The following is a 111,102-nucleotide window of genomic DNA, read 5'->3' on the forward strand; positions in this document are numbered from 1 at the left end:
CCGTCCGTCTCGCCAAGGAGACCTCCGCGACCAAGTTCGACAGCACCGTCGAGGTCGCCTTCCGCCTGGGTGTCGACCCGCGCAAGGCCGACCAGATGGTGCGTGGCACCGTGAACCTCCCGCACGGCACCGGCAAGACCGCCCGGGTCCTGGTCTTCGCGACCGGTGACCGTGCTGCGGCCGCGGAAGCCGCCGGCGCCGACATTGTCGGCGACGACGAGCTGATCAACGAGATCGCCAAGGGCAACCGCCTGAACGAGTTCGACGCCGTTGTGGCCACCCCGGACCTCATGGGCAAGGTCGGCCGCCTCGGCCGCGTGCTCGGTCCCCGTGGCCTCATGCCGAACCCGAAGACCGGCACCGTCACGATGGACGTCGCGAAGGCTGTCACCGAGATCAAGGGTGGCAAGATCGAGTTCCGCGTCGACAAGCACTCGAACCTGCACTTCATCATCGGCAAGGTCTCCTTCTCCGATGAGCAGCTGGTCGAGAACTACGGCGCGGCCCTCGACGAGATCCTTCGTCTGAAGCCGTCCGCCGCGAAGGGCCGCTACATCAAGAAGGCCGCCCTGAGCACCACGATGGGTCCCGGCATCCAGCTGGACTCGAACCGCACCCGGAACCTCCTCGTCGAGGAAGACCCGGCTGCTGTCTGAGCCTGACGGCTCGCTGAGTGGCTGAACGGGCCCCTCGCCCCCTTCACAGGGCGGCGAGGGGCCCGTTTCCGTGTTCCGGGCCACATCCCGCCCATACGGGCGTAATGGGGGCGAGATCCGGCCGAGGGGGCACGTAGGGTCGCGTTGAATTCGACGCACGATCATGGGGGAGAAACACATGCACAAGGCTGTCCGGACCCGAGCCGGTATCGCGATCGCGGGTACCGCACTGCTCGTGGGCGGCCTCACGGCCTGCGGCGGCGACAAGGCCGACGCGGGCAGCGGCAAGGCCGAGGGGGGCCACGGGGCGGACGCGAAGGCGCACTCGCCCCTGGAGGCGGTGAAGGCGTCCTACCTGAAGACGGTGGCCGCCAAGTTCGCCAAGGCGGAGCTGTCCATCGTCGGGGCCGACGGCAAGACCAGCACCCAGTCCGGCACGAAGGGCTGGTACCCGTCCAGCCACGACGTGCTGCTGAAGGGCGAGCGGCCCGAGACCCGATCGATCATGATCGGCGACCTCATCTACACCCAGCTGGACAAGCCCCTCAAGGGCAAGACCTGGATGCGGATGAACCTGGCCAAGGACGGCAAGCCGGGGGTCCGGCTGAACGACGACCCGGCCGAGTACCTGGCGATGGCGCTGGGCCAGGAGAAGCTGACCCACGTCGGGGCCGAGAAGACCGACGGCGTCGACGCCCAGCACTACAAGGGCACCTTCAGCAACGAGGACCTGCTCAAGGCGGACGAGTCCACCAAGGTCATGGAGGAGAAGAACCGCCAGTACCTCCACGAGTCCGTGAAGAACGTCAAGACCTTCGAGGTGGACCTGTGGATCGACAAGGACGGCTACCCCGTCCGCGTCGACAGCGTGAGCACGGACGGGACCGGCTCCACGAAGACCACGGCGAAGTTCTCGGACTTCGGCAAGGCCGCCCCGGTCCAGGCCCCGCCGGCCGACCAGGTGGTCGACCTGGACGACAGCCTGAAGGAAACCGACCAGAGCCTGAACGAGACCCGCGAGAGCCTGCATGAGACGGACCAGAAGCTGAAGGACGTCGACGCGGACCTCAAGGAGGCCGACAAGACGCTGCGGGACGCCGGACTGGGCGGTCTCGGCGGCTCCTGAGACGGGCCTCGGGCACCTCCCGAGAGGGCGGGGCCCGAGGCGATTTGCCTCGACTGGCGGCCTTCACGTACTCTTCCGGAGAAGCCAAAGACCGCTGGTCGTTGCCGTGCCTGCAAGGGTGCGGCGGCCGAAGGATCCGCTGAGTGCGGACGTCCTGCGCAGGTGTTCGTGGAAAAGCTCCCGGAGTGATTCGGTCGAGCTTCAGCCCCGTGCGCTTGCGCCGGGGCGTTTCGTTTTGTTCAGCCCCTTCTGAGCGGTCCTCATCACCCGGAAGGAGGCCGACGCTCTATGGCAAGGCCCGACAAGGCTGCCGCGGTAGCCGAGCTCACGGACCAGTTCCAGAGCTCGAACGCCGCCGTGCTGACCGAGTACCGGGGTCTCACCGTCGCGCAGCTCAAGACGCTGCGTCGTTCGCTCGGTGAGAACGCCCAGTACGCCGTGGTGAAGAACACGCTGACCAAGATTGCGGCCAACCAGGCCGGGATCACCGCGCTGGACGAGCACTTCGCTGGTCCGACCGCGGTCGCCTTCATCACCGGTGACCCGGTGGAGTCGGCGAAGAGCCTGCGTGACTTCGCCAAGGACAACCCGAATCTCATCATCAAGGCGGGTGTCCTTGATGGTAAGGCGCTCACCGCCGATGAGATCAAGAAGCTTGCGGACCTCGAGTCCCGCGAGGTTCTGCTCAGCAAGCTGGCCGGCGCGTTCAAGGGCAAGCAGTCTCAGGCTGCCTCGCTCTTCCAGGCGCTGCCGTCGAAGTTCGTCCGCACCGCGGAAGCGCTTCGCGTCAAGCTCGCCGAGCAGGGCGGTGCCGAGTAATTCGGCTCGCGCACTGATCCACGCCGCCTAGTGCGTGGGTCGTAGCGGGCCGTTACGCCCGCCTCTATATACATCCGGCACCTGCCGAATTAGTGGAAGGATCGCCCATCATGGCGAAGCTCTCTCAGGACGACCTCCTCGCCCAGTTCGAGGAGATGACCCTCATCGAGCTCTCTGAGTTCGTGAAGGCCTTCGAGGAGAAGTTCGACGTCACCGCCGCCGCGGCCGTCGCCGTTGCCGGCCCCGCCGCCGGTGGCGCTGCCCCCGAGGCCGCCGAGGAGCAGGACGAGTTCGACGTCATCCTCACCGGTGCCGGCGACAAGAAGATCCAGGTCATCAAGGTCGTGCGCGAGCTGACCTCCCTGGGCCTCAAGGAGGCCAAGGACCTCGTGGACGGCGCCCCGAAGCCGGTCCTCGAGAAGGTCGCCAAGGAGGCCGCTGACAAGGCCGCCGAGTCCCTCAAGGCTGCCGGCGCGGCTGTCGAGGTCAAGTAACACCTCTGAGGCCTCTCTGAGGCCTCAACCGAGGGCGATCACCCGTAAGGGTGGTCGCCCTTTGGCGTACCCGCAGTGCCTGACTTGCCCTGGTCTCGTTGGGGAGTAGGGTGATCATCGTTGCCCCGAAGCAGGGTCCGAAGATGATCCGCTCGGAGCAGGGGGCCTTGACGAACGGGACGCGGCGCGCAATTCTCAGACCCGTCGAGAGGTCGACCACCTCGATCCGAGATCTGAGGCATGGATCGACTACGAAGAGGGCAGTACTGATACGCGCTCTGTGTACGAGAGCCGCACGCGTTGGACGCAGGGTCGGATGAACACTGCGTTGGTGGAACGAGTTGGGGAAGGCCTGTTGCCGGTTTCCGGAAACCTGGTCTGGACATCAGTGAGCCGAGTGGCTACACTGACCCTTTGCGCTGCCTGTTAGCTGTCCCCTGCCCGTCGCCAGGGACATGCCCACGCTTGAGCACACTTGATTGATCCGCCCTGACCTGGCCTTTCAGCTGGATTTGGGGGGCTTGTCTTCTGTGTCTGCTGGGACCGGTACGCGCGTAGTGAGTCCGAGCCCTCGGAAGGACCCCCTCTTGGCCGCCTCGCGCAACGCCTCGACCAATACGAACAACGGTGCCAGCACCGCCCCGCTGCGCATCTCCTTTGCAAAGATCAAGGAGCCCCTCGAGGTTCCGAACCTCCTGGCGCTGCAGACCGAGAGCTTTGACTGGCTTCTCGGCAATGCTGCCTGGAAGTCTCGCGTCGAGTCGGCGCTTGAGAGTGGACAGGACGTCCCCACCAAGTCCGGTCTGGAAGAGATCTTCGAGGAGATCTCGCCGATCGAGGACTTCTCCGGGTCGATGTCGCTGACCTTCCGCGACCACCGTTTCGAGCCGGCGAAGAACTCTGTCGACGAGTGCAAGGAGCGCGACTTCACGTACGCGGCTCCGCTGTTCGTCACGGCCGAGTTCACGAACAACGAGACCGGAGAGATCAAGTCTCAGACGGTCTTCATGGGCGATTTCCCGCTCATGACCAACAAGGGCACCTTCGTCATCAACGGCACCGAGCGTGTCGTCGTGTCGCAGCTTGTCCGCTCCCCTGGTGTCTACTTCGACTCCTCCATCGACAAGACGTCCGACAAGGACATCTTCTCCGCCAAGATCATCCCGTCCCGGGGTGCCTGGCTGGAGATGGAGATCGACAAGCGCGACATGGTCGGTGTACGCATCGACCGCAAGCGCAAGCAGTCCGTCACCGTCCTCCTGAAGGCTCTCGGCTGGACCACCGAGCAGATCCTCGAGGAGTTCGGCGAGTACGAGTCCATGCGCGCCACCCTGGAGAAGGACCACACCCAGGGTCAGGACGACGCGCTGCTCGACATCTACCGCAAGCTGCGCCCGGGCGAGCCGCCGACCCGCGAGGCCGCTCAGACGCTGCTCGAGAACCTCTACTTCAACCCGAAGCGCTACGACCTCGCCAAGGTCGGCCGCTACAAGGTGAACAAGAAGCTCGGCGCCGACGAGCCGCTCGACGCCGGTGTGCTCACCACCGACGACGTCATCGCGACGATCAAGTACCTGGTCAAGCTGCACGCCGGCGAGACCGAGACGACCGGCGAGTCCGGCCGTTCGATCGTGGTCGAGACCGATGACATCGACCACTTCGGCAACCGTCGTCTGCGCAACGTCGGCGAGCTCATCCAGAACCAGGTCCGCACGGGTCTGGCTCGTATGGAGCGCGTCGTCCGCGAGCGCATGACCACGCAGGACGTCGAGGCCATCACGCCGCAGACCCTGATCAACATCCGGCCGGTCGTCGCCTCCATCAAGGAGTTCTTCGGCACCAGCCAGCTGTCGCAGTTCATGGACCAGAACAACCCGCTCTCGGGCCTGACCCACAAGCGCCGCCTGTCGGCGCTGGGCCCCGGCGGTCTGTCCCGTGAGCGGGCCGGCTTCGAGGTCCGTGACGTTCACCCGTCGCACTACGGCCGCATGTGCCCGATCGAGACCCCTGAAGGCCCGAACATCGGTCTGATCGGCTCGCTCGCCTCCTACGGCCGCGTCAACGCGTTCGGCTTCGTGGAGACCCCGTACCGCAAGGTCATCGACGGCGTCGTCACCGACGAGGTCGACTACCTGACGGCCGACGAGGAAGACCGCTTCGTCATCGCCCAGGCCAACGCCGGCCTGTCCGAGGACATGCGCTTCACCGAGAACCGCGTGCTGGTGCGCCGTCGTGGCGGCGAGATCGACTACATCGCCGGCGACGACGTCGACTACATGGACGTCTCCCCGCGCCAGATGGTGTCCGTCGCGACCGCGATGATCCCCTTCCTGGAGCACGACGACGCCAACCGTGCCCTCATGGGCGCGAACATGATGCGCCAGGCCGTTCCGCTCATCAAGGCGGAGGCCCCGCTCGTCGGCACCGGCATGGAGTACCGCTGTGCGGTCGACGCCGGTGACTCGATCCGTGCGGAGAAGGACGGTGTCGTCCAGGAGGTCTCGGCCGACTACATCACCGTCGCCAACGACGACGGCACGTACACCACGTACCGCGTCGCCAAGTTCTCCCGCTCGAACCAGGGCACCTCGGTCAACCAGAAGGTCATCGTCAACGAGGGTGACCGGATCATCGAGTCCCAGGTCCTCGCCGACGGACCGGCGACCGAAGAGGGCGAGATGGCCCTCGGCAAGAACCTGCTCGTCGCGTTCATGCCGTGGGAAGGTCACAACTACGAGGACGCGATCATCCTGTCGCAGCGCCTCGTGCAGGACGACGTCCTCTCCTCGATCCACATCGAGGAGCACGAGGTCGACGCCCGTGACACCAAGCTCGGCCCCGAGGAGATCACCCGGGACATCCCGAACGTCTCCGAGGAGGTCCTCGCGGACCTCGACGAGCGCGGCATCATCCGCATCGGTGCGGACGTCGTCGCCGGCGACATCCTGGTCGGCAAGGTCACGCCCAAGGGTGAGACCGAGCTGACCCCGGAGGAGCGCCTGCTCCGCGCGATCTTCGGTGAGAAGGCCCGCGAGGTGCGTGACACCTCGCTCAAGGTCCCTCACGGTGAGATCGGCAAGGTCATCGGTGTCCGCGTCTTCGACCGCGAGGAGGGCGACGAGCTTCCTCCGGGCGTGAACCAGCTGGTCCGCGTCTACGTCGCCCAGAAGCGCAAGATCACCGACGGTGACAAGCTCGCCGGCCGCCACGGCAACAAGGGTGTCATCTCCAAGATCCTTCCGATCGAGGACATGCCCTTCCTTGAGGACGGCACGCCGGTCGACATCATCCTGAACCCGCTGGGTGTCCCGTCCCGAATGAACCCGGGACAGGTCCTGGAGATCCACCTCGGCTGGCTCGCCAGCCGCGGCTGGGACGTCTCCGGGCTCGGCGAGGAATGGGCCGAGCGGCTGAAGGTCATCGGCGCCGACAAGGTCGCGCCGGGTACCAACGTCGCCACCCCGGTGTTCGACGGTGCGCGTGAGGACGAGCTCGCGGGCCTGTTCGAGCACACCATCCCGAACCGCGACGGCGACCGCCTGGTCCTCCCGTCCGGCAAGGCGCGTCTGTTCGACGGCCGCTCCGGCGAGCCGTTCCCGGACCCGATCTCGATCGGGTACATGTACATCCTCAAGCTCCACCACCTGGTCGACGACAAGCTCCACGCTCGGTCGACCGGTCCGTACTCCATGATCACGCAGCAGCCGCTGGGTGGTAAGGCTCAGTTCGGTGGCCAGCGCTTCGGTGAGATGGAGGTGTGGGCGCTCGAGGCTTATGGCGCCGCTTACGCCCTCCAGGAGCTGCTGACCATCAAGTCCGACGACGTCACCGGCCGCGTGAAGGTCTACGAGGCCATCGTCAAGGGCGAGAACATCCCCGAGCCGGGCATTCCCGAGTCCTTCAAGGTGCTCATCAAGGAAATGCAGTCGCTCTGCCTCAACGTGGAGGTGCTGTCCTCGGACGGCATGTCCATCGAGATGCGCGACACCGACGAGGACGTCTTCCGCGCGGCGGAGGAGCTCGGTATCGACCTGTCCCGGCGCGAGCCGAGCAGCGTCGAAGAGGTCTGACGGGCCTGACGGGGGGCTCGCTCAAGAGCCCCCCGTCATCCCCGGGACCGTTCAGACCATGATTGAGACTCGACCCCGAAAGAGGGATTGACGCACAGTGCTCGACGTCAACTTCTTCGACGAGCTGCGGATCGGCCTTGCCACCGCGGACGACATCCGAACCTGGTCGCACGGCGAGGTCAAGAAGCCGGAGACCATCAACTACCGCACCCTCAAGCCCGAGAAGGACGGACTCTTCTGCGAGAAGATCTTCGGTCCTACCCGGGACTGGGAGTGCTACTGCGGCAAGTACAAGCGTGTCCGCTTCAAGGGCATCATCTGTGAGCGTTGTGGCGTCGAGGTCACGCGCGCCAAGGTGCGCCGTGAGCGGATGGGCCACATCGAGCTTGCCGCTCCCGTCACCCACATCTGGTACTTCAAGGGCGTCCCGTCGCGCCTCGGATACCTGCTGGACCTCGCGCCGAAGGACCTCGAGAAGGTCATCTACTTCGCCGCGTACATGATCACGTTCGTCGACGACGAGCGTCGCACCCGCGACCTCCCGTCGCTGGAGGCGCACGTCTCCGTCGAGCGCCAGCAGATCGAGAACCGCCGTGACGCGGACCTCGAAGGCCGTGCCAAGAAGCTCGAGACCGACCTGGGCGAGCTCGAGGCCGAGGGCGCGAAGGCCGACGTACGCCGCAAGGTGCGCGAAGGTGCCGAGCGCGAGATGAAGCAGCTCCGTGACCGCGCCCAGCGCGAGATCGACCGCCTCGACGAGGTGTGGGCCCGCTTCAAGAACCTCAAGGTCCAGGACCTCGAGGGCGACGAGCTGCTCTACCGCGAGCTGCGTGACCGCTTCGGCACGTACTTCGACGGTTGCATGGGCGCCGCCGCGCTGCAGAAGCGCCTGGAGTCCTTCGACCTCGAGGAGGAGGCCGAGCGCCTCCGCGAGATCATCCGTACCGGCAAGGGCCAGAAGAAGACCCGTGCGCTCAAGCGCCTCAAGGTCGTCTCCGCGTTCCTGCAGACCAGCAACAAGCCCAAGGGCATGGTTCTGGACTGCGTGCCGGTGATCCCGCCGGACCTGCGTCCGATGGTGCAGCTGGACGGTGGCCGCTTCGCGACCTCCGACCTGAACGACCTGTACCGCCGCGTGATCAACCGCAACAACCGCCTGAAGCGCCTTCTCGACCTCGGTGCCCCCGAGATCATCGTGAACAACGAGAAGCGCATGCTCCAGGAGGCCGTCGACGCCCTCTTCGACAACGGTCGTCGTGGTCGTCCGGTGACCGGCCCCGGCAACCGTCCCCTGAAGTCCCTCAGCGACATGCTGAAGGGCAAGCAGGGTCGATTCCGTCAGAACCTCCTCGGCAAGCGCGTGGACTACTCCGCGCGTTCCGTGATCGTCGTCGGTCCCCAGCTGAAGCTGCACCAGTGTGGTCTGCCCAAGGCCATGGCGCTGGAGCTCTTCAAGCCGTTCGTGATGAAGCGCCTGGTCGACCTGAACCACGCGCAGAACATCAAGTCGGCGAAGCGCATGGTCGAGCGCGGCCGCACGGTCGTGTACGACGTGCTCGAAGAGGTCATCGCCGAGCACCCGGTCCTCCTGAACCGTGCGCCCACGCTGCACCGCCTCGGCATCCAGGCCTTCGAGCCCCAGCTGGTCGAAGGCAAGGCCATCCAGATCCACCCGCTCGTCTGCACCGCGTTCAACGCGGACTTCGACGGTGACCAGATGGCCGTGCACCTGCCGCTCTCCGCGGAGGCGCAGGCCGAGGCCCGCATCCTGATGCTGTCCTCGAACAACATCCTCAAGCCGGCCGACGGCCGTCCGGTCACGATGCCGACCCAGGACATGGTCCTCGGTCTGTTCTTCCTGACCACCGACGGTGAGCTCCGTGACACCAAGGGCGAGGGCCGTGCGTTCGGCTCCACGGCCGAGGCGACCATGGCGTTCGACAACGGCGAGCTGGCGCTCCAGTCGTCCGTCGACATCCGCTTCCCGGTGGGCACCATCCCGCCGCGTGGCTGGGTGGCGCCGGTCGCCGAGGAGGGCGAGCAGGAGTTCCAGCCGGGCGACAGCTTCCGTCTGCGCACCACCCTGGGCCGCGCGCTCTTCAACGAGCTGCTGCCCGAGGACTACCCGTTCGTCGACTACTCGGTGGGCAAGAAGCAGCTCTCCGAGATCGTCAACGACCTGGCGGAGCGCTACCCCAAGGTCATCGTGGCGGCGACGCTCGACAACCTGAAGGCGGCCGGCTTCCACTGGGCGACCCGTTCGGGCGTCACCGTGGCCATCTCCGACGTCGTCGTGCCCGAGGCCAAGAAGGCCATCGTCGCGGGCTACGAGGCGCAGGACGAGAAGGTCCAGAAGCAGTACGAGCGCGGTCTGATCACCAAGGACGAGCGCACGCAGGAGCTCATCGCGATCTGGACCAAGGCGACCAACGAGGTTGCCGAGGCGATGAACGCGAACTTCCCCAAGACGAACCCCATCTTCATGATGGTTGACTCGGGTGCCCGAGGAAACATGATGCAGATGCGACAGATCGCCGGTATGCGTGGTCTGGTGTCGAACGCGAAGAACGAGACCATCCCGCGTCCGATCAAGGCGTCCTTCCGTGAGGGCCTCACCGTTCTGGAGTACTTCATCTCCACGCACGGTGCCCGTAAGGGTCTGGCGGACACCGCCCTGCGTACCGCCGACTCGGGTTACCTGACCCGTCGTCTGGTGGACGTCTCGCAGGACGTCATCATCCGCGAGGAGGACTGTGGCACCGAGCGCGGTCTGAAGCTGAAGATCGCCGTTCGCGGCGAGGACGGCGTGCTGCGCAAGGCCGACGACGTCGAGACCTCGATCTACGCCCGCATGCTGGCCGAGGACGTCGTCATCGACGGCAAGGTCATCGCGCCGGCCAACGTCGACCTCGGTGACGTGCTCATCGACGCCCTGGTCGCCAACGGCGTCGAGGAGGTCAAGACCCGCTCGGTCCTGACCTGTGAGTCCGCGGTCGGCACCTGTGCCTTCTGCTACGGACGCTCGCTCGCCACCGGCAAGCTGGTCGACATCGGTGAGGCGGTCGGCATCATCGCCGCCCAGTCCATCGGTGAGCCCGGTACCCAGCTGACGATGCGTACCTTCCACACCGGTGGTGTGGCCGGTGACGACATCACGCAGGGTCTGCCGCGTGTCGTCGAGCTCTTCGAGGCCCGTACCCCGAAGGGTGTCGCCCCGATCTCCGAGGCCGCCGGCCGCGTGCGGATCGAGGAGACCGAGAAGACGAAGAAGATCGTCATCACGCCCGACGACGGCAGCGACGAGACGGCGTTCCCGATCTCGAAGCGCGCCAAGGTCATCGTGCACGAGGGCGACCACGTCGAGGTGGGCCAGAAGCTCACCATGGGTGCCACCAACCCGCACGACGTGCTGCGCATCCTCGGCCAGCGTGCCGTCCAGGTCCACCTGGTCGGCGAAGTCCAGAAGGTCTACAACTCGCAGGGCGTGTCGATCCACGACAAGCACATCGAGATCATCATCCGGCAGATGCTGCGCCGCGTGACGATCATCGAGTCCGGCGACGCGGAGCTCCTGCCGGGCGAGCTGGTCGAGCGGTCGAAGTTCGAGACCGAGAACCGTCGCGTGGTCACCGAGGGCGGTCACCCCGCCTCCGGCCGTCCGCAGCTGATGGGTATCACCAAGGCCTCGCTGGCGACGGAATCCTGGCTGTCGGCCGCCTCCTTCCAGGAGACGACCCGAGTCCTGACGGATGCGGCGATCAACGCCAAGTCCGACAGCCTCATCGGCCTCAAGGAGAACGTCATCATCGGTAAGCTCATCCCGGCCGGTACGGGCCTCGCCCGCTACCGCAACATCCGGGTCGAGCCCACCGAGGAAGCCAAGGCCGCGATGTACTCGGCCGTCGGTTACGACGACATCGACTACTCGCCCTTCGGCACCGGCTCCGGCCAGGCTGTCCCGCTGGAGGACTACGACTACGGCCCGTACAACGGCTGACAGCTCGTATGAAGAAACCCCCCGTCGCTCCGAGAGGAGCGGCGGGGGGTTTCCTCGTTCCCGGGTCCCGTCCCCCGGGGTCCCGTCCCCGCAGGAACGGGACCCCGGGGGACGGGCTCAGGTGCGGCGGCGGCGGAGGGGGGTGGTGGTGACGGCGAGGAGGATCATCAGGCCGAGGGTGCCGGCTGCGAGGCCTGGGGTGAGGCCCCTGGGGGTGAAGGTGCAGGAGAGCTTGTGGGTGCCCGGGGGGAGGTCCACGGAGAGCAGGCCGTGGAAGCTCTTGGCCGGGGCGGAGCACTCCCAGCCGGGGACGTCGGTCAGGGCCAGGACCGCCGTGCCGGTGGTGCCCTGGGGGAGGGTGGCCTCGATGGAGTGGCCGCCCGCGGTGACCTTGGTGGCGCCGGTGTCGGTGAGGTGGCGGACCGCGGTGTCGAGGTCCGCGCGGTTCAGGCAGCCCAGCGGGTGGTCGCCGGCGGTGGCGTCCTTGGTCTGGGTCCGTACCGTCGCGTCGATCCGGCCGGAGGCGGGGACCGGACCGAGCGGGACGACACCGGTCATCTCGTCCTCCAGCCGGTGCCGGCCGCCGCCGGTTTCGAGGGTTCCGTAGAGGGCGGGGGAGAACCAGTAGGCCTCGGAGCCGGGGGTGCACTGGGCGGCGTACGTCTGCTCGGTGGCGGTCCCCGCGCGGGTGACCTGCGGGACCTGGTAGACGGTCGCGCCCAGGACGTTTTCCTGGCGGGCGTAGACGCTGTCGGCCGGGTTGGGGGAGGCGTAGGGGCCGGTGCGGACGGTGACGAGCGGGGGTGCGGGGAACTTCGAGGCCGTCCAGGTGCCCGGTTCGGAGCCCGGGCGGACCCGCGCGCCGATCGAGAAGATCGCGTCGAGCACCGGGTTGTCGGCCCCGAAGAAGGTCCGGCCGTCGTTCTTGAAGCCGTAGCCGAGGGGTTCGAGGGCCTGGTACGTGGCCTCCGGGAGGTAGCTGCTGTAGTACTGCGGGCCCTCCGCCCGCAGGGCGAGGGCGTCGTTGTACGAGGTCTGCGGTGCGCCCGAGTCGGTGCGGTACGCGGGCCAGCCGGCCACGCCGCGGACCGCGTCGAAGTGGCCGGTGATCGAGCGGTTCGAGGTGGCGATCGGCTTGGCCCAGCGCTCGCGGGCCCGGCGGGAGTCGGCGTTCGCCGCGGCGACGGTGGACTCCGCGAAGACCACGCCGATCATCAGGGCCGCCGCCACGGGGATGAGGTAGCGGCGCTTCTCGCCGAGGGAGAGCAGGAGGAGCGCGAGCAGCGAGACCCCGCCGCCGCCGAGCACGGCGGGCCAGGTCCAGCCGCCGAAGTCGTCGGTGTGGCGCAGGACGAAGGTGGCCGCGACGAGCAGGGCGGCGGCCAGGGCCAGGTGGAGGGGGCGCGGCCGGTTCGCCAGCGCCAGCCAGGCGACGATCACCACCATGCCGCTGAACACGAAGGTCTCGCGGTACGGGTTGCCGTTCGGCACCGCCAGCCCGTGCCAGACGAACTGCGTCGGCGGGAACTGGAAGGAGGCGAGCACCAGCAGGGTCGCCGCCGCCCACACCAGGCGGGTCCGCTTCGCGACCCGGGTGTTGAGGAGGAAGCTGCCTGCCAGGATCAGGCCCAGCGAGGCCACGTACAGCCGCGGCCGGCCGCCCCACAGGTGGGTGGCGGGGAGCATGCCCGCGAAGAAGACCTCGATGCGTACGGGGTCGAAGGCGGCGGCCTTGGTGGGCTGCGCGGCTCCGCTGGACAGGAACGAGGGCAGCAGGAGCGGGAGCGTGAGCAGGATCCCGGTCCCGGCGGCCGTCGCGGCCCGCCACACGGCGCGCAGCCGCTGCCGGCCCGTCATGTCACGGGTGATCAGGCGGATGGCCAGCAGGATGCAGGCGGCCATCGTGGCCATCATCGCGGTGTAGAAGTTCCCGAACCAGGCGAGCGCGACCAGCAGGGCCACGCCCGGCCAGCGGCGCTCCTCCAGGCACCACTCGACGGCGATGCCGAGCATCGGGAGCGCGACCAGACCCCACAGCCACATCGGGATGTACGAGGCGTCGCTGAGCGCCCAGCCGCACAGGCCGTACGTGGCTCCGAGCACGCCCCGCTGCCACCACGGGCCGGGGCGCAGCTTGCCGAGGTACACCGTCATGACGGCCGCGGCGGCGCCCATCGTGAGCGGGGTGATCGCGAAGACGGCCAGGTCGACGTGGGCGCGCGGGACGAGGACGGCCAGCCAGGAGAAGGGGTTGCCGAGGTAGGTGTAGTAGTCGGACAGGAACTGCTGTCCGAAGCCGCCGCGCCAGGTGAAGAGCAGGTCGCCGGCGGCCTGCCCGTGGACCAGGTCCCACAGCGCCCGGTGGAAGGGCACGTACTGGTTGGCCTGGTCGTTGAGGGCGCGGCCGGTGTCGCCGAGGGGGAAGGTGCCGCGTGCCACCCAGGCCGCGCAGAAGGCGGCCGAGGTGACGAGGAAGGCGAGCAGGGGCCCGTAGAGCCGGGCGGCCCGGCGGCGCGGCCGCCGGGCGGGACCGGGATCGGGGTCGGGGGGAGGAGCGCCGACTGCGGTCTGCTCCGGTGCCACGGTCCCCAATGTCCTGCTCCCTGCTGCTCGACGGCAAGCCGCCAGTTTAGGTCGCCGGGGTGGGGCGGCCCGCAGGACGGGCCGCCCCGTGCCCCGGAGGGAGCGCCTACTGGCCGGTGATCTGCCAGGCCGTGACGGCGACGGCGGAGACGGCCGCGAGCGCGGTCACGCTGGCCAGGGGCCAGCGGGCGCGCTCCAGGGAGTCCAGCCGGGCCTCGTGGTCGGCGAGGCGCGCGTCCGTCTGGTCACTGCGCTGCACCAGCAGTGCGAGTGAACCGTCGACGCGGGCGAAGCCGGCCTCCATGGTGCCGCGCAGGCGTTCCAGTTCCACGGCGACGGAGAGCGGGTCGGGGTCGGTCATGCGCGGTCGCCCTCCTCGCGGTCGCCGGTGCCGGTGCCGGCGCTGGTGTCGTTGCGGGCGGCGAGGGCGAGGAGCTCCCGGTCGGCGTCGTACGGCCACTCCGTGCGCAGCCAGCCGGGCAGCACCGCCTGGACGCCGGGTACCGCCATCACCCGGGCGAGGGCGCCGGCAGCGGCGAGGGCGCCGGCCACCCAGGGGAGGGCGGCGGGGATCCCGGACGCGTCGACGAGGGCGGGCAGCAGGACGGCTACGGCCAGGGCCGTCTGGACGATGGTGCGCGCGGTGCGCTTCGCGGCATCGGACATGGGGGGCCTTCTTTCGTGGTGCGTGTGCGAGTGCGTGGGGCGGGTGCGGTCAGCCGGAGTACGGGACCTTGAGGGCGTCCCAGGAGGTGCGGCCCGGCCAGCCGTCGGCGTCGGCGCCGCGGAAGCCGAGCTTCTGCTGCCAGCGGGCGTACGAGCGGCGGTCGGCCTCCGACCACTGCGGGCCGGGGCCCACGGAGTAGGCCGAGCAGCCCTCGTCGACCAGGCGGCGGCCCATGGCGGTGATGACCGGCGAGTCCGGGGCGGAGGTGAAGAAGCCTGCGCCGGGGAACGGCTGGTAGCCCGGGCCGCCGGTCGCCGGGGCGGGGACCGGCTGGGCGGACCCGCCCCGGCCCGCGGTGCCCGCGAGGCGGTAGGCGATCCGGGCGCGCATCGACTCCATGGTGAAACCGCGGGGGTCGACCTTGGTGTTGGTCCACTCCTTGTGACCGATGACGGAGGGGGCCTGCCAGCCGTGGGCGCGGCAGATGGCGGCGGAGGCGCGCTCGATGGCGTCGAGCTGGGCCTCGGGCCAGGGGTCGCGGCCGTCGCCGAGGTTGACGCACTCGAAGCCGTAGAAGTGGGCGTTGCCGTCGGTGTCGTTGCGGCGGGGGGCGGGGAGCGTGGTCTCGGCGGTGACGGCGTCGAGGACGTCGCCGTCACCGAGGCCGGCGTGGTTGGTGCGGCCGTGGCCGATGAGGTGGACGACGCCGGCCTTGTCGATCACCGCGTGGCAGAGGGGGCCGGGGAGTTCGTCGTAGCCGTCGTGGCAGAGGGCGACGCTTTCGGCGCTGCCGCTGCTGACGGTGTGGTGCACGATCACGCCGTTGACCGGGCCCCAGGCGCCCTTGTGGTTGCGGTTGTGGGTGCGCCAGCCGGGGTACTCGACGACGTTCACGCCTTCGGCTTTGAGGGCGGTGAGGAGGGTGTCGGCGGTGAGGGGGGTGGCCATGGGGGCTCCTTCGGGCATGGGAAAGCCCCGGCCGCGGGATCTTTTGCGGGCGGGGCGGGGCGGGGGGTGTGGCGGTGCGGTGTGGTGCGCGGTGCGGGCCGTTGCTGGGGCTCCGCCCCGGACCCCGCGCCTCAAACGCCGGCGGGGCTGGAGGGGGTGCCGGCGGGGCTGGAATTGGTGGGGCTGAACTTGTTGCAGAGGGTGGTGTAGGCGGTGACTCGGGAGTTGAAGTCCGTGAGGGCGGCGGATACGGCTGTGGGGATGGCGGTGGGGTCGGGGAGGACCGGGCCGGTGGGCGGGGGGTCCAGGACCACCTGGCCGAAGCCGCGGAGCTGGGCGCCGAGGTCGCCGTTCTCGGTGAACTGGGCGGTCACGTACACGGCCGGGTAGCCCGAGACCGGGTCCGGTTCCAGGCTGCCGCCGAGACCGGCGTCGTAGACGCGGACCAGGACGGTGTGGCCGCCCTCGGTGACGGTGGCCCGGCCCGCGTAGTCGATGGCGATGCCCCAGGGCTGGGTCGGGTCGGTGTTCATGGGAGTCTCCTCAGCTTTGGGTGCCGTACATCATCAGAGGCTGGGCGTAGACGAGCCCGGTGCCGCCGGTGACCATGGCCTGGATCTCGACCTTGAGCAGGCTGCCGAAGCGGGCCCCGAAGTCCTCGGTGACCAGCGCCGTGCGGTCGAAGGCGGCCGGTGTGGTGACGGGGTCGCCCCACTGGGTGCCGTCGACGAGGACCCGGACCTGACCGGTGACGCCCGAGGCGGCCGCGGTGAGGAAGTGCAGCCGCATCCGGGGCTGCCAGACCGGGTTGAACGAGCGGGCGACGGTGGTCCAGCCGGTCGCGTTGGTCTGCGGCCAGCGGGTGGTGCTGGTGTCCTGCGGGGGCAGCATGGCCAGCCAGGGGCGGGCGAGGCCGCCGGTGACCACGTCGTCCGAGACGATCTCGTGGTTGTGGGCGTCGAACACGCGCAGTGCCTGGTCGTAGTTGCCGCCGACGACGTTGCGGACGCTCAGGACGGTCTTGCCGCTCTGCCGCTTGATCTCCATGCCGTACTCGGTCGGGGACCAGGCGCCGACACCGAGGATCTTGGTGCCGGCGGGCTCCACCACGGACAGGGAGCCGCCGTCGGCGATTCGGACCTCGCCGCCGGAGACGGTGTTCAGCGCCGGGCGCGTGTTGACGGCGGTGGACAGCTGCTGGATCCGGCGCTCCATCGCGGTCAGCCGGTCGATGATGTCCTCGGGCAGCTGGGGCATCAGACCTCCTCAAGGTAGAGCTCGGCGGTGTCCGGACGGCCCCGCTCGGGCGGGCTGACCTTGGCGCCGATGATCCGGTAGCGGGCGTCGAGGCCCTGCGGGAACCACTCGTCGGTGATGCGGATGCGGGCGGTGCGGCCCAGCAGGGTCGGGGGCACGACCCCGCCCAGCCGGATCGTGATCGCGGGGATGACCACGGCTCCGCGGGCCTGGGCCAGCTCGGCGACGGCGAGCGAGTCCAGGGCGGCCTTGTCGGAGACCTCGTTGTGGTCCGAGGACAGGTCGATGCGCGGCCAGCCGCCGTCGATCAGGTCCTGGGCGACCCGCTCGTCCGAGGCCAGCGGCCGCGACTCCTCCGCCTGGTTGGTGTTGACGGAGGCGCCGCGGGCCCGGGCGGTGGTGCCGCCGCGCGTGGCGTCGCGGGGGAAGGAGTACGCGAGGATCGTGCCGGGCCGGTCCAGTACGAGATCGGTGACGCCCGTGTGGATGCGCGGGCTGCCGAGCCGCAGCTGGCGGGTCCGGGAGCCGGTGACCGGGTCGCGGAAGACGGAGATGTAGTGCTCGAAGCCGTTCTCCGCCGCGGCCAGCGACTCGATGGCCTCGGAGTAGAGGGTCTCGTCGCCGTCCCGCCAGGACGCCGTGCGCAGCCGGGCGGGGGTGGACGTCTCCGTGCCGTAGGTGATGCCGATGCGGCCGCCCGGCGCGGACTGGAGCTTCTCCCACAGGTCGCGTACGAGCTGCAGCTGCTCGGTGCCGGGCGCCGGGCGGGAGATGGTCTCGCGGATCCGGCGCCTGGCCGCGTACGAGTCGAAGGTCGCGGCCTGGATGGAGAGGGTGACCACGCCCCGCTCGGTGCTCTGCAGGGTGCTGGTCCAGATGATCCCGCCCCACCACAGGTCGCCGCCGCGCTCCAGGTAGACCGCGGTACGGCCTTCCTCGATCCGTGCGACGCGGGCGGCGATGGCGGAGTCCGGCACGGGGATGGTGCCGGACAGGGCGCCCGGCTTGCCGATGAAGTCGTCGATGGAGACGTCCCGCAGGGGCAGGATGTCGATGGTCCGGTCGGTGCGCAGGTCGCAGAAGATCGCGCGGTAGGGGGTGTCGGTGGTCACTGGGCCGCCTCGTACGTGGCCGTGCCGAAGATGGTGTGGCCCGCGACCCAGGTCCAGGGGGTGAGGGCGTCGACGAGGCCGGCGTAGAGGATCGAGTCGCCGCTGGGCTGGCCCGAGCTGATCTCCAGTTCGAAGAAGTCGGGCGAGGTGAGGCGTACGCGGGCCACGGCGCGCTCGCGGGTCGTCGCGGTGAGATCGGCGAATCCGACGCACTTGAAGGCCGAGGCCGCCTTGACCGGGAGGCTGAAGCGCCAGTTGTCGGTGGTGGCCGGGTTCGTGCCGCCGTTGCTGGTGGTGCCGAAGGTGATGGCGAAGTTGAGGTGCACGGTCGGGCCGTTGCGGATGTAGCGGCATTCGACGACGGCGTTGCCGAAGGACGGTGTGGCCAGGCCGGTGGCGGTGGTCCACGCGGGGGTCCAGTTCTGCCAGACCGGCTGCGGCGGGTACGCCTGCCACGCGGTGCCGTCCCAGCGCTGGAGCCCGTTGCCGAAGTCGCGGTACTGGCCCGGGTAGGCGCCGATCGCGGTGTCGGTGGTGACGGGAACGATGCCGCCGATGGCGACGGTGGCCGTGCGCAGGCCGGTCAGGGCGGTGTTCCAGTTGATGCCGCCGGTGCCCGCGCTGGTGCCGGCCGGGACCGCGACCGTGTAGAGGGGGAGGGACAGCTGCGGCGTCGCCGGGGGGACCGGGGCCGCCGAGGGGGCGCCCTGGACGACCTCGACGGAGGCGTCGGTGCGGCCGGTGGCGTCGTACTCGTCGTCGCGGACGCGTATGACGATCAGGTCGATCCGACCGTACTGGGCGTGCCCGTCGGCGAACGTCAGGGCGGCGGTCTGGGTGAGCGCGACCGGGTAGGCGCCCTGGGCGTCGGTGCCCTGGATCACGGCCCGTCCCGGGTAGACGGTCGCGCCCATCGCGGTGGAGCCGGTCACGGTGAACCCGGAGATCCGCCACTTGCCGTCGGCGGAGCCGGGCAGGACACCCGAGCGGGTGGCGACCGGGGAGGTGGGGGTGAGGGCGCCGAGGGAGGCGACGCGGGTGTCGGAGCGGGTCTGGCCGGTGACCGGGAGCCAGGCGGATCGGATGTTCATGGGGGTGCTCCTTACAGTGCGTCGACGCGCAGGAAGATGTTGTCGAACCAGCTCTTGATCCCGGCGACGCTCACGCGGTGCATGAGGGTCGCGGTGTACGTCTGGTCGCCGGAGAGGTTCGCGAGGCGGGTGGTGGTGGACACCGAGGTGGCCGGGTCGCCGGGACTGGAGACGGCGCGTTCGTCGTCGGGCGCCCAGATCACGGTGGCGCCCTGGGTCACGCGCACGGCGGTGAAACCGGTGGCCGTGGCGTGGCCGACCACCGAGGTGCGCGCCCCGTAGGTGAGCAGCACGGCGCCCGAGGTCGGCGCGTTGAACGTGATCTGCACCGAGGCGACGCTCGTGTCGAGCAGGGTCTCGGAGTAGGTGGCGGAGGTGGTGTACCCGGCGTCGAGGTTCTCGGCGAACAGCGGTGCCGGGAAGGCCGGCAGCCAGCTGGTGCCGTTCCAGCGCTGGAGCACCCGCTGCGGGGTGTCGCGGTACTGGCCCACGTAACTGGCCGTCGTCAGCGTGCCCTTGGGGGCGATGCCGCCCAGTGCGGAGGGGTACGAGACCCAGGCGCTGCCGTCCCAGCGCTGGAGCGCGCCGCCCGAGTCCTGGTACTGGCCGGGGTAGGCGCCGGGGGCGACCTCGCCCATGACCGGCAGGATCCCGCCCAGGGCCACGGTGGCGACGCGGAGGTCGGTGAGGGCGTTGCTCCAGTTGATGCCGCCCTTGCCCGCGCTGGTGCCGGCCGGGACGGCGACCTGGTACAGCGGGAGGGAGAGCAGCGGGGGCGCCGGGGCGACCGGGGTGGCGGCCGGGGTGCCCTGGATGACCTCGGCCGTGGCCTGCCACTTGTTGGACGAGTCGTAGGAGCCGTCGTAGATGCGCAGGCAGACCAGGTCGATGCGGCCGGCCTGGGCGTCGCCGTCGGCGAAGGTGAGGACGGTGTCCTCGATCATGGCCACCGGGTAGACGCCCTGCGGGTGCAGGCCCTGGATGGCGGCCCGGCCGTTGTAGAGGGTGGCGGCCATGGCGGACTTGCCCTCCAGCCAGAAGCCGGAGACCCGGTGCTGGCCGCTGTACGAGCCGGGCAGGATGCCCGAGCGGGCCCGGATCGGGTCGATCGGGGTGGTGGCCCCGATCTGGGTGAGGCGGGTGTCCTCGCGGGTCTGGCCGGTCTGGGCCACCCAGCTGGCGCGCAGGTTCATCGATTGACTCCGTTTCCGGTAGGGGTGAAGGTCAGGACCTGATCCACTCGGCGGCGAGCGAGCAGGCGTAGCCCGAGCCGCCGAGGGTGCGGACGGCGGCGCCGCTGTTCTGGTGGGCGTGCAGCTGGAGCGTCTGGCCGGCGGTCAGCTTGACCAGGGCCTGGCCGCCGACGGAGGTGGCGCCGGGGCCGGCGCCGACGAGCCAGGTGGCGCGCGGGAGTCCGGAGCCGCCCACCATCAGGCGGGCGCCGCGGGAGCCGGTGGTCGAGTCGGCGCTGAAGACGACCTGCCCGGACACCCGCCACCAGCCGGTGCGCGGCACGGTGTAGGTGTCGCTGCCGTTCCAGCCGGTCAGGTCGTCCACGTCGACGGTCTGCAGGGTGACCGCGTACCAGCCGCTCGACGAGGAGGACGGGATGGACTGCATCGCGGTCTGCGAGGCGCTGAAGAGGACCGCGGTGCGGCCCTCCGCGTACTGCCAGGCGGTGCCGTCCCAGCGCTGGAGCACGCCGCCGGCGCCGTCCCGGTACTGGCCGGTGTACGTGCCCGCGGTCAGCTTGCCCGCCGGGGCGATGCCGCCGACGTCCGGCGGGTACGACACCCAGGTGGTGCCGTCCCAGCGCTGGAACTTGCCGCCCGCGTCGCGGTACTGGCCGACGTACGCGCCTTTGTACCCGTCGCTCGGGACGATTCCGCCGAGGGCGACCGTCGCGTACCGCAGGTTCGTGACGGCCTCGGCCCAGTTGATGCCGCCGTTGCCGGCCGAGGCACCGGCCTTGACCTTGACCGAGTACAGCGGGATGGCCGAGCCGGAGGGGGTGGCGGGGGCCACGGGGACCGCCGCCGGGGTGCCCTTGACCAGCCGGACCAGGGCCTCCGTCTTGCCGCTGCCGTCGTACGCGTCGTCCAGTACGACCAGTTCGATCAGGTCGATCCGGTCCAGCTGGGGGTCGCCGTCCGCCAGGGTCAGGTTCTCGGACACGGTGACGGCCACCAGGTAGGCGCCCGGGCTGCTGTTGCCCTGGACGACGGCGCGTCCGGTGCCGATGGAGCACTGCATGGCGGCGACGGGGGTGAGGAGGAGGCCGCCGGGGATGATGCCGCCCCGGGACTTGAGGGGGATGTTGGCGTCGGTCTGCCCGTTGGGGGTGAGCAGGGCGGACAGCGTGATGCGGGTGTCCTCGCGGGTCTGGCCGGTGGGAGTGAGCCAGGCTGCCCGGACGGTCATGATCGGTTCCTTTCGGGAAGGCGGACGAAGGAGGCGGGCCCGGGCCCGGCTACCACTCCGCGCTGCGCCAGCGGACGGACATCTCCGCGCCCGCCTCGGCGCTGTCCGGGCGGAACGAGAGCTCGGCGACGCCCGGCTCGAAGGCGAACAGCTCCTCGGGGCTGCTGTCCGCGGTGGCCGTGTGGCGGCGGGACGCGGTGCCGTTGAGGGTGACCGTGCCGGCCGCGGTGTCGACCACCAGCTCGTCGCCGGCCGTCAGGTCGATGGCGTAGCGCAGGCGGCGGCGGGTGGTCCGCTCGGTCACCGACGGGGTGCCGCACGGGCCGCGGAAGGTGATCACCGGGTGGGTGGGGGCGGAGCCGGTGTTCTCGGCCCCGGCGTCGCCGGTCCTGGCGGCCTGGCCCCAGTCGAGCGGCCAGACCAGCGGCCAGGTCAGGCCGCTCTCCGGCTCCGGGGCCGCGACGATGGCGCTCTGCTCGCCGGTCAGGTACCGGCGCGGATCCGTGGCGGTCCACTGGACGGAGGCCTTGGCCGCGCCCTGGGTGGCGTACACCCGGTCCGCGGGCAGCACCCGCTGGGTGATCCGGGCGCGTACGGCGAGGACCTCGCCGTGCAGCCGTACGGCCAGCCAGCGCTCCTCGTCGCCCAGGGCCATCGCCTGGCGCAGGAGGCGGACGGTGGCCAGCGAGGCGCCGCGCTCGGGCAGCATCCACACGGTGCCGCCGACCTTGCGGGGCTTGGCGTAGCGGGCGCCGGGCCATGAGCCGTGCCCGGTGGGGCGTTCGGCGTCGGAGCTGTCGAACTCGGGCAGGTCCTCCCAGCCGGTCAGTCCCGCCTTGTCGACGGTGAAGGGGGTGCCGGGTCCCATGAGCAGTCCGGCCCACTGCATCTGCCCGTCCTGGGTGATGAGTGAGCCGGGTGCGTGGTCGGCGGTGTAGGTGGTCGTGGTGGTCTCGGCCATGGCGGGCCGTCACCTCGCTCTCAGGGATGGGGGGTGCTGGACACCCCTGTTTCATGCGTGGGCGGCGGCGAGGAAGAGCAGGTCCTCGGCGGTCGATCGGGGGCCCGCGCCGGCCGGCTCCCGGTACTCCCGTATGCGGTGGGGGCCCTTGTCCGGGGACTGCGGAGCGGCGGGGGCGACGCGGCGGTGGTCGAGGTCGGAGACCGGGTTGATCCGCGGGGCCGAGCCCATGGACATGGGCCAGACGACGCCGCCCTCCGCGAGCATCGGGATCTTGTCGAGGTCGACGCCGAACTTCTTGCCGAGGATCTCGAAGCTGAGGTCCTCCAGGCCGTCGATGATCCAGTTGGCGAAGGCGATCATGCCGTTGAACGGGCCGGTGACCACGGCGAGCACGGCTTGCAGGCCCGTGGTGACGAAGCGGCCGATGCCGCCCAGGGAACCGGCGAGGGAGGAGCTCACCCGGGCGAACGCGCCGGGGAGGGTGCCGGTCAGGAAGGTGATCACCGGGCGGATCGGGGCCATGATCGCGTTGAAGGCGCCGGAGGCGACCCCGCGCAGCGCACTGGTGGCCGAGCGGGCGGAACCGCCGGTCTGGGAGAAGCCGTTGACGGCTCCGCGCAGACCGCCGACCACCGACGAGACGACCGTGAAGTACCCCTTGAAGTACGTGGTCACGATCGTGGCGACGGTCGCCAGCACCGGGATGAGGAACTTCAGGTAGCCCTCGAACACCTGGAGGACGACGGTGAAGGTCTGCTCGATGAGGCGCTGTCCGGTCTCGGAGTTCACGGCGAGCTCGATGAGCCAGGCGCCGAGCGGGATCAGGATGCCGAGCACGAAGCCGAGCGGGTTGGCCCGCATGGCGACGTTCACGGCGGTCATGACGACCGAGCCCACGGTCATGGCGATGCCGAAGGTGCTCATGAGCGTGGAGACGATCCCGATGGCCGGCAGCAGGCCGCCGATGACGGCCAGGACCCCGCCGGTCTTCCCGCCCAGCTTCCGCAGCGAGGCCACGACCCCGCGGGCCCCGGAGTCCACCCGCTTGGTGCCGGTGGACGCCCGGGTCGCGGACCGGGTGAGCTTGGCCGCCGACGTGGCGGCCGTACCGGCCTGGGTCTTCAGCCCGGCCAGCACCTTGCCGGCCTGGGCGGCCGCCGGCGCGAGCGATGCCGTGTCGGTGGCGGCCTTCCGGGCCGCCGAGCCGACCTGCTTCAGCGACGAGGTGACCTCGCGGGCGTTGCGGGCGGCCGCGCCGGCCTGGGTACGGACGTTGCCCATCGACCGCGCGAGGCGGGCGAAGGGGTTCACCACGACGACGGCCGCACTCATCCGCGTGCCTTCGCCAGGTACATCAGCGCGTCGGCGGTGCGCTGCGGGTCGGTGTTCTGGGCGGCGTAGTAGTGCTCGATGTGCAGGGCGGAGCCCTCGCCGGAGCCCGGGGCGGCGGAGGTCATCCGGGCGCGGGCGGCCGTACGGGCGAGCAGCCGGTCGAGCTTGGACAGCGGCAGGACGGCCTCGGCCTCACCGGCCTCGGCGAGGATCGCCGGGACACCGCCGCTGCGCGGCATGACCACGCCGCCGGTGGCGAGCATGGGGATGGTGGGCAGGCTGACGCCGAAGCTCTTGCCGCCGACGAAGGGGACCCAGCCGGGGACGCTGACGCGGATCCGGTTGATCCGGCTGATCATGGAGTTGATCAGGCCGATGACGGAGTTGATGGGGGACCGGACCGCTCCGAGGATGGCCCCGAACGCGCCGGATGCGATGCCCTTGAGTCCGTTCCAGGCGCTGGACATCGCGTTCTTGACGGAGTTGAAGGCGCTCGGGATCGCCGACTTGATCCAGTTGACCACCGGCATGATGACGGCCTTGATGCCGTTCCACACGCTGCTGATGACGGAGCGGACGGCGTTCATCACGGTGCTGATGACGGAGCGGATGCCGTTGAAGGCGGACTGCACGGCGCTGCCGATGGCACGCACGATCGGCATGACGGCGCTCTTGACGCTGTTCCACACCGACTTGATGAGGTTGCCGGCGCTGCGGATGATCGGGCCGATGGCCTTGATGACCGTGGAGATCACGGTCCGGATGGCGTTGAACGCGGTCCGGATCACGGTCTGCATGGTCTTCGAGCGCATCGCCATTTCGACGATCTTCTCGATGAGCGGCATGAACAGTTCGAGCAGGCGGGCGAGGAAGTTGCCCCGCATGGACTTGTTGAGCTTGTCCTGGCCCGAGGCGGCGCGGTCGGCGCCGGTCTTGAACCTGCCCAGCTGGGTGCCGGCGCGCTGACCGGTCTGCCCGGCCTTGGACATGGACCGTTCGGCCTGGTCGGCGGCGGTCTTGAGGCTCTTGAGCTGGCCGGTGGAGCCCTGGGCGGACGTACGGAGCGTTCTGAGCTGGCCGGAAGCGCTCTTTCCGGCGTCGCCGACCCGCTTGACGGGGGCCGCGACGCCGGAAGCCTGCGTCTTGAGATTGCGCAGGGCGTCCGAGGCCTTCTTCGTGGAACTGGCGAGGGTCATGGCTCACCTCCTTTCGTGGGACGGGGATCAGCCGAGGGCGCTGGCGGTGGTCTGGGCCGACGAGATGACACCCCGCAGCGCGGGGCCCAGGGGGGTGAGGGCGCCGGTGAGGCTGCGGGTGGCGCTGGTGAGGGTGCGGGCGGCCCGGGCGCTCGACCTCATGTCGGCCGACTTGGGGATGTCGGAGGGCTTGAGGTCCCTGAGGATGATCTTGAGGCGCAGGAAGGCCGACGTCGCGTCCCTGACCATCTGGACGTTCAGCGCGCGGATGGCCGTGTCGAGCTTCCCGATCGCGGTGGCGGTCCTCGTCAGCGCCGCGTGGTCCCTGGGGAGCTTCTTGGGGTCGAAGTTCCTGAGGGCGGACTTGAGGCTCTTGATGGCGTCGGCGGCCGCGGTGACCGCGGTGTTGTTCTGGGCCGCCACGGCGTCGTTGAGCTTGCCCACGGCCGTCGCCCGGGCGGTCAGTTCCTTGGCCCGGGGGAGCCGCCTGACCTGGTCGGCGTAGTTGCGCAGGAGCGGATTCGTCGCTTCGAGCTTCGCGCGCAGCTCCTCCACCTGGGCCGCGGTCAGCCCTCCGCCGGCGCCGGCCCCGCCGGTGAAGAAGGTCGGGAGCTTGGTGGTGATCCAGGCGCCGAGGCGCAGCAGGAGGGCGCCGGCGGCCAGGGTGACGAAGATTCCGGCGGCCGCCGTGAGGGCGTACGCCCACCAGGCCTCGTTGTTCTCGAAGAAGGGGCTCTTCTTGAGCGCGGCGGCGAGGGTGTCGAGGCGCAGCTGCTGGAGCAGCTCGACCGCGAGGGGGTTCACGACCTCCTGATGGATGTCCTTGATGTCCTTGATGATGGGCGCCAGCTGATCCGTCAGGAACTTCTCCGTGACCAGCTTGGAGGTGGCCGGGTTCTGCTCGACGAAGTTCGAGACGGGTCCGCCCATCACGTACTTCTTGAGTTCGGCGAGGAGGGCCGGCACCTCTGCCTGGGTGGGTTCTGCCATGGGGTACTCCGCTTCTGACCGGTAACGGCCGACACCGAAAAAGCCCCTGCCGGAAGGAGCGCGGCAGGGGCTGAGGCGTATGAAGGGCTAGTGCGGGGGGCGCCGCGACTCGGCGAGGGCGTCGTTCCAGCCGGCCGCGTACGCGCGGGTCTCGCGGCTGGTGATCTCGGCGTAGAGGGATCCGAGCAAGGCCCTCTTGTCGAGGGGGGCGGGTGCGTCCAGGAGCTGGCTGAGGCGGTCGTGGAGCGTGATCTGCGGTGAGCCCTCGGCCTGCTGGGTCATGAACGCCTGCCTTCCAGTTGCTTGCCCTTGCTGTGTGGTGGCGCCGCGGATCAGGAGCGGGGGCACCGATGGTTGTCGAACGAGTGTGCGAACAGAGTCTGGAACATCTGTTCGGCGTTTGTCGAGCTGGAAAGCCGCCTCGGCGAGTCCCGAAACCGGCCGACCGTCCGTCACCTGGGACGGTCGGCGCCGGAACAGGGGGTTTCCGGACCACCGGGTACGCTGGATCACTGTTCCCCCGCCCGGGAAAACGCGGATCGCGCGGGGCGTGAGGGGAGCCCGGGGGCGGGAAGGCAGTGCTGACGCATGGACAGGGAAGCGGGCGCCGGGAGGCGTGACCATGCCATCGACTGGCTTGAAATGGCGCCTGACCTGCCCCATCTGTTCGCCAGACTGTCCGAACTCGTTCACGCGGCGGGCTACGCACCCGAGGATCTCGTGCTGATTCCGAGGTCCGAGATCGACCGCCGCGAGACGGCCGCCTTCACCGCCGGATGGGCCGAGGCGATGTCCGAGGAACTGCCCCGGATCCGGCGCGAGTACGAGAAGCGGGTCGCCGACGCCTATGCCGCGGGCGGCGCCGGCCGCGGCGGCGATGCGGCCGTCCGGCGCACGTCCGGCGAGGGTCGTGGCGCCACGGTGATCCGGCTGCCGTTCGCCACGCTGCTCGAACCCTCGCCCCTGGTCGTGGAGACCGAGGACCGGATGCGCCGGGCCCAGGAGATCCTGGACCGGCGGACCGAGCCCGTCCACGGGCAGGCCGCGGACGCGGACCCGGAGACGGACCCGGCGGCCGGGCAGCCGCGCCCGCACGAGGACGGGCCCGAGGACCCGCGGCAAGCGCAAGAACCGGAGGAGCCGCGGGAACCGCGGGAACCGCCGGGCCCCGGAATGTCCGTGGAACCCGTCCCGCCGCCCGCCCGGCCCCTCGCGCGCGAGAGGCGCGCGGCCCCGGCCAGCCGGAAGGTCGTACGCCGCAACGGCCGGCCCATCGTGCCGCCGCTGGGCTCCATCCCCGTACAGCCCCGCCCGCAGGGGACCCCCACCGGGCTCCCGGCGGACGGGCCGGGAGCGGCGGGTGAGCCGGGTGAACAAGGTGAACAGGGCGCACCGGGCGTGCCGAGCCTGGCCGACCGGGCCCGCGCCCTGACACAGGACCTGGAGACCCGGGTCGGCGCGGGCCGCCCCGAGGGCCCCGAGAACGGCCGCTGACCGGGCCGCCGGCCCGTTCCTTCAGCCGAAGAAGCGGACCAGCGTCTCGGGGGAGACGGCCTCGGCCGGGCCCTGGCCGGAGCCCGGACCCGACTCCGGGTCGGACTCCCCGCCCGAGCTGCCGTACGGCTTGCCGTCCGGCCGGGGCACCGGCTCCGGAGCCTCCGGCGGATCGTCGTCCTCCGCCGCGTTGACGCAGGCGAACATCCAGTTGGCGGCCGCCAGGTGATCCACGGTCGCCGCCAGCAGATGGTCGGTCACCGACCAGTCGGCGGCCTCGCCGAACAGCTCCCTGTTGACGGAACTGTCCCGCGGCAGGTGCTTGAGCAGGACCTGGAGGCGCCGTGAGGAGAGCTCCCCGCGGTGCCAGTCCAGGAGGTCCTTGCCGTAGTAGCGGAGCAGATCCGCTTCGAGGGCCTCGGCGTGTTCGTCGACGAACTCGACGAGGCTCAGCCTTCCCCCAGGCCGAGCCCTGTCTCCTTGCCGTACGCCTCGAGGATCGCGGCGATGTCCTGCATCGTGATGTCGTGCTGCTCGAAGCGCTCGAACTGCTGCTCGCCCAGGAGGAGCCGCAGCAGACCGTCCACGTCGTTGTCGTCGAGCTTGCGCAGCCCCTTGGCCGCGGCCCGGCTGAGCTCGGTGGGAAGGGTGTACGTCTCCTCGTCCAGCTGGAAGGACCAGGAGCGGCCGAGGGCCTCCTGGCGCTGGGCGCGGGCCGCGTTGACGTCGAAGCCGGCCATGGTGATGGGTCTCCTCTGGGTGAAGGGAAGTCGTGCGGGAAGGGGTGGGGGCGGGGCGGCGCGGGGGCCGTCCCGCCCCCGTCAGGGGCTGGATCAGCCGGCGGCGTACGCGCCGTCCTTCATGACGAAGCTCGCCAGCGGCTTGTCGTCGCCCGCCGCGAGGGCGGTGAAGGTGATGCCCAGGGTGGAGGCCGACTTGCGGGCCAGCTTGATGTCGTCGGAGGCGGTGACCTGGCCGCGCGGGATGTAGAAGCGGTAGGTCACGACCGAGCCGTCACTGGCCTTGGTGTCGGTGAACTCCAGGCCGAGGGCGCGGGTGTCCGACTTCGGCGAGTCCGCGATGTCGTAGCGGTAGATGCCGTTGGAGGGGGTGGCCTCGTCGGCCACCGCGCCGCCGCCCATGAAGAACGGCAGCGTCAGCTCGTTGAACTGGAGCAGCGCGAACTTCAGGCTCAGGTCCCGGTCGGAGTACGTGAAGTGGACCGGGCTGACGGCCTGCCACGAGTCGACCGGCTCCAGCTTGTCCTTCTTGGAGAAGGTGACGCCGTCGGACGTGGTGAAGCCGAGGTCCTTCCAGTTGGCGCCCCAGTCGGTGTCCGGCTTGCCGGTGAAGGCGGTCGGCAGCGCCGTACCGGCGGCGGCGACGAAGAGGCGGCCGCTGCCGGCGACGCGGATCTCGGACGAGTTTCCTGCCATGGTGATGCTTCTCCTTATATAGGGGTCCGCCGCACCAGACCGCGGGCGTGTCCGGGTCCGGGTACGGCAAAGGCCCCGCCGGACGGCAGGGCCTTGGTCTGTGGGGGCGTCAGAAGACGCTGAGGGACACCTTGATCACGCAGACGTAGCGGTTCGCGCCGCGGTACAGGTAGTCCGGGAGCCAGCGCGGGCCGTCCTGCTCCTCCACGTCCGTGAAGGTGTTCGAGCCGATGGTCTTGCCGAGGGTGGCGAGCAGGGCGCGCCGGGCGGCGTTGGCCAGGGTGTGGGCGGCGGCCTTGTTCGGGCCGTACACCTCCAGCTCGATCAGCGGCTGGTCGACGTGCAGGTCGCCGGTCCAGGCACCGCCCCGGCGGTTGACCAGGACGGCCCGCTGCGTGCCGTCGAACCCGGCGGGCGGGTCGACGGCGACGGTGGCCGTGGACAGGGCGGAGTCGGCCTTGAGGACGTCGACGACCAGGGCCTCGACGTCGGGGAAGGCACTCGGGGGAGTGGTCACGACGGTTCACCTCAGCTGGTGGGTGGCGGGATGCCGGGCGGTGCCCGAAGGGGGGCGGGGGCGGGCACCGCCCGGCGGGGGGAGCGGCCGGCCGCCGCCCGTCCTGCGGGCGCAGCTCTGCCGCTGCACCAACTGTGACACGTTGCGTGCGCGCGCGCAACAAGTTCGAGCGGTGCCTTTCCCCGGGTCCCCGTCCGCCTTCCCGTACGGGCGCCGCGCGCGGCCTGCGGGCGTGCCGCACCCGACCTCGCGGGCCCGGAACGCCGGATGCCCGGCCTCCGTGGGGAGACCGGGCATCCGGGGCGGGGCGGGGCGGGGCGGGAAGGAGAGGAGGTGGACCGGGCCCCTCGGGGGTCAGGCGGCCGGACCCGCGGGCCGCGGGACCGGCGGGCGCCGGCTGGCCGTGCGCTCGGCCGCGAACACGTCCTCCAGCCGGAACAGCTGGGCGCGTCCCGCCTTGCCGGCCGCCGTGAGCCGGCCGAGCTGGACCCACTTGCGGATGGTGGCGGGGGCGACCCCGGCCTCCTGGGCGGCCACCGGGCCCGGAACGAGGGCGGGGAGCGGAGCGATCACAGGTGCGGGCCTTCCATCGCGGCGTCGAGTTCCTCCGTACGGCAGCCCGAATCGGCGGCCAGCGCGGCCCACGCGGTCTCGGGCCACAGGTGGCGGTGGGCGGGATCGTCGTGGCAGCCGCAGTCGGGCACCGTGCACCGGCAGGCCGGGTTCACGCACAGCACCGCCCGACGGTCGGGGAAGGCGCGCAGCGAGACCGAGTCGCACCAGGGGCAGCGGCCGGAGACCCGCACCACCTGCTCGCTGTCCCCGAGCGCGCGGGCGCAGCGCCGGGCCATGCGGCGCGTCTCGTCGCGTACGTGCCGTGCCAGTACGGGCTGGGCCTCGATCGCGTCCAGCAGCCCGGCGAGGCGGCGCAGCCGCTCCGGCACCGGGGCCCGGCGGGGCCGCGGGATGCCGAGCCGGGCGCACACGGCCTCCTCCAGCTCGACCACGCCGTCGGTGATGTCCCGGATGGTGTCGGAGACGTGCAGACGGACCGGGGCGGAGCCGTGGCCGGGCACGGCCAGCCCGTGTTCCTGCTGGAGGAGCAGGGCCTCGCGCCGCTCCACGCGGACGAGCTCGTCGTCGCGCGCGGTCCGGGGCGCGGGGACGTGGGAGGCGAAGGGGGTGGCGCGTCCGGGCGCCAGCTCTTCGCAGAGGTCGGGGAAGTGGCGGATCAGCGAGGCGATCCACAGTGCGGTGTCACTGGTGCTGAGGTCAGGCACGGGGGCTCCCGGAGGGCGAGGTGAGGGCGGCGGGCCGGCCGTTGCGCCACAGCCGGCCGCCGCAGACCCCGTCGAACCAGCTCTCGGCCGGGGCGACGGCCTCCTCGCACTCGCGCCGGACCGGGCAGCCGGCGCAGGCGCGCAGGGCCGGGGCCGCGACCTTGGCCCGCTTGGAGAAGACGACGGCGGGCGGGAGGTCCCCGCACGCGGCGGCGGCCTGCCACGGCCAGGGCACGGCGGGTGCGGCGGGCACACCGAGCACGCCGAGCGCGCCGGACGCCGTTCCGGGCCGCGCGGCGGGCGGCTCCGCGGGGCGTGCGGCGGCGGGCCCCGCGGCGGTGCGGGGGCGGGGTGGGGTGAGGGGCGGGGCGAGGAACGGGGCAAGGGACATGGCGACTCCGCGAGGTGTGACGGCCGTGGCTCACGGCGGTCACACTGTGACACGTTGCGTGCGAGCGCGCAATCAAAGGGCTTCTGTTCTCAGTTGTGGTTGATTTGTGGAGGACGTAATTCCGTGCGCGCAAGCACGCTAAAGTGTGTTGTCATGGTGCGGACTGCGAACGGCGGACTGAGGAGCGGCACATGAGCACTCTCGAACTGGACGCGTTCGCGGCCTGGGTGGAAACCCTGATGCGGCAGCGCGGGTACGACATCGACAGCCCCCGGGGCGGCGGCAAGTCGCGGATCGCGGACGAGGCCGGGGTGCACCGCGCCGCCGTCACCCGGCTGCTCCAGCGGCAGAGCATGCCCGACCTGGAGACCATGCGCCGGATCGCCCCGCTGCTCGGCGTCTCGGTGCGCGACATGCTGATCCGCTCCGGCCGGGTCGCCCCGGAAGAGCTCCCGCTCGCCTCCCCGGAGTCGGTCCCGGGCGGCCGGCAGCCCACCATCGAGGACTTCGCCCAGTGGCTGGGCGTCCCCGAGGCCCGCCGCGCGGTCTTCGTCAAGGTGGTCAGCCAGTTCCTGGAGCCGGACGGGGCCGACGGCGAGGCGCCCGCCGAGGCGCCGGCCGCCGCCGAGGCCCGCCGCCGCGCGCGGGACTGACCCCGGACCCGGTGGGACCGGGCACGACCGTTGTGCGGCCCGGGCTCCGACAGAAGGCCGATGCGTCCCGCTTGCGCGCAGTCGGTTTTCGTGCTGGGCATTTGTTTTGACCTACCTCTGTGAGGTAGGTACGCTCTGACCTTGTGCCTGGGGTGTGCCCTGGCTCCCGCGTGTGCATAAGACCCCGCGAAGAGTCGAGAAGAACACACCGTGATCTGCGCCTGCCTCACTTCGGTGAGAGCGTGCAGCATCCGACACACCCGACCGCGTGGGTCGGGGGAGTTCCAGGTTAGTTTCACTACACGGCACACAGAAACCGGAGAAGTAGTGCCTACGATCCAGCAGCTGGTCCGTAAGGGCCGGCAGGACAAGGTCGAGAAGACAAAGACCCCCGCGCTTGAGGCTTCGCCCCAGCGTCGCGGCGTCTGCACGCGTGTGTTCACGACCACCCCGAAGAAGCCGAACTCGGCGCTCCGTAAGGTCGCGCGTGTGCGTCTGACCTCCGGCATCGAGGTCACCGCTTACATTCCGGGTGAGGGACACAACCTGCAGGAGCACTCGATCGTGCTCGTGCGTGGTGGCCGTGTGAAGGACCTGCCGGGTGTTCGTTACAAGATCATCCGCGGTGCGCTTGACACCCAGGCTGTCAAGAACCGCAAGCAGGCCCGCAGCCGCTACGGCGCCAAGAAGGAGAAGTAAGAATGCCTCGTAAGGGCCCCGCCCCGAAGCGCCCGGTCATCATCGACCCGGTCTACGCATCTCCTCTGGTGACGTCGCTCATCAACAAGATCCTCCTGAACGGCAAGCGCTCCACCGCCGAGCGCATCGTTTACGGCGCCATGGAAGGCCTCCGCGAGAAGACCGGCAACGACCCGGTCATCACGCTGAAGCGCGCGCTGGAGAACGTCAAGCCGTCCCTCGAGGTCAAGTCCCGCCGTGTCGGTGGCGCGACCTACCAGGTCCCCGTCGAGGTCAAGCCGGGTCGCCAGTCGACCCTGGCCCTCCGCTGGCTCGTGGGTTACTCCCGCGCCCGTCGTGAGAAGACCATGACCGAGCGCCTCATGAACGAGCTGCTCGACGCCTCCAACGGTCTTGGCGCTGCCGTCAAGAAGCGCGAGGACACGCACAAGATGGCCGAGTCCAACAAGGCCTTCGCGCACTACCGCTGGTAGTCCCAACCCACATCGAGACCGAGAGAAGACTGAGCCGATATGGCTACCACTTCGCTTGACCTGGCCAAGGTGCGCAACATCGGCATCATGGCTCACATCGACGCGGGCAAGACGACCACCACCGAGCGCATCCTGTTCTACACCGGTGTGTCTTACAAGATCGGTGAAGTCCACGACGGCGCTGCCACGATGGACTGGATGGAGCAGGAGCAGGAGCGCGGCATCACGATCACGTCCGCCGCGACGACCTGCCACTGGCCGCTCGAGGACGTCGACCACACCATCAACATCATCGACACCCCGGGTCACGTGGACTTCACGGTCGAGGTGGAGCGTTCGCTCCGCGTCCTCGACGGTGCCGTCACCGTGTTCGACGGTGTCGCCGGTGTGGAGCCGCAGTCCGAGACCGTTTGGCGTCAGGCGGACCGCTACGGCGTGCCGCGCATCTGCTTCGTCAACAAGCTCGACCGCACGGGCGCCGAGTTCCACCGCTGCGTCGACATGATCGAGAGCCGCCTCGGCGCGATCCCGATCGTCATGCAGCTCCCGATCGGTGCCGAGGCCGACTTCCAGGGTGTCGTCGACCTCGTCACGATGAAGGCGTTCGTCTGGTCCGCCGAGGCGACCAAGGGCGAGATGTACGACATCGTCGACATCCCCGACACGCACACCGAGGCCGCTGAAGAGTGGCGCGGGAAGCTCGTCGAGACGGTCGCCGAGAACGACGACGAGATCATGGAGCTCTTCCTGAACGGCGACGAGCCGTCCGTGGAGCAGCTGCACGCCGCCGTCCGTCGCATCATCCTCGGCTCCGGCAAGGGCAAGGGCGAGCCCACGATCACCGCGGTGTTCTGTGGCACGGCGTTCAAGAACAAGGGCGTTCAGCCCCTGCTCGACGCTGTCGTCCGCTACCTGCCGTCCCCCCTGGACATCGAGGCCATCGAGGGCCACGACGTCAAGGACCCCGAGATCGTCGTGAAGCGCAAGCCTTCCGACGAGGAGCCGCTCGCGGCGCTGGCGTTCAAGATCATGAGCGACCCGCACCTCGGCAAGCTCACCTTCGTCCGGGTTTACTCGGGCCGCCTGGAGGCCGGCACTGCGGTGCTGAACTCCGTCAAGGGCAAGAAGGAGCGCATCGGCAAGATCTACCGCATGCACGCGAACAAGCGTGAGGAGATCGACTCGGTGGGCGCCGGCGACATCGTCGCGGTCATGGGCCTGAAGCAGACCACCACCGGTGAGACGCTGTGTGACGACAAGAACCAGGTGATCCTGGAGTCCATGGACTTCCCGGCCCCGGTCATCCAGGTCGCCATCGAGCCCAAGTCCAAGGGTGACCAGGAGAAGCTGGGTGTTGCCATCCAGCGTCTCGCGGAGGAGGACCCCTCCTTCCACGTTCACTCGGACGAGGAGACGGGCCAGACCATCCTCGGCGGTATGGGCGAGCTGCACCTCGAGGTGCTGGTCGACCGTATGAAGCGCGAGTTCAAGGTCGAGGCCAACGTCGGCAAGCCGCAGGTCGCGTACCGCGAGACGATCCGCAAGGCCGTCGAGCGTCACGACTACACGCACAAGAAGCAGACCGGTGGCACCGGTCAGTTCGCCAAGGTGCAGATCGCGATCGAGCCCATCACCGAGACCGACGGTCCGGCGTACGAGTTCGTGAACAAGGTCACCGGTGGACGCGTCCCGAAGGAGTACATCCCTTCGGTCGACGCCGGTGCGCAGGAGGCCATGCAGTTCGGCATCCTGGCCGGGTACGAGATGACGGGCGTTCGCGTCACGCTTCTCGACGGTGGCTACCACGAGGTCGACTCCTCCGAGCTCGCGTTCAAGATCGCCGGCTCGCAGGCCTTCAAGGAGGCCGCGCGCAAGGCTTCTCCCGTGCTCCTCGAGCCGATGATGGCCGTAGAGGTCACCACGCCCGAGGACTACATGGGTGACGTCATCGGTGACATCAACTCCCGCCGTGGCCAGATCCAGGCCATGGAGGAGCGTCACGGTGCTCGCGTCGTGAAGGGCCTCGTGCCCCTTTCGGAGATGTTCGGCTACGTCGGAGACCTCCGCAGCAAGACCTCGGGTCGCGCCAGCTACTCGATGCAGTTCGACTCCTACGCCGAGGTTCCCCGGAACGTCGCTGAGGAGATCATCGCGAAGGCCAAGGGCGAGTAACTCTTCCGAGTACACGCTTTAGGCTTGTCACCGGAGCCTCTGGGGCAACAGGAGTAACTTCCTTTGCCCCGGAGGGACCGGCATTCCAGCAAAGATCACCTGGCGCCGATGAGTAAGGCGTACAGAACCACTCTCCAGGAGGACCCCGTGGCGAAGGCGAAGTTCGAGCGGACTAAGCCGCACGTCAACATCGGCACCATCGGTCACATTGACCACGGTAAGACGACCCTCACGGCCGCCATTACCAAGGTGCTGCACGACGCGTACCCGGACCTGAACGAGGCCTCGGCCTTCGACCAGATCGACAAGGCTCCTGAGGAGCGCCAGCGCGGTATCACCATCTCCATCGCGCACGTCGAGTACCAGACCGAGGCGCGTCACTACGCCCACGTCGACTGCCCGGGTCACGCGGACTACATCAAGAACATGATCACCGGTGCCGCGCAGATGGACGGCGCGATCCTCGTGGTCGCCGCCACCGACGGCCCGATGCCGCAGACCAAGGAGCACGTGCTCCTGGCCCGCCAGGTCGGCGTCCCCTACATCGTTGTCGCCCTGAACAAGGCCGACATGGTGGACGACGAGGAGATCCTGGAGCTCGTCGAGCTCGAGGTCCGTGAGCTGCTCTCCGAGTACGAGTTCCCGGGCGACGACCTGCCGGTCGTCCGCGTCTCCGCGCTGAAGGCCCTCGAGGGCGACAAGGAGTGGGGCGAGAAGCTTCTCGGCCTCATGGCTGCCGTCGACGAGGCCATCCCGACCCCGCCGCGTGACACCGAGAAGCCGTTCCTCATGCCCGTCGAGGACGTCTTCACGATCACCGGTCGCGGTACGGTCGTCACCGGCCGTATCGAGCGTGGTGTCCTGAAGGTCAACGAGACCGTCGACATCATCGGTATCAAGGAAGAGAAGACCACCACCACGGTCACCGGTATCGAGATGTTCCGCAAGCTCCTCGACGAGGGCCAGGCGGGCGAGAACGTCGGTCTGCTCCTCCGTGGCATCAAGCGCGAGGACGTCGAGCGCGGCCAGGTCATCATCAAGCCCGGTTCGGTCACCCCGCACACCGAGTTCGAGGCCCAGGCCTACATCCTGTCGAAGGACGAGGGTGGCCGTCACACCCCGTTCTTCAACAACTACCGTCCGCAGTTCTACTTCCGTACCACGGACGTCACGGGTGTCGTCACCCTGCCGGCCGGCACGGAGATGGTCATGCCGGGCGACAACACCGAGATGTCGGTCGCGCTGATCCAGCCGGTCGCCATGGAGGAGGGCCTGAAGTTCGCCATCCGTGAGGGTGGTCGTACCGTGGGCGCCGGCCAGGTCACCAAGATCACGAAGTAATTCGTGCTCTGACCTGGTAGCTCGCTGAAGCGGGCACCAAGTTGCACTGAAGGGCCCCGGCCCATCGCCTCGGCGGTGGGACGGGGCCCTTCGGCGTTACGGGTCCGCGCGCCGGCCCGGATACGGAAGAGGGCCGCACCCCCGGACGGGGTGCGGCCCTCTCTCGTACGTGCGGCGGGTCAGTTCACGCGCAGGGACTCGGTGAACTCCAGGCAGGCGGCGTGGTCGGGCAGCAGCCCGGTCTCGATCGCCTCGGCCAGCGACGGGGCGGCCTCGTCACGGGCGGACAGCTGCGGGACGTCCGCCGGCCACTCGATGCCCAGGTCGGGGTCGAGGGGGTGGACCGAGTGCTCGCCGGTCGGGTTGTACGTCTCCGAGCAGAGGTACGAAAGCGTGGCGTCGTCGCTCAGCGCGCAGAAGCCGTGGCCCAGGCCCTCGGGGATGTAGACCGCGCGGCGGTCCACGTCGTCCAGGCGGACGCCTTCCCACTTGCCGAAGGTGGGGGAGCCGACCCGCAGGTCGACGATGACGTCGAGCACGGCGCCGCGTACGCAGGTCACGTACTTGGCCTGGCCGCGCGGCACGTCGGCGAAGTGGATGCCGCGGACCACGCCCGCGGCGGAGACCGAGAGGTTCGCCTGCGCCAGGTTCAGCGGGTGCCCGACGACCTCGGCCAGCCGATCGAAGCGGTACCACTCGGTGAACAGGCCGCGCGGGTCGCCGTGCAGCTGCGGGGTGACCTCGAAGGCACCCGCTATGGAGAGTTCGCGGAACTTCATCGGGCGTCCTCCTCGTCGAGCAGCGTCAACAGGTAGTTGCCGTAGCCGCTCTTGGTGAGGGGCTCGGCGAGCGCGCGCAGCTGCGCCGAGTCGATCAGGCCGGCCCGCCAGGCCGCCTCCTCGATGCAGCCGATCTTGAAGCCCTGGCGCTCCTCGATCACGCGGACGAACTCGGAGGCCTGGACCATCGACACGAAGGTGCCGGTGTCGAGCCAGGCGGTACCGCGGTCGAGGATGGTGACGTTCAGCTCGCCGGCCTGGAGGTACGCGTCGTTGACGGCGGTGATCTCCAGCTCGCCGCGGGCGCTGGGCTTCAGGCCGCGGGCGATCTCGACGACCTGGTTGTCGTAGAAGTACAGACCCGGCACCGCGTAGCGGGACTTGGGCTTCTCCGGCTTCTCCTCGATGGAGATGGCCTGGCCGTTCTCGTCGAACTCGACCACGCCGTACGCGGTGGGGTCCGCCACCGGGTACGCGAACACGCGGCCGCCCTTGGCGCCGGTGTGCTGGGCGAGGCGGGTGCCGAGGCCACTGCCGTGGAAGATGTTGTCGCCGAGGATCAGCGCGACGGACTCGTCACCGATGAAGTCGGCGCCGAGGACGAAGGCCTGGGCGATGCCCTCCGGGCGCTCCTGGACGGCGTACTCCAGCCGCAGGCCGAACTGCGAACCGTCGCCGAGCAGCCGCTCGAACTGGTCGCGGTCTTCGGGGGTGGTGATGATCAGGATTTCGCTGATGCCCGCCATCACCAGGGTGGAGAGGGGGTAATAGATCATCGGCTTGTCGAAGACGGGCAGCAACTGCTTCGAGACGGCCCGGGTCAACGGCCAGAGTCGCGATCCGGTGCCACCGGCCAAAAGGATTCCACGCATGGGTGAACCCTATGCGAGAGCGCACGGGGGAGCCGAGCCAAGGGAATGTGACGTTCGGCAGGCCGCTAGACTCTTCGTATTATGCGCATCCTCGTGACCGGCGGCGCCGGCTTCATCGGTTCAGAATTCGTCCGCCAGCAGCTCGGTGCAGATGCCACGGCGCAGATCACTGTCTTCGACAAGCTGACCTACTCGGGCGTCGAGGCCAACCTCGCTCCGGTCGCGGACCACCCCGGATACACCTTCGTCAAGGGCGACATCTGCGACGCCGAGGCCGTCGACCAGGTGATGCCCGGCCACGACGTCGTCGTGCACTTCGCCGCCGAGTCCCACGTGGACCGCTCCATCGCCGGTGCGGGCCCCTTCGTGATGACCAACGTCGTCGGCACGCAGGTCCTCCTCGACTCCGCCCGCAAGCACGGCGTCGGCCGCTTCGTCCACATCTCCACCGACGAGGTCTACGGCTCGATCAACGAGGGCTCCTGGACGGAGGAGTGGCCGCTGGTGCCCAACTCCCCCTACTCCGCCTCCAAGGCGTCGTCCGACCTGCTGGCGCTGGCCTACCACCGCACCCACGGCATGGACGTGGTGGTCACCCGCTGCTCCAACAACTACGGGCACTACCAGTTCCCGGAGAAGGTCATCCCGCTGTTCGTCTCGAACCTGATGGACGGCAAGAAGGTCCCGCTGTACGGCAACGGCGGCAACGTCCGCGACTGGCTGCACGTCTCCGACCACTGCCGCGGCATCGACCTGGCCATGCGCAAGGGCCGCGCCGGCGAGGTCTACAACATCGGCGGCGGCACCGAGCTCACCAACAAGGAGCTCACCGGCGTCCTGCTGGAGGCCGCCGGCCTCGGCTGGGAGATGGTCGAGCAGGTCGAGGACCGCAAGGGCCACGACCTCCGCTACTCCATCGACATCAGCAAGATCGGCGCCGAGCTGGGCTACGCCCCGCAGGTCACCTTCGAGGACGGCATCAAGGCCACCATCGACTGGTACCGCGAGAACCGTGCCTGGTGGGAGCCGCTGAAGGCGAAGGCGGCCCTGCAGAAGTGAAGACCAACCCGCGAGCCGGGCGCTGGCTCGTCACCGGCGCCGCCGGGATGCTCGGCCAGGACGTCCTGGCCGTACTGAAGGCCTCCGGGATCGAGGCCGTGGGCCTGCGCCGCGCCGACCTCGACATCACCGACCCGGCCGCCGTCCGGGCCGCGGTCGAGGACGTCGCCGTGGTCGTGAACTGCGCCGCCTGGACCGACGTGGACGGCGCCGAGACCGCCGAGGAAGCCGCCACCGCCGTGAACGGCACCGGCGTACGCGTCCTCGCCGAGGCCTGCGCCGACGCCCACGTGCGCCTGCTGCACGTCTCCACCGACTACGTGCTGCCCGGCGACGCCTCGCAGCCGTACCGCGAGGACACCGCCACCGGGCCCGTGAACGCGTACGGCCGCTCCAAGCTGGTCGGCGAGCAGGCCGTGACCGAACTGCTGCCGCAGGACGGCTACGTGGTCCGCACCGCCTGGCTGTACGGCGAGCACGGCCCCAACTTCGTCGCCACCATGCTGAAGCTGGCCGCCCAGCGGGACACCCTCGACGTCGTCGACGACCAGCACGGCCAGCCCACCTGGTCCTACGCGCTGGCCCGCCGGCTCGTCGAGCTCGGCCAGGCCGCGCTGAAGGGCCGGGCCATGGGCGGGATCTACCACGGCACCGCGAGCGGCCGGACCACCTGGATGGGGCTCGCCCGCGAGACCTACCGGCTGAGCGGACTCGACCCCGAGCGGATCCGGCCGACCACCTCCGAGGCCTTCGTCCGCCCCGCCGTCCGCCCCGCCTTCAGCGTGCTCGCCCACGACCGCTGGGACGAGGCCGCAATGGCCCCGCTCGCCGACTGGCGCGAACAGCTTGCCGAGGCCCTGGCCACCCCCGGCTTCGCCGCGCTGGCCGCACAGGCCCGGGACGGCGCCACGGGATGAAAGCCCTGCTGAACAAGTTGAGCGCGGCGCTGCCGCCGGGCACCGTCGCGGTGGCCGGCGGCACCGTCGTGCTCGGCGCGGCCTCCTACGCCCACCTGGGCGTGGCCGGCCACAGCCTGTCCGACACGGGCTACGCGAACGTCTCGGTGCTGTGGACGATCGTGATGTCCATCGGCATCGGCATCTTCTTCCCGATGGAGCAGGAACTCACCCGGATCGTCTCCGCCCGTGTGGTCCTCGGCCAGGGCGCGGCCCCGGTGCTGCGCCGGGCCGGCCTGCTCACCGCGGGCATCCTCGGCGCGACCCTGCTCGTCCTCCTCCTCGGCGCGGGATCCATCGCCGACCTGCTGTTCCACGGGGACCGCGCCCTGGTGGCCGCGCTCGGCAGCGCCTTCGCCGGCATGGCCCTGTGCTACCTCACCCGCGGCGTGCTGGCCGGCCTCGGCCTGTTCGGCGCGTACGGCACCCAGCTCGCCGTCGACGGCGGCCTGCGCATCGTGCTCGCCTTCGGCTGCGCGCTGCTCGGCCTGCACTCGGCGCTGGCGTTCAGCCTCATCCTGGCCCTCGCGCCGGTCATCGCGACGCTGGTCACCCTGCCGGCGCTGCTGCGCGCCGTCGGCCCCGGCGAGCCGATCGCCTGGCGCGACCTGTGCAGCGGCCTCGGCCTGCTCGTCTGCGCGACCCTGCTGTCCCAGGTGGTCGTCAACGCGGCCGTCATGAGCACCAAGTTGCTGGCCCCCTCCGACAGCGCGCTGATCGCGGCGCTGATGAGCGCGACCGTGCTCGCGCGGGTGCCGCTCTTCGTCTTCGGCTCGCTCCAGGCCTCGCTGCTCAGCGGTCTCACCGCCGCGTTCACGGCCGGCGACCGGGTCGCGTTCTGGGCGATGCTGCGCCGGATCGCCATGGTCGTCGCCGCGCTCGGACTGCTCGGCGGCGTACCGGCCACGGTCCTCGGCCCCTGGCTCATCGAGGTGCTCTTCGGCACCGAGGACCCGGTGCTGGGCAGCTTCGACTTCTTCCTGCTGTCCGCCGGTACCGCGGCGTACATGTTCGCGATGGTCCTCGGACAGGCGCTCATGGTATTCAAGCGGCACAACCTGCAGCTGCTCTCCTGGGCCCTCGGCACGGCGGTCCTGGTGGGCATCACCCTGATACCGGGCGACGTGGCCGTGCGCGTGATCGTGGCCTACGCCCTCGGTTCGACCGCCACCGTCCTCGCTATGCTGGCAGCCCTCAGGCTGAGCTTCCCCGGAGCCGCCGCCGCAGCCGGTGAAGGCCCCCGGCAGCTGGCCGACACCGGCACCCCGGGCGTGGGAGCGGTCGGGAAATGACCATGCCGCACCACGACGTCACACCGATCACCGAGCACTCGTTTGTGCCACATCCCGCTGGAGCTACCGTGTCCCAATACGACGATGTCTGGCTGGTCATACCGGCCTATAACGAGGGCCAGGTGATCGCCGACGTGGTCGAGGGGGCCCGCAAGACGTTCCCCAACATCGTCGTCGTCGACGACGGCAGCACCGACGACTCGGCCAAGCACATAGCCACCACCGGCGCCCACCTGGTGCGCCACCCGGTCAACCTCGGCCAGGGCGCGGCCCTGCAGACCGGCCTCACCTACGCGCTCGCCCAGCCCGGCGCCCGCTACTTCGCCACCTTCGACGCCGACGGTCAGCACCAGACCAAGGACGTCGAGACGATGGTCGGCGTGCTCCGCCGCGACGAGGCCGACGTCGTGCTCGGCTCCCGCTTCATCGAGCAGAACGGCCAGGTGCCGTGGATCAAGCAGGTCGTGCTGCGCACGGCCGCCGCCGTCAGCCCGACCGCGCGCAAGCTCAAGCTCACCGACGCGCACAACGGTCTGCGCGTGCTGGGCCGGGAGGCCGCCGAGCAGCTGAACATCACCATGAACGGCATGGCCCACGCGTCCGAGCTCGTCGGCTTCCTCGCCGGCTCCACGCTGCGCGTCACCGAGGTACCGGTGGACATCCTCTACACCGACTACTCACGCGCCAAGGGTCAGTCCCTGATCAACGGCGTCAACATCCTTTTTGACATTTCGCTGCGGGAGCGTGGGCGTCGATGAAGTACTTCTGGATCCAGCTGCTGCTGATCGTCGGCTCGGTGTCGATGGCCCTGATGTTCATCCGGACCTGGGGCCAGGCGAAGAACCGGGCGTGGAAGCGCATCGCGTTCTCGGCCTTCGTCATCGTCAACGTCTACGCGGTGCTCCGCCCGACCGACGTCACCTGGCTCGCCCAGCAGCTCGGCGTCGGCCGCGGCACCGACCTGGTGCTGTACGTGATGGTGCTCGCGATGGGCTTCCTCACGCTCAACACCTTCCTGCGCTTCCGCTCCCTGGAGAAGAAGATCACCGACCTCGCCCGGACGGTGGCCATCAACGAGGGCGTCCGGCACAACGACGAGCGTCTGGGCCCGGACGCCGTCGTCGCGCAGGCGACCCCGGAATCCGCTGCCGGCGCCAAGGCCGAGGCCGGTGCCGACTCCGACTCCGTGAAGGCCTGACGCCGCATGGTGACCTTCGACTTCATGCTCCCCTACTACGGGGACGTGCAGCTGATGCAGGACGCCGTCCGCAGCGTCCTGGCGCAGACGGACCGGGACTTCCGCCTCGTCGTGATCGACGACGGCAAGGAGCCCGACGTACCCGGCTGGTTCGCACAGCTCGGTGACGACCGGGTCCACTACACGCGCAACGAGCAGAACCTCGGCATCACCAAGAACTTCCAGAAGTGCGTGCGGCTGTCCGAGGCCGACTACGTCGTCATCATGGGCTGCGACGACCTGCTGCACCCGCACTACCTGGAGACCGTGCGCGGGATCGTCGGCGCCCGGCCGGGCATCGGCATGGTCCAGCCCGGCGTCGAGGTCATCGACGGCGACGGCAAGGTGACGGCGGGCCTGGCGGACAACACCAAGAAGCGGCTGTACGCACCGCAGGTCAAGGGCCGCCGGCTGATGGCCGGCGAGGAGCTGGCCGCCAGCGTGCTGCGCGGCAACTGGCTCTACTTCCCGTCGATCGCCTGGCGCGGCGAGGCCCTGCGCAAGGTGAACTTCCGCGACGACTACTCGGTGATCCAGGACCTCGCGCTCGTCGTCGACCTGCTCGAAGACGGCGAGGAGATGGTCATCGACAACTCCGCCACCGTGTTCCAGTACCGCCGCCACGCGGTCAGCGAGTCCTCGGTGCAGGCCTTCTCCGGAACCCGCTTCGCCGAGGCCGAGCGGTACTTCTCCGCGGTCGCCGCGCGCATGGACGCCCGCGGCTGGCCGAAGGCGGCCCGCGCGGCGCGCTTCCACAGCGCCTCCCGCCTGCACGCGCTGACGATGCTCCCCGGAGCCCTGCGCCGCGGCCACAAGGAGGGCGCTCGTACGCTGGCGAAGCACGCCTTCACCTCCGGCCAGAACTGAGCCGACTCCGCCCACCATGAAACGGACTGAGATGACACACCTGGCCCCCGAGGAGGTCGGTGAGGCCGGCGCTCCGGCGCAGCGGCCTGCCGAACCGGCGCAAGGCACCGGCCGCCCGTCCCCCTCACGGAGCGAGGCGTGGCTGTCCCGGCGGTGGGTGCAGGCCCTGGCCGAGGTCGTCGTCAGTCTGGTGGCAGCCCTCGGGTTCACGCTGCTGAGCACCCACATCAGCGTGAACCCGCTCGTCCGCATCGGTCAGGTCAGCGGCCTCGCCAAGCTCCAGATGTACGCGGCCCTTCTCGGCCTGCCGCTGCTCGCGGTCCTGCTCTACACCGCCTACCGGGGCAACCTCGGCCGCCACCAGCTGGCCAAGCGCCTGGTGTGCGCCGCCCTGGCCGGCCTCGCCACCGGCGTGCTGGCGGGCGGCGTGGTCGTCGCCCTGCGCGGTACGCCCTGGGGCCTCGGCGGCCAGGAGGGCGACCCGAGCGCCCTGATCGCCATGGCCAACTCCTTCCTGCACGGCGAGGGCCCCTCGGGCATCTACCCGCCGCTCTTCCCCGGCCTGATGGCCGTCTGGGCGAAGATCCGCTACGACGGCGCCGGCGGCACCGGGTTCGCCCTCAAGGACTTCCAGATCTTCTTCACCGCGATCGCGGGCCCGATGACGTACCTGGCCTGGCGGCTGCTGCTCCGGCCGTTCTGGGCGCTGCTGATCGCCGTGCCCTCGGCCATCCTCTTCATGGACCCGATCCGCCCGTACAGCCACGCCAGCATGCTCGTCCTGCTGCCGCTGCTCGGCTACACGCTGCGCGAGATGCGCCGCGCCGGCGAGCGGCCGCTGCGCCGGGTGCTGCTCCAGGGCGCGGTCCTCGGCCTCGTCTTCGGCGTGGTCTTCCTCTGGTACTCCGGCTGGTACGTCTGGGCCGCGCCCGGCGTGTTCCTGCTGGCGCTGTGCATCTTCCCGTGGCGGGCCGGCAAGGCGGTGGTCAAGCGGACCGCCGCGTTCGTCGGTGCCACCCTGCTGACGGCCGGCATCGTGGGCGCCCCGCTGATCTACCAGATGGCCCGGCTCGGCTCCCAGACCCCCGACCGCTACGCCTTCCTGGCCGTGTACGTCGACCCGGCGTACGTCCTCGGCTGGGTGTCCGACCGCTCCGGCAAGCTGGAGTACCAGACCTGGCCGGTGGCCGGCGAGATGGCGGGCCAGAGCGGCTTCGCCCTGCTGCTGCTGTTCGCCGTGGGCCTGGGCGTCGGCCTGGCGCTGCGCAACATCATGGTCCTGACCGCCGCCGCCACGCTGGCCGGCGCCTGGCTGGCCCGCTTCTGGTTCGCCTCGCACATGGCGCACGACAAGGCCGTACAGCTCTTCCCGCGCACCACCTGGATCATCATGTACTGCCTGATGATCCTGGCCGTCCTCGGCATGATGGCCGTGGTGAACCGGAGCTCCGGCTGGGCCGAGCGCACCCTGCGGCCGAGCGGCGCGGCCCCGGCCGCCCGCGTCGTGCCCCGGCGGGTCGTCGCGCAGCTCGCGGCCGGCATGGTGTGCGCGATCGCGCTGTTCGCCACGATGGGCGCGTCCTGGTCGGTCAACCGGTACATGCCGCAGTCCGACAACATGACGATGGGCATCGACGCCTGGCGGGCCCACACCATCAAGAAGGCGGACGGCACCTGCCCGCGCTTCGCGCCGGACAAGAAGAAGTGCGCGGACATCGTCACGAACGAGTGGAAGCAGAACGCCGACGACGGTGAGATCTGGTGCGGTGGCATCGGTCCGCTGAACTGGCAGGCCGTCTGCGGGCGCAAGGCGCCGGCGTCGGAGCTGAAGAAGGAAGAAGAGGCGCAGAAGGAGCGGGAGAAGGCGAAGAAGTAGCCTTCGTCCCAACCGAGGACCCCCGTCCCGCAGTTCGCCGCGGACCGGGGGTCCTCGCGTATCCGCACCCCTGTTCGCCCGAGACCGACCCCCGTGATCGGGCCGGCGCCGGCGGCCAGTAGCATCCGGCCGGTCAGCGATTACTTCTGGCATCACCACAGGGGCGGGGACGGAAAACTTGAAACTAGGTCGTGTGCGCGGGACGGCTCTGGCCGCCGCGCTCGGGGTCGTGGCGGTTCTCGGCATCCAGGGCGTCGCCAGCGGAACGGGCGCCTCGGACGGGGGAGAGGTATCGCCCTACAGCACCCGCGCCCGCGAGAAGGGGCCGGTCGAAGGCGAGCTGCACCGGCTCGCACTGAAGCCCAAGGGCAGGGGCGAGGCCGTCCTCTCCCAGCAGGGGACCGAGCCCTTCGGGCTCCTCGGCGTCTCCTGGAGCGACCCCGAGGCCGAGGTCAAGGGGAAGATAGAAGCCCGCACCCGCGACGCCGACACCGGCAAGTGGTCGAAGTGGGTCGCGCTGGAGCAGGCCGAGTCCGGCCTCGACGGCAAGCGCCCCGGGCTGCGCGGAGCCACCGAGCCGGTCTGGGTCGGTCCGTCCGACGGAGCCGAGGTACGGGTGTCCGGCGGCGCCGAGCTGCCCGCCGGCATGGAACTGAACCTGGTGGACCCGGGCGCCGGCGGCGCGAAGGCGAAGAAGAAGGGCAACCTGGGCCTCGGTCCGGCCGCCTTCGCCCTCCCCGCGGACGACCCCGCGCCGATCCCGCAGACCCCGCCGACCACGCCGGGACCGGAGTCGACCGCCCCGCGGCCGGACGTGGTCTCGCGCCTGCAGTGGGGAGCGGACGAGTCCCTGAACAACGAGGGCCCGATCTACCTCCCCGGAGCGAAGATCAAAGCGGTCTTCGTCCACCACACCGCCGCCACCACGCCGTACGAGTGCTCCGAGTCCGCTGCCATCGTCCGGAGCATCCACAAGTACCACGTGGAGATCGAGAAGTGGCGCGACCTCGGCTACAACTTCCTCGTCGACAAGTGCGGCACGGTCTTCGAAGGCCGTCAGGGCGGTGTGGACCAGCCCGTCCAGGGCGCGCACACCTACGGCTGGAACTCCGAGTCGACGAGCGTCTCGATCCTCGGTGACTACACGAACGCGGGGGCCTCGCCCGCCGCGCTCGAAGCCGTCTCCAAGGTCGCCGCGTACAAGCTCGGCCAGTACGACGGAGACATGAACGGCACGGCGACGCTGACCGCCGGCGCCACCCAGAAGAACTTCTTCGGCAAGAGCTACACCGAGAAGCAGAGTTACGAGTTCAAGGCGCTCTCGGGTCACCGGGACGGCTTCAACACCCAGTGCCCGGGCAACTCCCTCTACCCGCAGCTGGAGGCGCTCCGTCAGACGGGCCCCGCGGCCCAGCTGAAGCTCGCCGCGGTGAACGGGGCGCCGGCCGTGCCGGGCTCCACCTACCCGGGCGGCGCGGCCCTGACGGTCGACTGGACCACCAGCACGGCCAGTGGCGCGCTGAACAAGTTCGAGCTGCTGGTGGACGGGGAGGCCACCGCCGTCACCGACGGCGCCGCCCGCAAGGCGACCGCGGTCGTGACCAACGGCAAGCACGAGGTCCGGGTCCGCGCGACCGCCGCGAACGGCAAGGTCTCCACGAGCCTCGCGGTCACCGTCGAAGCGGACGTCAAGGGCGCCAAGTTCGTCCCCCTCGCGCCGAAGCGGCTGATGGACACCCGTACCGGCCTGGGCGTCCGCTCCGGCCCCGTGGGCACCGCCGGCGTGGTCACCCTGCCGGTGGCCGCCGCCACCGGTGGCACGCCCACCGCGGTGGTGCTGAACGTGACGGCGACCAACCCGACGCAGCCGAGCTTCGTGTCGGTGTACCCGAACGGGACGACCCGCTCCAGCGCCTCGAACCTGAACTTCACCCCGGGCCAGACGATCCCCAACCTGGTGGTCGTCCCGGTCATCAACGGGAGCGTCAGCTTCTACAACAACCAGGGCAACGTCGACCTGATCGCGGACATCACCGGCTACTTCACCTCCGAGGGTGAGGGCGCCACGCAGACCAACTTCGGTCCGAAGCGGCTGATGGACACCCGCACGGGCCTCGGCGTTCCGGCCGGCCCGGTCGGTACCGCCGGCGTGGTCACCCTGCCCGTGGCGGGCGTCGACGGCATCCCGGCCACCGGCGTCAAGGCCGTGGTGCTGAACGTGACGGCGACCAACCCGACGCAGCCGAGCTTCGTGTCGGTCTTCCCGAGCGGGACGACCCGCTCCAGCGCCTCGAACCTGAACTTCACCCCCGGCCAGACGATCCCCAACCTGGTGGTCGTCCCGGTGGTGGACGGGAAGGTCAGCTTCTACAACAACCAGGGCAACGTCGACCTGATCGCGGACATCACCGGCTACTTCTCGGACAGTGCCGAGGGCGCCGTGCACGCGAACTTCGGTCCGAAGCGGCTGATGGACACCCGCACGGGCCTCGGCGTCCGGCAGGGCCCGGTCGCCACGGGCGGCGTGGTCACGCTGCCCGTGGCGGGCGTCGGCGGCATCCCGGCCACCGGGATCAAGGCCGTGGTGCTGAACGTGACGGCGACCAACCCGACCGAGGCGAGCTTCGTGTCGGTCTTCCCGAGCGGGACGACCCGCTCCAGCGCCTCGAACCTGAACTTCACGGCCGGTCTGACGATCCCCAACCTGGTGGTCGTCCCGGTGGTGGACGGCAAGGTCAGCTTCTACAACAACAGCGGTTCCGTGGATCTCATCGCGGACATCACGGGGTACTTCAGCTGATGGCGTGAACGCGTCTTTCAGCAGGTGAGGGGCTCCACACCGGAAGGTGCGGGGCCCCTCGCGCACGTCGGGGCAGGGAACGGGAACAGGGGACACAGGGGACATGGGGAAGAACGAGGACGACAGGGCCGGCATCTCCGACGAGGAGCTGGCCCGGTTCATGGAGCAGGCCGCCGGGGGCGCGGGGAACGCACCGGCGGAGCCCTCCGCACGGGCGCGCATGGTGACCGAGCGGCTGCGCGCCACGCAGGGGCAGGAGCCGCCCGGCTGGCGGACCGGGCCCGTACGGCGCGAGCGCCGGCGCCCCGGGCGGCTGGGGGCCGCTCTGGCCGTCCTCGGCGTCGCGGGGCTCGCGCTGATCGCCGTACGGCCCGAGCTGGTGATCGACCGGCTCACGGGCACGACCGAGGCCCGCCAGGAGGCCCGGAACGCCGCTCCGCTGCCCGGGGAGTCCGCACGTCCGACCGCGCCGCCGCCGTCGCCGGCGCCGGACCAGCCGACGCTGCAGGAACCTTTCCGCGGCTCCCCGGCCCTCCAGTGGGCCGACGGGGCCGCCGGCATCGAGGTCCCCGCGGCCACGGCCGTCGGCGGGATGTCCCAGCAGCAGGTCGCGGACGCGCTGGAGCAGACCAGGAAGTTCCTGGTCGCGGCCAATCTCGACCCGGCGACCCTGCGCGGGGAGCGGCCGGCCGCCGCCCTGGCCCTCCTGGACCCCAAGCAGCCGGAGGTCCCGCAGCGGCTGGAGCAGTCCCTGGCCGAGCCCACCGCGGAGAACACCCCGGTGCTGCTCTTCACCCGCTTCGACCAGGCGAAGGTCAAGCCGGTCGGCGACGTCGTCAAGGTGCGCGGGAGCATGCGCGCGGAGGCGGGGGATCCCGGGGAACTGCGCGTGGTGACGGACTACACCTTCGTCCACCCCATGACGAACGACGGCACGAGCGTGCAGCGCACCATCGTGCGCCGGCAGATCACCCTGAGCCTGCTCGACCCGGCGCGCTGGGAGGCCACCAGGGGCAAGCTCCAGCTGAGCAAGTACGCCTCGGAGTGGTCGAACGTCGCATGCGACACCGCCGACGGTTTCCTGCACCCGGACTTCCCGCGGGAGGCCCCGGCCGGGCCGGCGCCCAGCGGTCCCGCCGTGGACCCGTACGACCGCAGCAGGGACATCCAGGGCGAAGGGTGCGGGACGGTCACACGCTCCTGACCGGGGGAGAAGCCCCGCCGGGCGATGCGCGTGGTGCAGTTTGACCACTCAGCGTGGCGGGGTATTCTCTTCGGCCCGATTGGCCAGGTACGTGCCTCGTATGGCAGACTACTCAAGTTGCTCGGCTGAGTGCCGATGCTGCGCGCCTCCCGCCGGGAGGACCGGAAGCGAGTCCCACAGTACTCGTCGTCCTTAATCTGCCTCTCGGGGCAGCAATGGGGACGGACGTACGGGAATCTTCTGGGAAGCGTCAGCACGGTGCCCACCAGGCGCTCGGTGGGTGTTTCTCCCCCGAAACGCGGTCACAGGGACCGCACCCCCTTGGACGAGGGAATTTCCGTATGGGAATTTTCTGTAGAGGGAGTGCGACACGCCCGACCGCGTGGGTCGGAGAGAGACCGTGGGATCCGTCCCGCAGCCGACCGAGAGCCAGAGCGTTTCCACATACAGACAGGACTACGGAGTAGCCATGGCGGGACAGAAGATCCGCATCCGGCTCAAGGCCTACGACCACGAGGTCATCGATTCCTCGGCGAAGAAGATCGTCGAGACGGTGACGCGCACTGGTGCGTCGGTCGCGGGCCCGGTGCCGCTGCCCACTGAGAAGAACGTGTACTGCGTCATCAAGTCGCCGCACAAGTACAAGGACTCGCGCGAGCACTTCGAGATGCGCACGCACAAGCGCCTGATCGACATCCTCGACCCGACCCCCAAGACCGTTGACTCGCTGATGCGCCTGGACCTTCCGGCCGGCGTTGACATCGAGATCAAGCTCTGAGAGGCGTCGAGAAGATGGCAAAGCAGATCAAGGGCGTCCTGGGCGAGAAGCTCGGCATGACCCAGGTCTGGGACGAGAACAACCGTGTCGTCCCGGTGACCGTGGTCAAGGCCGGACCCTGCGTCGTTACCCAGGTCCGTACGAACGACATCGACGGCTACGAGTCGGTCCAGATCGCCTTCGGCGAGATCGACCCGCGCAAGGTGAACAAGCCCCTCAAGGGCCACTTCGCCAAGGCCGACGTGACCCCCCGCCGCCACCTGGTGGAGCTCCGCACCTCCGACGCCAGCGAGTACACGCTCGGCCAGGAGATCACTGCTGAGGTGTTCGAGTCCGGCGTCAAGGTTGACGTCACGGGCAACAGCAAGGGCAAGGGCTTCGCCGGTGTCATGAAGCGGCACAACTTCCGGGGCCTCGGCGCCGGTCACGGTGTGCAGCGCAAGCACCGCTCCCCCGGCTCGATCGGTGGCTGTGCCACCCCTGGGCGTGTCTTCAAGGGCATGCGCATGGCCGGTCGCATGGGTAACGAGCGTGTCACCACCCAGAACCTGACCATCCACGCGGTTGACGCGGAGAAGGGTCTGCTCCTCATCAAGGGTGCGGTCCCCGGTCCGAACGGCGGCCTCGTCCTGGTCCGTACCGCGGCCAAGGGGGCTTGAGGTAATGAGCACCATTGACATCCTTTCGCCGGCAGGCGACAAGGCCGGTACCGTCGAGCTCCCCGCGGAGATCTTCGACGCGAAGACCAGCGTTCCGCTGATCCACCAGGTCGTTGTCGCTCAGCTGGCTGCTGCCCGTCAGGGCACGCACAAGACCAAGCGTCGTGGCGAAGTCCGTGGTGGTGGCCGCAAGCCGTACCGCCAGAAGGGCACCGGCCGCGCGCGCCAGGGTTCGACCCGTGCGCCGCAGTTCGTCGGCGGTGGCGTTGTCCACGGCCCGCAGCCGCGTGACTACTCCCAGCGGACCCCGAAGAAGATGAAGGCCGCCGCCCTCCGCGGTGCCCTCTCGGACCGCGCGCGTCACTCCCGCATCCACGTCGTCACCGGCGTGGTCGAGGGTGCCGCCTCCACGAAGGCCGCCAAGACGCTGTTCGGCAAGATCTCGGAGCGCAAGAACCTGCTCCTGGTCGTCGACCGCGCCGAAGAGGCCGCGTGGCTGTCCGCCCGCAACCTGCCCCAGGTTCACATCCTGGAGCCGGGCCAGCTGAACACGTACGACGTGATCGTCTCTGACGACGTGGTCTTCACTCAGGCCGCTTTCGAGTCCTTCGTGTCTGGCCCCAAGGCCGATGAGACCGAAGGGAGCGACGCCTGATGTCTGAGGCGACCGTTACCAGCAAGACCTTCACTGACCCGCGCGACCTGCTGATCAAGCCGGTTGTCTCGGAGAAGAGCTACGCGCTGCTGGACGAGAACAAGTACACGTTCATCGTCGCGCCCGGCGCCAACAAGACCCAGATCAAGCAGGCCGTGGAAGCGGTCTTCTCGGTCAAGGTCACCGGGGTCAACACGATCAACCGTCAGGGTAAGCGCAAGCGCACCAAGACCGGTTTCGGCAAGCGTGCGAACACCAAGCGCGCCATCGTGACCCTTGCCGAGGGCAACCGTATCGACATCTTCGGCGGCCAGGCCTCCTAACGGAGGTCTAGTCGTCCGGAATCGGACGAGGACTGAGAAATGGGTATCCGCAAGTACAAGCCGACGACCCCGGGCCGTCGTGGCTCCAGCGTCGCCGACTTTGTCGAGATCACGCGGTCCACGCCGGAGAAGTCGCTGGTTCGCCCCCTGCACAGCAAGGGCGGCCGTAACAACACCGGTCGGATCACCGTTCGCCACCAGGGTGGTGGACACAAGCGCGCCTACCGCGTGATCGACTTCCGTCGTCACGACAAGGACGGCGTGCCGGCCAAGGTCGCGCACATCGAGTACGACCCCAACCGCACCGCGCGCATCGCGCTCCTGCACTACGCGGACGGCGAGAAGCGCTACATCATCGCGCCGAAGGCTCTGAAGCAGGGCGACCGGATTGAGAACGGCCCCACGGCCGACATCAAGCCCGGCAACAACCTGGCCCTCCGCAACATCCCGGTCGGTACCACGATCCACGCGATCGAGCTCCGTCCCGGTGGTGGCGCCAAGTTCGCCCGTTCCGCGGGTGCCTCCGTGCAGCTGCTGGCGAAGGAGGGCACGATGGCCCACCTTCGTATGCCTTCCGGTGAGATCCGCCTGGTCGACGCGCGCTGCCGCGCGACCGTCGGTGAGGTCGGCAACGCCGAGCAGTCGAACATCAACTGGGGCAAGGCCGGCCGCATGCGCTGGAAGGGCGTTCGCCCGTCCGTCCGCGGTGTCGCGATGAACCCGGTTGACCACCCGCACGGTGGTGGTGAGGGCAAGACCAGTGGTGGTCGCCACCCGGTCTCCCCGTGGGGTCAGAAGGAGGGTCGTACTCGCTCGCCGAAGAAGGCTTCGAGCAAGTACATCGTCCGCCGCCGCAAGACGAACAAGAAGCGCTAGGAGCGGGTTTAGATGCCGCGCAGTCTCAAGAAGGGGCCCTTCGTCGACGACCACCTCGTAAAGAAGGTGGACGTCCAGAACGAAGCCGGCACCAAGAACGTCATCAAGACCTGGTCCCGTCGCTCGATGATCATCCCCAGCATGCTGGGTCACACCATCGCGGTGCACAACGGCAAGACCCACGTCCCGGTGTTCGTCACCGAGTCGATGGTCGGCCACAAGCTCGGCGAGTTCTCGCCGACTCGCACCTTCCGCGGCCACGTCAAGGACGACCGGAAGTCGAAGCGCCGCTAAAGGCGGGGTGGTTACGACTATGACTTACACCGAAGGGACAACCATGGAAGCCAGGGCCCAGGCGCGGTACATCCGCGTCACGCCCATGAAGGCCCGCCGAGTGGTGGACCTTATCCGTGGCATGGATGCCACGGAGGCTCAGGCGGTCCTGCGTTTCGCCCCGCAGGCCGCGAGCGTGCCGGTTGGCAAGGTGCTGGACAGCGCCATTGCCAATGCCGCACACAACTACAATCACCCGGACGCCTCCACGCTGGTCATCAGCGAGGCGTTCGTGGACGAGGGCCCGACCCTGAAGCGGTTCCGTCCGCGTGCGCAGGGCCGTGCCTACCGGATCCGCAAGCGGACCAGCCACATCACCGTGGTCGTCAGCAGCAAGGAAGGTTCCCGGTAATGGGCCAGAAGGTAAACCCGCACGGGTTCCGGCTCGGCATCACCACCGACTTCAAGTCGCGTTGGTACGCCGACAAGCTGTACAAGGACTACGTCAAGGAAGACGTCGCCATCCGTCGGATGATGACGTCCGGCATGGAGCGCGCCGGCATCTCGAAGGTTGAGATCGAGCGCACCCGTGACCGCGTGCGTGTGGACATCCACACCGCTCGTCCGGGCATCGTCATCGGCCGCCGTGGCGCCGAGGCCGACCGCATCCGCGGTGACCTCGAGAAGCTCACGGGCAAGCAGGTCCAGCTGAACATCCTCGAGGTCAAGAACCCCGAGCTCGACGCTCAGCTGGTTGCCCAGGCCGTTGCCGAGCAGCTTTCCTCCCGCGTCTCCTTCCGTCGCGCCATGCGTAAGAGCATGCAGGGCACGATGAAGGCCGGCGCCAAGGGCATCAAGATCCAGTGTGGCGGCCGTCTCGGCGGCGCCGAGATGTCCCGCTCCGAGTTCTACCGCGAAGGCCGTGTGCCGCTGCACACCCTCCGCGCGAACGTGGACTACGGCTTCTTCGAGGCCAAGACCACCTTCGGCCGTATCGGTGTGAAGGTCTGGATCTACAAGGGCGACGTCAAGAACATCGCCGAGGTTCGCGCCGAGAACGCTGCGGCCCGTGCGGGTAACCGCCCGGCCCGTGGCGCGCAGGGCGCTGGCGACCGTCCCGCCGGCCGTGGTGGCCGTGGTGGCGAGCGCGGCGGCCGTGGTGGCCGCAAGCCGCAGCAGGCTGCTGGTGTCGAGGCCCCCAAGGCCGACGCTCCCGCCGCCGCTCCGGCCGAGAGCACCGGAACGGAGGCCTGACCGACATGCTGATCCCTCGTAGGGTCAAGCACCGCAAGCAGCACCACCCGAAGCGCAGCGGTATGGCCAAGGGCGGTACTGAGGTCACGTTCGGCGAGTACGGCATCCAGGCGCTGACCCCGGCGTACGTGACGAACCGCCAGATCGAGGCGGCTCGTATTGCGATGACCCGCCACATCAAGCGTGGCGGCAAGGTCTGGATCAACATCTACCCGGACCGCCCGCTGACGAAGAAGCCGGCCGAAACCCGCATGGGTTCCGGTAAGGGTTCTCCCGAGTGGTGGATCGCCAACGTGCACCCGGGCCGGGTCATGTTCGAGCTGTCCTACCCGAACGAGAAGATTGCTCGTGAGGCGCTCACCCGCGCTGCTCACAAGCTTCCGATGAAGTGCCGGATTGTTCGGCGCGAGGCAGGTGAGTCGTGATGGCGACGGGAACCAAGGCGTCCGAGCTGCGTGAGCTCGGCAACGAGGAGCTCGTTGGCAAGCTGCGCGAGGCCAAGGAGGAGCTGTTCAAGCTCCGCTTCCAGGCGGCCACGGGTCAGCTGGAGAACAACGGCCGGCTCAAGTCCGTCCGTAAGGACATCGCTCGCATCTACACCCTGATGCACGAGCGTGAGCTCGGTATCGAGACGGTGGAGAGCGCCTGATGAGCGAGAACAACGTGACTGAGAAGACCGAGCGCGGTTTCCGCAAGACCCGTGAGGGTCTGGTCGTCAGCGACAAGATGGACAAGACCGTCGTCGTCGCCGTCGAGGACCGCGTCAAGCACGCCCTGTACGGCAAGGTCATCCGCCGTACGAACAAGCTCAAGGCGCACGACGAGCAGAACGCTGCCGGCGTCGGCGACCGCGTCCTCATCATGGAGACGCGTCCGCTGTCGGCGAGCAAGCGCTGGCGCATCGTCGAGATCCTCGAGAAGGCCAAGTAATTATCTGAGGGGTTTCCCTCAGATTCGTTCCGCCAGGCTCGGTGGGGGCGACGCTCTCCGGAGTGAAGCCCCCGCCGGGAACCGGCAGACAAACAGGAGATACACGTGATCCAGCAGGAGTCGCGACTGCGTATCGCCGACAACACTGGTGCCAAGGAAATCCTTTGCATCCGTGTTCTCGGTGGTTCCGGTCGCCGCTACGCGGGCATCGGTGACGTCATCGTCGCCACCGTCAAGGACGCGATCCCCGGTGGCAACGTGAAGAAGGGTGACGTCGTCAAGGCGGTCATCGTTCGCACCGTCAAGGAGCGTCGCCGCCAGGACGGCTCGTACATCCGCTTTGACGAGAACGCCGCCGTCATTCTGAAGAACGACGGCGACCCTCGCGGCACCCGTATCTTCGGCCCGGTGGGCCGTGAGCTGCGCGAGAAGAAGTTCATGAAGATCATCTCGCTCGCGCCGGAGGTGCTGTAAGCATGAAGATCAAGAAGGGCGACCTGGTTCAGGTCATCACCGGTAAGGACAAGGGCAAGCAGGGCAAGGTCATCGTCGCCTTCCCCGCCGACAACCGCGTCCTCGTCGAGGGTGTCAACCGGGTCAAGAAGCACACCAAGGCTGCGCAGAACCAGGCCGGTGGCATTGTGATCACCGAGGCCCCGGTCCACGTCAGCAACGTTCAGCTGGTTGTGGAGAAGGACGGCAAGAAGGTCGTCACCCGCGTCGGCTACCGCTTCGACGACGAGGGCAACAAGATCCGCGTTGCCAAGCGGACGGGTGAGGACATCTGATGGCTACCACTCCGCGTCTCAAGACGAAGTACCGCGAGGACATCGCGGGCAAGCTGCGTGAGGAGTTCTCGTACGAGAACGTCATGCAGATCCCCGGCCTCGTGAAGATCGTGGTCAACATGGGTGTGGGCGACGCCGCCCGCGACTCCAAGCTGATCGACGGCGCCATCAAGGACCTGACGACGATCACCGGTCAGAAGCCGGCCGTCACGAAGGCCCGGAAGTCCATCGCGCAGTTCAAGCTGCGCGAGGGTCAGCCGATCGGCTGCCACGTCACCCTCCGTGGTGACCGCATGTGGGAGTTCCTGGACCGTACGCTGTCGCTCGCGCTGCCGCGTATCCGTGACTTCCGTGGTCTGTCGCCGAAGCAGTTCGACGGCCGTGGCAACTACACCTTCGGTCTCACGGAGCAGGTCATGTTCCACGAGATCGACCAGGACAAGATCGACCGTACCCGGGGTATGGACATCACCGTGGTCACCACGGCGACCAACGACGACGAGGGCCGTGCCCTCCTTCGTCACCTCGGCTTCCCCTTCAAGGAGGCGTAAGCGAGATGGCGAAGAAGGCTCTCATCGCGAAGGCTGCCCGCAAGCCCAAGTTCGGTGTGCGTGCGTACACCCGCTGCCAGCGCTGCGGTCGCCCCCACTCCGTGTACCGCAAGTTCGGCCTGTGCCGCGTCTGCCTTCGTGAGATGGCTCACCGTGGCGAGCTGCCGGGCGTGACCAAGAGCTCCTGGTAAATCACCCTCGTCCGCAAGGACTTGGGCTGTACCAGGCACTCTCGGTAAGCATCTGGACGGTGGGTGCCCGGCCGCGCATGCCTTAGGCTTGTGTGGTTGGGCGTCCGCCGCCCATAACGACTTACTACGCCGTAGGTCCCCGCACCGCACCCGTCCCGCCACTGAGTGGGGAGAGGGATGGCGCATACAGGAAACCCCGGCGAGAGAGGCCGAAGGCCACTTCATGACCATGACTGACCCGATCGCAGACATGCTGACCCGTCTGCGTAACGCTAACTCGGCGTACCACGACACCGTCGTGATGCCGCACAGCAAGATCAAGTCGCACATCGCGGAGATCCTCAAGCAGGAGGGTTTCATCACCGGCTGGAAGGTCGAGGACGCCGAGGTCGGCAAGAACCTCGTCCTCGAGCTGAAGTTCGGGCCGAACCGTGAGCGCTCCATCGCGGGCATCAAGCGGATCTCGAAGCCCGGTCTGCGCGTGTACGCAAAGTCCACCAACCTGCCGAAGGTGCTCGGCGGCCTGGGCGTGGCGATCATCTCCACGTCCCACGGTCTCCTCACCGGCCAGCAGGCAGGCAAGAAGGGCGTAGGTGGGGAAGTCCTCGCCTACGTCTGGTAGTCGGGAACGGAGGAAAAGCAATGTCGCGAATCGGCAAGCTCCCCATCCAGGTTCCCGCCGGTGTGGACGTCACCATCGATGGCAGCACGGTCGCGGTGAAGGGCCCCAAGGGTTCCCTCTCCCACACCGTCAAGGCTCCCATCGCCGTTGTTAAGGGCGAGGACGGCGTTCTGAACGTCACCCGTCCGAACGACGAGCGTCAGAACAAGGCCCTGCACGGCCTGTCCCGCACGCTGGTGGCGAACATGATCACCGGTGTGACCACGGGATACGTCAAGGCTCTCGAGATCAGCGGTGTCGGTTACCGTGTCCTGGCGAAGGGCTCCGACCTGGAGTTCCAGCTGGGCTACAGCCACCCGATCCTGGTGGAGGCGCCCGAGGGCATCTCCTTCAAGGTCGAGTCGCCGACCAAGTTCACGGTCGAGGGCATCGACAAGCAGAAGGTCGGCGAGGTCGCCGCCAACATCCGCAAGCTGCGGAAGCCCGACCCGTACAAGGCCAAGGGTGTCAAGTACGCCGGCGAAGTCATCCGCCGCAAGGTCGGAAAGGCTGGTAAGTAGCCATGGCATACGGTGTGAAGATCGCCAAGGGCGACGCGTACAAGCGCGCTGCCAAGGCTCGCCGCCACATCCGCATCCGCAAGAACGTCTCGGGTACGGCGGAGCGTCCGCGCCTCGTCGTGACGCGTTCCAACCGCAACATCGTTGCTCAGGTCATCGACGACCTCCAGGGTCACACCCTGGCGTCCGCGTCGACCCTGGACGCTTCGATCCGCGGTGGCGAAGGCGACAAGAGCTCGCAGGCCCAGGCTGTCGGCGCGCTCGTCGCCGAGCGTGCCAAGGCTGCGGGTGTCGAGACCGTCGTGTTCGACCGCGGTGGCAACCGATACGCCGGGCGCATTGCCGCTCTGGCTGACGCCGCCCGCGAAGCCGGGCTGAAGTTCTAAGCCCCGGTTCCGGGACTCACGGACGTAACAGAGAGAGGTAATCCAATGGCTGGACCCCAGCGCCGCGGAAGCGGTGCCGGTGGCGGCGAGCGGCGGGACCGGAAGGGTCGCGACGGTGGCCCTGCCGCCGAGAAGACCGCTTACGTTGAGCGCGTTGTCGCGATCAACCGCGTCGCCAAGGTTGTCAAGGGTGGTCGCCGCTTCAGCTTCACCGCGCTGGTCGTGGTGGGCGACGGTGACGGCACTGTAGGTGTCGGTTACGGCAAGGCCAAGGAAGTTCCCGCGGCCATCGCCAAGGGTGTCGAGGAAGCGAAGAAGAACTTCTTCAAGGTTCCGCGCATCCAGGGCACCATCCCTCACCCGATCCAGGGCGAGAAGGCTGCGGGCGTCGTCCTGCTGAAGCCTGCTTCCCCCGGTACCGGTGTTATCGCCGGTGGCCCGGTGCGCGCCGTTCTGGAGTGCGCCGGCGTTCACGACATCCTGTCGAAGTCCCTGGGCTCCGACAACGCGATCAACATCGTGCACGCGACCGTGGCGGCCCTCCAGGGCCTGCAGCGTCCCGAGGAGATCGCGGCTCGCCGTGGTCTGCCCCTCGAGGACGTCGCCCCCGCGGCTCTGCTTCGTGCGCGTGCTGGGGCGGGTGCGTAATGGCTCGCCTCAAGATCACGCAGACGAAGTCGTACATCGGCAGCAAGCAGAACCACCGCGACACTCTGCGTTCGCTCGGGCTCAAGCGCCTGAACGACGTGGTCGTCAAGGAGGACCGCCCCGAGTTCCGCGGAATGGTGCACACCGTCCGCCACCTCGTGACGGTTGAGGAGGTTGACTAACATGGCTGAGAACAGCCCGCTGAAGGCCCACAACCTCCGTCCCGCCCCCGGCGCCAAGACCGCGAAGACCCGTGTCGGTCGTGGTGAGGCGTCGAAGGGTAAGACGGCCGGTCGTGGTACGAAGGGCCAGAAGGCCCGCTACCAGATCCCGCAGCGCTTCGAGGGTGGGCAGATGCCCCTCCACATGCGCCTGCCGAAGCTCAAGGGCTTCAAGAACCCGTTCCGCACCGAGTTCCAGGTGGTCAACCTGGACAAGCTCGGCGCTCTCTACCCCGAGGGTGGAGAAGTCACGGTGGCCGACCTGGTCGCCAAGGGCGCGGTTCGCAAGAACAGCCTCGTCAAGGTCCTGGGCCAGGGCGAGCTCTCCGTGGCGCTGCAGGTTTCGGTTGACGCCGTCTCCGCCTCCGCCAAGGAGAAGATCGCCGCTGCCGGTGGCACCGTCACCGAGCTCGTCTAAGACGATTCAAGTGGCTGAATAGCTCGAAACCCGACCGGGGATGCCTCACATATGGGGCATCCCCGGTTGGTCGTTCCACGGAAGGCACACTCGCCGGTAAGGTGGCGTGCACCTTTGCTTTGTCGTATACGTCGATCCCTCAGACCGTCACCTCTGACGCAGTAGCGCGGGGGTCGCAGGAGGCACCGTGCTCACCGCGTTCGCCCGGGCGTTCAAGACGCCCGACCTGCGCAAGAAGCTGCTCTTCACGCTCGGCATCATCGTGCTGTTCCGGCTCGGGTCCCACATCCCGGTACCCGGCGTGAGCTACAAGAACGTTCAGATCTGTGTTGAGCAGGCAGGCAGCAGCAATGGGCTGTTCGGCCTCGTCAACATGTTCAGCGGCGGTGCGCTGCTGCAGATCACGATCTTCGCGCTCGGCATCATGCCGTACATCACGGCGAGCATCATCCTGCAGCTGCTGACCGTGGTCATCCCGAAGCTGGAGACCCTCAAAAAAGAGGGCCAGTCCGGCACGGCGAAGATCACTCAGTACACGCGCTATCTGACGGTCGCGCTCGCGATCCTGCAGGGCACCGGCCTCGTCGCCACCGCCCGCACGGGGGCCCTGTTCCAGGGCTGCCAGGTCGCCAGCCAGATCGTCCCCGACCGGTCGATCTTCACCACGGTCGTCATGGTGGTCACCATGACCGCCGGTACCTGCGTCGTCATGTGGCTCGGTGAGCTCATCACCGACCGCGGCATCGGCAACGGCATGTCGATCCTCATGTTCATCTCGATCGCCGCCGGCTTCATCGGCGCCATGTGGCAGATCAAGCTCCAGGGCAAGATCGCGGATGGCTGGGTCGAGTTCGGCGTGGTCATCCTGGTCGGCCTCGCGATGGTGTGTCTGGTGGTCTTCGTCGAGCAGGCGCAGCGCCGGATCCCGGTCCAGTACGCGAAGCGCATGATCGGCCGCCGCGCCTACGGCGGTACCTCGACCTACATCCCGCTCAAGGTGAACCAGGCGGGCATCATCCCCGTCATCTTCGCCTCGTCGCTGCTCTACATCCCGGCACTGATCGTCCAGTTCAGCGGCTCGACCGCGGGCTGGGCCACCTGGATCCAGAAGCACTTCGTCAAGGGCGACCACCCGTACTACATCGCGACCTACTTCCTCCTGATCGTCTTCTTCGCGTTCTTCTACGTGGCGATCTCGTTCAACCCCGAGGAAGTTGCAGACAACATGAAGAAGTATGGTGGGTTCATCCCGGGTATTCGTGCCGGTCGACCCACCGCCGAGTACCTGAGCTACGTGCTCAACCGGATCACCTGGCCGGGGTCGCTGTACCTGGGTCTCATCGCTCTTGTGCCGACGATGGCGTTGGCCGGCTTCGGAGCGAACCAGAACTTCCCGTTCGGCGGGACGAGCATCCTGATCATCGTGGGTGTGGGTCTGGAAACCGTGAAGCAGATCGAGAGCCAGCTCCAGCAGCGTAATTACGAAGGGTTCCTCCGCTGATGCGAATCGTCCTCGTCGGACCGCCCGGTGCGGGCAAGGGAACGCAGGCCGCGTTCCTTGCCAAGAACCTGTCGATCCCGCACATCTCCACGGGCGACCTGTTCCGGGCCAACATCAGCCAGGGCACCGAGCTGGGCAAGCAGGCGAAGGCGTACATGGACGCCGGCGACCTGGTCCCCGACGAGGTGACCATCGGCATGGCGAAGGACCGGATGGAGCAGCCGGACGCCGTGAACGGCTTCCTGCTCGACGGCTTCCCGCGCAACGTCTCGCAGGCCGCGGCCCTCGACGAGATGCTCCGAGCCGCGGGCATGAAGCTCGACGCCGTCCTCGACCTGGAGGTCGAGGAGGACGAGGTCGTCAAGCGGATCGCCGGTCGCCGGATCTGCCGCAACGACTCCGCGCACGTCTTCCACGTCACGTACGCCCCGCCGAAGGCCGAGGGTGTCTGCGACACCTGCGGTGGCGAGCTGTACCAGCGCGGTGACGACTCCGAGGCCACGGTGCGCAACCGGCTGGAGGTCTACCACACGCAGACCGAGCCGATCATCGACTACTACAAGGGTCAGGGCCTGCTGGTGACCATCCCGGCCCTCGGTGAGGTCGCTGACGTCACCAAGCGCGCGATGGACGCCCTCCCGAAGTAGTACCCCCGTAGGGCAAGAACGGCCGCGGTGTCCCCAGGGCATCGCGGCCGTACTGTTGAGAAGACTCGTACCGAGGCTGGAAGGCGTTTTTCATGGTCCAGATCAAGACCCCCGAGCAGATCGCGAAGATGCGCGAGGCGGGGCTGGTCGTCGCCGCGATCCACGCGGCGACCCGTGAGGCGGCCGTTCCGGGCGCCACGACGCGTGATCTGGACATGGTGGCCCGCAAGGTGATCGCGGACGCCGGCGCCAAGTCGAACTTCCTCGGCTACGGCGGCTTCCCCGCGACGATCTGCACCTCCGTGAACGAGGTCGTCGTCCACGGCATCCCGGACGACAAGACCGTCCTCAAGGACGGCGACATCATCTCGATCGACGCCGGCGCCATCATCGACGGCTGGCACGGCGACGCCGCGTACACCGCCTTCGTGGGCACCGGGCACGCCCCTGAGCTCCTGGAGCTCTCCCGGGTGACCGAGGAGTCCATGTGGGCCGGGATCGCCGCCATGAAGCTCGGCAACCGCCTCGTGGACATCTCCAAGGCGATCGAGACGTACATCAAGCGCCAGCCGCGTCCCGCCACCGGTGACCACAGCCTCGGCAAGTTCGGGATCATCGAGGACTACGGCGGCCACGGCATCGGGTCCGAGATGCACATGGACCCCCACCTGCTGAACTACGTCTCGCGCAAGCGGGGCAAGGGCATCAAGCTGGTCCCGGGCGTCTGCCTGGCGATCGAGCCGATGGTGTCCCTGGGCACCGCCCAGACGGAGGTACTGGCGGACGACTGGACGGTCATCACGACGGACGGCACCTGGTCCTCGCACTGGGAGCACTCCATCGCCCTGACGGAGGCCGGTCCGATCGTTCTGACCAGCCCGGACTGCGGCAAGGCGAAGCTGGCGGAGTACGGGGTCACCACGGCTCCGGACCCTCTGGCGTAATGATCTACACTCTGGGGCAAACTTTCCGGATTCGTCTTTCTGGGTGCCCTGACGTAGACTGACTCGTCGGCTCTCGTGCACATCCATGCCTGCAAGCGTGGTGCACCGAGCCGATCAAGGTAGCCGATTCGAAGGGCGAAGCGTGGCCAAGAAGCAAGGTGCCATCGAAATCGAGGGCACCGTGATCGAGTCCCTCCCGAACGCGATGTTCAAGGTGGAACTGCAGAACGGTCACAAGGTCCTCGCGCACATCAGCGGCAAGATGCGCATGCACTACATCCGCATCCTCCCGGATGACCGGGTCGTCGTGGAGCTGTCTCCGTACGACCTGACGCGTGGCCGGATCGTCTACCGATACAAGTAGATCTTGTCCTCACTCCTGCCTGGGCGTCTTGTCCCGGTGCGGGTGGTGGCACTGACCCGGAGAACCTCACCAACATGAAGGTCAAGCCGAGCGTCAAGAAGATCTGCGACAAGTGCAAGGTGATCCGCCGTCACGGCCGGGTCATGGTCATCTGCGACAACCTGCGCCACAAGCAGCGCCAGGGCTGACGCACGCCGACCGACCTGCCTTAACGCAGTTCTTCGCGCGACGTAAGAAAACGTACATACGCAGAATCCGCCCAGCCCTGCAAGGGGCCGGCGGCACCTCCGGCGGGGGCCGGGGACCCGGACGTACCACCACCCATTCAGGAGTGGTCGGCGGTCGGGGCTGATTCTGCGGAAGACCCCCGAACACACAGGAGCCATTGAATGGCACGCGTTTCCGGTGTTGACATCCCGCGCGAAAAGCGTGTGGAGATCGCACTCACCTACGTCTTCGGTATCGGGCGCACCCGGTCCAAGGAGATCCTCGCCTCCACCGGCGTGAACCCGAACACCCGCGTTCGTGACCTGGCCGAAGAGGACCTGGTCAAGATCCGCGAGTACGTGGACGCCAACCTCCGCACCGAGGGTGACCTCCGCCGCGAGATCCAGGCCGACATCCGTCGCAAGGTCGAGATCCAGTGCTACCAGGGTATCCGCCACCGTCGCGGCCTCCCGGTGCACGGTCAGCGCACCAGCACGAACGCGCGTACCCGCAAGGGCCCGCGTCGCGCGATCGCCGGTAAGAAGAAGCCGGGCAAGAAGTAGTCCTGTTCAGCGGTCTTGCGCTGTAGGACCGACCACCTCCCGTAGGAGATTTAGATGCCCCCCAAGGGTCGTCAGGGCGCTGCCAAGAAGGTGCGCCGCAAGGAAAAGAAGAACGTCGCTCACGGGCACGCCCACATCAAGAGCACGTTCAACAACACCATCGTTTCGATCACCGACCCCTCGGGCAACGTGATCTCCTGGGCCTCCGCCGGCCACGTCGGCTTCAAGGGCTCGCGCAAGTCCACCCCCTTCGCCGCGCAGATGGCCGCCGAGTCGGCCGCCCGCCGCGCGCAGGAGCACGGCATGCGCAAGGTCGACGTCTTCGTGAAGGGTCCGGGCTCCGGCCGCGAGACCGCGATCCGCTCCCTCCAGGCCACGGGCCTCGAGGTCGGCTCGATCCAGGACGTCACCCCCACCCCGCACAACGGCTGCCGCCCGCCGAAGCGCCGCCGCGTCTGACGCAGCGGACGCACTTGTGCGTTCTTGAGTGTCCGGGCGGTACGACCCCTTCGGGGGCCGTACCGCCCGTACCCTTGCAGTAGCCGTACCTCGGTACGGCATCCCGTCGGGCGTCAAATAGTGGGCGTCCACGAATGAAGGAACACAGACATGCTTATCGCTCAGCGTCCTTCGCTGACCGAAGAGGTCGTCGACGAGTACCGCTCGCGGTTCGTGATCGAGCCGCTGGAGCCGGGCTTCGGCTACACCCTCGGCAACTCCCTGCGCCGTACGCTCCTGTCCTCGATCCCGGGTGCCGCTGTCACCAGCATCCGCGTGGACGGCGTCCTGCACGAGTTCACCACCGTGCCGGGTGTGAAGGAAGACGTCACCGACATCATCCTGAACATCAAGCAGCTGGTCGTCTCCTCGGAGCACGACGAGCCGGTCGTGATGTACCTGCGCAAGCAGGGTCCCGGCCTGGTCACCGCCGCTGACATCGCGCCCCCGGCCGGTGTCGAGGTGCACAACCCGGACCTCGTCCTCGCCACGCTCAACGGCAAGGGCAAGCTGGAGATGGAGCTGACCGTCGAGCGCGGTCGCGGCTACGTCTCCGCCGTCCAGAACAAGCAGCTGGGCCAGGAGATCGGCCGCATCCCGGTCGACTCCATCTACAGCCCGGTCCTCAAGGTCACCTACAAGGTCGAGGCGACCCGAGTCGAGCAGCGCACCGACTTCGACAAGCTGATCGTCGACGTCGAGACCAAGCAGGCCATGCGCCCGCGTGACGCCATGGCGTCCGCCGGCAAGACCCTGGTCGAGCTGTTCGGTCTGGCGCGCGAGCTCAACATCGACGCCGAGGGCATCGACATGGGCCCGTCCCCGACGGACGCCGCCCTGGCCGCCGACCTGGCGCTGCCGATCGAGGAGCTCGAGCTCACCGTTCGGTCGTACAACTGCCTCAAGCGCGAGGGCATCCACTCCGTGGGTGAGCTCGTCGCCCGCTCCGAGGCCGACCTGCTCGACATCCGCAACTTCGGTGCGAAGTCGATCGACGAGGTCAAGGCGAAGCTGGCCGGCATGGGCCTGGCCCTCAAGGACAGCCCGCCCGGATTCGACCCGACCGCCGCCGCCGACGCCTTCGGCGCCGACGACGACGCGGACGCCGGTTTCGTCGAGACCGAGCAGTACTAGAAAGCTTGTGGGGGGCTCACGCCCCCCACACCCCCTCTCGCGACCGCTTGAGGGAACTGACTCCGGTACCTGACACGGCCGGTGCAGATTTGAAGGAGTAACAATGCCGCGTCCCGCAAAGGGTGCCCGCCTGGGCGGCTCCGCCGCGCACGAGAAGCACCTCCTCGCGAACCTCGCGAAGGCGCTCTTCGAGCACGGCCGCATCACCACCACCGAGGCCAAGGCCCGTCGCCTGCGTCCCTACGCCGAGCGTCTGGTCACCAAGGCGAAGAAGGGCGACATCCACAACCGTCGCCTGGTGCTGCAGACGATCACGGACAAGAGCATCGTGCACACGCTGTTCACCGAGATCGCCCCGCGCTACGAGAACCGCCCCGGTGGTTACACGCGCATCACCAAGATCGGCAACCGTCGTGGCGACAACGCCCCGATGGCCGTGATCGAGCTGGTCGAGGCCCTCACGGTCGCCCAGCAGGCCACTGGTGAGGCCGAGGCCGCCACCAAGCGCGCGGTCAAGGAGGCGGAGGCTGTCGAGACCCCCGCCGAGGAGACCAAGGAGGCCTGATCCCCCGGGATCACGCTTGCTTGATCGGCTCTGAACGGGCCCGCCCCTTCCGGGGGCGGGCCCGTTCTGCATTGCGCTGACTCTGAGAGGATCTGTCACGTGAGTGACGAGGTGGAGCCCGGGCACGTCCGGGTGCGGCTGGACCTGAGCTACGACGGCAAGGACTTCTCCGGCTGGGCGAAGCAGCGCGTGCTGCGCACCGTCCAGGGCGAGCTGGAGTCGGCCCTGCAGACCGTGATGCGGCTGTCCGAGCCGATCGAGCTGACCGTGGCCGGGCGTACGGACGCGGGTGTGCACGCCCGCGGGCAGGTCGCCCAGTTCGACCTCGCCGAGGAGGTGTGGGCCGAGCACCACGACAAGCTGCTGCGCCGCCTCGCGGGACGGCTGCCGCACGACGTACGGGTGTGGAAGGTCGCCGAGGCCCCCGAGGGCTTCAACGCGCGCTTCTCGGCCATCTGGCGCCGCTACGCCTACCGCGTCGGCGACCACCAGGGCGGCGTCGACCCGCTGCGCCGCGGCCACGTGCTGTGGCACCAGTGGCCCCTCGACGTGGACGCCATGAACGAGGCCGCCGCCGCGCTGCTCGGCGAGCACGACTTCGCCGCGTACTGCAAGAAGCGCGAGGGCGCCACGACCATCCGTACGCTCCAGCAGCTCAGCTGGGAGCGCGCCGAGGACGGGATCGTCACCGCGACCGTCCGCGCCGACGCCTTCTGCCACAACATGGTCCGCTCGCTCGTCGGCGCCCTGCTGCACGTCGGCGACGGGCACCGGCCCACCGACTGGCCGGGCAAGGTGCTGCGGGCCGCCGTACGGGACTCCTCGGTGCACGTGGTCAAGCCGCACGGGCTGACCCTGGAGGAGGTCGGCTACCCGGCGGACGAGCTGCTGGCCGCCCGCAGCAAGGAAGCCCGCAACCTGCGCACCCTCCCCGGAGCCGGCTGCTGCTGAGCGCCGGCTAATCCGGTTGGGTGGATCGGCGCCGGACCGGGAGAATGCCGGGCATGGGACATCTCGAAGCCAGCCACCTGGAGTACTACCTTCCCGACGGGCGGGTCCTGCTCCCCGACGTCTCCTTCCGGGTGGGGGAGGGGTCGGTGGTCGCCCTGGTCGGGGCGAACGGGGCCGGCAAGACCACCCTGCTGAAGATGATCTCCGGGGAGCTCCAGCCGCACGGCGGCGGCGTGACCGTCTCCGGCGGTCTCGGCGTGATGTCGCAGTTCGTGGGCTCGGTGCGGGACGAGACGACCGTGCGGGACCTCCTGGTGTCGGTGGCCCAGCCGCGGATCCGGGAGGCCGCCAAGGCCGTGGACCGGGCCGAGCAGCTGATCCTGACCGTGGACGACGAGGCCGCGCAGATGGCGTACGCGCAGGCGCTGAGCGACTGGGCGGACGTCCAGGGCTACGAGGCGGAGACCCTGTGGGACGTCTGCACGATGGCCGCGCTGGCGATCCCCTACGACACCGCGCAGTTCCGCGAGGTGCGCACGCTGTCGGGCGGTGAGCAGAAGCGGCTCGTGCTGGAGGCGCTGCTGCGCGGGCCGGACGAGGTGCTGCTGCTCGACGAGCCGGACAACTACCTCGACGTCCCCGGCAAGCGGTGGCTGGAGGACCAGCTCAAGGCGACCCGCAAGACGGTGCTGTTCGTCTCGCACGACCGGGAGCTGCTGACCCGGGCCGCCGAGAAGATCATCAGCCTGGAGGCGAGCCCGATGGGCTCCGACGTCTGGGTGCACGGCGCGGGCTTCGACACCTACCACGACGCCCGCAAGGAGCGCTTCGCGCGCTTCGAGGAGCTCAAGCGGCGCTGGGACGAGGAGCACGCCCGGCTCAAGGCCCTGGTGCTGCGGCTGCGCAACCAGGCCGCGAGCAGCCCCGACATGGCCTCGCGGTACCGGGCGATGCAGACCCGCTTCCAGAAGTTCGAGGAGGCGGGCCCCCCGCCGGAGCCGCCGCGGGAGCAGGACATCCGGATGCGGCTCAAGGGCGGGCGTACCGGCGTACGCGCGCTGACCGTGGAGAACCTGGAGCTCACGGGGCTGATGAAGCCCTTCTCGCTGGAGGTCTTCTACGGGGAGCGGGTCGCGGTGCTGGGCTCGAACGGCTCCGGCAAATCGCACTTCCTGCGGCTGATGGCGGGCGAGGACGTCAAGCACACGGGCACGTGGAAGCTGGGCGCGCGGGTGGTTCCCGGCCACTTCGCGCAGACGCACGCCCACCCCGAGCTGTTCGGCCGCACCCTCGTCGACATCCTGTGGACGGAGGCGGCGAAGCCGCTCGGCGCGGCGATGGGCGCGCTGCGCCGGTACGAGCTGGAGCGCCAGGGCGACCAGCCGTTCGAGAAGCTCTCGGGCGGCCAGCAGGCACGTTTCCAGATCCTGCTGCTGGAGCTGGCGGGGACCACGGCGCTGCTGCTGGACGAGCCGACGGACAACCTCGACCTGGAGTCCGCGGAGGCGCTCCAGGACGGCCTTGAGGCGTACGAGGGGACTGTGCTGTGCGTCACGCACGATCGCTGGTTCGCGCGCACATTTGACCGTTACCTGGTCTTCGGTTCGGACGGTGTTGTGCGGGAGACTCAGGAACCCGTCTGGGACGAACGTAGAGTCGAACGCAAGCGCTAGGGGGCTACCGTCACCCCCTCGGATGAGTGAGGGGCAGGCGTCGTGGGGCTGCGGCCTAGCATCTGGCTGATGAAGTGGGAGAACCAGACCTCCGGACCGCCGGCCTCGGGGAGCCGGCTGGTCGACTGGCTGCTGCGGCCGGCCTCCCGGCCCTGGCAGGTGCTCTCCCTCGCGGTGCTCCTCGGGGTCGCCGTCTCCACGAGCCTGCGCGCGAACTGGGGCTCGGACAACGCCTTCGTGGTCAAGGCGGCGCAGACGCTGCTCGCGGGCGGGTCCCCGTACGAGGACAAGCGCTTCCTCTACCTGCCCAGCGCCGTGATCATGGCGGTTCCGGAGGCCCTGCTGCCGCGGTCGGTGCTGCAGTGGGTCCTGCCGGTCGGGATGTCGGGGCTGCTGGGCGCGGGCTGGCTGGCCGCACTGCGGATGTTCTCGGTGCCGCTGCGCTCGCGCTTCGCTGTCGGTGGTTTCGCGGTGTTCGCCCTCGCCTACAAGCCGTACGTGAACCTCGTGCTGATCGGCAACTGGACCGCCATCTCGGCGGCCGCGCTGCCGGTGGCGCTGCTCCTCGCGCACCGGCGGTCGTGGGCGGCGGCCGGGCTGGTGGTCGGGCTGGCGATCGCGTGCAAGCCGATGCTGGTGCCGATCGGGCTGCTGTTCCTGCTCGCCCGGCAGTGGCGGGGGCTGGCCGCGGCCGTGCTGGTGCCGGTGGGGCTCTCGCTGGCCGGCGCGCTGCTGATGCCGAGCCCGTCGCTGTTCTTCACCAAGACCCTGCCCTTCCTGCTCCAGGGACAGGACGCGTACGCGCTGCCCTGGGACGCCTCGCCGATCGCGGTGCTGCCGCGGCTGGGTGTGCCGGAGCCGATCGCGGTGCTGTTCGCCTTCGCGGGGGCCGGGGCCGGCCTGTGGGCGGTCTGGGTGCGGTGGCGCAGGCAGGACGAGGCCGACGGGGGTGAGCTGCGGCTGGTGGAGACCGCCTGCCTGGTGATGCTCGCCGCATTCCTGGTGTCGCGGCCGTCCTTCGACCACTACCTGCTGGTGGTGCTCCCGCTGCTGCTGGCCTCCGCGGTGCGGCCGGGCTCGATGCCCCGCTCGCCCTGGTTCTGGCTGGCGTTGACGCCCCAGGTGGCCCTGATCCCGTGGCCCTCGGAGCTGGCCCACAAACGGCGCGCCTTCAAGGACTGCGCCACCCTGTGCGGGCTCGCGATTCTGCTGGCGCGTCGTGCGCTGCGCTCCGGGCGGGTTACTCTGGTGCCCGTAACAACTGCGGGGTCCCCACCCAGGACCGAACCGGAGTGCGCCGCGACGCCAGCAGAATCGGCATCGCGGACCGCGTTTTGACCCGTATGGGTCTGCTTGGGTATCCTGCTGGTTTGTTATGCGTATTGGCTTTCTCATTCTCACGTGAAAGGGCCTTGCGCCGGTCCACCGGACCGATGACCAGCGGTTCACACGGGTTGCGTCCCCGATGTGAACGAGGGCTGTCGTGATCGTCCGTGGTGACCCTGTCAGGACCTTCCCGTGGGGCTTGCGCCCTTGGGATACCACCACTGAAGAAGCGAAGGCATACGCGTGCGTACGTTCAGCCCCAAGCCCGGCGACATCTCGCGCCAGTGGCTCGTCATCGACGCCCAGGACGTTGTCCTCGGCCGTCTGGCGACCCAGGCCGCTGCCCTCCTGCGGGGTAAGCACAAGCCGACTTACGCCCCCCACATGGACATGGGCGACTTCGTCATCATCGTCAACGCCGACAAGGTTCACCTGTCCGGCAACAAGGCGTCGCAGAAGATGGCGTACCGCCACTCCGGCTACCCGGGCGGTCTCCGCTCCGTGCGCTACGACGACCTCCTGGCGAACAACCCGGAGAAGGCCGTCGAGAAGGCCATCAAGGGCATGCTCCCCAAGAACACCCTGGGCCGTCAGATGCTCTCGAAGCTGAAGGTCTACTCGGGCGACCAGCACCCCCACGCTGCCCAGCAGCCGGTGCCGTTCGAGATCACCCAGGTCGCGCAGTAGTTCCGGCCACCCCCTAAGACGTAGAAAATTCTGAGGAGCATCGTGGCCGAGACCACCGCCGAGACGACCGTCGAAGAGTTCGAGGGCAACGTCGAGGAGTACACCAGCGAGTCCGAGGTTGTCGTCGAGGGCGACTACACCTCCGAGTCCCTTGCCGGCCGCTTCGGCGACCCCCAGCCGGCCGCCGGCCTGGGCCGTCGCAAGAACGCCATCGCCCGCGTCCGGATCGTTCCGGGCACCGGCAAGTGGAAGATCAACGGTCGCACCCTTGAGGACTACTTCCCCAACAAGGTGCACCAGCAGGAAGTCAACGAGCCGTTCAAGCTGCTCGAGCTCGACAACCGCTACGACGTCATCGCCCGCATCTCGGGTGGCGGCGTGTCCGGCCAGGCCGGCGCCCTGCGCCTCGGCGTGGCCCGTGCGCTGAACGAGGCGGACGTGGACAACAACCGCCCGGCGCTGAAGAAGGCCGGCTTCCTCTCCCGCGACGACCGTGCGGTCGAGCGCAAGAAGGCCGGTCTCAAGAAGGCCCGTAAGGCTCCGCAGTACAGCAAGCGTTAATCTGCGCCTGCTGTTCTGCAACGAAACCGCCCCGGCAGCACTCTCTGTGCTGCCGGGGCGGTTCGTTTACCGCCACAAGCGGCAAATACCTGTCACAAGCGGTCACAATGCGATGCGGAAACTCGGGAGGACAACAGTGGGACGACTCTTCGGGACGGACGGTGTACGCGGCGTTGCCAACGCGGATCTGACGGCGGAGCTCGCGCTCGGCCTCTCCGTGGCGGCTGCCCACGTACTGGCCGAGGCGGGCACCTTCGCGGGCCACCGGGCGACGGCCGTGGTCGGCCGGGACCCCCGGGCCTCCGGCGAATTCCTCGAGGCCGCGGTCGTGGCCGGCCTCGCGAGCGCGGGCGTGGACGTCCTGCGCGTCGGTGTGCTGCCCACCCCGGCGGTGGCGTATCTCACCGGTGCGCTGGGTGCCGACCTCGGCGTGATGCTCTCCGCCAGCCACAACGCCATGCCGGACAACGGCATCAAGTTCTTCGCCCGGGGCGGCCACAAGCTCGCCGACGAGCTGGAGGACCGCATCGAGTCGACCTACGAGGAGCACCGCACCGGCGCCCCGTGGGACCGGCCCACCGGCTCCGGCGTCGGCCGGGTCTCCGACTACACCGAGGGCTTCGAGAAGTACGTCGCCCACCTCATCGGGGTCCTCCCCAACCGCCTCGACGGGCTGAAGATCGTCCTGGACGAGGCGCACGGCGCGGCCGCCTACGTCTCGCCCGAGGCCTTCGCCCGGGCCGGCGCGGAGATCGTCACGATCGGCGCCGAGCCGGACGGCCTGAACATCAACGACGGCTGCGGCTCCACCCACCTCGGCCTGCTCAAGGCGGCCGTCGTCGAGCACGGCGCCGACTTCGGCATCGCGCACGACGGTGACGCCGACCGCTGCCTCGCCGTGGACGGCTCCGGCGCGGAGGTCGACGGCGACCAGATCCTCGCGGTGCTGGCGCTTGCCATGCGCGAGGCCGGCCAGCTGCGCGAGAACACCGTGGTCGGCACCGTGATGTCCAACCTGGGCTTCAAGCTGGCCATGGAGGGCGAGGGCATCCAGGTCGTGCAGACCGGGGTCGGCGACCGGTACGTGCTGGAGTCGATGAAGGAGCACGGCTACGCGCTCGGCGGCGAGCAGTCCGGCCACGTGATCATCCTCGACCACGCGACGACCGGTGACGGCACGCTGACCGGCCTGCTGCTGGCGGCGCGGGTCGCGGCCACCGGCAAGTCCCTCGCCGAGCTGGCGGGCGTCATGCAGCGGCTGCCGCAGGTGCTGGTCAACGTCCCCGACGTGGACAAGTCCCGGGTCACCACCTCCGCGGAGCTGGCGGCGGCCGTGGCCGACGCCGAGCGCGAGCTGGGCACCACCGGACGCGTACTGCTCCGTCCGTCCGGTACGGAGCCGCTCGTACGGGTGATGGTCGAGGCCGCCGACATCGAGCAGGCCCGCGCGGTCGCCGGCCGGCTCGCGGACGTCGTGAAGTCGGCGCTGGGCTAGACCTCAGGCCCTAAAAGCCGCTGCCAGGCCTCCGTGGCGCACCCGGTTTCCGGATCATCCGGCTCTCCTGGGTGCGCCACAGCAGTTTCCAGCACAGGAGGGTGAGCGTTCCGGCGAAGATGATGCCGCCCAGGTTCAGGGCCAGCTGAATGCCCGATCCCCACATCTGCGCGAAGTCGCCGTAGCTGAGGGCCACGGCGGCGTTGGCACCCGCCGGGACGGTGGTGACGGAGATCGCCACGCCCACCAGGGCGCCGGCCTTCGCCGAGGTCAGCGACAGCATGCCGGCGACCCCGGCGAGCAGTGCGACGACGAAGGAGAACGGGTCCGGCTGCCAGATGAAGCTGGTGTTCGGCCGGGGGTTCTCGAGCATCCCCTCCTGGAACAGGCCGAACGCGGTCATCAGCAGGCTGAAGACCGTCGTCGCCGCGATCGCCACGGTGAAGCCGATCACCAGGGCGGCGAGCGAGCGCCGGGCGAGCCTCGGCCGGCGCTGCACCAGGCCGGTGCAGATGCCGGCGAGCGGCCCGAACTCCGGGCCCACCGCCATGGCGCCCACGATCAGGATCGCGTTGTCCAGGACCACACCGCAGGCCGCGATCATCGTCGCGATGATCATGAATGCGGCGTAGGTGATCGTGAGGGTGGACTCCTCGTGCGTCGATTCGGCGAGCTGCTCCCAGACCACCGCGTCGGCGGCCTCGCCGGGCGCCTCCTCCTCGGCCTCGTCGGCGCGCCTGGAGATCGACAGGTCGATGTTCTCGACGGAGATCGAACCGCTTTCGCCGATGCCGAGCGCGCGCATCTCCTGGAGCAGTTCGTCCGCTGCCTCGCGGGCGACGTCGCACAGGACGAGATCGCCCTCGGGGTCGCGGGCGGCGCCCGGCAGCACGACCAGGTGGGTGGTTCCGACCGTTCCGTCGATCAGCGCCACCACCCGCTCGGTGAGGTGGTGCGGGGTGATCATCCGCAGATGCAGCATCCCCGCACCCTAGCCACTGGCGGCCGGGCCGTCTCTTTCGGACCGTGCCGGGCGGGCCGGGCCGACAGGATCCGGAAGCGACGGCCTAGAGCTTGCGGAGGCTCAGCTTCTGCACCTTGTGGTCCGGACCCTTGCGGACGACGAGGGTGGCCCGGCCGCGGGTGGGCGCGACGTTCTCCAGCAGGTTGGGCTTGTTGATCGTCCGCCACATCGTCTGCGCGTACTCCATGGCCTCCTCCTCGGAGACCTGGGTGTACTTGCGGAAGTAGGAGAAAGGATTCTGGAAGGCGGTCTCGCGCAGCTTCCGGAAGCGGTTGAGGTACCAGCGCTCGATGTCCTCGGGGCGCGCGTCCACGTACACGCTGAAGTCGAAGTAGTCGGCGAGGGCGACGCGGGTGCGGCCGTCCGTGCCGGGGAGGGCCGGCTGGAGCACGTTGAGGCCCTCGACGATGAGGATGTCCGGGCGGCGGACCACGAGCTCCTCGCCGGGGACGATGTCGTAGATCAGGTGCGAGTAGACCGGGGCCCTGACCTCGTCCTTCCCGGCCTTGATGTCGGCGACGAAACGGGTGAGCGCGCGGCGGTCGTAGGACTCAGGGAAGCCCTTGCGGGAGGTGAGGCCGCGCCGCTGGAGCTCCTTCATCGGGTACAGGAACCCGTCGGTGGTGACCAGCTCCACGCGCGGGTGCTCGGGCCAGCGGGCGAGCAGGGCCTGCAGGAGGCGGGCGACGGTGGACTTGCCGACGGCGACCGAACCGGCGACCCCTATGACGAAGGGCGTGCCCTGCTGGGCGCCGTGCCCGTTGCCCGCGTCCCCGAGGAAGGTGTTCAGGGTGCCGCGGAGGTTGCTGGTGGCGCCGACGTAGAGGTTCAGGAGGCGGGAGAGCGGCAGGTACACGTCGCGGACCTCGTCGAGGTCGATGACGTCGCCGAGGCCGCGCAGCCGCTCCACCTCGTCGGCGGTCAGCGGCAGCGGGGTCCGCTCGCGCAGGGCGCTCCACTCGGCCCGGGTGAGGTCGACGTACGGCGAGGCCTCGGGGCCCCGGCGGTGGGCGGGGCGCGTGGGGTGCCCCTCCCGGCCGCGTCGCTCCGTTGCGTCGTCCGGCGTGCTGCTTCGTGGCGGCGAAGTGATCACACCGCCATTGTCGGGGCTCGGGGGCGCTTGTGGGTGGTGTGGTCGGTCACGTGCGCGGGGGCCGGGGGAGGGCCGGGGCGGCGGTTGCGGCGGACCGGTCTCGATTCGGGGCAAAGGGAGTCTCGCCCCGATCACGATCCGCACGCCACGCGGAAATCCCCGGTCGCTCGATCGAACGCCCCGTACATTGTTGATCACCGCAGCGCTGTCGACCTTTCGCGCTGCCCTGATGTCTTTTGCTCCATGGGGGAGATCTTTCGTGCGTACCGCTCTTGTCCGTCGTACCGTCCTGACCGCGTCCGCGGTGTCCCTGGCCCTGCTGGCCACCGCCTGCGGCTCCGACAAGGCCGGCACCAAGGCCGACGCCAAGCCGTCGGCACCCGCCTCCTCGTCGGCCCCGGCCGCCAAGGCGAAGACGGACGCCGAGCTGTCCGCCCTGATCCTGACCCAGGCCGATCTGGCGGACCACCTGGTCGTCGCCGTCCCGAAGGACGAGGTGGCGATCGGTGAGGCCGCGAAGGGCGACAAGGCCGAGTGCCAGCCGGTCGTCAAGACGCAGGGCACGGCCGTCGTCGGCACGGCCGCCGGTACGGCGCGGATGAAGGCCGTCGCCAAGCCCAAGGGTGGCTCCAGCCCGGAGGACGCGGCCGCCGCCGGGCTGAAGGCCCTCGCCGGCACCCGGACCTCGGTCACCCTCGCCTCGTACGAGGGCAAGGGCGCGGAGGAGGCCTTCGCGGCCGTCAAGGCCGCGGCCACCGCGTGCGCCGGCGGCTTCGGGCTGACGATGGAGGGCGAGGTCACCAAGATCAGCAAGGTGGTGTCCTCCACCGCCACCGGGGGCGACGAGGCGATCGCCCTGACGCTGGAGGCCGACGTCGAGGGCACGAAGGTCACGACCGAGACCGTCGTCGTCCGCAAGGGCAACGTGCTGGCCACCCACACCGCGTCGGCCCTTGGCGTCGCGGAGAAGCCGACTGCCATCGTCGCCGCGCAGGTGAAGAAGCTCGGCTGAAGCCCGCCCGACCGAACGTCAACCCCGCTCCGGCTCATTCGCCGGGGCGGGGTTTTCGTCTCGTTCAGGTACGGGGCAGAGGGCCAACTACGGCGTACGCTGCGGCCTATGTGCGGAATTGTGGGTTACGTGGGAGCGCAGTCTGCGCTCGATGTGGTCATCGCCGGACTCAAGCGGCTGGAGTACCGCGGTTACGACTCGGCAGGGGTCGCCGTGCTCTCGGACGGCAGCCTGGCCGCCGCCAAGAAGGCCGGCAAGCTCGTCAACCTGGAGAAGGAACTGGTCGGGCACCCGCTGCCGGCCGGCTCCACGGGACTCGGACACACCCGGTGGGCCACCCACGGCGGGCCCACCGACGTCAACGCCCACCCGCACCTCGACAACTCGGGGCGGGTCGCCGTCGTGCACAACGGCATCATCGAGAACTTCGCCGAGCTGCGGACCGAACTCGCCGAACGCGGACACCGGCTGGAGTCCGAGACGGACACCGAGGTAGTGGCGCACCTGCTCGCCGAGCACTTCTCGGCGACGGGCGACCTCGCGGAAGCCATGCGGCAGGTGTGCCGGCGTCTGCAGGGCGCCTTCACGCTGGTCGCCGTGCACGCCGACGAGCCGGACGTGGTGGTCGGCGCGCGCCGGAACTCGCCCCTGGTGGTGGGCGTCGGAGAGGGCGAGAACTTCCTCGCCTCGGACGTGGCCGCGTTCATCGCCCACACCCGGTCCGCGATCGAGCTGGGCCAGGACCAGGTCGTGGAGCTGCGCCGCGAAGGGGTCACGGTGACCACCTTCGACGGTGCGCCCGCGGCCGTGCGGGCGTACCACGTGGACTGGGACGCCTCGGCGGCCGAGAAGGGCGGCTACGACTACTTCATGCTCAAGGAGATCGCCGAGCAGCCGAAGGCCGTCGCCGACACCCTCCTGGGCCGGATCGACGCGAGCGGCTCGCTGACCCTGGACGAGGTGCGCATCCCCGTCTCGGTGCTCCGGGAGGTCGACAAGGTCGTGATCGTGGCGTGCGGTACGGCCTACCACGCGGGCATGATCGCGAAGCTGGCCATCGAGCACTGGACCCGCATCCCGTGCGAGACGGAGCTGGCGAGCGAGTTCCGCTACCGCGACCCGATCCTGGACCAGCGGACGCTGGTCGTCGCCATCTCGCAGTCGGGCGAGACCATGGACACGCTGATGGCGCTCCGGCACGCGCGCGAGCAGGGGGCCAAGGTGCTGGCCGTCTGCAACACGAACGGGTCGACGATCCCGCGCGAATCGGATGCCGTGCTCTACACGCACGCCGGTCCCGAGGTGGCCGTCGCCTCGACCAAGGCGTTCCTGACGCAGCTCGTCGCCTGCTACCTCGTGGCGCTGTACCTCGGCCAGGTGCGGGGGACGAAGTGGGGCGACGAGATCCAGGCCGTGGTCCGGGAACTGTCGGACATCGCCGCGGCGGTGGACACCGTCCTGGAGACCATGGAGCCGGTACGGCAGCTCGCGCGGTCCCTCGCCGACAAGAACACCGTGCTGTTCCTGGGCCGGCACGTCGGGTACCCGGTGGCGCTGGAGGGCGCGCTCAAGCTCAAGGAGCTCGCGTACATGCACGCCGAGGGCTTCGCGGCGGGCGAGCTCAAGCACGGGCCGATCGCGCTGATCGAGAAGGACCTGCCGGTGGTGGTCGTCGTACCGTCGCCGCGCGGACGGTCCGTGCTCCACGACAAGATCGTGTCGAACATCCAGGAGATCCGGGCGCGCGGGGCGCGGACCATCGTGATCGCGGAGGAGGGCGACGAGGCGGTCGTCCCGTACGCCGACCACCTGATCCGGATCCCGGCGACGCCGACGCTGCTCCAGCCGCTGGTGGCGACGGTGCCCTTGCAGGTCTTCGCGTGCGAACTGGCGACGGCGAGGGGGAACGAGGTCGACCAGCCGCGTAACCTCGCAAAGTCCGTGACCGTGGAGTAGTGGCGTAGCTGGAGCTGTTGTTGTGATTATCGGTGTCGGGATCGACGTGGCGGAGATCGAGCGGTTCGGCGCGGCGCTGGAGCGCACGCCGGGCCTCGCGCAGCGGCTGTTCGTCGACGCCGAGTTGACGCTGCCGAGCGGTGGGCGGCGCGGGACCGCCTCGCTCGCCGCGCGGTTCGCCGCCAAGGAGGCGCTGGCCAAGGCGCTCGGCGCGCCCGCCGGGATGCTGTGGACCGACGCCGAGGTGTACGTGGAGGACAGCGGGCAGCCGCGGCTGCGGGTGTCGGGGACGGTGGAGGCGCGGGCGCTCGCGCTGGGAGTGAAGTCGTGGCACATCTCGCTGAGCCACGACGCCGGCGTCGCCTCCGCCGTGGTGATCGCCGAGGGCTGACGCCTGCCGTGGGGCAGGCTGGTGCCATGCGTACTGCTTACAGCGTGGAGACCGTACGGGCCGCCGAGCGGGAGCTGATGGCCAGGCTGCCCGAAGGCGCCCTGATGCAGCGGGCGGCGGCCGGACTGGCCGCCGTCTGCGCGGGGCTGCTCGGCCGGGTGTACGGGTCCCGGGTCGTGCTGCTGGTCGGGTCCGGCGACAACGGGGGCGACGCGCTCCACGCCGGGGCGCGGCTCGCCCGGCGCGGGGCCGCGGTGACGGCGGTGCCGATGGACCCCGAACGGATGCACGCGGGCGGGCTGGCCGCGCTGCGGGCCGCCGGGGGCCGGGTCGAGGAGGCCGTCCCGCACCGCGCGGACCTCGTACTCGACGGGCTGCTCGGGATCGGCGGGCGGGGCGGGCTGCGGCCGGCGGCGGCCGCGCTCGTGGAACGGATCCCGCAGGGGGTCCCGGTGGTGGCCGTGGACCTGCCGAGCGGGGTGGACGCGGACACCGGCGAGGTGGCGGGGCCGGCCGTCACGGCCGATGTGACGGTGACCTTCGGGGCGTACAAGCCCGGTCTGCTGATCGACCCCGGGGCCTCGCGGGCGGGGGTGGTGCGGCTGGTGGACATCGGGCTGGAGCTGCCGTCGCCGCAGGTGGAGGCCTTGCAGCACGCCGACGTAGCGGGGCTGCTGCCGGTGCCGACGGCGTCGAGCGACAAGTACCGGCGGGGCGTGGTCGGGATCGTCGCCGGCTCCGCGCAGTACCCGGGGGCGGCCGTACTGGCCGTGGCGGGAGCGCTGCGGGGCGGTGCGGGCGCGGTGCGGTACGTGGGGCCGGCGGCGGAGGCCGTGCTCGCGCGGTACCCGGAGACGCTGATCGGGCCCGGCCGGGTGCAGGCCTGGGTGGTCGGGCCGGGACTGGGCGAGGGGCGCGCGGGCGAGGTCGCGGACCTGCTCGCGGACGACGTACCGGTGCTGGTCGACGCGGACGGGCTGCGCGGGCTGGACGCGGACGTGCTGCGGGCCCGGACGGCCCCGACCCTGCTGACCCCGCACGCGGGGGAGGCGGCGGCGCTGCTCGGGGTGTCGCGGGAGTCGGTGGAGGCGGGGCGGCTGGGGGCGGCGCGGAAGCTGGCGGCCGGGTACGGGGCGACGGTCCTGCTGAAGGGCTCGACGACGCTGGTCGCCTCCGGCGGTTGCGCGGTCCGGGTGAATCCGACGGGGAGTGCGTGGCTGGCCACCGCGGGCAGCGGGGACGTGCTGTCGGGGTTGGCGGGGTCGTTGCTGGCGGCGGGCCTGTCGGGGGCGGACGCGGGCGCGGTGGCGGCGTACCTCCACGGCCTGGCCGCCAGGCTCACGGGCGGCCCGCTGCTGGCCCAGGACGTGGCCGCGGCCCTCCCCACTGCGTGGCGCAACGCCGGCCGCCCGTGACCCTGCCTGGATCTTTCAGCCCGTCCGGCGTTTGAGGACCGGGTCCGGGCAGAGCCCGGGAACGGTGAAAGGGCGGGGCGGGGAGAACGCTCCGCGCAGCGGCGCCGTTGCCGGGGGCCAGCCCCCGGACCCCCGCGCCTCAAACGCCGGCGGGGCTGGATTGGCGCGGCGGAGCCGGAATGGCGCGGCGGGGCTGGATTGGCCCGGCGGAGCCGGAATGGTGCGGCGAGGCTGACCGGCGGGGCACGGTGGGGGTTCTGAGAGACTGTGGGCGATGAACGAGACACCGACGCGCGTGTACGCCGAGATCGATCTTGACGCCGTACGGGAGAACGTGCGCGCACTGCGCGAGCGGGCGCCCCGGGCCGAGCTGATGGCCGTGGTCAAGGCGAACGCCTACGGGCACGGCGCCCCGGCCTGCGCCAAGGCCGCCCAGGAGGCCGGCGCCTCCTGGCTCGGGACCGCCACCCCCGACGAGGCGCTCGCGCTGCGCGCCGCCGGCATCGAGGGCCGGCTGCTGTGCTGGCTCTGGACCCCCGGCGGGCCCTGGCGGGAGGCCGTCGAGGCCGACATCGACGTGTCCGTCAGCGGTATGTGGGCCCTGGACGAGGTACGGGCGGCCGCCCGCGCCGCCGGCCGGACCGCGCGCATCCAGCTCAAGGCCGACACCGGCCTCGGCCGCAACGGCTGCCAGCCCGCCGAATGGGAGGCCCTGGTCGGGGCGGCCGTCGCCGCCCAGGCCGAGGGGACCGTCCGGGTCACCGGCGTCTGGTCGCACTTCGCCTGCGCCGACGAGCCCGGCCACCCCTCCATCCAGCTCCAGCTCGCCGCCTTCCGCGACATGCTCGCGTACGCCGAGAAGGAGGGCGTCGAGCCCGAGGTCCGGCACATCGCCAACTCGCCGGCCACCCTCACCCTGCCCGAGTCCCACTTCGACCTGGTGCGCTGCGGGCTGGCCGTCTACGGGGTCTCGCCCGCGCCCGAGCTCGGCACCCCGGCCCAGCTGGGCCTGCGGCCGGCGATGACCCTCAAGGCCTCCCTCGCCCTGGTCAAGACCGTCCCCGCCGGGCACGGGGTCAGCTACGGCCACCACTACGTCACCGGGACCGAGACGAACCTCGCGCTGGTCCCGGCCGGCTACGCCGACGGCATCCCGCGGAACGCCTCCGGGCGCGGGCCGGTGCTCGTCGCCGGCCGGATCCGCCAGGTCGCCGGGCGCATCGCCATGGACCAGTTCGTGGTCGACTTGGGAGGAGACCACGCCCTCGTCGGCGACGAAGCCGTCATCTTCGGGGACGCGGAACGCGGTGAACCCACCGCCGAGGACTGGGCACAAGCGGCGCACACGATCGCGTATGAGATCGTCACCCGTATCGGTGGCCGTGTGCCCCGGGTGTACCTGGGCGGCTGAGCGAGCGGAGTGAGGGCGGCGGCGTGAGCGAGAACTGGCGCAAGGCCGGCTGGGCCGGCGCCGCCATCGGCGTGATAGCCGCAGGCGCGGCGGCCGGTGTCGCGGTCGAACGGATCACCGTGGGGCGCGGCATGCGCATGAAGGCGCGCCTGGCCCTGGACGCCGCCGGGGACTACGGCTCCCTGCGCGGCACCGAGGGCACCTGCCGTGCCGAGGACGCCACGGAGCTGTACTACGAGGTCGAAGAGGTGCCCGACGAGGGCAAGCGGCGCCGGCTGCGCCGCAAGGCCGCACCCCCGGCCACCGTCGTCTTCTGCCACGGCTACTGCCTCAGCCAGGACTCCTGGCACTTCCAGCGCGCCGCCCTGCGCGGAACGGTCCGCGCGGTCTACTGGGACCAGCGCAGCCACGGCCGCAGCGCCCGCGGCCTCGCCCAGGCGGACGGTGAGCCGCTGACCATGGAGCAGCTCGGCCGCGACCTGAAGACCGTCATCGACGCCGCCGCCCCCGAGGGCCCGCTGATCCTCGTGGGTCACTCGATGGGCGGAATGACCATCATGGGATTCGCCGAGCAGTTCCCCGACCTCGTGCGCGAGCGCGTGGTCGGCGTGGCCCTGGTCGGTACCTCCAGCGGCCGCCTCGACGAGGTGACGTACGGGCTGCCGTCGGTCGGGGTCGGCGCCGTGCGCCGGATCCTGCCGGGCGTGCTCAAGGCGCTCGGCTCGCAGGTGGAGCTGGTGGAGAAGGGCCGCAGGGCCACCGCCGACCTCTTCGCCGGCATGATCAAGATGTACTCGTTCGGCTCCCGGGACGTGGACCCGGGCGTCACGCGCTTCGCGGAGCGGCTCATCGAGGCAACGCCGATCGACGTGGTCGCCGAGTTCTACCCGGCCTTCCAGACCCACGACAAGACGGCCGCGCTCCGGCTGTTCGCGGACATCCCGGTCACCGTCATCGCGGGCGACAAGGACATGATCACCCCGCCGGCGCACAGCGTGGCCATCAAGGAGGCGCTGCCCGGCGCCGACCTCGTGGTCCTGGAGTCCACCGGGCACCTGATGATGCTGGAGCGCCCGGAGACCGTGACGCGGCTGCTCACCGGACTGCTGGCGCAGACCGGCGCGGTCCCGGTCCCCACACCGACTAACGTTGGCGGGCATGGAAGAAGTACCGCTGGAAGCCCAGCGCAGCCAGGCACCGGAACCTGAGGCCGAGGACGGCACGGAGACCCGGATCACCGTCGGCTCCCCGGACGCGATGCAGGAGTTGGGCCGCAGGATCGCCGCCCTGCTGCGCCCCGGTGACCTCGTCCTGCTGACCGGTGAGCTGGGGGCGGGCAAGACCACGCTGACCCGCGGCCTGGGCGAGGGCCTGGGCGTGCGCGGGGCCGTCACCTCCCCGACCTTCGTGATCGCCCGCGTGCACCCCTCGCTGACCGGCGGGCCGGCGCTGGTGCACGTGGACGCGTACCGCCTGGGCGGCGGGCTGGACGAGATGGAGGACCTGGACCTCGACGTCTCGCTGCCCGAGTCCGTGGTCGTCGTGGAGTGGGGCGACGGCAAGGTGGAGGAGCTCTCCGACGACCGGCTGCACGTGGTGATCGCGCGCGCGGTCGGCCACGAGGAGGTGCTGGACGACGTGCGCGAGGTCGCCGTGCGCGGGGTCGGGGCGCGCTGGAGCGCCGGGGCCGGGCTGGACTCCCTGGCCGTCGCCTTCACGGAGTAAACGTCCCGACAACTCGTCGGCAAGATATTGCGCTGGTGGCGGCCCTCGTGGTGACATGGTACCGAGAGTTTCTTAGGTATGCCTAAGTTCGGTGTCCCGGGGTCCAGGAGGCAGCCATGTCGGCACCAGCAGGAGCACAGCGCGATCCCCGCCCGTCCGTCGTCTCCATGCGGACGCTGCTCGCCGCCGGAGTGGCCGCCACCGCCGTCTCGACACCGCCCGCACCTGAACACGCGGCGGGCGGGCCGCAGGACGCCGTAGCGCGCGAAGAGGCCGCTCCGGAATCCGAAGCGGCCTGAGTCGCACGTACGGGTGAAGGTCGATCCCTGCCGTCAGGGAACGACGACGACCTTCGAGTTGATCGTCGCGAAGGCCCACATCGCGTCGCCGTCGGCGCGCGTCATGCGGATCCCGCCGGTCTTCTTCGCCGCGTCCGGCGCCGGCGTCGCGCCGTCCACACGGGCGCTGAAGCCGACCGCCACGCCCTCGGCGGTGGCGAACCGCACGACGTGCTCGATCGGCACGCCGTCCGAACCGGTCACCGAACCGGAGCGCGAACCGACGAGGTAGCTGCCCGCCTTCGGGTGCACCGTGCTCGGCATCACCGTGAACGACTTCGGCTCCTGCCCGGCGTCGCCCACCAGCCACACCCGCTTCTGGCCCACCGAGTACACGACGCGCGTCCCGGTGCCGGAGCCCTCCGGCACGGGCACCGGCTTCGCCGCGTCCTGCTTGGCGGCGGGCTGGCTCGGGGCGGGGGCGGCGTTCTGCGCGGCCGCCTTCGGGGGGCGCGGCGGCGCCGTGGCGGAAGCCTGGTAGCCGAGGAAACCGACCGCTGCCACCGCCGCGATGGTGAGCCCGGCCACGATTCCCGAGCTGCTGCGTGCCACCTTGCTCCACCTCTCCGCGCTGACCGACACCTCGACCGGTGCTTCGACCGACAGTTCGGCCGACGGCTCGACCGATACCTCAGTGATCCCTCGGTCGAAAGGTAGCAGCCGCCCTCCTTTTCGACCGGCCGCAAGGGGCGCGGCCGCCGGAGTCGTAGGCTGTTCGCGTGCTCCTGCTCGCTGTAGATACCGCCACGCCCGCCGTCACCGTCGCCCTGCACGACGGCGAGACCGTCCTCGCCGAGTCGAACCAGGTCGACGCCCGCCGCCACGGGGAGCTGCTGCTGCCCTCCGTGGACCGGGTCCTCGCCGAGGCCGGGGTGAAGCTCGACGCCGTCACCGGCATCGTCGTCGGGGTCGGCCCCGGCCCCTACACCGGACTGCGCGTCGGCCTCGTCACCGCCACCACCTTCGCCGCCGTGCTGGGCGTGCCCGTGCACGGGCTGTGCACGCTCGACGGCCTCGCGTACGCCGCCGGCGCCGCCGGGATCGAGGGCCCCTTCACCGTCGCCACCGACGCGCGGCGCAAGGAGGTCTACTGGGCCCGGTACGAGGACCCGCGCACGCGCGTCGGAGAGCCCGCCGTGGACCGCCCGGCCGAGATCGCCGAGCAGGTCGCGGGGGTGCCCGCGGTGGGCCAGGGCGCGCTCCTGTACCCCGAGGTGTTCCCGGACGCGCGCGGCCCCGAGCACCAGTCCGCCGCCGCGCTGGCCTCACTGGCCGCGGAACGACTGGCGGCGGGGGCGGAGTTCCTGCCTCCGACCCCGCTCTACCTGCGCCGGCCCGACGCGCAGGTGCCCAAGAACTACAAGGTGGTCACCCCGCAGTGATCCCGGCGACCCCGCACACCCCCCACACCCTGCGCGAGATGCGCTGGTGGGACATCGGGCCCGTGCTGGAACTGGAGCACGAGCTGTTCCCCGAGGACGCCTGGTCCGCCGGGATGTTCTGGTCCGAGCTCGCCCACGCCCGCGGCCCGCAGGCCACCCGCCGCTACGTCGTGGCCGAGGACGCGTCGGGCCGGCTCGTGGGATACGCCGGGCTGGCCGCCGCCGGCGACCTGGCCGACGTACAGACCATCGCGGCCGCCCGCGACCAGTGGGGGACCGGGCTCGGCGCCCGGCTCCTGACCGACCTGCTGCGGGCCGCCACCGCGTTCGAGTGCGCCGAGGTGCTGCTGGAGGTACGGGTGGACAACGCCCGCGCCCAGAAGCTCTACGAGCGCTTCGGCTTCGAGCCCATCGGCTTCCGGCGCGGCTACTACCAGCCCGGCAACGTCGACGCGCTCGTCATGCGACTGACCGACCCCGCACAAGCACGAACTGAGAGCAGTGAGAGCAATGGCTGACGAACCGCTCGTCCTCGGAATCGAGACGTCCTGCGACGAGACCGGCGTCGGCGTCGTCCGCGGCACCACCCTGCTCGCCGACGCCATCGCGTCGAGCGTCGACGAGCACGCCCGCTTCGGCGGCGTCGTACCCGAGGTGGCCTCGCGGGCCCACCTGGAGGCGATGGTCCCCACCATCGAGCGCGCCCTGAAGGAGGCCGGGGTCAGCGCCCGCGACCTCGACGGCATCGCGGTCACGGCCGGGCCCGGCCTCGCGGGTGCCCTGCTGGTGGGCACCTCGGCGGCCAAGGCGTACGCGTACGCGCTGGGCAAGCCGCTCTACGGGGTGAACCACCTGGCCTCGCACATCTGCGTGGACCAGCTGGAGCACGGCCCGCTGCCGGAGCCCACGATGGCGCTGCTCGTCTCCGGCGGGCACTCCTCGCTGCTCCTGGCCCCCGACATCACCTCCGACGTACGGCCGCTGGGCGCGACCATCGACGACGCGGCGGGCGAGGCCTTCGACAAGATCGCTCGCGTGCTCCAGCTGGGCTTCCCCGGCGGCCCGGTCATCGACCGGCTCGCGCGCGAGGGCGACCCGAAGGCGATCCACTTCCCGCGCGGGCTCACGGGGCCGCGCGACGCGGCGTACGACTTCTCCTTCTCCGGGCTGAAGACGGCCGTCGCGCGCTGGATCGAGGCGAAGCGGAACGCGGGCGAGGAGGTGCCGGTGCGCGACGTGGCGGCGTCCTTCCAGGAGGCCGTGGTGGACGTGCTGACGCGCAAGGCGATCCGGGCGTGCAAGGACGAGGGCGTCGACCACCTGATGATCGGCGGCGGTGTGGCCGCCAACTCCCGGCTGCGGTCGCTCGCGCAGGAGCGGTGCGACGACGCGGGGATCGTCCTGCGGGTGCCGCGGCCGAAGCTGTGCACGGACAACGGCGCGATGGTGGCGGCACTGGGCGCGGAGATGGTCAAGCGCAACCGGGCCCCCTCCGACTGGGACCTGTCGGCGGACTCCTCGCTGCCGGTGACGGACCCGCACGTGCCGGGGACGTCCCACGGGGGCGGCGACGGTCACGGGCACGGCCACGGCCACGGCCATGCGCACGGCCACGGTCACGACCACGACCACGTGCACGAGCTGAGCAAGGACAACCTCTACTCATGAGCACCGTCGCGCTGATGTGGGAGGCCCGGGCCGCCGACGGCCGGGGCAACGAACTCCTGGAGTGGGCCCGGGCCCAGGTCCTGGCCCGGGAGCCGGTGCGCCGCGAGGTGTTCCGGGCCCCGCAGGACCGGGTGCTCGTGATCACCTGGTGGGAGGCGGCCGAAGGGGTGTCGGCGGACCTCCCCGAACTGCCGGAGCCCGCGGCCGACTTGATCACCCGGGCGGTGCACCGCTGGCGGTTCGAGTCGGTGGGCGTCGACGGGGCCTGACGGCTCCGGCCCGGTCCGGGCGTGGACCCGGGCTGCGGCTATGGTCATGTGCATGCCTCGCCGTGACCTGCCGCCTCCGCCGCCGCCCGCGCACCTGCGCGCCTGGACGGACGAGGGCCACGTACGGGCCGACCGTGCGCGCTTCCTGCGCGACCTGGGTCAACGCAGCCTGGGCATCGGGCAGTTGCTGCTGCTCTGGGCCGTCTCCGCCGTCTTCGCCCTCGGCTGGTCCTTCGTCGGCATGGCCCTGGTGGCCTTCGAGCAGGGCGACCCGGTCTCGTTCGTCCTCGCGCTCGTCTTCCTCGTACTGGGCGCCGGCGTGCTCGTCCCGGCCGGGTTCTGGTTCGCGTGGGGCGCCCGGCGCGACCGCGAGGTGCGGCGGCTGCTGTGCGCGTGGGCCGAGGCGGGCCGGGACCCGGAGGCCGACGCCCGGATGCGCGCGCCCGGCCGGAGCCTGACCTGGCTGCTGAGCTCCCTCGCACTGGGCGCGGCCGGCCTGTGGGTGACCTTCGGCGTCGCCGTCTCGGCCCGCCCGGGCGAGGAGACGTACGGCGAGGTCGCGTACTACATGGGCCTCGGCATGATCCTGTGGATCACCGCCCTCCTGGGCATCGCCAAGGCAACCGCCCACTACCGCTGGGCCCTCCGCACGACCCGCACGACGCCCACGGCATAGCCGGAGGACCAACGGCTGCGGCTCGCGGTCGGGCGCCGGCCACGGCCCGCGCCGGCTGCGCCGGTTGCCGGCCGGCTCCAGCCCGGCGCAGCCGGTCGCCCGGCCGTCGCCGCGGGGGAGGTCACTGCCCGGGCGTCGCCGCAGGCGGCCCGGCGGGGTGGCCGATCAGCATCGACGGAGCGCCCGCCACCCGGGTCAGGAAGACCGTCGCGGAGTTCGGGCCCTGCGGTTTGACCTTCTTGCGCAGCTCCTCCGGCTCGACCGCCGAGCCGCGCTTCTTCACGGTCAGGATGCCGACCCCGCGCTCGCGCAGCAGGGCCTTCAGCTTCTTCAGGCCGAACGGCAGCACGTCCGTGATCTCGTACGCCGTCGCGTACGGCGTAGCACGCAGCTCGTCGGCGGTGATGTACGCGATGGTCGGGTCGATGAGCCGGCCGTCCAGCTGTTCGGCGACCTCGGCGACCAGGTGGGCGCGGATGACGGCACCGTCGGGCTCGTACAGCCAGCGGCCGACCGGCCCGGCCGGTGGATCGGGCAGCGGATCGGCGGTCCGGAGCTCGCGCGGCCCGGGCAGCAGGGTGGCGCGCACGGTCCCCGGCGCGGTCCCGAACCAGAGCACCGCCTCCTTGACGTCCCCCTGGTCGGAGATCCACTCGGCCTCGGCCTCCTCCGGCACGGCCTCGTGCGGGATCCCGGGGGCGATCTTGATGGCCGCGTACTTCGCCGTACGGGCGGTGGCGACGGCCCAGGACAGCGGCGGCGAGTACGACTCCGGGTCGAAGACCCGCCCCCGCCCGCCGCGCCGGGCCGGGTCGATGAAGACGGCGTCGTAGCCGGCGGTGTCCACCTCCGTCACGTCCGCCTCCCGGACCTCGATCAGGTCCGCCAGACCCAGCGCCTCGGCGTTGGCCCGCGCGACGGCGACCGTCAGCGGGTCGCGGTCCACCGCGAGCACCCGGATGCCGAGCCGGGCCAGGGCGAGGGCGTCCCCGCCGATGCCGCAGCACAGGTCGGCGAGGCTGCGTACGCCGAGGGCCGCGAGCCGCTGCGCCCGGTACGAGGCCACGGACGCGCGGGTGGCCATCTCGCCGCCGCCGGGCGTGAAGTACATCCGGAAGGCGTCCTCGGCGCCGAACTTCGCCACCGCGCGCTGCCGCAGCCTGGCCTGCCCGAGCACGGCGGAGACCAGCCCGGCGGGGTGCTCGCGGCGCAGCCGGGTGGCGACGGCCAGCTCCTGGGCGGGGTCGTACGCGCGCAGCGAGTCGAGGAGGGCGCGGCCCTCGGGGGTGAGGAGGGCGGCGAAGTCTTCGGGGGTCACGGGTCCATTGTCGGCGACGGGGCGGACCCGGACGGTGTGGGCCAGTCGAAGGAAGGTTGGGACCGCGTTCGCGGTGTCTTCCCGGAAGCCTGTGTGTCGGGTGCCAGGATGCGCTGCTATGCAGCTAGTACGACAAAAGGAACATAACTCGCAACAGGGTCACCGGTACGCGGCGGGTCCGCGCAGCCGGTTCGGGGTGGCCGTGGCAGCCCTGCTCGTCGCCGCCCTCGGAACGGCATGCGGCGCCGGCGGATCCGACGGGCCGGACAAGGCCGCGAAGGAAAAGGCCGCCAAGGCCGCCGAGGCGGGCGCCGCGGGCGCCCTCAGCGCCGCCGAGAAGGCCAAGGCGGCCCAGCAGGCACGCGTCGCCGCGGCGAAGCGGTGGGGGCTGCGCAAGACGCCGCTCGCCGCCCCGGCCGCGCCGAAGGAGAAGCCCGAGATCACCACGCGCGACGGCTTCGAGGTCGAGGACCAGGAGGAGTACCCGCCGGTCTTCACCACCGTCCCGACCGAGGACAAGGTCGTCTTCCTGACGATCGACGACGGGTCGGAGAAGGATCCCGAGTTCCTGAAGATGATGAAGGAGCTGAAGATCCCGTACACGGCCTTCCTCAGCGACTACGTCGTGCGGGACAACTACCCGTACTTCAAGGAGATGCAGGCCGCGGGCGTCACCCTGAACAACCACACGATCAACCACCGCTACATGCCCGGCCTGTCGTACGAGCAGCAGCGCGAGGAGATCTGCGGTCAGCAGGACACCATCCAGAAGCAGTTCGGCAAGCGGCCGACCCTCTTCCGGCCGCCGTACGGCAACTACAACCAGGACACGCTGCGCGCGGCGAAGTCCTGCGGCATCAAGGCCGTCCCGCTGTGGAACGCCGAGGCGTTCACGAACCGCATGGACTACCGCGAGTGGGACCGGGACCTGCACCCCGGTGACATCATCCTCACGCACTTCCGGGGGAAGGAGGACTGGAAGGGCACGATGCCTGACATGATCCGTCATGTCATGAAGACCGTCACGGACAAGGGGTATGCCGTGGCTCGCCTGGAGGATTATCTGTGAAGCACGCGCGCCGGTTCGTAGCCGGAACGCTGGCGGCCGGCGCGCTCGCGCTGTCCCTGACGGGGTGCGGGGACGGCGCGGACACCAGTGGACGACTGGGCCGCACGACGCAGGGGACGGAGTCCGCGTCCAAGGACCCGAAGGGCGCCGACGCCACCGGGCCGTCGGCGCCCGCGACGCCGGCGCCGGGGGGCGCGGGCGACGAGGCGTACAGGAAATGGGGCCTGACGGCCCCGCTCGCCTACGCGCCGAAGCCCGCCCAGAAGCCGCAGATCCCGAAGGCGGCCCCCGGCAAGGTCCCGGTGATAGACCGAATACCCGTGCCGGCCGGGGAGAAGGTCGTCTTCCTGACCTTCGACGACGGCGCGGAGAAGGACCCAGAGTTCCTCAAGATGGCGGCCGACCTCAAGCTGCCGATCAGCATGTTCCTGACGCACGGTGTCGCGTCTTCGGACTACGGGCACTTCGAGAAGCTGCGCGACAACGGCTCCGGCAGCACGATAAACAACCACACGCTGACCCACCCGAACCTCCGGACGCTCTCCTTCGCGGCGCAGAAGAACGAGATATGCGGCCAGCAGGACCACCTGCAACAGCGCTTCGGCGCGCGCCCGCCGCTCTTCCGCCCGCCCTTCGGCAACTACAACGACGACACCCTCCGGGCAGCCTCGGAGTGCGGTGTCTCGTCCCTGGTCCTGTGGCGGGTGTCGATGCAGATCAACAACTTCCAGTACGCCGAGGGCTCCGCCCTCCACCCGGGCGACATCATCCTGGCCCACTTCCGCGGCCCGGCCGAACTCAAGGGCACGACGGAAACCCAGATGACGACGCGCATGCTCCAACGCATCCAGGAACAGGGCTACCGCATAGGCCGCCTGGAGGACTACTTGTAGGCGGCGGGGGCTTGGCTTCGGGGGCCTGGTCTCGGCGGGGCGGAATCAGAGAGGGCGTGGGGGTTTCCCGTCAGTCTCATCGTCTTCCGTGGCGGGACGGTCCCTCAAGGGCGCTCCCTTCGGTCGCGTCGCTGCGCGATGGCCTACGGCCACCCTTGACCGACCGCCCCGCCGCGGAAAATCGAAGACAGCCGAGAAACCCCCAAAAGAACGGGCCGGGTCCTGCTTTCAGGGACGGCCCCATCACAGCTATGCGGGCGGGGCTCCCGGTGTGCACCAAATCGCTACGCGCTCCCCACCCCTCAGCGTCTACCGGCCGTCCTGGGCTGGACATAAGCCGCCATCGATCGCTACGCGCTCCGCAGTCACGGCGACTGCGATCCGTCTGTGGCGGACACAGGAGCTCCGGGCATCAGCGGACGACGGGGCCGCGCCCGGCTCGCCAATCGCTAATGCGTTTGCGGATGCTGGGCACCATCGGAAGGTCGTCAGTGGCCTCGGGAGTAAACCACGCGACTTCGGATGCGCGAGAAGGCAGATCGAGAATTCCTGCCGGACTTCGCCGTCGTCGTGGGCAAAGACGTGTCCAGGGTCCAGTTCCATCTTGCCGCTGAAGCCGCCGGCAGTCACGCCTGGGCGCTTCGCCTCGTCTTCTGAACGTCGCCATCCGCCTGCCTGCGTCGTAGGCGCATCAGTCTGCGGCCTCGATGTTGCCGACCGCAGTGGTGAATTCACGGCCGGAGGCGCCGCGGATGTAGGCCAGCTCCATCCAGTGCTCGACGCCGGTGGCCGAGACGTTCTCGTTGATCACGGCCATCAACTCCCCCTCGACGCCGGAGGCGATGTCGCGGACGCGGCGGCGCAGGAACCGGTGCGGTACGTACTCGTGCTGCTCACTCATCGGACGCCCCCTGCAAGGTGTCGAGGAATCGCTCCCAGCCGACCAGGGCCCGGTCCAGCAGATCCGCACTGGGCTCGCCTATGGCCGCCGCCCTCATCCAGGGGATGTCTTCTGTGTCGACGCTGGACACATCACGGCGCTGCGGCATGCAGATCACTCCTCACCCGCGAGACCACCACACAGGCAGCCTCTCTAGAGATGTATCCACTACAGCCGAAGGTCACGCCATCCGTCAATAGATCTCTAGAGATCTCCGATCCCAAGGTTCCGTCGCTGGTGCGTGCGGTGGCCTACCTCGGGCTCTAGGGTGTCTAGAGAGGAAAAGGAGTGATCGGTTTCATGACCAGCCAGGGCACTACCCGCCGGCCGAAGTACCAGCGGATCGCCGATGCGCTGAGGACGGCTATCCAGTCGGGCGAGTACGGCCCGGGCGATCGTCTGCCGGGTGAGAACGACCTCATGGCCACGTATGAGGTCGCCCGGATGACCGCGCGCCAGGCCCTCGGCGTACTGCAGAACGAAGGTCTCGCGGAGGCGCGCAAAGGCGCTGGCGTCTTCGTCCGGGAGTTCAGGCCCCTGCGGCGTCGCGGTATCCAGCGACTGGCACACGAGCAGTGGGGCGCGGGCCGCTCCATCTGGTCCACCGATACCGAGGATCGGGAACTGGTCGTCGATCAGATCGAAGTGCGGGAAGAAGAGGCGAACAACCGCATCTCCGACGCCCTTGGCATTCCGTCAGGAACTCAGGTGTGGACACGCAGTCGCCGCTTCGTGCTCGATGGCAAACCCGTGCTCTTCGCGATGTCGTACCTGCCGTCGGACGTCGTTGCGGACTCCGCCATCACTCAGGTCGAAACCGGTCCCGGAGGGACGTACGCGCGGCTGGCCGAGCTGGGGCACGGCCCCGTTCACTTCCGAGAGGAAATCCGCTCCCGGATGCCGTCAGCCGACGAGGCCGAGCGGCTGGCGCTCTCCATGGGCACGCCTGTCATCCAGATCGTCCGTACCGCGTTTGCCGAGGGCGGGCGGGTCGTTGAGGTCAACGAGATGACGCTGGACTCCGCCTCCTACGTCCTGGAATACGACTTCGACGCCTAACTCGATACCGACCTACCGACCTACCGGCCCGGTATCGGCCCAAGGCGGCCGGTAGCCGCCGAGAACAGCGGAGCGCGTAGCGATCGATTGCGGCCTATGTCCAGCCCAGGACGGTCGGTAGGCGCTGAGACTACGGGGAGCGCGTAGCGATTTGGTGCGCACCGGGAGCCCCGCCCGGAAGGCGCCGACGTGGCCGTCCCTCTCCGTTCGCCCGGCCCGTTCTTTTGGGGGTTTCCCGGCTGTCTTCGATTTTCCGTGGCGGGGCGGTCGGTCAAGGGTGGCCGTAGGCCATCGCGCAGCGACGCGACCGAAGGGAGCGCCCTTGAGGGACCGTCCCGCCACGGAAGACGATGAGACTGACGGGAAACCCCACCCGCGCTTCTCTGATTTCGCCCAGCCGAGATCCGCCCCCCGAAGTCACCGCCTACGCCCGCACCACCGGCGTGATCGTGGTTTCCGCTGGGTCGCGGGCGTCTGCCTCGCGTTGGCGTTCTGCGCTGTCGCTGATGCGGAGGAGGAGGGCGATCATGATCCAGTTGGCCAGGAGGGACGAGCCGCCCTTGGCCAGGAAGGGGAGGGCCTTGCCGGTCAGGGGGATCAGGCCCGTCACGCCGCCCGCGACCACGAAGACCTGCAGGGCCAGCGCCGAGGCCAGGCCGACCGCCAGCAGTTTGCCGAAGGGGTCGCGGGCGCCGAGCGCCATGCGCAGCCCCCGCTGCACGAGGAGTGCGTAGAGGATCAGGACGGCCATCACCCCGGCCAGGCCGAGCTCCTCGCCCACCGTGGTCAGGATGAAGTCGCTGCGCCCGGCGAACGCGATCAGCTCGGGGTGGCCCAGGCCGAGGCCCGTGCCCGAGATGCCGCCCGTGCCGAAGCTGAACAGCGCCTGCGCCGACTGGTCCGAGGTGACCCCCGGGGGCCGGTTCTCCCAGTAGTACGACAGTGGGTTGAGCCACGCCGCCACGCGCGCCTTGACGTGGGGCTCCGTCGAGCCGACGACGAACGCGCCGGCCGAGGCCATGACCAGGCCGCAGACGATCCAGCCGGTGCGCTCGGTGGCGACGTACAGCATGACCACGAACACGCCGAAGAAGATCAGCGAGGTGCCGAGGTCGCGCTCGAAGACCAGCACCAGCATCGAGACGATCCACACCGTGACGATCGGCCCGAGCTGCCGCATCGGCGGCAGTCGCATGCCCAGGAACCTGCGGCCCGTCAGCGCCAGCGAGTCCCGGTGGATGACCAGGTACCCGGCGAAGAAGACCGCGATCATGATCTTCACGAACTCGCCGGGCTGCAGCGAGAAGCCGAAGAGTTTGATCCACCGCTTCGCGCCGTAGGTGTCCGCGCCGAAGAAGGCCGGCGCGATCAGCAGCACCAGCGCGACGGCCATCGTGATGTAGATGAACCGTTGCAGCAGCCGGTGGTCGCGCAGCAGCGCCAGCACCAGGAGGCAGGCGGCGACCCCGACCACCGTCCACATCAGCTGCCCGGGGGCGTTCGCGTCCGAGTTGTAGCGCTCGATGTAGCCCTGGTCGAGGCGGTGCAGCAGCACCAGCCCGAGCCCCGTCAGCAGCATCGCGAGCGGGAAGACCAGCGGGTCCGCGTAGGCGGCGAAGCGGCGCACGCCCAGGTGCCCCACCAGTGACAGCAGGGTCATGCTGATGGTGAAGCCGGCGAGGTTGGGCGGCAGCTCGTCGTTCATGGCGAGGCCGGCGGCGGCGTGGCCGAAGACGGCGATGGCGATGACGAAGACCAGGAGCAGCGCCTCCGTACGGCGGCGGGCGCCCGCCGACGTCAGGGGTTTCAGTCCACGCACGGGATGCCGCCACCGTCCTTGGGGGAAGGCGGGGAAGGCGGGGAAGGTGATGACGACGTCGGGGGTGCGGCCTCCGGCGAGGACGGCGGTGAGGACGAGGCGCCGGAGCCGGCGGAAGCCTTCGGTCCGATCTGCTCGGCAATGAGGCGCTTTATCTTCATATCATCTACGACGTTGATGTCCTCCCCATGGTTCCTTCCGAAGCCTTCGATGGGAAGTGTCATGAATTGCACCTTCCCCCCGGACAGGTTCTTCGCCTGTTCCACGAACGCCGGCAGGTCCCATCCCGCGTCCGTGACCACGTCCTGCTTCGCGGCGTCGATCAGCTTGAGCAGCTTCACGGGGTCGGTGAAGGTCCCGGCCGAGTTCAGCTTCTTCGTCGCGCCCGCCAGGAAGGCCTGCTGCCGCTTCGTCCGGTCCAGGTCGCCCATGTCCAGGCCGTGCCGCTGGCGCACGAAGGCGAGCGACTGCCGGCCGTCGAGCGTCTGCGGGCCCGCGGGGAAGTCGGCGCCGGAGTACTTGTCCTTCACCGCCTTGTTCAGGCACACCGGTACGCCGCCCAGCGCGTCGGCGAGGTGGTGGAAACCGGCCAGGTTCAGCTCGGCGAAGTGATCGACCGGGACGCCCAGGAAGTTCCGCACCGTTTCGATCTGCGCCCTGCGCCCCGCCTCCCGGCCCTCCCGTTCCAGCTGCCGGCCGTCCTTGACCCCCTGCGCGGCCAGCTGTTCCTGCTTCCGCTCCTTCGCCAGCCCGTACGCCTTCTTGATCTTGTCCTTGCCGTGGCCCGGGATGTCGACGAAGTCGTCGCGCGGCACCGAGAAGGCCTTCGCCCGGCTGCCGTCCCCGGGCACGTGCAGCAGGATCAGGGTGTTCGCGTTGTAGCCGCCGATGTCCGAGCTGCCGGCGTGCAGTTGGTCGAGGACCTCCTCCGGCAGCTTCTCGCCGTTCTGGTCGCGGCGGCTGTCCAGGCCCATGAGCAGGATGTTGGTGTCGCCGAACTTCGACTTCTCGGCGCCTTCGAGGGCCTTGGAGCTGGCGATGCCGGCGGCGAGGTCCCGGTACAGGTACCAGGCGCCGCCGCCCGCCATGACCGCCAGCGCGCAGCCGGTGACCAGCAGCGTGCGTCCGATCCGCCGGCGGCGGGACGGGCGGTGGCGGGGTCGGATCGTCGTGGTCTGCCTCGGCTTCCTCCGGTGCGCGCTCATGCCTGCCCATGCTGGGGGAGGCCCGCTGAAGGAATCCTGAGGGCTCCGGGAGCTCCGGGGGAGTGCTACCGGATCCGCAGCACCAGCCGCGCGCCCCCGGCGGGCGCCGGCAGCGCGCGTACGTCGCCCCCGTGCGCCCGCGCGATCTCCCGGGCGATGGCCAGGCCCAGCCCGGTGCCGCCGCTGGCCCGGCCCCGGTCCGCGGCCAGCCGTACGAACCGCTCGAACACCCGGTCCCGGTCCGCCTGCGGTATGCCCGGCCCGTCGTCCGTGACCTCCAGCACCGCCCAGCCGTCCTGCGCCGCCGCCCGTACGACGACCTCCGCGCGGGCGTACCGCAGGGCGTTGTCCACCAGGTTGGCCAGCGCCCGCTCCAGCCGCGCCGGATCCCCGGACGCCGGTACGGGAGCCCGCGCGTCCAGCCGTACCGCGACCCGGGCGCCGCCCCGGCGCGCCACGTCCTCCGCGGCCAGCAGGGCCAGGTCCACGGGCTCGGGCCGGGGCGCCGGCCCGCCGTCGAGGCGGGCCAGCAGCAGCAGGTCCGCCGCGATCCGCTGGAGCCGCTCGGTATCGGCCAGCGCGGCCGCGACCGACTCCCGGTCTGGGCGGTCCATGGCCAGCGCCACCTCCAGCCGGGACCGCACGGCGGCCAGCGGGTTGCGCAGCTCGTGGGAGGCGTCCGCGGTGAACTGCCGCTGCCGGGCGTCGGAGCGCTCCAGCCGGTCGAGGGTGTCGTTGACGGTCCGGGCCAGCCGGGCGATCTCGTCGGCCCCGCCCGGGTCCGGAACCCGCCGGTCCAGCTCGCTCCCGGTGACCGCCGCCAGCTCGGTCCGGATCGCGCTCACCGGGCGCAGGGCGTGGCCGGTGACCCACCAGGCCAGGGCCGCCGCGAAGCCGATCAGCGGGGGCGCGCCGGCCAGCAGCCCGATCGCGACGGCCCGGGTGGCGTCGTCGACGTCGCCGAGCACGGTCATCGCGTACACGGTGTGCGCGCCCGGCGCATCGAGGACGACGACCGCGCGCCGTTCCGCACCGGGGTGCGCGGGCGGCAGGACGGTCGAGCGGGAGTCCTCCCCGGGGCCGGGGCGCGGCGCGCCGTCGAGCTCGTGGGGGTCCGGGCCGTGCCTCGGGTCGCCGGTGGTGGCGACGGTCCGGCCGGCCGCGTCCCGTACGAGGACCAGGTCCACCCCGCTCTCGGGCGCGGGCAGCCGTCCGCCGGGCGGCAGGGTCCGGCTGTCGAGCTGGGCGGCGACCTTGCGGGCGGCGAGCTCGGTACGGCCGGTGGTGTTCTCGAGGAGGTTGGCGCGCAGCAGGGCGTGCAGCCACAGCCCGCCGGCGGCGAGGACGGCGGCCATCGCGAGGGCGGCGGCAGCGGCGGTGCGGGCGCGGACGGTGGTCCTAGCCACCGTCGGGGGCCATCCGGTAGCCGGTCCCGTGGACGGTGCGGATCGAGCGGCGGCCGAAGGGCGCGTCGATCTTCTTGCGCAGCGAGGAGACGTACACCTCCACGATGTTCGGGTCGATGCCGTGCGGGGTGTCCCAGACCTCGTCGAGGATGTCCTGCTTGGCGACGGCCCGGCCGGGCTGCTCCATCAGGCAGGCGAGCACGCCGAGTTCACGGGCGGTGAGCTCGATGTCCCGGCCGCCGCGGCGGCAGCGGCGGCCCAGCGGGTCCAGCACGAGGTCGCCGGCCTGGAGGAGGCGGCTGCGGTCGGGGCCGCCGGCGCGGCGGGCCAGCGCCCGGATCCGGGCGGCCAGGACCACGAAGGAGAACGGCTTGGTGAGGTAGTCGTCCGCGCCGCAGTCCAGGCCCTCGGCCTCGTCGTACTCGCCGTCCCGGGCGGTGAGCATCAGGACCGGGGTGGTGTCGCCGTGGGCGCGCATGCGGGCGCAGATCTCGTAGCCGCTGAGGCCGGGGAGCATCAGGTCGAGCAGGACGACGTCGTACGGGCCGCCGGCGAGGGCGAGGTCCAGACCGCGGTGGCCGTCGTGCGCGACCTCGACCAGGTGCCCGTCCGCGGAGAGGCCGCGCCGCAGGGACTCGGCGAGGCCTTCTTCGTCTTCGACCACGAGGATGCGCACGGACCAAGCGTCACATATCCCCCTTTCCCTCCCGGGCGGGGGTACGGGTTGCCCTGCGGGCGGCTCGGGGGTGTGGGGCGGTGCCCCGCCGGAATGTCTCCTCGTCGTCGCGCCTGCGGGTGCCGCTGCGACAGGGGAGGGTGGTTGCACGCTCCTCCTGCGGGGACACTCCGCCGTGTCCCCGCCCCACGGCCCGGCCCCTGCGGGCGGCTCGGGGGTGTGGGGCGGTGCCCCGCCGGAATGTCTCCTCGTCGTCGCGCCTGCGGGCACCGCTGCGACAGGGGAGGGTGGTTGCACGCTCCTCCTGCGGGGACACTCCGCCGTGTCCCCGCCCCACGGCCGGCGCGGGGGCGTGCAGGGGCGTCCCCGCAGGAGGAGCGCGCAACCGCCCTCAGCGGCCGTGACAGGCCCGCAGGCGCGACGACGAGGAGACGCCCCGGAGGGGCCCCGCGTACGGCCGGGCCTACGGAGATCCTGCCGAGCTGCCCGCAGGGCAACCCGTCGGGCCCGGGAGAAACGACACCCCCGGCGGCCAGAATTGGCACTCCGCTTGACCGAGTGCTAATCGCCGGAATAGTCTCGCACCTGGCACTCGCCCCTGGTGAGTGCCAACACAGCGACAGGCAGATCCGGCACCCGCGACGACGGATCGACCTGGTCGCCACCTCAGACAGTTAACCCCGGATCTCCGAAGGGGGAGGTCGGATCGTGACGACCGCCAGCTCCAAGGTTGCCATCAAGCCGCTTGAGGACCGCATTGTGGTCCAGCCGCTCGACGCCGAGCAGACCACGGCCTCCGGCCTGGTCATCCCGGACACCGCGAAGGAGAAGCCCCAGGAGGGCGTCGTCCTCGCGGTGGGCCCGGGTCGCTTCGAGGACGGCCAGCGTCTCCCGCTGGACGTCACCGTCGGCGACATCGTGCTCTACAGCAAGTACGGCGGCACCGAAGTGAAGTACAGCGGCGAGGAGTACCTCGTCCTCTCGGCTCGCGACGTGCTCGCGATCGTCGAGAAGTAATTCTCTTCATCAGTACTGCTTTGAGCTGCGCCCCTGGTCACCCCGCTGATTGCCGGGCGGCGAGGGGCGCAGTTCGTTAAACCCGAGTTTTCGAGAGGGCTGAACCGCTCCCATGGCGAAGATCCTGAAGTTCGACGAGGACGCCCGTCGCGCCCTCGAGCGCGGCGTCAACAAGCTTGCCGACACGGTCAAGGTGACGATCGGCCCCAAGGGCCGCAACGTCGTCATCGACAAGAAGTTCGGCGCCCCCACCATCACCAATGACGGTGTCACCATCGCCCGCGAGGTCGAGCTGGACGACCCGTACGAGAACCTGGGCGCGCAGCTCGTGAAGGAGGTGGCGACCAAGACCAACGACATCGCGGGTGACGGCACCACCACCGCCACCGTGCTGGCCCAGGCGCTGGTCCGCGAGGGTCTGCGCAACGTCGCCGCGGGCGCGTCCCCGGCCGCCCTGAAGAAGGGCATCGACGCCGCGGTCAAGGCCGTCTCCGAGGAGCTCCTCGCGACCGCCCGCCCGATCGAGGACAAGTCCGACATCGCCGCCGTGGCCGCGCTCTCCGCGCAGGACACCCAGGTCGGCGAGCTCATCGCCGAGGCGATGGACAAGGTCGGCAAGGACGGTGTCATCACCGTCGAGGAGTCCAACACCTTCGGCCTGGAGCTGGAGTTCACCGAGGGCATGGCCTTCGACAAGGGCTACCTCTCCCCGTACATGGTCTCCGACCAGGAGCGTATGGAGGCCGTCCTCGACGACCCGTACATCCTGATCAACCAGGGCAAGATCTCCTCGATCCAGGACCTCCTGCCCCTGCTGGAGAAGGTCATCCAGGCCGGCGGCTCCCGCCCGCTGCTGATCATCGCCGAGGACGTCGAGGGCGAGGCGCTCTCCACCCTCGTCGTCAACAAGATCCGCGGCACCTTCAACGCGGTCGCCGTCAAGGCCCCCGGCTTCGGTGACCGCCGCAAGGCGATGCTCCAGGACATGGCCACCCTCACCGGTGCCACCGTCATCGCCGAGGAGGTCGGCCTCAAGCTCGACCAGGCCGGTCTGGACGTACTCGGTTCCGCGCGCCGCGTGACCATCTCCAAGGACGACACCACCATCGTCGACGGTGGCGGCAGCCACGACGAGGTCGTCGGCCGCGTCAACCAGATCAAGGCCGAGATCGAGTCCACCGACTCGGACTGGGACCGCGAGAAGCTGCAGGAGCGCCTGGCGAAGCTCGCCGGTGGCGTCTGCGTCATCAAGGTCGGCGCCGCCACCGAGGTGGAGCTCAAGGAGAAGAAGCACCGCCTCGAGGACGCCATCTCGGCGACCCGCGCCGCGGTCGAGGAGGGCATCGTCTCCGGCGGTGGCTCCGCGCTCGTCCACGCCGTCAAGGTCCTCGAGGGCAACCTCGGCCTGTCGGGCGACGAGGCCACCGGTGTCGCGGTCGTGCGCCGCGCCGCCGTCGAGCCGCTGCGCTGGATCGCCGAGAACGCCGGTCTCGAGGGTTACGTCATCACCTCGAAGGTCGCCGAGCTCGACAAGGGCCAGGGCTTCAACGCCGCCACCGGCGAGTACGGCGACCTGGTCAAGGCCGGCGTCATCGACCCGGTGAAGGTCACCCGTTCCGCGCTGGAGAACGCCGCCTCCATCGCCTCCCTGCTGCTCACGACCGAGACCCTGGTCGTCGAGAAGCCGGCGGAGGACGAGGGCGACGCCGGTCACGGCCACGGTCACGGCCACAGCCACTGATCGCGCACCACGTAGGGAAGGCCCCGTTCCGCAGCCGCGGAACGGGGCCTTCCCCGTGTTTCGGCCCCGGGCCTCAGGACCCGTAGGGCGATCCGGAGCCGCCCATCTGGCGCTGCAGCCCTCCGGGGTTGTAATGCCACCAGCCCTCGACGATCTCTCCGTCCAGGCACCGGAAGGTGGTGCTCCCGGACATCTCGTACGTCTTCCCGGTCGGTGCGACCCCCATGAACATCCCCTTGTGGGTGCCGCGCCAGTTCCACACCGTCGTGACCATGTCGCCCTCGGCCAGCTGGGCCGTCGGTTCGAAGGTCATGTCGAAGGCGGCGCGCCAGGTCTCCATGTCCGACCGCATGGCGTCGCGTCCGATGACGGTGGATTCCTCCCTGCTGGCGTCGTGGTTGATGTAGTTCGTTGCGAAGCAGTCGTCGAAGACGCTCATGTTCCCGGCCATGGCGGCCTCCTGGAACACCCGGTCGGCGAGCTGCTTGTTGAGGTGCTCGTCGCGGACCACATCCAGGTTCATGAACTTCGGCATGCCTTCGCAGAGGGCCACCATCTCCTTGAACATCCGGTCCGTCTCCGGGAGCTGAGAGTTCTTCATGGCCTCCTCGTACGAGGCGAATTCCACCATGTCCACGTAGTGGCTCGGGGCCTCGCGGTCCTGGCCGATCATCGTGTGCGTGGCGGTGCGCCTGCCGCTGCTCTGCTCCGCCCAGCGGTCGATGAGCGCGTTCATCTCATCGAACCGCGTCGTCTCGTAATCGATCACTTGTACGAATGTCATCGCGTCGCCTCCCGCTGGAGATGGGACATGTCCAGTTTAGGGAGGGTTCACCCGTTTGGCGGTCCGGTAGCGACTTACCAACAGGTCGCGCTTACCGACGGGTCACGAACGCTACTGGGGCCCGTACTTGCGGCCCGTACGCGAGGACACCCCGCCCAGCAGCCCGCGCGGCGCCAGCTTCACCACGCCCATCAGCGCCTTGTACCGCGGGTCCGGGACCGACACCGTCTTCCCGCGGGCCAGGTCGGCCAGGGCCGCGGCCACCAGCTTGTCGGCGTCCAGCCACATCCAGCCGGGGATGTTGTCCGTGCCCATGCCGGCGCGCTGGTGGAACTCCGTCCGGACGAAGCCGGGGCACAGCGCCATCAGCCGCACCCCGGAACCCGTCAGGTCCCGCGCCGCGCCCTGGGTGAAGTGCACGACCCAGGCCTTGCTCGCCCCGTACGTGCCGCGCGGCACGAAGGCGGCGACCGAGGCCACGTTGATCACGCCGCCGCGGCCGCGCGAGCGCATCGACTCGGTGGCCGCCGAAGTCAGCCGCAGGACCGCCTCGATGTGCACCTTCAGCATGGTCAGCTCGTCGGCCATGGAGACCTCGAGGTAGCGGCCCTTGTTGCCGAATCCGGCGTTGTTGACCAGCAGGTCCACCGGGTGCGTCCGGTCGCCGAGGCGCTGCTCCACCGCCGCGATGCCCTCCTCGGTGGAGAGGTCGGCGGCCAGCACCTCGGCCTCGATGCCGTGCCGGTCGTGCAGCTCGGTGGCCTGCTCGCCGAGCCGTTTGGTGTCGCGCGCCACCAGCACCAGGTTGTGCCCCTGGGCGGCGAGCCGCCGGGCGAAGGCGGCGCCGATGCCCGCCGTGGATCCCGTAATCAACGCTGTCGTCATAGGCGCAACCTAGCCGCCCCGGGTGACGGTGCTACCGCGCCCCGGCGCCGGCCCCGTGCTTCTCCATGTACCGGCGCACCCGCTCGTGGGCCTCCGGCTCCATCGCAGCCCCCGCCGCCAGGGTGCGCGGCAGCAGCGCGCGTTCGGTGGTGAAGGCGCGGAACCACAGCTCCACCGTCACGTCGTGGTCCGGCCGGTGGACGATCTCGACGCGGTCGCCCGGGGAGACCGCGCCCTCCCGGATCACCCGCAGGTACGCGCCCGGCCGGGCGGCCTGGGTGAACCGCCTGACCCAGCCGGTCTCGCCCAGGACCCCCTGGAAGGTGCGGCACGGGATGCGCGCCGAGGCCACTTCGAGGACGAGGTCCGCGCCGACCCGCCAGTGGTCGCCGAGCCGCGCGGTGTTCAGGTCGATGCCGGAGGTGGTCAGGTTCTCGCCGAAGATCCCGCCGGGCAGTTCGCGGCCCAGCTCGCCCGCCCACCAGTCCAGGTCCTCGCGCGCGTACGCGTAGACGGCCTGGTGGTCGCCGCCGTGGTGGCGCCGGTCGCAGATGGCGTCGCCCTCCAGGCCGCTGCCGCGCCCGGTGGCCTTCGGGCCGGGGGCGCTGACGCGGACCGGCCCGGGGACGGGGCGCTTGCCGATGCCCGTCACCCCGCCCTCGGCGTCGGTGTAGTCGACGGCCGTGGCGCGGCCGAGGTTCACGGAGATCAGTTGCATGGTGCCCATGGGGACACGCTAGCGGCGAGTGAGACCCAAAGTGTCACAGAGAGATTCGCTTGGCAGTCAAAGCAGGGCTTATGCTCAAAGGGTGATCGAGGCACGTCATCTCCGGGTTCTGCGCGCTGTCGCCGGGACCGGATCCTTCTCCGCCGCAGCCCGCGAGCTCGGCTGCACCCAGCCCGCCGTCTCCCAGCAGATGAAGGCGCTGGAGCAGTCGGCCGGCACGCCGCTGCTCATCCGCACCGGCCGCGAGATGCGGCTGACCCAGGCCGGTGAGGCCCTGGTGCGGCACGCCGCCGGGATCCTGGCCGGGCTGACCGCCGCCGAGGAGGAGGTCGCAGCCATCGCCGGGCTGCGCGCCGGCCGGGTCCGGCTCGTGTCCTTCCCCAGCGGCAGCTCCACGCTGGTGCCGACCGCGCTCGCGGCGATGCGCGCCGAGCACCCGGGCACCCGGATCTCGCTGGTCGAGGCGGAGCCGCCGCGTTCGGTGGAGATGCTGCGCGAGGGCGACTGCGACCTGGCCCTCGCCTTCCGCTACGGCGGGGCCGCCGGCTCCGCCGCGGAGTGGGAGGACCTCGTCGTGCGGCCGCTGCTGACGGACCGGCTCGTCGGGCTGGTCCCGGACGGGCACCGGCTGGCCGGGGCGGAGCGCGTGGGCATGGCCGAGCTGGCCGACGAGCCCTGGATCGCGGGCTGTCCGCGCTGCCGCCGCCATCTGGTGGAGGTGTGCGAGGGCGTGGGCTTCACCCCGCGCATCGACTTCGCCACCGACGACTACCCGGCCGTGGTCGGCCTGGTCGGCGCGGGGCTGGGCGTCGCGGTGCTGCCGGAGCTCGCGGTGGAGTCCGTACGGGCCAAGGGCGTGAGCACGGTCGTCGTGGAGCCGGCCGTCGAGCGGGAGGTCGTGGCGCTGACCCTGCCCGACCTGGCCCGCGTACCGGCCGTGGCCGCGACCCTGGCCGAGCTGGAGCGGGCCGCGACGCGCTGACGAGCGCCGATGGACCGCGCGGCGCTGACGAGCGCGCCGGCGGACCACGCCGGACGGACCGCGCGCACCCGCCGACGGACCGCGCGCAACCGGCCGTACGCACGCACTCAGCTGGGTGCGTACGGCCGAACGCGTGAAATCCGGGCCCGGAGGCGACACGCCCGGGCGTGCAGGTGATTCGCAGAAACGTTCCTTCGGACGTTCCGTCGAGCGCTCAGTCCGGAGCGATCGGCCCGATCGCACTCGACGCGGGGATCAGACGGTGCCGGGCGCGGCCCATGAGTTCTTCGCGTTCGTCCTCGGTCAGACCTCCCCACACTCCGTAGGGCTCGCGGACGGCGAGTGCGTGCGCGGCACATTCCGCGCGGACCGGGCATCGCATGCAGACCTCTTTAGCCGAGGCCTCGCGCGCGCTCCTGGCCGCGCCCCGCTCGCCTTCCGGGTGGAAGAAGAGGGAGCTGTCGACCCCGCGGCAGGCAGCCAGCAGCTGCCAGTCCCAGAGGTCGGCGTTCGGGCCGGGGAGGCGGGAGAAATCTGCCATTGGTAGTCCTCGTTGGTGCCGGTACTGAGGCGGATACGGTCGATGTCTCCAAGGGTCTCCACACCTACTGTCGGAGTAGATGTAAATATGACTCATTGGGAATCTAGCCTCAGACACGTGCCAAACGGAAGGAAAGCCGCCAAATAGGGCATAGCTCCAGATGGAGGACAGGTGGCTTGTGGCGTCGACGCCGTGATCGCTTCCTCACGTAGAGTGCCGAAGGTGTCCGTCCGACCCGTAACTCTTTCGAGTGACCATCGTTGAGAGTGCGAAGGCGGTTGAACCAATAAGTTCTCGGACAGGTGTCCGGGGGCATCGACCGCACAGGTGACGATACGTACCAGCCTGGAGGCTCAAGGTGACGCGCATCAGCAGCTGCGGAGGGCGGTCATGACATCCGTCCTCGTCTGCGACGACTCCCCGCTTGCCCGAGAGGCGCTCCGTCGCGCGGTTGCCACCGTGCCCGGCGTCGAGCGTGTGACGACGGCTGCCAACGGCGAGGAAGTCCTCCGCCGCTGGGGTGCCGACCGCTCCGACCTGATTCTGATGGATGTACGGATGCCCGGGCTCGGCGGTGTGGAGACGGTCCGTCGGCTGCTCTCGGCCGACCCCGGAGCCCGCATCATCATGCTGACGGTCGCCGAGGACCTGGACGGCGTGGCCCTCGCGGTCGCCGCCGGCGCCCGCGGCTACCTGCACAAGGACGCCTCGCGCGCCGAACTGCGGGCCACGGTCACCCAGGCCCTGGCCGACCCGACCTGGCGACTGGCCCCGCGCCGGCTCCGCTCGGCCGAGATGGGCGCCGCGCCCACGCTCACCGCGCGCGAGATCCAGGTGCTGGAGGGCATGAGCCACGGCCGGTCCAACGCGGAGATCGGGCGCGAGCTCTTCCTCTCCGAGGACACGGTCAAGACGCACGCCCGCAGGTTGTTCAAGAAGCTCGGCGCCTCGGACCGGGCGCACGCCGTGGCACTCGGATTCCGCTGGGGTCTGGTCCGCTGACCCGCAGGTCGCGGCCGGGCCCGGCCCGGTCCGCCGTAGACCGCGGATCGTCGAGAGCGGTCCCGTCCGCCACGGGCGGACGGGGCGGCGCGCCGCCCTCGATTCCGGTGTAGCCCTGTCCCGCCGTACCCGGTGCGCACCCGGGGGTTGGCGGGGCACAATCCGGGGGACGTCTCGCTTCGTGCGCGATGCCGCATCCTTGAGGGTGTGGAGTCTCTCGGAGACTATTCGGCCGAGCGGGAGGGGAGGGCGCAGATGACGAGCTCAGGCGCACCCGCTCATAACGCTTCGATGCACAACAAGGGCCACGGTGCCGCGGATGCTCCGGCGCCAAGGCACCATGGATTGATGCGCGACGACGAGGCCCTGGGGTCACCCGCGGCCACAGGCCCCACCGGCGCCGCCAAAGGCGGTAGTGCCGGGGGTGTCAGCGCGCTCGTACGCAGGGCGGTCGAGGGCGACGAGCAGGCCACGCACGACCTGCTCGCCTTCGTGCACCCCCTCGCGATCCGCTACTGCCGCACGCGACTGTCGCGGCTCCCGGGTGATGCTCGTCACTTCGTGGAGGACCTGGCGCAGGAGGTCTGCGTCGCGGTCCTGATGGCCCTGCCGCGCTACCGGGACACCGGGCGGCCCTTCGAGGCCTTCGTCTTCGCCATCGCCGCGCACAAGGTCGCCGATCTGCAGCGGGCCGCCATGCGGCACCCCGGCAGCACGGCCGTGCCCTCCGACGAGATGCCGGAGCGCCCCGACGACTCGCTGGGCCCGGAAGAGCGGGCGCTGCTCAGCAGCGACGCCGCCTGGGCCAAGAAGCTGCTGGCCAACCTGCCGGAGAACCAGCGCGAGCTCCTCGTACTGCGGGTGGCCGTCGGGCTGACCGCGGAGGAGACCGGGCAGATGCTCGGAATGTCGCCCGGAGCCGTGCGCGTGGCACAGCACCGGGCGCTCAGCAGGCTGCGGGCACTCGCCGAGCAGTAGGAGGAGTCGTAGGAAGCGACGAATCTTCTGCTTGACCTTGGTCGTGGAATGAGACGCGTCGGGATCCCGTTAGCATGGACATCCGCGCTGAGCAAGACCATTTGGGAAGGTGTCATGACCGCCGACGGAGTGCCCGACAAATTCGCCACGCTCGGACTGACCTACGACGACGTGCTGCTGCTGCCGGGCGCGTCGGACATGTCGCCTGATGCGATCGACACCTCTTCCCTGATCTCCAAGAACGTCCGGGTGAACGTCCCGCTGCTGTCCGCGGCCATGGACAAGGTCACCGAGGCCCGCATGGCCATCGCGATGGCCCGCCAGGGCGGCGTGGGCGTGCTGCACCGCAACCTCTCCATCGTCGACCAGGCCAACCAGGTCGACCTGGTCAAGCGCTCCGAGTCCGGCATGGTCACCGACCCGATCACGGTGCACCCGGACGCGACGCTGGGCGAGGCCGACCAGCTGTGCGCGAAGTTCCGCATCTCCGGCGTCCCCGTCACCGACGCCGCCGGCAAGCTCCTCGGCATCGTCACCAACCGCGACATGGCCTTCGAGTCGGACCGCAGCCGCCAGGTGCGCGAGGTCATGACCCCGATGCCGCTGGTCACGGGCAAGGTCGGGATCTCCGGCGTGGACGCCATGGAGCTGCTGCGCCGCCACAAGATCGAGAAGCTGCCGCTGGTCGACGACGCGGGCATCCTCAAGGGCCTCATCACGGTCAAGGACTTCGTCAAGGCCGAGAAGTACCCGAACGCCGCCAAGGACAAGGACGGCCGGCTGCTCGTCGGTGCGGCCGTCGGTGTCGCCGGCGACGCCTACGAGCGCGCCCAGGCGCTGATCGAGGCGGGCGCCGACTTCATCGTCGTCGACACCGCCCACGGCCACTCCCGCCTGGTCGGCGACATGGTCGCCAAGATCAAGTCGAACTCCACCGTCGACGTCATCGGCGGCAACGTCGCCACCCGCGACGGCGCCCAGGCGCTGATCGACGCCGGCTGCGACGGCATCAAGGTCGGCGTGGGCCCCGGCTCCATCTGCACCACCCGCGTCGTCGCCGGCATCGGCGTCCCGCAGGTCACCGCGATCTACGAGGCCTCGCTCGCCGCCAAGGCGGCCGGCGTCCCGGTCATCGGCGACGGCGGCCTCCAGTACTCCGGCGACATCGCCAAGGCCCTGGTCGCGGGCGCCGACACGGTGATGCTCGGCTCGCTGCTCGCGGGCTGCGAGGAGTCCCCGGGCGAGCTGCTCTTCATCAACGGCAAGCAGTTCAAGTCCTACCGCGGCATGGGTTCGCTCGGCGCGATGCAGTCCCGCGGCGACCAGCGCTCCTTCTCCAAGGACCGCTACTTCCAGGAGGGCGTGGGCGGCGACGACAAGCTCATCCCCGAGGGCATCGAGGGCCAGGTCCCGTACCGCGGCCCGCTCTCCGCGGTCGTGCACCAGCTCGTCGGCGGCCTGCGCCAGTCGATGTTCTACGTCGGCGGCCGCACGGTCCCCGAGCTGCAGGACCGGGGCCGCTTCGTCCGGATCACCTCGGCGGGACTCAAGGAGAGCCACCCGCACGACATCCAGATGACGGTGGAAGCACCGAACTACTCCCGCAAGGGGTAGCAGCCGACTCAGAGGGGCGGGCCCGGGTGACCGGGGCCCGCCCCTTCGGCGTGGGGGCCGCTCGTCCGTACAGCGGTCACCGGAACGCGGGCCCCCGGGGTTCGGGGATACTGGACGGGCAGACCCAGAGGAAAGGCCACCACACGTGACTGAGATCGAGATCGGGCGCGGCAAGCGCGGCCGCAGGGCGTACGCGTTCGACGACATCGCCATCGTCCCGAGCCGGCGTACCCGGGACCCGAAGGAGGTCTCGATCGCCTGGCAGATCGACGCGTACCGCTTCGAGCTCCCCTTCCTGGCCGCCCCCATGGACTCGGTCGTCTCCCCGCAGACCGCGATCCGCATCGGCGAGCTCGGCGGCCTCGGCGTGCTGAACCTCGAAGGCCTGTGGACCCGGTACGAGGACCCGCAGCCGCTGCTCGACGAGATCGCGGAGCTGGACGAGGAGTCCGCCACCCGCCGTCTCCAGGAGATCTACTCCGCGCCGATCCAGGCGGACCTGATCCGGCAGCGGATCAAGGAGGTGCGCGACTCGGGCGTCGTCACCGCCGCCGCGCTCTCCCCGCAGCGCACCGCGGAGTTCTCCAAGGCCGTCGTCGACGCGGGCGTGGACATCTTCGTGATCCGCGGCACCACCGTGTCGGCCGAGCACGTCTCGGGCGCCGCCGAACCGCTGAACCTCAAGCAGTTCATCTACGAGCTCGACGTCCCGGTCATCGTGGGCGGCTGCGCCACCTACACGGCGGCCCTGCACCTGATGCGCACCGGCGCCGCGGGCGTCCTGGTGGGCTTCGGCGGCGGCGCCGCGCACACCACGCGCAACGTGCTCGGCATCCAGGTCCCGATGGCGACCGCCGTCGCGGACGTGGCCGCGGCCCGCCGCGACTACATGGACGAGTCCGGCGGCCGCTACGTGCACGTCATCGCCGACGGCGGCGTGGGCTGGTCGGGCGACATCCCGAAGGCCGTCGCCTGCGGCGCGGACGCCGTGATGATGGGCTCCCCGCTGGCCCGTGCCACCGACGCGCCCGGCAAGGGCAACCACTGGGGCATGGAGGCCGTCCACGAGGACGTGCCGCGCGGCAAGAAGGTCAACCTCGGCACGGTCGGCACCACCGAGGAGATCCTCACCGGTCCCTCGCACAGCCCGGACGGATCGATGAACATCTTCGGCGCCCTGCGCCGCTCGATGGCCACCACCGGCTACAGCGAGCTCAAGGAGTTCCAGCGGGTCGAGGTCACCATCGCGGACTCGCAGCACAGCCGCTGACCGCTGCGCCCGTACGCCGGAGGGCCGGCACCCCGTGTGGGGTGCCGGCCCTCCGGCGTACGAGGTGTGGCCCGGTCAGTCGCCGACCTTCTTGGCCGCGCCGAAGGCGGCGAAGCCGCCGATGCCGAGGAAGACGAAGGACATGAAGTCCACGCTCTCCTTCCAGAGGTCGTTCAGGCCGCCGACGCCGACCTCGCTGATGACCTCGCCCACGCCGACGTGGCCGTAGTCGGCGATCGCCAGCGCGATGAAGAAGACCTGGCCGAGGTAGACGGCGCCGATGGAGAGCAGGACGGCGATCACGGGCAGGATCGGGTTGCGACCGCCCACCTTGCCGGCGGCGAGGCCGACGAGGAGGCCGACGCCGATCGCGGCGTAGCCGATCTCGCGGTCGATGGCGTTCATGATGCCGCCGTACGCGCCGGCCGCGACGAGGGCGGCGACGACGGCCGCGACGATGCCGAGACCGAAGTTGCCGGTGCGGGCCGGGGCGGGGGCGGGCGCCGGGCTGAAGGAGTCGGGCGCGGGCGGCGTGAAGTTCTGGCTCATGCGGGAAATCCCCCCCAGGGATTCGTGGGGCACACGTGTCCTGGGGACGTATGTGCGAGATAAGTGACGCCGCAGGCTAGCAGTCCCGTCGGACATTCACAGGGAGGATTTCCCGGCCGTCACAGGCGGTGGGCCGCGCCCGCCGGGCTGGCGCCGCGCGTGTCCAGCAGCAACTGGGCCTTCACGGCGAGACCTTGCAGGTCATAGGTGCGGTGGTGCTGGAGCAGGATGGTCAGGTCGGCGTTGGCCGCCGCCTCGTACAGCGATTCGGCGCGGGGGACCGGCTGGTCCCTGACCCGCCAGCCCGTGATGTACGGGTCGTGGTAGCTGATCAGCGCCCCCAGGTCGAGCAGGCGGCTGGCGATCTCGCGTGCCGGGGAGCCCTCCTGGTCGGCGAGGTCGGGCTTGTAGGTGACGCCCAGGAGCAGGACGCGGGCGCCGCGGGCCGACTTGCCGTGCTCGTTCAGCAGGGTGGCGCAACGCTGGATGACGTACTGCGGCATCCGGTTGTTGATCTCCTGGGCCAGGCCGACCATGCGCAGGGGGTGGCCGGGGGTGCGGGTGGTGTGGGGGAGGTAGTTCGGGTCGAGGGGGACGCCGTGGCCGCCGACCCCGGGGCCGGGGCGGAAGGCCTGGAACCCGTACGGCTTGGTCTCGGCGCAGCGGATGACGTCCCACAGGTCGACGCCCAGGTCGTGGCAGAGGACCGCCATCTCGTTCATGAGGGCGATGTTGACGTGCCGGTAGTTCGTTTCGAGGAGCTGGACGGTCTCGGCCTCGCGCAGCCCGCGGGCGCGGACCACCTTCTCGGTGAGGCGGGCGTAGAAGGCGTGCGCGGACTCGGTGCAGGCGGGGGTGAGGCCGCCGATCACCTTGGGGGTGTTGGCGATGCCGTGGGTCCGGTTGCCGGGGTCGTGGCGGCTGGGGGAGTAGGCCAGGTGGAAGTCCCGGCCGGCCCGCAGGCCCGAGCCCGCTTCGAGGATGGGGCGCAGGTAGTCCTCGGTGACGCCCGGGTGGACGGCGGATTCGAGGATCACGGTGGTGTGCGGGCGCAGCCGCGCGGCGAGCGCGTGGCCGGCCTCGCCGATGGCGGAGAGGTCCAGTGCGCGGTCGGCGCCGAGCTGGGTGGGGGCGCAGATGACTGCCGTGCGGACCCGGCCGAGCTCGGCGGGGTTGGTGGTCACCCGGAAGCCGGCCGCCGACATGCGGCGGATCTCGGCGGCGGTGAGGGTGGAGTCCGTGACCGGACCGCTGTCGTAGCCGACCGTCTCGATCCCGGCGGCTACGGCCGCCTGGGCGAGTGGGAGGCCGAGATGGCCGAGTCCGATGACGGCGAGATCTGCGGGCATGGGGGTGCCGTCCCTTCCCTGACATGAGGGGGCTGCCGCGCAAGTTCTCCAGGGGGCAGGGGAGCTGGCGCAATGTCAGACTAGGCGTATATATGACAGATATGTCGCATTCCGGGGTGAAGGTCATCGTTGTGTTGTCCACAGGCGGTGGCTGATGTGGGTGCGGGCGGTCAGAATCATGAAACGGGGGCATGTGAGCGGGATCTCACCCGCACCAACGGGAGGCAGCCGTGAGGACAGCGACACTGGGGCCGGCGCAGCGGGCCGAGGCCCTCGCCCGGATGGCCGAGCGTGAACTGGACGTGCTGGTGGTGGGCGCGGGCGTGGTGGGCGCCGGCACCGCGCTCGACGCGGTCACCCGGGGCCTGTCGACCGGCCTGGTGGAGGCGCGGGACTGGGCGTCGGGCACCTCCAGCCGGTCCAGCAAGCTGATCCACGGCGGCCTGCGGTACCTGGAGATGCTCGACTTCGCCCTCGTACGGGAGGCGCTGAAGGAGCGCGGCCTGCTGCTGGAGCGGCTCGCCCCGCACCTGGTGAAGCCGGTGCCC

121 protein-coding genes and 1 pseudogene (2 of these 122 running past the window's edge) are annotated in these 111,102 nt (G+C 70.0%); 82 read left to right on the top strand and 40 right to left on the bottom strand.

The genetic code is table 11. The features are described from left to right. The 6 genes from rplA to AB0D29_RS03370 all read left to right on the top strand — a co-directional run. A protein-coding gene (rplA, locus tag AB0D29_RS03345) for a 50S ribosomal protein L1 (protein ID WP_030710300.1) crosses the window boundary here: on the top strand, positions 1–656 show its 3' portion. The gene continues 73 nt to the left of window position 1, outside the view; only the last 656 of its 729 coding nucleotides appear in the window; its start codon lies beyond the left edge, outside the window; it ends in the stop codon at positions 654–656. Positions 657–834: 178 nt separating this feature from the next. Further along, positions 835–1,782 (top strand): hypothetical protein, encoded by a 948-nt coding sequence (locus AB0D29_RS03350; RefSeq protein WP_362851937.1) that lies wholly within the window; start codon positions 835–837, stop codon positions 1,780–1,782. 288 nt (positions 1,783–2,070) lie between these two features. Beyond that, positions 2,071–2,601, top strand: coding sequence for a 50S ribosomal protein L10 (gene rplJ / locus AB0D29_RS03355; RefSeq protein ID WP_030710304.1), 531 nt, complete (start codon positions 2,071–2,073; stop codon positions 2,599–2,601). A 110-nt stretch (positions 2,602–2,711) separates the two neighbouring features. Next, positions 2,712–3,095, top strand: a complete 384-nt coding sequence (rplL, locus tag AB0D29_RS03360; protein WP_030710306.1) for a 50S ribosomal protein L7/L12 — start codon at positions 2,712–2,714, stop codon at positions 3,093–3,095. A gap of 587 nt (positions 3,096–3,682) precedes the next feature. Further along, positions 3,683–7,165, top strand: a complete 3,483-nt coding sequence (gene rpoB / locus AB0D29_RS03365; RefSeq protein WP_030710308.1) for a DNA-directed RNA polymerase subunit beta — start codon at positions 3,683–3,685, stop codon at positions 7,163–7,165. Between the two features lie 97 nt (positions 7,166–7,262). Then, positions 7,263–11,162: a DNA-directed RNA polymerase subunit beta' gene (locus tag AB0D29_RS03370; protein ID WP_362814593.1), complete on the top strand. Its 3,900-nt coding sequence runs from the start codon at positions 7,263–7,265 to the stop codon at positions 11,160–11,162. 117 nt (positions 11,163–11,279) lie between these two features. Here AB0D29_RS03370 and AB0D29_RS03375 read toward each other — a convergent pair whose 3' ends face one another. The 15 genes from AB0D29_RS03375 to AB0D29_RS03445 form a co-directional block, all read right to left on the bottom strand. Further along, entirely contained in the window at positions 11,280–13,745 is a 2,466-nt protein-coding gene (locus AB0D29_RS03375; RefSeq protein WP_362851938.1) for a YfhO family protein, read from the bottom strand. Positions 13,746–13,851: 106 nt separating this feature from the next. Further along, complete coding sequence (locus tag AB0D29_RS03380; protein WP_351599075.1) at positions 13,852–14,106, bottom strand: hypothetical protein; 255 nt, start codon at positions 14,104–14,106, stop codon at positions 13,852–13,854. Continuing rightward, on the bottom strand, positions 14,103–14,411 hold the full coding sequence (locus tag AB0D29_RS03385; RefSeq protein ID WP_362851939.1) for a hypothetical protein: 309 nt from the start codon (positions 14,409–14,411) through the stop codon (positions 14,103–14,105). The genes AB0D29_RS03380 and AB0D29_RS03385 overlap by 4 nt, the downstream gene beginning before the upstream one ends. Positions 14,412–14,460: 49 nt before the next feature. Further along, positions 14,461–15,360: a peptidoglycan-binding protein gene (locus tag AB0D29_RS03390; protein WP_362851940.1), complete on the bottom strand. Its 900-nt coding sequence runs from the start codon at positions 15,358–15,360 to the stop codon at positions 14,461–14,463. Positions 15,361–15,491: 131 nt separating this feature from the next. Then, positions 15,492–15,893 carry an ATP-binding protein gene (locus AB0D29_RS03395; RefSeq protein WP_362851941.1) on the bottom strand — a complete coding sequence of 134 codons (402 nt, stop codon included), beginning with the start codon at positions 15,891–15,893 and terminating at the stop codon, positions 15,492–15,494. Between the two features lie 10 nt (positions 15,894–15,903). After that, entirely contained in the window at positions 15,904–16,617 is a 714-nt protein-coding gene (locus AB0D29_RS03400) for a hypothetical protein (protein WP_362851942.1), read from the bottom strand. Then, positions 16,617–17,729, bottom strand: a complete 1,113-nt coding sequence (locus AB0D29_RS03405; RefSeq protein ID WP_362851943.1) for a hypothetical protein — start codon at positions 17,727–17,729, stop codon at positions 16,617–16,619. Before AB0D29_RS03405 ends, AB0D29_RS03400 begins: the two co-directional genes overlap by 1 nt. Next, positions 17,726–18,820, bottom strand: a complete 1,095-nt coding sequence (locus AB0D29_RS03410; RefSeq protein ID WP_362851944.1) for a hypothetical protein — start codon at positions 18,818–18,820, stop codon at positions 17,726–17,728. Before AB0D29_RS03410 ends, AB0D29_RS03405 begins: the two co-directional genes overlap by 4 nt. An 11-nt stretch (positions 18,821–18,831) precedes the next feature. Continuing rightward, entirely contained in the window at positions 18,832–20,013 is a 1,182-nt protein-coding gene (locus tag AB0D29_RS03415) for a hypothetical protein (RefSeq protein WP_362851945.1), read from the bottom strand. Between the two features lie 31 nt (positions 20,014–20,044). Continuing rightward, entirely contained in the window at positions 20,045–21,241 is a 1,197-nt protein-coding gene (locus AB0D29_RS03420) for a hypothetical protein (protein ID WP_362851946.1), read from the bottom strand. A 49-nt stretch (positions 21,242–21,290) separates the two neighbouring features. After that, positions 21,291–22,202: a phage tail protein gene (locus AB0D29_RS03425; RefSeq protein WP_362851947.1), complete on the bottom strand. Its 912-nt coding sequence runs from the start codon at positions 22,200–22,202 to the stop codon at positions 21,291–21,293. Positions 22,203–22,253: 51 nt separating this feature from the next. Next, entirely contained in the window at positions 22,254–23,537 is a 1,284-nt protein-coding gene (locus AB0D29_RS03430; protein WP_362851948.1) for a tape-measure protein, read from the bottom strand. After that, positions 23,534–24,733 carry a phage tail protein gene (locus AB0D29_RS03435; protein ID WP_362851949.1) on the bottom strand — a complete coding sequence of 400 codons (1,200 nt, stop codon included), beginning with the start codon at positions 24,731–24,733 and terminating at the stop codon, positions 23,534–23,536. The genes AB0D29_RS03430 and AB0D29_RS03435 overlap by 4 nt, the downstream gene beginning before the upstream one ends. Positions 24,734–24,760: 27 nt before the next feature. Continuing rightward, a complete protein-coding gene (locus AB0D29_RS03440; protein ID WP_362851950.1) occupies positions 24,761–25,723 on the bottom strand; it encodes a hypothetical protein in 963 nt (320 codons plus the stop codon). Between the two features lie 87 nt (positions 25,724–25,810). Continuing rightward, on the bottom strand, positions 25,811–26,005 hold the full coding sequence (locus AB0D29_RS03445; protein WP_362806194.1) for a hypothetical protein: 195 nt from the start codon (positions 26,003–26,005) through the stop codon (positions 25,811–25,813). A gap of 438 nt (positions 26,006–26,443) precedes the next feature. Between AB0D29_RS03445 and AB0D29_RS03450 the strand changes: the two genes are divergently transcribed. Beyond that, positions 26,444–27,217: a hypothetical protein gene (locus tag AB0D29_RS03450; RefSeq protein WP_362851951.1), complete on the top strand. Its 774-nt coding sequence runs from the start codon at positions 26,444–26,446 to the stop codon at positions 27,215–27,217. A gap of 21 nt (positions 27,218–27,238) precedes the next feature. Here AB0D29_RS03450 and AB0D29_RS03455 read toward each other — a convergent pair whose 3' ends face one another. The 7 genes from AB0D29_RS03455 to AB0D29_RS03485 form a co-directional block, all read right to left on the bottom strand. After that, positions 27,239–27,619 carry a hypothetical protein gene (locus tag AB0D29_RS03455; RefSeq protein ID WP_362852149.1) on the bottom strand — a complete coding sequence of 127 codons (381 nt, stop codon included), beginning with the start codon at positions 27,617–27,619 and terminating at the stop codon, positions 27,239–27,241. A 47-nt stretch (positions 27,620–27,666) separates the two neighbouring features. Then, on the bottom strand, positions 27,667–27,957 hold the full coding sequence (locus tag AB0D29_RS03460; RefSeq protein ID WP_351596947.1) for a hypothetical protein: 291 nt from the start codon (positions 27,955–27,957) through the stop codon (positions 27,667–27,669). Positions 27,958–28,050: 93 nt separating this feature from the next. Continuing rightward, positions 28,051–28,653: a phage tail protein gene (locus tag AB0D29_RS03465; protein ID WP_362806198.1), complete on the bottom strand. Its 603-nt coding sequence runs from the start codon at positions 28,651–28,653 to the stop codon at positions 28,051–28,053. A gap of 109 nt (positions 28,654–28,762) precedes the next feature. Next, positions 28,763–29,170 (bottom strand): hypothetical protein, encoded by a 408-nt coding sequence (locus AB0D29_RS03470; RefSeq protein WP_362851952.1) that lies wholly within the window; start codon positions 29,168–29,170, stop codon positions 28,763–28,765. Positions 29,171–29,524: 354 nt separating this feature from the next. Beyond that, positions 29,525–29,743, bottom strand: coding sequence for a hypothetical protein (locus AB0D29_RS03475; RefSeq protein WP_351596941.1), 219 nt, complete (start codon positions 29,741–29,743; stop codon positions 29,525–29,527). Continuing rightward, positions 29,740–30,450, bottom strand: a complete 711-nt coding sequence (locus AB0D29_RS03480; RefSeq protein WP_362851953.1) for a hypothetical protein — start codon at positions 30,448–30,450, stop codon at positions 29,740–29,742. Before AB0D29_RS03480 ends, AB0D29_RS03475 begins: the two co-directional genes overlap by 4 nt. Continuing rightward, positions 30,443–30,841: a WhiB family transcriptional regulator gene (locus AB0D29_RS03485; RefSeq protein ID WP_362851954.1), complete on the bottom strand. Its 399-nt coding sequence runs from the start codon at positions 30,839–30,841 to the stop codon at positions 30,443–30,445. The genes AB0D29_RS03480 and AB0D29_RS03485 overlap by 8 nt, the downstream gene beginning before the upstream one ends. A gap of 191 nt (positions 30,842–31,032) precedes the next feature. Between AB0D29_RS03485 and AB0D29_RS03490 the strand changes: the two genes are divergently transcribed. From AB0D29_RS03490 to tuf, 5 genes are all read left to right on the top strand, one after another. Continuing rightward, positions 31,033–31,494 (top strand): helix-turn-helix transcriptional regulator, encoded by a 462-nt coding sequence (locus AB0D29_RS03490; RefSeq protein WP_362851955.1) that lies wholly within the window; start codon positions 31,033–31,035, stop codon positions 31,492–31,494. A 327-nt stretch (positions 31,495–31,821) separates the two neighbouring features. Then, complete coding sequence (rpsL, locus tag AB0D29_RS03495) at positions 31,822–32,193, top strand: 30S ribosomal protein S12 (RefSeq protein ID WP_007265893.1); 372 nt, start codon at positions 31,822–31,824, stop codon at positions 32,191–32,193. Between the two features lie 2 nt (positions 32,194–32,195). Next, the gene (gene rpsG, locus AB0D29_RS03500) at positions 32,196–32,666 is read left to right on the top strand and encodes a 30S ribosomal protein S7 (protein WP_007265894.1); all 471 of its coding nucleotides are present in this window, start codon (positions 32,196–32,198) and stop codon (positions 32,664–32,666) included. A 39-nt stretch (positions 32,667–32,705) separates the two neighbouring features. Continuing rightward, positions 32,706–34,838 carry an elongation factor G gene (gene fusA / locus AB0D29_RS03505; RefSeq protein WP_362851956.1) on the top strand — a complete coding sequence of 711 codons (2,133 nt, stop codon included), beginning with the start codon at positions 32,706–32,708 and terminating at the stop codon, positions 34,836–34,838. Between the two features lie 147 nt (positions 34,839–34,985). Further along, positions 34,986–36,179: an elongation factor Tu gene (gene tuf / locus AB0D29_RS03510; protein ID WP_030710320.1), complete on the top strand. Its 1,194-nt coding sequence runs from the start codon at positions 34,986–34,988 to the stop codon at positions 36,177–36,179. A 179-nt stretch (positions 36,180–36,358) separates the two neighbouring features. On the opposite strand, the gene rfbC is transcribed toward tuf, so the two are convergent. Both rfbC and rfbA read right to left on the bottom strand, forming a co-directional pair. Beyond that, positions 36,359–36,958: a dTDP-4-dehydrorhamnose 3,5-epimerase gene (gene rfbC / locus AB0D29_RS03515; protein ID WP_362851957.1), complete on the bottom strand. Its 600-nt coding sequence runs from the start codon at positions 36,956–36,958 to the stop codon at positions 36,359–36,361. Continuing rightward, positions 36,955–37,830, bottom strand: a complete 876-nt coding sequence (gene rfbA / locus AB0D29_RS03520) for a glucose-1-phosphate thymidylyltransferase RfbA (protein ID WP_319725466.1) — start codon at positions 37,828–37,830, stop codon at positions 36,955–36,957. The genes rfbC and rfbA overlap by 4 nt, the downstream gene beginning before the upstream one ends. A gap of 81 nt (positions 37,831–37,911) precedes the next feature. Here rfbA and rfbB point away from each other — a divergent pair, with 81 nt between their 5' ends. The 45 genes from rfbB (at position 37,912) to glmM (ending at position 72,370) form a co-directional block, all read left to right on the top strand. Next, on the top strand, positions 37,912–38,889 hold the full coding sequence (rfbB, locus tag AB0D29_RS03525; protein ID WP_362851958.1) for a dTDP-glucose 4,6-dehydratase: 978 nt from the start codon (positions 37,912–37,914) through the stop codon (positions 38,887–38,889). A 47-nt stretch (positions 38,890–38,936) separates the two neighbouring features. After that, positions 38,937–39,806, top strand: a complete 870-nt coding sequence (gene rfbD / locus AB0D29_RS03530; protein ID WP_362852150.1) for a dTDP-4-dehydrorhamnose reductase — start codon at positions 38,937–38,939, stop codon at positions 39,804–39,806. After that, a complete protein-coding gene (locus AB0D29_RS03535; protein ID WP_362851959.1) occupies positions 39,803–41,137 on the top strand; it encodes a hypothetical protein in 1,335 nt (444 codons plus the stop codon). The genes rfbD and AB0D29_RS03535 overlap by 4 nt, the downstream gene beginning before the upstream one ends. Positions 41,138–41,205: 68 nt before the next feature. Beyond that, positions 41,206–41,895 carry a glycosyltransferase family 2 protein gene (locus AB0D29_RS03540; RefSeq protein WP_351290792.1) on the top strand — a complete coding sequence of 230 codons (690 nt, stop codon included), beginning with the start codon at positions 41,206–41,208 and terminating at the stop codon, positions 41,893–41,895. Beyond that, positions 41,892–42,335 carry a DUF2304 domain-containing protein gene (locus AB0D29_RS03545; protein WP_362851960.1) on the top strand — a complete coding sequence of 148 codons (444 nt, stop codon included), beginning with the start codon at positions 41,892–41,894 and terminating at the stop codon, positions 42,333–42,335. The genes AB0D29_RS03540 and AB0D29_RS03545 overlap by 4 nt, the downstream gene beginning before the upstream one ends. A 6-nt stretch (positions 42,336–42,341) precedes the next feature. Continuing rightward, positions 42,342–43,241 carry a glycosyltransferase gene (locus AB0D29_RS03550; protein WP_362851961.1) on the top strand — a complete coding sequence of 300 codons (900 nt, stop codon included), beginning with the start codon at positions 42,342–42,344 and terminating at the stop codon, positions 43,239–43,241. Between the two features lie 31 nt (positions 43,242–43,272). Next, positions 43,273–45,117, top strand: a complete 1,845-nt coding sequence (locus tag AB0D29_RS03555; protein WP_362851962.1) for a hypothetical protein — start codon at positions 43,273–43,275, stop codon at positions 45,115–45,117. A 193-nt stretch (positions 45,118–45,310) separates the two neighbouring features. Further along, complete coding sequence (locus tag AB0D29_RS03560; RefSeq protein ID WP_362851963.1) at positions 45,311–47,917, top strand: peptidoglycan recognition protein; 2,607 nt, start codon at positions 45,311–45,313, stop codon at positions 47,915–47,917. A 103-nt stretch (positions 47,918–48,020) separates the two neighbouring features. Further along, positions 48,021–49,121: a hypothetical protein gene (locus AB0D29_RS03565; RefSeq protein WP_362851964.1), complete on the top strand. Its 1,101-nt coding sequence runs from the start codon at positions 48,021–48,023 to the stop codon at positions 49,119–49,121. A 469-nt stretch (positions 49,122–49,590) separates the two neighbouring features. Continuing rightward, on the top strand, positions 49,591–49,899 hold the full coding sequence (rpsJ, locus tag AB0D29_RS03570) for a 30S ribosomal protein S10 (protein WP_003948644.1): 309 nt from the start codon (positions 49,591–49,593) through the stop codon (positions 49,897–49,899). Between the two features lie 14 nt (positions 49,900–49,913). Next, the gene (rplC, locus tag AB0D29_RS03575) at positions 49,914–50,558 is read left to right on the top strand and encodes a 50S ribosomal protein L3 (protein WP_007265899.1); all 645 of its coding nucleotides are present in this window, start codon (positions 49,914–49,916) and stop codon (positions 50,556–50,558) included. A 4-nt stretch (positions 50,559–50,562) separates the two neighbouring features. Next, entirely contained in the window at positions 50,563–51,213 is a 651-nt protein-coding gene (gene rplD / locus AB0D29_RS03580) for a 50S ribosomal protein L4 (protein WP_030388861.1), read from the top strand. Then, positions 51,213–51,536, top strand: a complete 324-nt coding sequence (gene rplW / locus AB0D29_RS03585) for a 50S ribosomal protein L23 (protein WP_007265901.1) — start codon at positions 51,213–51,215, stop codon at positions 51,534–51,536. Before rplD ends, rplW begins: the two co-directional genes overlap by 1 nt. 39 nt (positions 51,537–51,575) lie before the next feature. Next, complete coding sequence (gene rplB, locus AB0D29_RS03590) at positions 51,576–52,412, top strand: 50S ribosomal protein L2 (RefSeq protein WP_008739715.1); 837 nt, start codon at positions 51,576–51,578, stop codon at positions 52,410–52,412. A gap of 12 nt (positions 52,413–52,424) precedes the next feature. Next, the gene (gene rpsS / locus AB0D29_RS03595) at positions 52,425–52,706 is read left to right on the top strand and encodes a 30S ribosomal protein S19 (protein ID WP_008739713.1); all 282 of its coding nucleotides are present in this window, start codon (positions 52,425–52,427) and stop codon (positions 52,704–52,706) included. 43 nt (positions 52,707–52,749) lie between these two features. Further along, positions 52,750–53,097, top strand: a complete 348-nt coding sequence (gene rplV, locus AB0D29_RS03600; protein ID WP_037792011.1) for a 50S ribosomal protein L22 — start codon at positions 52,750–52,752, stop codon at positions 53,095–53,097. Beyond that, positions 53,097–53,939 (top strand): 30S ribosomal protein S3, encoded by an 843-nt coding sequence (rpsC, locus tag AB0D29_RS03605; protein ID WP_030230639.1) that lies wholly within the window; start codon positions 53,097–53,099, stop codon positions 53,937–53,939. Before rplV ends, rpsC begins: the two co-directional genes overlap by 1 nt. Positions 53,940–53,944: 5 nt before the next feature. Then, positions 53,945–54,364: a 50S ribosomal protein L16 gene (rplP, locus tag AB0D29_RS03610; protein ID WP_008739704.1), complete on the top strand. Its 420-nt coding sequence runs from the start codon at positions 53,945–53,947 to the stop codon at positions 54,362–54,364. Further along, positions 54,364–54,588, top strand: a complete 225-nt coding sequence (gene rpmC, locus AB0D29_RS03615; RefSeq protein ID WP_008739703.1) for a 50S ribosomal protein L29 — start codon at positions 54,364–54,366, stop codon at positions 54,586–54,588. The genes rplP and rpmC overlap by 1 nt, the downstream gene beginning before the upstream one ends. Further along, positions 54,588–54,869, top strand: a complete 282-nt coding sequence (rpsQ, locus tag AB0D29_RS03620) for a 30S ribosomal protein S17 (protein ID WP_030008467.1) — start codon at positions 54,588–54,590, stop codon at positions 54,867–54,869. The genes rpmC and rpsQ overlap by 1 nt, the downstream gene beginning before the upstream one ends. 105 nt (positions 54,870–54,974) lie before the next feature. Beyond that, entirely contained in the window at positions 54,975–55,343 is a 369-nt protein-coding gene (gene rplN / locus AB0D29_RS03625) for a 50S ribosomal protein L14 (protein ID WP_008739701.1), read from the top strand. 2 nt (positions 55,344–55,345) lie between these two features. Further along, positions 55,346–55,657, top strand: coding sequence for a 50S ribosomal protein L24 (gene rplX, locus AB0D29_RS03630; protein ID WP_030008468.1), 312 nt, complete (start codon positions 55,346–55,348; stop codon positions 55,655–55,657). Beyond that, positions 55,657–56,208, top strand: a complete 552-nt coding sequence (gene rplE / locus AB0D29_RS03635; RefSeq protein ID WP_030388859.1) for a 50S ribosomal protein L5 — start codon at positions 55,657–55,659, stop codon at positions 56,206–56,208. Before rplX ends, rplE begins: the two co-directional genes overlap by 1 nt. Positions 56,209–56,213: 5 nt before the next feature. Next, complete coding sequence (locus AB0D29_RS03640; protein ID WP_003956452.1) at positions 56,214–56,399, top strand: type Z 30S ribosomal protein S14; 186 nt, start codon at positions 56,214–56,216, stop codon at positions 56,397–56,399. Between the two features lie 223 nt (positions 56,400–56,622). Continuing rightward, positions 56,623–57,021, top strand: a complete 399-nt coding sequence (gene rpsH, locus AB0D29_RS03645; protein WP_007265911.1) for a 30S ribosomal protein S8 — start codon at positions 56,623–56,625, stop codon at positions 57,019–57,021. A gap of 20 nt (positions 57,022–57,041) precedes the next feature. Then, entirely contained in the window at positions 57,042–57,581 is a 540-nt protein-coding gene (gene rplF, locus AB0D29_RS03650; RefSeq protein WP_189733357.1) for a 50S ribosomal protein L6, read from the top strand. Positions 57,582–57,583: 2 nt separating this feature from the next. After that, complete coding sequence (rplR, locus tag AB0D29_RS03655) at positions 57,584–57,967, top strand: 50S ribosomal protein L18 (protein WP_030008471.1); 384 nt, start codon at positions 57,584–57,586, stop codon at positions 57,965–57,967. Between the two features lie 45 nt (positions 57,968–58,012). Next, on the top strand, positions 58,013–58,615 hold the full coding sequence (gene rpsE / locus AB0D29_RS03660) for a 30S ribosomal protein S5 (RefSeq protein ID WP_030388857.1): 603 nt from the start codon (positions 58,013–58,015) through the stop codon (positions 58,613–58,615). Beyond that, positions 58,615–58,797 carry a 50S ribosomal protein L30 gene (gene rpmD, locus AB0D29_RS03665; RefSeq protein ID WP_005313525.1) on the top strand — a complete coding sequence of 61 codons (183 nt, stop codon included), beginning with the start codon at positions 58,615–58,617 and terminating at the stop codon, positions 58,795–58,797. Before rpsE ends, rpmD begins: the two co-directional genes overlap by 1 nt. A gap of 1 nt (position 58,798) precedes the next feature. Then, positions 58,799–59,254, top strand: coding sequence for a 50S ribosomal protein L15 (gene rplO / locus AB0D29_RS03670; RefSeq protein WP_008739693.1), 456 nt, complete (start codon positions 58,799–58,801; stop codon positions 59,252–59,254). A gap of 187 nt (positions 59,255–59,441) precedes the next feature. Beyond that, entirely contained in the window at positions 59,442–60,755 is a 1,314-nt protein-coding gene (secY, locus tag AB0D29_RS03675; protein ID WP_351290777.1) for a preprotein translocase subunit SecY, read from the top strand. Further along, positions 60,755–61,402: an adenylate kinase gene (locus AB0D29_RS03680; protein WP_362851965.1), complete on the top strand. Its 648-nt coding sequence runs from the start codon at positions 60,755–60,757 to the stop codon at positions 61,400–61,402. Before secY ends, AB0D29_RS03680 begins: the two co-directional genes overlap by 1 nt. 92 nt (positions 61,403–61,494) lie before the next feature. Next, positions 61,495–62,346: a type I methionyl aminopeptidase gene (gene map / locus AB0D29_RS03685; protein ID WP_362806231.1), complete on the top strand. Its 852-nt coding sequence runs from the start codon at positions 61,495–61,497 to the stop codon at positions 62,344–62,346. A 142-nt stretch (positions 62,347–62,488) separates the two neighbouring features. Then, positions 62,489–62,710, top strand: a complete 222-nt coding sequence (gene infA / locus AB0D29_RS03690; RefSeq protein WP_003956442.1) for a translation initiation factor IF-1 — start codon at positions 62,489–62,491, stop codon at positions 62,708–62,710. A 74-nt stretch (positions 62,711–62,784) separates the two neighbouring features. Further along, the gene (rpmJ, locus tag AB0D29_RS03695; RefSeq protein ID WP_003956441.1) at positions 62,785–62,898 is read left to right on the top strand and encodes a 50S ribosomal protein L36; all 114 of its coding nucleotides are present in this window, start codon (positions 62,785–62,787) and stop codon (positions 62,896–62,898) included. A 201-nt stretch (positions 62,899–63,099) separates the two neighbouring features. After that, positions 63,100–63,480 (top strand): 30S ribosomal protein S13, encoded by a 381-nt coding sequence (rpsM, locus tag AB0D29_RS03700; RefSeq protein ID WP_030710357.1) that lies wholly within the window; start codon positions 63,100–63,102, stop codon positions 63,478–63,480. A gap of 54 nt (positions 63,481–63,534) precedes the next feature. Then, the gene (gene rpsK / locus AB0D29_RS03705) at positions 63,535–63,939 is read left to right on the top strand and encodes a 30S ribosomal protein S11 (RefSeq protein ID WP_003956432.1); all 405 of its coding nucleotides are present in this window, start codon (positions 63,535–63,537) and stop codon (positions 63,937–63,939) included. A gap of 150 nt (positions 63,940–64,089) precedes the next feature. Further along, entirely contained in the window at positions 64,090–65,112 is a 1,023-nt protein-coding gene (locus tag AB0D29_RS03710) for a DNA-directed RNA polymerase subunit alpha (RefSeq protein WP_007265920.1), read from the top strand. A 103-nt stretch (positions 65,113–65,215) separates the two neighbouring features. Further along, positions 65,216–65,677: a 50S ribosomal protein L17 gene (gene rplQ, locus AB0D29_RS03715; RefSeq protein ID WP_030154710.1), complete on the top strand. Its 462-nt coding sequence runs from the start codon at positions 65,216–65,218 to the stop codon at positions 65,675–65,677. Between the two features lie 99 nt (positions 65,678–65,776). Then, on the top strand, positions 65,777–66,628 hold the full coding sequence (gene truA, locus AB0D29_RS03720) for a tRNA pseudouridine(38-40) synthase TruA (RefSeq protein ID WP_362851966.1): 852 nt from the start codon (positions 65,777–65,779) through the stop codon (positions 66,626–66,628). Positions 66,629–66,672: 44 nt separating this feature from the next. After that, positions 66,673–68,301, top strand: a complete 1,629-nt coding sequence (locus AB0D29_RS03725) for an ATP-binding cassette domain-containing protein (RefSeq protein ID WP_362851967.1) — start codon at positions 66,673–66,675, stop codon at positions 68,299–68,301. A 69-nt stretch (positions 68,302–68,370) separates the two neighbouring features. Next, complete coding sequence (locus tag AB0D29_RS03730; RefSeq protein WP_362851968.1) at positions 68,371–69,639, top strand: glycosyltransferase family 87 protein; 1,269 nt, start codon at positions 68,371–68,373, stop codon at positions 69,637–69,639. A gap of 231 nt (positions 69,640–69,870) precedes the next feature. Next, the gene (gene rplM / locus AB0D29_RS03735) at positions 69,871–70,314 is read left to right on the top strand and encodes a 50S ribosomal protein L13 (protein WP_008739660.1); all 444 of its coding nucleotides are present in this window, start codon (positions 69,871–69,873) and stop codon (positions 70,312–70,314) included. A gap of 42 nt (positions 70,315–70,356) precedes the next feature. Further along, positions 70,357–70,875 (top strand): 30S ribosomal protein S9, encoded by a 519-nt coding sequence (gene rpsI, locus AB0D29_RS03740; protein ID WP_030710366.1) that lies wholly within the window; start codon positions 70,357–70,359, stop codon positions 70,873–70,875. Between the two features lie 136 nt (positions 70,876–71,011). Beyond that, on the top strand, positions 71,012–72,370 hold the full coding sequence (glmM, locus tag AB0D29_RS03745; RefSeq protein ID WP_362851969.1) for a phosphoglucosamine mutase: 1,359 nt from the start codon (positions 71,012–71,014) through the stop codon (positions 72,368–72,370). Positions 72,371–72,380: 10 nt separating this feature from the next. On the opposite strand, the gene AB0D29_RS03750 is transcribed toward glmM, so the two are convergent. Then, entirely contained in the window at positions 72,381–73,352 is a 972-nt protein-coding gene (locus tag AB0D29_RS03750) for a DUF389 domain-containing protein (protein WP_362851970.1), read from the bottom strand. Between the two features lie 85 nt (positions 73,353–73,437). Beyond that, positions 73,438–74,487 carry a type I pantothenate kinase gene (gene coaA / locus AB0D29_RS03755; RefSeq protein ID WP_361753568.1) on the bottom strand — a complete coding sequence of 350 codons (1,050 nt, stop codon included), beginning with the start codon at positions 74,485–74,487 and terminating at the stop codon, positions 73,438–73,440. Between the two features lie 259 nt (positions 74,488–74,746). Here coaA and AB0D29_RS03760 point away from each other — a divergent pair, with 259 nt between their 5' ends. From AB0D29_RS03760 to AB0D29_RS03795, 8 genes are all read left to right on the top strand, one after another. Further along, on the top strand, positions 74,747–75,499 hold the full coding sequence (locus AB0D29_RS03760; protein ID WP_362851971.1) for a hypothetical protein: 753 nt from the start codon (positions 74,747–74,749) through the stop codon (positions 75,497–75,499). Between the two features lie 108 nt (positions 75,500–75,607). Beyond that, positions 75,608–77,455, top strand: coding sequence for a glutamine--fructose-6-phosphate transaminase (isomerizing) (gene glmS / locus AB0D29_RS03765; protein ID WP_362851972.1), 1,848 nt, complete (start codon positions 75,608–75,610; stop codon positions 77,453–77,455). 22 nt (positions 77,456–77,477) lie between these two features. Further along, the gene (locus AB0D29_RS03770) at positions 77,478–77,846 is read left to right on the top strand and encodes a holo-ACP synthase (RefSeq protein WP_362851973.1); all 369 of its coding nucleotides are present in this window, start codon (positions 77,478–77,480) and stop codon (positions 77,844–77,846) included. 26 nt (positions 77,847–77,872) lie between these two features. Beyond that, positions 77,873–79,261 carry an NAD(P)H-hydrate dehydratase gene (locus tag AB0D29_RS03775; protein WP_362851974.1) on the top strand — a complete coding sequence of 463 codons (1,389 nt, stop codon included), beginning with the start codon at positions 77,873–77,875 and terminating at the stop codon, positions 79,259–79,261. A gap of 274 nt (positions 79,262–79,535) precedes the next feature. Then, a complete protein-coding gene (alr, locus tag AB0D29_RS03780; protein WP_362851975.1) occupies positions 79,536–80,672 on the top strand; it encodes an alanine racemase in 1,137 nt (378 codons plus the stop codon). Between the two features lie 23 nt (positions 80,673–80,695). Continuing rightward, entirely contained in the window at positions 80,696–81,880 is a 1,185-nt protein-coding gene (locus AB0D29_RS03785; protein ID WP_362851976.1) for an alpha/beta hydrolase, read from the top strand. A 49-nt stretch (positions 81,881–81,929) separates the two neighbouring features. Next, positions 81,930–82,397 (top strand): tRNA (adenosine(37)-N6)-threonylcarbamoyltransferase complex ATPase subunit type 1 TsaE, encoded by a 468-nt coding sequence (gene tsaE / locus AB0D29_RS03790; protein WP_362852151.1) that lies wholly within the window; start codon positions 81,930–81,932, stop codon positions 82,395–82,397. 116 nt (positions 82,398–82,513) lie between these two features. Then, the gene (locus AB0D29_RS03795) at positions 82,514–82,696 is read left to right on the top strand and encodes a hypothetical protein (RefSeq protein WP_362851977.1); all 183 of its coding nucleotides are present in this window, start codon (positions 82,514–82,516) and stop codon (positions 82,694–82,696) included. 33 nt (positions 82,697–82,729) lie between these two features. Here the strand turns inward: AB0D29_RS03795 and AB0D29_RS03800 are convergent, their stop codons facing one another. Continuing rightward, positions 82,730–83,287, bottom strand: coding sequence for a hypothetical protein (locus AB0D29_RS03800; protein WP_362851978.1), 558 nt, complete (start codon positions 83,285–83,287; stop codon positions 82,730–82,732). 167 nt (positions 83,288–83,454) lie between these two features. Between AB0D29_RS03800 and tsaB the strand changes: the two genes are divergently transcribed. The 5 genes from tsaB to AB0D29_RS03825 are packed head-to-tail and all read left to right on the top strand — an operon-like array spanning position 83,455 to position 86,730. Beyond that, positions 83,455–84,117 (top strand): tRNA (adenosine(37)-N6)-threonylcarbamoyltransferase complex dimerization subunit type 1 TsaB, encoded by a 663-nt coding sequence (tsaB, locus tag AB0D29_RS03805; RefSeq protein WP_362851979.1) that lies wholly within the window; start codon positions 83,455–83,457, stop codon positions 84,115–84,117. A 38-nt stretch (positions 84,118–84,155) separates the two neighbouring features. Continuing rightward, positions 84,156–84,635, top strand: a complete 480-nt coding sequence (rimI, locus tag AB0D29_RS03810) for a ribosomal protein S18-alanine N-acetyltransferase (RefSeq protein ID WP_362806295.1) — start codon at positions 84,156–84,158, stop codon at positions 84,633–84,635. After that, positions 84,628–85,785: a tRNA (adenosine(37)-N6)-threonylcarbamoyltransferase complex transferase subunit TsaD gene (gene tsaD, locus AB0D29_RS03815; protein ID WP_362851980.1), complete on the top strand. Its 1,158-nt coding sequence runs from the start codon at positions 84,628–84,630 to the stop codon at positions 85,783–85,785. The genes rimI and tsaD overlap by 8 nt, the downstream gene beginning before the upstream one ends. Beyond that, the gene (locus AB0D29_RS03820) at positions 85,782–86,054 is read left to right on the top strand and encodes a hypothetical protein (protein WP_362806260.1); all 273 of its coding nucleotides are present in this window, start codon (positions 85,782–85,784) and stop codon (positions 86,052–86,054) included. Before tsaD ends, AB0D29_RS03820 begins: the two co-directional genes overlap by 4 nt. Positions 86,055–86,106: 52 nt before the next feature. Beyond that, the gene (locus AB0D29_RS03825; RefSeq protein WP_362851981.1) at positions 86,107–86,730 is read left to right on the top strand and encodes a hypothetical protein; all 624 of its coding nucleotides are present in this window, start codon (positions 86,107–86,109) and stop codon (positions 86,728–86,730) included. Positions 86,731–86,851: 121 nt separating this feature from the next. Here the strand turns inward: AB0D29_RS03825 and AB0D29_RS03830 are convergent, their stop codons facing one another. Next, positions 86,852–88,048 carry a methyltransferase domain-containing protein gene (locus tag AB0D29_RS03830; RefSeq protein ID WP_362851982.1) on the bottom strand — a complete coding sequence of 399 codons (1,197 nt, stop codon included), beginning with the start codon at positions 88,046–88,048 and terminating at the stop codon, positions 86,852–86,854. A 118-nt stretch (positions 88,049–88,166) separates the two neighbouring features. Here AB0D29_RS03830 and AB0D29_RS03835 point away from each other — a divergent pair, with 118 nt between their 5' ends. The 3 genes from AB0D29_RS03835 (at position 88,167) to AB0D29_RS03845 (ending at position 90,667) form a co-directional block, all read left to right on the top strand. Beyond that, on the top strand, positions 88,167–89,117 hold the full coding sequence (locus AB0D29_RS03835; RefSeq protein ID WP_362851983.1) for a polysaccharide deacetylase family protein: 951 nt from the start codon (positions 88,167–88,169) through the stop codon (positions 89,115–89,117). Continuing rightward, complete coding sequence (locus AB0D29_RS03840) at positions 89,114–90,010, top strand: polysaccharide deacetylase family protein (RefSeq protein ID WP_362851984.1); 897 nt, start codon at positions 89,114–89,116, stop codon at positions 90,008–90,010. Before AB0D29_RS03835 ends, AB0D29_RS03840 begins: the two co-directional genes overlap by 4 nt. A 522-nt stretch (positions 90,011–90,532) precedes the next feature. Further along, positions 90,533–90,667 carry a hypothetical protein gene (locus tag AB0D29_RS03845; protein ID WP_362852164.1) on the top strand — a complete coding sequence of 45 codons (135 nt, stop codon included), beginning with the start codon at positions 90,533–90,535 and terminating at the stop codon, positions 90,665–90,667. 12 nt (positions 90,668–90,679) lie between these two features. On the opposite strand, the pseudogene AB0D29_RS03850 reads toward AB0D29_RS03845, so the two are convergent. Together AB0D29_RS03850 and AB0D29_RS03855 are read right to left on the bottom strand one after the other, a co-directional pair. Then, positions 90,680–90,911: pseudogene (locus AB0D29_RS03850) on the bottom strand (hypothetical protein); the annotation flags it as partial. Then, complete coding sequence (locus AB0D29_RS03855; RefSeq protein WP_362851985.1) at positions 90,904–91,059, bottom strand: hypothetical protein; 156 nt, start codon at positions 91,057–91,059, stop codon at positions 90,904–90,906. The pseudogene AB0D29_RS03850 and the gene AB0D29_RS03855, both read right to left, overlap by 8 nt. 191 nt (positions 91,060–91,250) lie before the next feature. On the opposite strand from AB0D29_RS03855, the gene AB0D29_RS03860 reads away from it, so the two are divergent. Further along, positions 91,251–92,009 carry a GntR family transcriptional regulator gene (locus tag AB0D29_RS03860; protein WP_362851986.1) on the top strand — a complete coding sequence of 253 codons (759 nt, stop codon included), beginning with the start codon at positions 91,251–91,253 and terminating at the stop codon, positions 92,007–92,009. 424 nt (positions 92,010–92,433) lie between these two features. On the opposite strand, the gene AB0D29_RS03865 is transcribed toward AB0D29_RS03860, so the two are convergent. From AB0D29_RS03865 to AB0D29_RS03880, 4 genes are all read right to left on the bottom strand, one after another. Further along, complete coding sequence (locus AB0D29_RS03865) at positions 92,434–93,828, bottom strand: FtsW/RodA/SpoVE family cell cycle protein (RefSeq protein WP_362851987.1); 1,395 nt, start codon at positions 93,826–93,828, stop codon at positions 92,434–92,436. Continuing rightward, positions 93,816–95,033: an LCP family protein gene (locus tag AB0D29_RS03870; RefSeq protein ID WP_362851988.1), complete on the bottom strand. Its 1,218-nt coding sequence runs from the start codon at positions 95,031–95,033 to the stop codon at positions 93,816–93,818. The genes AB0D29_RS03865 and AB0D29_RS03870 overlap by 13 nt, the downstream gene beginning before the upstream one ends. Positions 95,034–95,098: 65 nt before the next feature. After that, positions 95,099–96,439, bottom strand: a complete 1,341-nt coding sequence (locus AB0D29_RS03875; protein WP_362851989.1) for a HAMP domain-containing sensor histidine kinase — start codon at positions 96,437–96,439, stop codon at positions 95,099–95,101. Further along, positions 96,432–97,115 carry a response regulator transcription factor gene (locus tag AB0D29_RS03880; protein WP_362851990.1) on the bottom strand — a complete coding sequence of 228 codons (684 nt, stop codon included), beginning with the start codon at positions 97,113–97,115 and terminating at the stop codon, positions 96,432–96,434. The genes AB0D29_RS03875 and AB0D29_RS03880 overlap by 8 nt, the downstream gene beginning before the upstream one ends. Positions 97,116–97,823: 708 nt before the next feature. On the opposite strand from AB0D29_RS03880, the gene groES reads away from it, so the two are divergent. Then, entirely contained in the window at positions 97,824–98,132 is a 309-nt protein-coding gene (gene groES, locus AB0D29_RS03885) for a co-chaperone GroES (RefSeq protein ID WP_030011064.1), read from the top strand. Between the two features lie 112 nt (positions 98,133–98,244). Continuing rightward, positions 98,245–99,873 carry a chaperonin GroEL gene (groL, locus tag AB0D29_RS03890; RefSeq protein ID WP_362851991.1) on the top strand — a complete coding sequence of 543 codons (1,629 nt, stop codon included), beginning with the start codon at positions 98,245–98,247 and terminating at the stop codon, positions 99,871–99,873. Positions 99,874–99,946: 73 nt separating this feature from the next. Here groL and AB0D29_RS03895 read toward each other — a convergent pair whose 3' ends face one another. The 3 genes from AB0D29_RS03895 to AB0D29_RS03905 form a co-directional block, all read right to left on the bottom strand. Continuing rightward, the gene (locus tag AB0D29_RS03895; protein ID WP_362851992.1) at positions 99,947–100,657 is read right to left on the bottom strand and encodes an ester cyclase; all 711 of its coding nucleotides are present in this window, start codon (positions 100,655–100,657) and stop codon (positions 99,947–99,949) included. 111 nt (positions 100,658–100,768) lie between these two features. Continuing rightward, the gene (locus AB0D29_RS03900; protein ID WP_362851993.1) at positions 100,769–101,542 is read right to left on the bottom strand and encodes an SDR family oxidoreductase; all 774 of its coding nucleotides are present in this window, start codon (positions 101,540–101,542) and stop codon (positions 100,769–100,771) included. Between the two features lie 31 nt (positions 101,543–101,573). Further along, a complete protein-coding gene (locus AB0D29_RS03905) occupies positions 101,574–102,260 on the bottom strand; it encodes an MOSC domain-containing protein (RefSeq protein WP_362852152.1) in 687 nt (228 codons plus the stop codon). Positions 102,261–102,351: 91 nt separating this feature from the next. Here AB0D29_RS03905 and AB0D29_RS03910 point away from each other — a divergent pair, with 91 nt between their 5' ends. Then, entirely contained in the window at positions 102,352–103,251 is a 900-nt protein-coding gene (locus AB0D29_RS03910; RefSeq protein WP_362800660.1) for a LysR family transcriptional regulator, read from the top strand. A gap of 214 nt (positions 103,252–103,465) precedes the next feature. Here the strand turns inward: AB0D29_RS03910 and AB0D29_RS03915 are convergent, their stop codons facing one another. Continuing rightward, positions 103,466–103,792: a WhiB family transcriptional regulator gene (locus AB0D29_RS03915; protein ID WP_030710411.1), complete on the bottom strand. Its 327-nt coding sequence runs from the start codon at positions 103,790–103,792 to the stop codon at positions 103,466–103,468. 390 nt (positions 103,793–104,182) lie between these two features. Here AB0D29_RS03915 and AB0D29_RS03920 point away from each other — a divergent pair, with 390 nt between their 5' ends. The 4 genes from AB0D29_RS03920 (at position 104,183) to AB0D29_RS03935 (ending at position 108,656) form a co-directional block, all read left to right on the top strand. Continuing rightward, positions 104,183–104,794 (top strand): response regulator transcription factor, encoded by a 612-nt coding sequence (locus tag AB0D29_RS03920; RefSeq protein ID WP_003948568.1) that lies wholly within the window; start codon positions 104,183–104,185, stop codon positions 104,792–104,794. 348 nt (positions 104,795–105,142) lie between these two features. After that, on the top strand, positions 105,143–105,772 hold the full coding sequence (locus tag AB0D29_RS03925; RefSeq protein WP_030389108.1) for a sigma-70 family RNA polymerase sigma factor: 630 nt from the start codon (positions 105,143–105,145) through the stop codon (positions 105,770–105,772). Between the two features lie 114 nt (positions 105,773–105,886). Next, positions 105,887–107,386, top strand: a complete 1,500-nt coding sequence (gene guaB, locus AB0D29_RS03930) for an IMP dehydrogenase (RefSeq protein WP_362851994.1) — start codon at positions 105,887–105,889, stop codon at positions 107,384–107,386. Positions 107,387–107,531: 145 nt separating this feature from the next. Next, complete coding sequence (locus AB0D29_RS03935; protein ID WP_362851995.1) at positions 107,532–108,656, top strand: GuaB3 family IMP dehydrogenase-related protein; 1,125 nt, start codon at positions 107,532–107,534, stop codon at positions 108,654–108,656. A gap of 75 nt (positions 108,657–108,731) precedes the next feature. On the opposite strand, the gene AB0D29_RS03940 is transcribed toward AB0D29_RS03935, so the two are convergent. Both AB0D29_RS03940 and AB0D29_RS03945 read right to left on the bottom strand, forming a co-directional pair. Next, positions 108,732–109,205 (bottom strand): hypothetical protein, encoded by a 474-nt coding sequence (locus AB0D29_RS03940; protein WP_362851996.1) that lies wholly within the window; start codon positions 109,203–109,205, stop codon positions 108,732–108,734. A gap of 119 nt (positions 109,206–109,324) precedes the next feature. Continuing rightward, positions 109,325–110,554 carry a nucleotide sugar dehydrogenase gene (locus AB0D29_RS03945; RefSeq protein WP_362851997.1) on the bottom strand — a complete coding sequence of 410 codons (1,230 nt, stop codon included), beginning with the start codon at positions 110,552–110,554 and terminating at the stop codon, positions 109,325–109,327. 230 nt (positions 110,555–110,784) lie between these two features. On the opposite strand from AB0D29_RS03945, the gene AB0D29_RS03950 reads away from it, so the two are divergent. Continuing rightward, positions 110,785–111,102: the beginning of a glycerol-3-phosphate dehydrogenase/oxidase gene (locus AB0D29_RS03950; RefSeq protein WP_362851998.1), read on the top strand. It continues 1,389 nt past the right edge of the window; the window shows 318 of its 1,707 coding nt (coding positions 1–318); its start codon is at positions 110,785–110,787; the stop codon falls past the right edge of the window.

Origin of the sequence: Streptomyces sp. NPDC048424 (assembly GCF_040651555.1) — a bacterium.
Lineage (GTDB): Bacteria > Actinomycetota > Actinomycetes > Streptomycetales > Streptomycetaceae > Streptomyces.

Coding starts and splice junctions, on each gene's coding strand:
- rpmC (WP_008739703.1), top strand. CDS start 54,364: ATGGCGACGGGAACCAAGGCGTCCGAGCTGCGTGAGCTCGGCAACGAG.
- AB0D29_RS03945 (WP_362851997.1), bottom strand. CDS start 110,554: ATGCCCGCAGATCTCGCCGTCATCGGACTCGGCCATCTCGGCCTCCCA.
- glmS (WP_362851972.1), top strand. CDS start 75,608: ATGTGCGGAATTGTGGGTTACGTGGGAGCGCAGTCTGCGCTCGATGTG.
- AB0D29_RS03905 (WP_362852152.1), bottom strand. CDS start 102,260: ATGCAACTGATCTCCGTGAACCTCGGCCGCGCCACGGCCGTCGACTAC.
- rplB (WP_008739715.1), top strand. CDS start 51,576: ATGGGTATCCGCAAGTACAAGCCGACGACCCCGGGCCGTCGTGGCTCC.
- rfbD (WP_362852150.1), top strand. CDS start 38,937: ATGCTCGGCCAGGACGTCCTGGCCGTACTGAAGGCCTCCGGGATCGAG.
- tsaD (WP_362851980.1), top strand. CDS start 84,628: ATGGCTGACGAACCGCTCGTCCTCGGAATCGAGACGTCCTGCGACGAG.
- AB0D29_RS03435 (WP_362851949.1), bottom strand. CDS start 24,733: ATGACCCTCGCCAGTTCCACGAAGAAGGCCTCGGACGCCCTGCGCAAT.
- rpsG (WP_007265894.1), top strand. CDS start 32,196: ATGCCTCGTAAGGGCCCCGCCCCGAAGCGCCCGGTCATCATCGACCCG.
- AB0D29_RS03430 (WP_362851948.1), bottom strand. CDS start 23,537: ATGAGTGCGGCCGTCGTCGTGGTGAACCCCTTCGCCCGCCTCGCGCGG.
- AB0D29_RS03895 (WP_362851992.1), bottom strand. CDS start 100,657: ATGACATTCGTACAAGTGATCGATTACGAGACGACGCGGTTCGATGAG.
- rpsK (WP_003956432.1), top strand. CDS start 63,535: ATGCCCCCCAAGGGTCGTCAGGGCGCTGCCAAGAAGGTGCGCCGCAAG.
- AB0D29_RS03920 (WP_003948568.1), top strand. CDS start 104,183: ATGACATCCGTCCTCGTCTGCGACGACTCCCCGCTTGCCCGAGAGGCG.
- AB0D29_RS03640 (WP_003956452.1), top strand. CDS start 56,214: ATGGCGAAGAAGGCTCTCATCGCGAAGGCTGCCCGCAAGCCCAAGTTC.
- AB0D29_RS03395 (WP_362851941.1), bottom strand. CDS start 15,893: ATGAACACCGACCCGACCCAGCCCTGGGGCATCGCCATCGACTACGCG.
- rpsS (WP_008739713.1), top strand. CDS start 52,425: ATGCCGCGCAGTCTCAAGAAGGGGCCCTTCGTCGACGACCACCTCGTA.
- AB0D29_RS03390 (WP_362851940.1), bottom strand. CDS start 15,360: ATGGCCACCCCCCTCACCGCCGACACCCTCCTCACCGCCCTCAAAGCC.
- AB0D29_RS03825 (WP_362851981.1), top strand. CDS start 86,107: ATGCCTCGCCGTGACCTGCCGCCTCCGCCGCCGCCCGCGCACCTGCGC.
- rpsH (WP_007265911.1), top strand. CDS start 56,623: ATGACCATGACTGACCCGATCGCAGACATGCTGACCCGTCTGCGTAAC.
- AB0D29_RS03900 (WP_362851993.1), bottom strand. CDS start 101,542: ATGACGACAGCGTTGATTACGGGATCCACGGCGGGCATCGGCGCCGCC.
- AB0D29_RS03350 (WP_362851937.1), top strand. CDS start 835: ATGCACAAGGCTGTCCGGACCCGAGCCGGTATCGCGATCGCGGGTACC.
- map (WP_362806231.1), top strand. CDS start 61,495: ATGGTCCAGATCAAGACCCCCGAGCAGATCGCGAAGATGCGCGAGGCG.
- groL (WP_362851991.1), top strand. CDS start 98,245: ATGGCGAAGATCCTGAAGTTCGACGAGGACGCCCGTCGCGCCCTCGAG.
- tsaE (WP_362852151.1), top strand. CDS start 81,930: ATGCAGGAGTTGGGCCGCAGGATCGCCGCCCTGCTGCGCCCCGGTGAC.
- AB0D29_RS03410 (WP_362851944.1), bottom strand. CDS start 18,820: ATGAACATCCGATCCGCCTGGCTCCCGGTCACCGGCCAGACCCGCTCC.
- rplP (WP_008739704.1), top strand. CDS start 53,945: ATGCTGATCCCTCGTAGGGTCAAGCACCGCAAGCAGCACCACCCGAAG.
- AB0D29_RS03710 (WP_007265920.1), top strand. CDS start 64,090: ATGCTTATCGCTCAGCGTCCTTCGCTGACCGAAGAGGTCGTCGACGAG.
- rplO (WP_008739693.1), top strand. CDS start 58,799: ATGGCTGAGAACAGCCCGCTGAAGGCCCACAACCTCCGTCCCGCCCCC.
- AB0D29_RS03915 (WP_030710411.1), bottom strand. CDS start 103,792: ATGGCAGATTTCTCCCGCCTCCCCGGCCCGAACGCCGACCTCTGGGAC.
- AB0D29_RS03445 (WP_362806194.1), bottom strand. CDS start 26,005: ATGACCCAGCAGGCCGAGGGCTCACCGCAGATCACGCTCCACGACCGC.
- rplD (WP_030388861.1), top strand. CDS start 50,563: ATGAGCACCATTGACATCCTTTCGCCGGCAGGCGACAAGGCCGGTACC.
- AB0D29_RS03775 (WP_362851974.1), top strand. CDS start 77,873: ATGCGTACTGCTTACAGCGTGGAGACCGTACGGGCCGCCGAGCGGGAG.
- rplX (WP_030008468.1), top strand. CDS start 55,346: ATGAAGATCAAGAAGGGCGACCTGGTTCAGGTCATCACCGGTAAGGAC.
- AB0D29_RS03555 (WP_362851962.1), top strand. CDS start 43,273: ATGACACACCTGGCCCCCGAGGAGGTCGGTGAGGCCGGCGCTCCGGCG.
- AB0D29_RS03565 (WP_362851964.1), top strand. CDS start 48,021: ATGGGGAAGAACGAGGACGACAGGGCCGGCATCTCCGACGAGGAGCTG.
- alr (WP_362851975.1), top strand. CDS start 79,536: ATGAACGAGACACCGACGCGCGTGTACGCCGAGATCGATCTTGACGCC.
- rpsE (WP_030388857.1), top strand. CDS start 58,013: ATGGCTGGACCCCAGCGCCGCGGAAGCGGTGCCGGTGGCGGCGAGCGG.
- rplR (WP_030008471.1), top strand. CDS start 57,584: ATGGCATACGGTGTGAAGATCGCCAAGGGCGACGCGTACAAGCGCGCT.
- rpmJ (WP_003956441.1), top strand. CDS start 62,785: ATGAAGGTCAAGCCGAGCGTCAAGAAGATCTGCGACAAGTGCAAGGTG.
- AB0D29_RS03440 (WP_362851950.1), bottom strand. CDS start 25,723: ATGGCAGAACCCACCCAGGCAGAGGTGCCGGCCCTCCTCGCCGAACTC.
- rpmD (WP_005313525.1), top strand. CDS start 58,615: ATGGCTCGCCTCAAGATCACGCAGACGAAGTCGTACATCGGCAGCAAG.
- AB0D29_RS03855 (WP_362851985.1), bottom strand. CDS start 91,059: ATGCCGCAGCGCCGTGATGTGTCCAGCGTCGACACAGAAGACATCCCC.
- AB0D29_RS03680 (WP_362851965.1), top strand. CDS start 60,755: ATGCGAATCGTCCTCGTCGGACCGCCCGGTGCGGGCAAGGGAACGCAG.
- AB0D29_RS03460 (WP_351596947.1), bottom strand. CDS start 27,957: ATGGCCGGCTTCGACGTCAACGCGGCCCGCGCCCAGCGCCAGGAGGCC.
- AB0D29_RS03940 (WP_362851996.1), bottom strand. CDS start 109,205: ATGAGCCAGAACTTCACGCCGCCCGCGCCCGACTCCTTCAGCCCGGCG.
- rpsJ (WP_003948644.1), top strand. CDS start 49,591: ATGGCGGGACAGAAGATCCGCATCCGGCTCAAGGCCTACGACCACGAG.
- AB0D29_RS03870 (WP_362851988.1), bottom strand. CDS start 95,033: ATGAGCGCGCACCGGAGGAAGCCGAGGCAGACCACGACGATCCGACCC.
- AB0D29_RS03545 (WP_362851960.1), top strand. CDS start 41,892: ATGAAGTACTTCTGGATCCAGCTGCTGCTGATCGTCGGCTCGGTGTCG.
- rfbC (WP_362851957.1), bottom strand. CDS start 36,958: ATGAAGTTCCGCGAACTCTCCATAGCGGGTGCCTTCGAGGTCACCCCG.
- AB0D29_RS03400 (WP_362851942.1), bottom strand. CDS start 16,617: ATGCCCCAGCTGCCCGAGGACATCATCGACCGGCTGACCGCGATGGAG.
- AB0D29_RS03820 (WP_362806260.1), top strand. CDS start 85,782: ATGAGCACCGTCGCGCTGATGTGGGAGGCCCGGGCCGCCGACGGCCGG.
- AB0D29_RS03535 (WP_362851959.1), top strand. CDS start 39,803: ATGAAAGCCCTGCTGAACAAGTTGAGCGCGGCGCTGCCGCCGGGCACC.
- rplW (WP_007265901.1), top strand. CDS start 51,213: ATGTCTGAGGCGACCGTTACCAGCAAGACCTTCACTGACCCGCGCGAC.
- rplF (WP_189733357.1), top strand. CDS start 57,042: ATGTCGCGAATCGGCAAGCTCCCCATCCAGGTTCCCGCCGGTGTGGAC.
- rplQ (WP_030154710.1), top strand. CDS start 65,216: ATGCCGCGTCCCGCAAAGGGTGCCCGCCTGGGCGGCTCCGCCGCGCAC.
- AB0D29_RS03845 (WP_362852164.1), top strand. CDS start 90,533: ATGCGCGAGAAGGCAGATCGAGAATTCCTGCCGGACTTCGCCGTCGTC.
- AB0D29_RS03835 (WP_362851983.1), top strand. CDS start 88,167: ATGCAGCTAGTACGACAAAAGGAACATAACTCGCAACAGGGTCACCGG.
- AB0D29_RS03750 (WP_362851970.1), bottom strand. CDS start 73,352: ATGCTGCATCTGCGGATGATCACCCCGCACCACCTCACCGAGCGGGTG.
- rpsC (WP_030230639.1), top strand. CDS start 53,097: ATGGGCCAGAAGGTAAACCCGCACGGGTTCCGGCTCGGCATCACCACC.
- rfbB (WP_362851958.1), top strand. CDS start 37,912: ATGCGCATCCTCGTGACCGGCGGCGCCGGCTTCATCGGTTCAGAATTC.
- AB0D29_RS03795 (WP_362851977.1), top strand. CDS start 82,514: ATGTCGGCACCAGCAGGAGCACAGCGCGATCCCCGCCCGTCCGTCGTC.
- AB0D29_RS03550 (WP_362851961.1), top strand. CDS start 42,342: ATGGTGACCTTCGACTTCATGCTCCCCTACTACGGGGACGTGCAGCTG.
- rplC (WP_007265899.1), top strand. CDS start 49,914: ATGGCAAAGCAGATCAAGGGCGTCCTGGGCGAGAAGCTCGGCATGACC.
- AB0D29_RS03490 (WP_362851955.1), top strand. CDS start 31,033: ATGAGCACTCTCGAACTGGACGCGTTCGCGGCCTGGGTGGAAACCCTG.
- rfbA (WP_319725466.1), bottom strand. CDS start 37,830: ATGCGTGGAATCCTTTTGGCCGGTGGCACCGGATCGCGACTCTGGCCG.
- rpsQ (WP_030008467.1), top strand. CDS start 54,588: ATGAGCGAGAACAACGTGACTGAGAAGACCGAGCGCGGTTTCCGCAAG.
- AB0D29_RS03860 (WP_362851986.1), top strand. CDS start 91,251: ATGACCAGCCAGGGCACTACCCGCCGGCCGAAGTACCAGCGGATCGCC.
- AB0D29_RS03385 (WP_362851939.1), bottom strand. CDS start 14,411: ATGTCCGATGCCGCGAAGCGCACCGCGCGCACCATCGTCCAGACGGCC.
- AB0D29_RS03465 (WP_362806198.1), bottom strand. CDS start 28,653: ATGGCAGGAAACTCGTCCGAGATCCGCGTCGCCGGCAGCGGCCGCCTC.
- fusA (WP_362851956.1), top strand. CDS start 32,706: ATGGCTACCACTTCGCTTGACCTGGCCAAGGTGCGCAACATCGGCATC.
- AB0D29_RS03420 (WP_362851946.1), bottom strand. CDS start 21,241: ATGACCGTCCGGGCAGCCTGGCTCACTCCCACCGGCCAGACCCGCGAG.
- AB0D29_RS03485 (WP_362851954.1), bottom strand. CDS start 30,841: ATGTCCCTTGCCCCGTTCCTCGCCCCGCCCCTCACCCCACCCCGCCCC.
- AB0D29_RS03725 (WP_362851967.1), top strand. CDS start 66,673: ATGCCGGGCATGGGACATCTCGAAGCCAGCCACCTGGAGTACTACCTT.
- AB0D29_RS03925 (WP_030389108.1), top strand. CDS start 105,143: ATGCGCGACGACGAGGCCCTGGGGTCACCCGCGGCCACAGGCCCCACC.
- rimI (WP_362806295.1), top strand. CDS start 84,156: ATGCGCTGGTGGGACATCGGGCCCGTGCTGGAACTGGAGCACGAGCTG.
- AB0D29_RS03415 (WP_362851945.1), bottom strand. CDS start 20,013: ATGAACCTGCGCGCCAGCTGGGTGGCCCAGACCGGCCAGACCCGCGAG.
- rplL (WP_030710306.1), top strand. CDS start 2,712: ATGGCGAAGCTCTCTCAGGACGACCTCCTCGCCCAGTTCGAGGAGATG.
- rplV (WP_037792011.1), top strand. CDS start 52,750: ATGGAAGCCAGGGCCCAGGCGCGGTACATCCGCGTCACGCCCATGAAG.
- guaB (WP_362851994.1), top strand. CDS start 105,887: ATGACCGCCGACGGAGTGCCCGACAAATTCGCCACGCTCGGACTGACC.
- AB0D29_RS03380 (WP_351599075.1), bottom strand. CDS start 14,106: ATGACCGACCCCGACCCGCTCTCCGTCGCCGTGGAACTGGAACGCCTG.
- rpsM (WP_030710357.1), top strand. CDS start 63,100: ATGGCACGCGTTTCCGGTGTTGACATCCCGCGCGAAAAGCGTGTGGAG.
- AB0D29_RS03730 (WP_362851968.1), top strand. CDS start 68,371: ATGAAGTGGGAGAACCAGACCTCCGGACCGCCGGCCTCGGGGAGCCGG.
- rplJ (WP_030710304.1), top strand. CDS start 2,071: ATGGCAAGGCCCGACAAGGCTGCCGCGGTAGCCGAGCTCACGGACCAG.
- AB0D29_RS03425 (WP_362851947.1), bottom strand. CDS start 22,202: ATGGCCGAGACCACCACGACCACCTACACCGCCGACCACGCACCCGGC.
- rplE (WP_030388859.1), top strand. CDS start 55,657: ATGGCTACCACTCCGCGTCTCAAGACGAAGTACCGCGAGGACATCGCG.